Annotated in this window: 93 protein-coding genes, 2 tRNA genes, 3 pseudogenes, 1 riboswitch and 1 other annotated feature (1 of these 100 running past the window's edge); of the genes and pseudogenes, 67 read left to right on the forward strand and 31 right to left on the reverse strand. The window is 37.1% G+C overall.

Annotation, left to right across the window (positions count from 1 at the left end; all coding sequences use genetic code 11):
- The 7 genes from dnaA (at position 1) to gyrA (ending at position 9709) form a co-directional block, all read left to right on the forward strand.
- Positions 1–1344: a chromosomal replication initiator protein DnaA gene (gene dnaA, locus P3U61_RS00005; RefSeq protein WP_015729836.1), complete on the forward strand. Its 1344-nt coding sequence runs from the start codon at positions 1–3 to the stop codon at positions 1342–1344.
- Positions 1345–1515: 171 nt separating this feature from the next.
- Positions 1516–2649, forward strand: coding sequence for a DNA polymerase III subunit beta (dnaN, locus tag P3U61_RS00010; protein WP_014612662.1), 1134 nt, complete (start codon positions 1516–1518; stop codon positions 2647–2649).
- A gap of 282 nt (positions 2650–2931) precedes the next feature.
- On the forward strand, positions 2932–3621 hold the full coding sequence (locus P3U61_RS00015) for a DsbA family protein (protein ID WP_127504828.1): 690 nt from the start codon (positions 2932–2934) through the stop codon (positions 3619–3621).
- 119 nt (positions 3622–3740) lie between these two features.
- Complete coding sequence (locus tag P3U61_RS00020; protein ID WP_019166052.1) at positions 3741–3980, forward strand: RNA-binding S4 domain-containing protein; 240 nt, start codon at positions 3741–3743, stop codon at positions 3978–3980.
- Positions 3977–5092: a DNA replication/repair protein RecF gene (gene recF, locus P3U61_RS00025; RefSeq protein WP_037541975.1), complete on the forward strand. Its 1116-nt coding sequence runs from the start codon at positions 3977–3979 to the stop codon at positions 5090–5092. The genes P3U61_RS00020 and recF overlap by 4 nt, the downstream gene beginning before the upstream one ends.
- Before the next feature lie 13 nt (positions 5093–5105).
- Positions 5106–7037: a DNA topoisomerase (ATP-hydrolyzing) subunit B gene (gene gyrB / locus P3U61_RS00030; protein ID WP_370863261.1), complete on the forward strand. Its 1932-nt coding sequence runs from the start codon at positions 5106–5108 to the stop codon at positions 7035–7037.
- 35 nt (positions 7038–7072) lie between these two features.
- Entirely contained in the window at positions 7073–9709 is a 2637-nt protein-coding gene (gene gyrA / locus P3U61_RS00035) for a DNA gyrase subunit A (RefSeq protein ID WP_275304457.1), read from the forward strand.
- Positions 9710–9960: 251 nt separating this feature from the next.
- On the opposite strand, the gene P3U61_RS00040 is transcribed toward gyrA, so the two are convergent.
- The gene (locus tag P3U61_RS00040; RefSeq protein WP_014612668.1) at positions 9961–10776 is read right to left on the reverse strand and encodes an NAD(P)H-hydrate dehydratase; all 816 of its coding nucleotides are present in this window, start codon (positions 10774–10776) and stop codon (positions 9961–9963) included.
- Positions 10777–11125: 349 nt separating this feature from the next.
- Between P3U61_RS00040 and hutH the strand changes: the two genes are divergently transcribed.
- The 11 genes from hutH to P3U61_RS00095 all read left to right on the forward strand — a co-directional run bounded on the left by hutH (position 11126) and on the right by P3U61_RS00095 (position 23852).
- Positions 11126–12628, forward strand: a complete 1503-nt coding sequence (gene hutH, locus P3U61_RS00045) for a histidine ammonia-lyase (protein ID WP_020219988.1) — start codon at positions 11126–11128, stop codon at positions 12626–12628.
- 49 nt (positions 12629–12677) lie between these two features.
- Positions 12678–12871: a binding site (T-box leader), on the forward strand.
- A gap of 74 nt (positions 12872–12945) precedes the next feature.
- A complete protein-coding gene (gene serS, locus P3U61_RS00050) occupies positions 12946–14226 on the forward strand; it encodes a serine--tRNA ligase (RefSeq protein ID WP_015729830.1) in 1281 nt (426 codons plus the stop codon).
- 313 nt (positions 14227–14539) lie between these two features.
- Positions 14540–15232, forward strand: a complete 693-nt coding sequence (locus P3U61_RS00055) for an AzlC family ABC transporter permease (protein WP_014612671.1) — start codon at positions 14540–14542, stop codon at positions 15230–15232.
- On the forward strand, positions 15229–15558 hold the full coding sequence (locus tag P3U61_RS00060; RefSeq protein ID WP_101484995.1) for an AzlD domain-containing protein: 330 nt from the start codon (positions 15229–15231) through the stop codon (positions 15556–15558). The genes P3U61_RS00055 and P3U61_RS00060 overlap by 4 nt, the downstream gene beginning before the upstream one ends.
- A gap of 66 nt (positions 15559–15624) precedes the next feature.
- Positions 15625–15729, forward strand: a riboswitch (SAM riboswitch).
- A gap of 83 nt (positions 15730–15812) precedes the next feature.
- On the forward strand, positions 15813–16778 hold the full coding sequence (gene metX, locus P3U61_RS00065) for a homoserine O-acetyltransferase MetX (protein ID WP_014612673.1): 966 nt from the start codon (positions 15813–15815) through the stop codon (positions 16776–16778).
- Between the two features lie 231 nt (positions 16779–17009).
- The gene (locus P3U61_RS00070) at positions 17010–17921 is read left to right on the forward strand and encodes a DUF2232 domain-containing protein (RefSeq protein WP_063278703.1); all 912 of its coding nucleotides are present in this window, start codon (positions 17010–17012) and stop codon (positions 17919–17921) included.
- A 4-nt stretch (positions 17922–17925) separates the two neighbouring features.
- Positions 17926–19893: a DHH family phosphoesterase gene (locus tag P3U61_RS00075; RefSeq protein ID WP_096536495.1), complete on the forward strand. Its 1968-nt coding sequence runs from the start codon at positions 17926–17928 to the stop codon at positions 19891–19893.
- On the forward strand, positions 19890–20336 hold the full coding sequence (gene rplI / locus P3U61_RS00080; protein WP_014612676.1) for a 50S ribosomal protein L9: 447 nt from the start codon (positions 19890–19892) through the stop codon (positions 20334–20336). Before P3U61_RS00075 ends, rplI begins: the two co-directional genes overlap by 4 nt.
- Positions 20337–20491: 155 nt before the next feature.
- The gene (locus P3U61_RS00085) at positions 20492–20641 is read left to right on the forward strand and encodes a DUF6007 family protein (RefSeq protein ID WP_232331235.1); all 150 of its coding nucleotides are present in this window, start codon (positions 20492–20494) and stop codon (positions 20639–20641) included.
- Between the two features lie 155 nt (positions 20642–20796).
- Positions 20797–22197 carry a replicative DNA helicase gene (dnaB, locus tag P3U61_RS00090; protein WP_014612677.1) on the forward strand — a complete coding sequence of 467 codons (1401 nt, stop codon included), beginning with the start codon at positions 20797–20799 and terminating at the stop codon, positions 22195–22197.
- A 371-nt stretch (positions 22198–22568) separates the two neighbouring features.
- Positions 22569–23852, forward strand: coding sequence for an adenylosuccinate synthase (locus P3U61_RS00095; protein WP_037541991.1), 1284 nt, complete (start codon positions 22569–22571; stop codon positions 23850–23852).
- A 218-nt stretch (positions 23853–24070) separates the two neighbouring features.
- Here P3U61_RS00095 and P3U61_RS00100 read toward each other — a convergent pair whose 3' ends face one another.
- On the reverse strand, positions 24071–24964 hold the full coding sequence (locus tag P3U61_RS00100; RefSeq protein WP_014612679.1) for a YitT family protein: 894 nt from the start codon (positions 24962–24964) through the stop codon (positions 24071–24073).
- Between the two features lie 106 nt (positions 24965–25070).
- Here P3U61_RS00100 and P3U61_RS00105 point away from each other — a divergent pair.
- From P3U61_RS00105 to P3U61_RS00155, 11 genes are all read left to right on the forward strand, one after another.
- Positions 25071–25145 (forward strand) — tRNA-Glu (locus tag P3U61_RS00105).
- Positions 25146–25151: 6 nt separating this feature from the next.
- Positions 25152–25225, forward strand: a tRNA-Asp gene (locus P3U61_RS00110).
- 438 nt (positions 25226–25663) lie between these two features.
- Positions 25664–26002, forward strand: coding sequence for an SdpI family protein (locus tag P3U61_RS00115; RefSeq protein WP_110144721.1), 339 nt, complete (start codon positions 25664–25666; stop codon positions 26000–26002).
- 150 nt (positions 26003–26152) lie between these two features.
- Positions 26153–26854 (forward strand): response regulator YycF, encoded by a 702-nt coding sequence (yycF, locus tag P3U61_RS00120; protein WP_014612681.1) that lies wholly within the window; start codon positions 26153–26155, stop codon positions 26852–26854.
- A 12-nt stretch (positions 26855–26866) separates the two neighbouring features.
- Positions 26867–28699, forward strand: coding sequence for a cell wall metabolism sensor histidine kinase WalK (walK, locus tag P3U61_RS00125; protein WP_015729822.1), 1833 nt, complete (start codon positions 26867–26869; stop codon positions 28697–28699).
- Entirely contained in the window at positions 28689–30026 is a 1338-nt protein-coding gene (locus P3U61_RS00130; RefSeq protein ID WP_014612683.1) for a YycH family regulatory protein, read from the forward strand. Before walK ends, P3U61_RS00130 begins: the two co-directional genes overlap by 11 nt.
- Positions 30023–30802: a two-component system regulatory protein YycI gene (locus P3U61_RS00135; protein ID WP_014612684.1), complete on the forward strand. Its 780-nt coding sequence runs from the start codon at positions 30023–30025 to the stop codon at positions 30800–30802. Before P3U61_RS00130 ends, P3U61_RS00135 begins: the two co-directional genes overlap by 4 nt.
- Positions 30803–30824: 22 nt before the next feature.
- Complete coding sequence (locus tag P3U61_RS00140) at positions 30825–31607, forward strand: MBL fold metallo-hydrolase (protein WP_037541999.1); 783 nt, start codon at positions 30825–30827, stop codon at positions 31605–31607.
- 712 nt (positions 31608–32319) lie between these two features.
- Positions 32320–32799: a 23S rRNA (pseudouridine(1915)-N(3))-methyltransferase RlmH gene (rlmH, locus tag P3U61_RS00145; protein WP_199612487.1), complete on the forward strand. Its 480-nt coding sequence runs from the start codon at positions 32320–32322 to the stop codon at positions 32797–32799.
- Positions 32800–33046: 247 nt separating this feature from the next.
- The gene (locus tag P3U61_RS00150) at positions 33047–33958 is read left to right on the forward strand and encodes an abortive infection family protein (protein WP_199612488.1); all 912 of its coding nucleotides are present in this window, start codon (positions 33047–33049) and stop codon (positions 33956–33958) included.
- 89 nt (positions 33959–34047) lie between these two features.
- On the forward strand, positions 34048–37662 hold the full coding sequence (locus tag P3U61_RS00155; RefSeq protein ID WP_323695705.1) for a type IIG restriction enzyme/methyltransferase: 3615 nt from the start codon (positions 34048–34050) through the stop codon (positions 37660–37662).
- A gap of 593 nt (positions 37663–38255) precedes the next feature.
- On the opposite strand, the gene P3U61_RS00160 is transcribed toward P3U61_RS00155, so the two are convergent.
- Positions 38256–39572 (reverse strand): RNA-dependent RNA polymerase family protein, encoded by a 1317-nt coding sequence (locus P3U61_RS00160; protein ID WP_015729815.1) that lies wholly within the window; start codon positions 39570–39572, stop codon positions 38256–38258.
- Between the two features lie 626 nt (positions 39573–40198).
- On the opposite strand from P3U61_RS00160, the gene P3U61_RS00165 reads away from it, so the two are divergent.
- From P3U61_RS00165 to P3U61_RS00215, 11 genes are all read left to right on the forward strand, one after another.
- On the forward strand, positions 40199–41374 hold the full coding sequence (locus P3U61_RS00165; RefSeq protein ID WP_041614899.1) for a DUF418 domain-containing protein: 1176 nt from the start codon (positions 40199–40201) through the stop codon (positions 41372–41374).
- Positions 41375–41538: 164 nt separating this feature from the next.
- The gene (locus P3U61_RS00170) at positions 41539–41724 is read left to right on the forward strand and encodes a hypothetical protein (RefSeq protein WP_014612690.1); all 186 of its coding nucleotides are present in this window, start codon (positions 41539–41541) and stop codon (positions 41722–41724) included.
- A gap of 467 nt (positions 41725–42191) precedes the next feature.
- Complete coding sequence (locus P3U61_RS00175) at positions 42192–43307, forward strand: alanine dehydrogenase (RefSeq protein ID WP_014612691.1); 1116 nt, start codon at positions 42192–42194, stop codon at positions 43305–43307.
- Positions 43308–43343: 36 nt separating this feature from the next.
- Entirely contained in the window at positions 43344–44384 is a 1041-nt protein-coding gene (gene tdcB / locus P3U61_RS00180; protein WP_014612692.1) for a bifunctional threonine ammonia-lyase/L-serine ammonia-lyase TdcB, read from the forward strand.
- Positions 44385–44416: 32 nt separating this feature from the next.
- Positions 44417–45739 carry an APC family permease gene (locus tag P3U61_RS00185; RefSeq protein ID WP_065520735.1) on the forward strand — a complete coding sequence of 441 codons (1323 nt, stop codon included), beginning with the start codon at positions 44417–44419 and terminating at the stop codon, positions 45737–45739.
- Between the two features lie 222 nt (positions 45740–45961).
- Positions 45962–48010: a heavy metal translocating P-type ATPase gene (locus tag P3U61_RS00190; RefSeq protein ID WP_323695706.1), complete on the forward strand. Its 2049-nt coding sequence runs from the start codon at positions 45962–45964 to the stop codon at positions 48008–48010.
- 182 nt (positions 48011–48192) lie between these two features.
- Positions 48193–48765 (forward strand): helix-turn-helix domain-containing protein, encoded by a 573-nt coding sequence (locus tag P3U61_RS00195; RefSeq protein WP_065520737.1) that lies wholly within the window; start codon positions 48193–48195, stop codon positions 48763–48765.
- Positions 48766–48913: 148 nt separating this feature from the next.
- Positions 48914–49351 carry a DUF2975 domain-containing protein gene (locus tag P3U61_RS00200; RefSeq protein ID WP_250882089.1) on the forward strand — a complete coding sequence of 146 codons (438 nt, stop codon included), beginning with the start codon at positions 48914–48916 and terminating at the stop codon, positions 49349–49351.
- 9 nt (positions 49352–49360) lie between these two features.
- Positions 49361–49573: a helix-turn-helix domain-containing protein gene (locus P3U61_RS00205; RefSeq protein ID WP_014612697.1), complete on the forward strand. Its 213-nt coding sequence runs from the start codon at positions 49361–49363 to the stop codon at positions 49571–49573.
- Positions 49574–49813: 240 nt separating this feature from the next.
- Complete coding sequence (gene spa / locus P3U61_RS00210) at positions 49814–50857, forward strand: staphylococcal protein A (protein ID WP_129955972.1); 1044 nt, start codon at positions 49814–49816, stop codon at positions 50855–50857.
- Between the two features lie 562 nt (positions 50858–51419).
- Positions 51420–52808, forward strand: coding sequence for a staphylococcal protein A (locus P3U61_RS00215; RefSeq protein ID WP_096548365.1), 1389 nt, complete (start codon positions 51420–51422; stop codon positions 52806–52808).
- A gap of 608 nt (positions 52809–53416) precedes the next feature.
- Here P3U61_RS00215 and P3U61_RS00220 read toward each other — a convergent pair.
- Positions 53417–54121 (reverse strand): GntR family transcriptional regulator, encoded by a 705-nt coding sequence (locus P3U61_RS00220; RefSeq protein WP_242461695.1) that lies wholly within the window; start codon positions 54119–54121, stop codon positions 53417–53419.
- Between the two features lie 324 nt (positions 54122–54445).
- On the opposite strand from P3U61_RS00220, the gene P3U61_RS00225 reads away from it, so the two are divergent.
- Together P3U61_RS00225 and spsL are read left to right on the forward strand one after the other, a co-directional pair.
- Positions 54446–55888, forward strand: coding sequence for a 6-phospho-beta-glucosidase (locus tag P3U61_RS00225; RefSeq protein WP_014612701.1), 1443 nt, complete (start codon positions 54446–54448; stop codon positions 55886–55888).
- Positions 55889–56742: 854 nt separating this feature from the next.
- Positions 56743–59535: a fibronectin-binding surface protein SpsL gene (gene spsL / locus P3U61_RS00230; protein WP_311744486.1), complete on the forward strand. Its 2793-nt coding sequence runs from the start codon at positions 56743–56745 to the stop codon at positions 59533–59535.
- A 335-nt stretch (positions 59536–59870) separates the two neighbouring features.
- Here spsL and P3U61_RS00235 read toward each other — a convergent pair whose 3' ends face one another.
- Together P3U61_RS00235 and P3U61_RS00240 are read right to left on the reverse strand one after the other, a co-directional pair.
- On the reverse strand, positions 59871–61295 hold the full coding sequence (locus P3U61_RS00235) for a cryptochrome/photolyase family protein (RefSeq protein ID WP_129948858.1): 1425 nt from the start codon (positions 61293–61295) through the stop codon (positions 59871–59873).
- Positions 61296–61381: 86 nt separating this feature from the next.
- A complete protein-coding gene (locus tag P3U61_RS00240; RefSeq protein ID WP_015729806.1) occupies positions 61382–61732 on the reverse strand; it encodes a helix-turn-helix domain-containing protein in 351 nt (116 codons plus the stop codon).
- Positions 61733–61809: 77 nt separating this feature from the next.
- On the opposite strand from P3U61_RS00240, the gene P3U61_RS00245 reads away from it, so the two are divergent.
- From P3U61_RS00245 to P3U61_RS00275, 7 genes and pseudogenes are all read left to right on the forward strand, one after another.
- Complete coding sequence (locus P3U61_RS00245; RefSeq protein ID WP_323695707.1) at positions 61810–62490, forward strand: type 1 glutamine amidotransferase domain-containing protein; 681 nt, start codon at positions 61810–61812, stop codon at positions 62488–62490.
- Positions 62491–62514: 24 nt separating this feature from the next.
- The gene (locus tag P3U61_RS00250) at positions 62515–63180 is read left to right on the forward strand and encodes an SDR family oxidoreductase (RefSeq protein WP_101457115.1); all 666 of its coding nucleotides are present in this window, start codon (positions 62515–62517) and stop codon (positions 63178–63180) included.
- Positions 63181–63183: 3 nt separating this feature from the next.
- On the forward strand, positions 63184–64188 hold the full coding sequence (locus tag P3U61_RS00255) for an NADP-dependent oxidoreductase (protein ID WP_129948856.1): 1005 nt from the start codon (positions 63184–63186) through the stop codon (positions 64186–64188).
- A gap of 10 nt (positions 64189–64198) precedes the next feature.
- Positions 64199–64555 (forward strand): DoxX family protein, encoded by a 357-nt coding sequence (locus P3U61_RS00260; protein ID WP_323695708.1) that lies wholly within the window; start codon positions 64199–64201, stop codon positions 64553–64555.
- Between the two features lie 184 nt (positions 64556–64739).
- A pseudogene (locus P3U61_RS00265) lies at positions 64740–64877 on the forward strand (helix-turn-helix domain-containing protein); the annotation flags it as partial.
- A gap of 587 nt (positions 64878–65464) precedes the next feature.
- Complete coding sequence (locus tag P3U61_RS00270) at positions 65465–66631, forward strand: ArgE/DapE family deacylase (RefSeq protein WP_063278685.1); 1167 nt, start codon at positions 65465–65467, stop codon at positions 66629–66631.
- 247 nt (positions 66632–66878) lie between these two features.
- Entirely contained in the window at positions 66879–67349 is a 471-nt protein-coding gene (locus P3U61_RS00275) for a peptide-methionine (S)-S-oxide reductase (protein WP_214535856.1), read from the forward strand.
- A 162-nt stretch (positions 67350–67511) separates the two neighbouring features.
- Here the strand turns inward: P3U61_RS00275 and P3U61_RS00280 are convergent, their stop codons facing one another.
- The 6 genes from P3U61_RS00280 to arcA all read right to left on the reverse strand — a co-directional run bounded on the left by P3U61_RS00280 (position 67512) and on the right by arcA (position 74245).
- Positions 67512–68246: an NAD-dependent protein deacylase gene (locus tag P3U61_RS00280; protein WP_070407332.1), complete on the reverse strand. Its 735-nt coding sequence runs from the start codon at positions 68244–68246 to the stop codon at positions 67512–67514.
- A gap of 464 nt (positions 68247–68710) precedes the next feature.
- Entirely contained in the window at positions 68711–69439 is a 729-nt protein-coding gene (locus P3U61_RS00285) for a Crp/Fnr family transcriptional regulator (RefSeq protein WP_096636769.1), read from the reverse strand.
- A gap of 18 nt (positions 69440–69457) precedes the next feature.
- Positions 69458–70399: a carbamate kinase gene (arcC, locus tag P3U61_RS00290; protein WP_015729799.1), complete on the reverse strand. Its 942-nt coding sequence runs from the start codon at positions 70397–70399 to the stop codon at positions 69458–69460.
- 15 nt (positions 70400–70414) lie between these two features.
- Positions 70415–71845 (reverse strand): arginine-ornithine antiporter, encoded by a 1431-nt coding sequence (gene arcD / locus P3U61_RS00295; RefSeq protein ID WP_014612717.1) that lies wholly within the window; start codon positions 71843–71845, stop codon positions 70415–70417.
- A gap of 120 nt (positions 71846–71965) precedes the next feature.
- Positions 71966–72973 carry an ornithine carbamoyltransferase gene (argF, locus tag P3U61_RS00300; protein ID WP_014612718.1) on the reverse strand — a complete coding sequence of 336 codons (1008 nt, stop codon included), beginning with the start codon at positions 72971–72973 and terminating at the stop codon, positions 71966–71968.
- Positions 72974–73009: 36 nt separating this feature from the next.
- The gene (gene arcA, locus P3U61_RS00305; protein ID WP_014612719.1) at positions 73010–74245 is read right to left on the reverse strand and encodes an arginine deiminase; all 1236 of its coding nucleotides are present in this window, start codon (positions 74243–74245) and stop codon (positions 73010–73012) included.
- Between the two features lie 387 nt (positions 74246–74632).
- Here arcA and P3U61_RS00310 point away from each other — a divergent pair, with 387 nt between their 5' ends.
- Complete coding sequence (locus P3U61_RS00310; RefSeq protein ID WP_015729798.1) at positions 74633–75112, forward strand: arginine repressor; 480 nt, start codon at positions 74633–74635, stop codon at positions 75110–75112.
- Positions 75113–75229: 117 nt separating this feature from the next.
- A complete protein-coding gene (locus P3U61_RS00315; protein ID WP_063278681.1) occupies positions 75230–76102 on the forward strand; it encodes an alpha/beta hydrolase in 873 nt (290 codons plus the stop codon).
- Between the two features lie 127 nt (positions 76103–76229).
- On the opposite strand, the gene P3U61_RS00320 is transcribed toward P3U61_RS00315, so the two are convergent.
- The 5 genes from P3U61_RS00320 to P3U61_RS00340 form a co-directional block, all read right to left on the reverse strand.
- The gene (locus tag P3U61_RS00320) at positions 76230–76832 is read right to left on the reverse strand and encodes a response regulator transcription factor (RefSeq protein ID WP_015729796.1); all 603 of its coding nucleotides are present in this window, start codon (positions 76830–76832) and stop codon (positions 76230–76232) included.
- On the reverse strand, positions 76829–77929 hold the full coding sequence (locus P3U61_RS00325; protein ID WP_015729795.1) for a sensor histidine kinase: 1101 nt from the start codon (positions 77927–77929) through the stop codon (positions 76829–76831). The genes P3U61_RS00320 and P3U61_RS00325 overlap by 4 nt, the downstream gene beginning before the upstream one ends.
- Complete coding sequence (locus P3U61_RS00330) at positions 77926–78657, reverse strand: ABC transporter permease (RefSeq protein WP_214520121.1); 732 nt, start codon at positions 78655–78657, stop codon at positions 77926–77928. Before P3U61_RS00330 ends, P3U61_RS00325 begins: the two co-directional genes overlap by 4 nt.
- A complete protein-coding gene (locus P3U61_RS00335; protein ID WP_020220079.1) occupies positions 78654–79526 on the reverse strand; it encodes an ABC transporter ATP-binding protein in 873 nt (290 codons plus the stop codon). The genes P3U61_RS00330 and P3U61_RS00335 overlap by 4 nt, the downstream gene beginning before the upstream one ends.
- A gap of 226 nt (positions 79527–79752) precedes the next feature.
- Positions 79753–80076 (reverse strand): magnetosome magnetite crystal formation protein family, encoded by a 324-nt coding sequence (locus P3U61_RS00340; RefSeq protein ID WP_014612722.1) that lies wholly within the window; start codon positions 80074–80076, stop codon positions 79753–79755.
- Positions 80077–80670: 594 nt separating this feature from the next.
- Here P3U61_RS00340 and P3U61_RS00345 point away from each other — a divergent pair.
- On the forward strand, positions 80671–81504 hold the full coding sequence (locus tag P3U61_RS00345; protein WP_063284491.1) for a peptidoglycan recognition protein family protein: 834 nt from the start codon (positions 80671–80673) through the stop codon (positions 81502–81504).
- 54 nt (positions 81505–81558) lie between these two features.
- Here the strand turns inward: P3U61_RS00345 and P3U61_RS00350 are convergent, their stop codons facing one another.
- Complete coding sequence (locus tag P3U61_RS00350) at positions 81559–82059, reverse strand: YagU family protein (protein WP_014612724.1); 501 nt, start codon at positions 82057–82059, stop codon at positions 81559–81561.
- Positions 82060–82441: 382 nt separating this feature from the next.
- On the opposite strand from P3U61_RS00350, the gene P3U61_RS00355 reads away from it, so the two are divergent.
- From P3U61_RS00355 to P3U61_RS00370, 4 genes and pseudogenes are all read left to right on the forward strand, one after another.
- Entirely contained in the window at positions 82442–82999 is a 558-nt protein-coding gene (locus P3U61_RS00355) for an NADPH-dependent FMN reductase (protein WP_014612725.1), read from the forward strand.
- 660 nt (positions 83000–83659) lie between these two features.
- A complete protein-coding gene (gene spsM / locus P3U61_RS00360) occupies positions 83660–87982 on the forward strand; it encodes an LPXTG-anchored surface protein SpsM (RefSeq protein ID WP_148124055.1) in 4323 nt (1440 codons plus the stop codon).
- 201 nt (positions 87983–88183) lie between these two features.
- Positions 88184–88465, forward strand: a complete 282-nt coding sequence (locus P3U61_RS00365) for a hypothetical protein (RefSeq protein WP_015729789.1) — start codon at positions 88184–88186, stop codon at positions 88463–88465.
- 10 nt (positions 88466–88475) lie between these two features.
- Positions 88476–88623: pseudogene (locus P3U61_RS00370) on the forward strand (transposase); the annotation flags it as partial.
- A 305-nt stretch (positions 88624–88928) separates the two neighbouring features.
- Here the strand turns inward: P3U61_RS00370 and P3U61_RS00375 are convergent.
- Positions 88929–90170, reverse strand: coding sequence for an aminoacyltransferase (locus tag P3U61_RS00375; RefSeq protein WP_037542067.1), 1242 nt, complete (start codon positions 90168–90170; stop codon positions 88929–88931).
- Between the two features lie 298 nt (positions 90171–90468).
- Here P3U61_RS00375 and P3U61_RS00380 point away from each other — a divergent pair, with 298 nt between their 5' ends.
- The 6 genes from P3U61_RS00380 to P3U61_RS00405 all read left to right on the forward strand — a co-directional run bounded on the left by P3U61_RS00380 (position 90469) and on the right by P3U61_RS00405 (position 96965).
- Positions 90469–91449, forward strand: a complete 981-nt coding sequence (locus P3U61_RS00380) for a LacI family DNA-binding transcriptional regulator (RefSeq protein WP_020220073.1) — start codon at positions 90469–90471, stop codon at positions 91447–91449.
- Between the two features lie 184 nt (positions 91450–91633).
- On the forward strand, positions 91634–92710 hold the full coding sequence (locus P3U61_RS00385; protein ID WP_063278677.1) for a Gfo/Idh/MocA family protein: 1077 nt from the start codon (positions 91634–91636) through the stop codon (positions 92708–92710).
- Positions 92711–92731: 21 nt separating this feature from the next.
- On the forward strand, positions 92732–93772 hold the full coding sequence (locus P3U61_RS00390) for a Gfo/Idh/MocA family protein (RefSeq protein ID WP_014612735.1): 1041 nt from the start codon (positions 92732–92734) through the stop codon (positions 93770–93772).
- Positions 93773–93787: 15 nt separating this feature from the next.
- Entirely contained in the window at positions 93788–94756 is a 969-nt protein-coding gene (locus P3U61_RS00395; protein ID WP_015729784.1) for a sugar phosphate isomerase/epimerase family protein, read from the forward strand.
- A 46-nt stretch (positions 94757–94802) separates the two neighbouring features.
- Complete coding sequence (locus P3U61_RS00400) at positions 94803–96449, forward strand: glycoside hydrolase family 13 protein (RefSeq protein ID WP_199274421.1); 1647 nt, start codon at positions 94803–94805, stop codon at positions 96447–96449.
- 195 nt (positions 96450–96644) lie between these two features.
- Positions 96645–96965 carry a hypothetical protein gene (locus P3U61_RS00405; protein ID WP_241536312.1) on the forward strand — a complete coding sequence of 107 codons (321 nt, stop codon included), beginning with the start codon at positions 96645–96647 and terminating at the stop codon, positions 96963–96965.
- A 51-nt stretch (positions 96966–97016) separates the two neighbouring features.
- Here the strand turns inward: P3U61_RS00405 and P3U61_RS00410 are convergent, their stop codons facing one another.
- The 6 genes from P3U61_RS00410 to P3U61_RS00435 all read right to left on the reverse strand — a co-directional run bounded on the left by P3U61_RS00410 (position 97017) and on the right by P3U61_RS00435 (position 103606).
- Positions 97017–97856: a sugar ABC transporter permease gene (locus P3U61_RS00410; protein ID WP_014612739.1), complete on the reverse strand. Its 840-nt coding sequence runs from the start codon at positions 97854–97856 to the stop codon at positions 97017–97019.
- A 1-nt stretch (position 97857) separates the two neighbouring features.
- A complete protein-coding gene (locus P3U61_RS00415) occupies positions 97858–99126 on the reverse strand; it encodes a sugar ABC transporter permease (RefSeq protein WP_014612740.1) in 1269 nt (422 codons plus the stop codon).
- Positions 99127–99140: 14 nt separating this feature from the next.
- Positions 99141–100400, reverse strand: coding sequence for an extracellular solute-binding protein (locus P3U61_RS00420; protein WP_015729782.1), 1260 nt, complete (start codon positions 100398–100400; stop codon positions 99141–99143).
- A gap of 12 nt (positions 100401–100412) precedes the next feature.
- Positions 100413–101510: an ABC transporter ATP-binding protein gene (locus P3U61_RS00425; protein ID WP_037542072.1), complete on the reverse strand. Its 1098-nt coding sequence runs from the start codon at positions 101508–101510 to the stop codon at positions 100413–100415.
- A gap of 432 nt (positions 101511–101942) precedes the next feature.
- Positions 101943–103115: a cation:proton antiporter gene (locus P3U61_RS00430; protein ID WP_014612743.1), complete on the reverse strand. Its 1173-nt coding sequence runs from the start codon at positions 103113–103115 to the stop codon at positions 101943–101945.
- A gap of 5 nt (positions 103116–103120) precedes the next feature.
- Positions 103121–103606, reverse strand: coding sequence for a cation:proton antiporter regulatory subunit (locus tag P3U61_RS00435; RefSeq protein WP_014612744.1), 486 nt, complete (start codon positions 103604–103606; stop codon positions 103121–103123).
- A gap of 145 nt (positions 103607–103751) precedes the next feature.
- Here P3U61_RS00435 and P3U61_RS00440 point away from each other — a divergent pair, with 145 nt between their 5' ends.
- The 3 genes from P3U61_RS00440 (at position 103752) to P3U61_RS00450 (ending at position 106517) form a co-directional block, all read left to right on the forward strand.
- Positions 103752–104195, forward strand: a complete 444-nt coding sequence (locus P3U61_RS00440; RefSeq protein ID WP_015729781.1) for a (4Fe-4S)-binding protein — start codon at positions 103752–103754, stop codon at positions 104193–104195.
- Positions 104196–104210: 15 nt separating this feature from the next.
- Positions 104211–105101 carry a VOC family protein gene (locus tag P3U61_RS00445; protein WP_063278674.1) on the forward strand — a complete coding sequence of 297 codons (891 nt, stop codon included), beginning with the start codon at positions 104211–104213 and terminating at the stop codon, positions 105099–105101.
- A 225-nt stretch (positions 105102–105326) separates the two neighbouring features.
- Positions 105327–106517 carry an MFS transporter gene (locus P3U61_RS00450; RefSeq protein ID WP_063278673.1) on the forward strand — a complete coding sequence of 397 codons (1191 nt, stop codon included), beginning with the start codon at positions 105327–105329 and terminating at the stop codon, positions 106515–106517.
- A 237-nt stretch (positions 106518–106754) separates the two neighbouring features.
- Here P3U61_RS00450 and P3U61_RS12355 read toward each other — a convergent pair.
- A pseudogene (locus P3U61_RS12355) lies at positions 106755–107345 on the reverse strand (IS3 family transposase); the annotation flags it as partial.
- A gap of 724 nt (positions 107346–108069) precedes the next feature.
- On the opposite strand from P3U61_RS12355, the gene P3U61_RS00460 reads away from it, so the two are divergent.
- Together P3U61_RS00460 and P3U61_RS00465 are read left to right on the forward strand one after the other, a co-directional pair.
- On the forward strand, positions 108070–108705 hold the full coding sequence (locus P3U61_RS00460; protein WP_064485074.1) for a DMT family transporter: 636 nt from the start codon (positions 108070–108072) through the stop codon (positions 108703–108705).
- Between the two features lie 93 nt (positions 108706–108798).
- Positions 108799–109002 (forward strand): LPXTG cell wall anchor domain-containing protein, encoded by a 204-nt coding sequence (locus P3U61_RS00465; RefSeq protein ID WP_014612750.1) that lies wholly within the window; start codon positions 108799–108801, stop codon positions 109000–109002.
- Positions 109003–109098: 96 nt separating this feature from the next.
- Here P3U61_RS00465 and P3U61_RS00470 read toward each other — a convergent pair whose 3' ends face one another.
- From P3U61_RS00470 to spsG, 5 genes are all read right to left on the reverse strand, one after another.
- Positions 109099–109851, reverse strand: a complete 753-nt coding sequence (locus P3U61_RS00470) for an amino acid transporter (protein WP_015729776.1) — start codon at positions 109849–109851, stop codon at positions 109099–109101.
- 1 nt (position 109852) lies between these two features.
- A complete protein-coding gene (locus P3U61_RS00475) occupies positions 109853–110740 on the reverse strand; it encodes an ABC transporter ATP-binding protein (RefSeq protein ID WP_199569818.1) in 888 nt (295 codons plus the stop codon).
- The gene (locus tag P3U61_RS12205) at positions 110724–111092 is read right to left on the reverse strand and encodes an Msa family membrane protein (protein WP_373568389.1); all 369 of its coding nucleotides are present in this window, start codon (positions 111090–111092) and stop codon (positions 110724–110726) included. The genes P3U61_RS00475 and P3U61_RS12205 overlap by 17 nt, the downstream gene beginning before the upstream one ends.
- An 89-nt stretch (positions 111093–111181) precedes the next feature.
- Positions 111182–111682 (reverse strand): CPBP family intramembrane glutamic endopeptidase, encoded by a 501-nt coding sequence (locus P3U61_RS12210; protein ID WP_099986961.1) that lies wholly within the window; start codon positions 111680–111682, stop codon positions 111182–111184.
- A gap of 872 nt (positions 111683–112554) precedes the next feature.
- Positions 112555–115343, reverse strand: partial view of an LPXTG-anchored putative endo-alpha-N-acetylgalactosaminidase SpsG gene (gene spsG, locus P3U61_RS00480; RefSeq protein ID WP_199569820.1) — the 3' portion only. The gene runs 1912 nt beyond the window's last position; 2789 of the gene's 4701 nt are visible here — the last part of the coding sequence; its start codon lies beyond the right edge, outside the window — the gene reads right to left on this strand; it ends in the stop codon at positions 112555–112557.

The following is a 115343-nucleotide window of genomic DNA, read 5'->3' on the forward strand; positions in this document are numbered from 1 at the left end:
ATGTCAGAACAAGAAATTTGGGATAACGTTCTCAGCTTATGTAAAGAAAATGTCACTACTGTTTCATATGACACTTGGCTCAAAGACACAACACTCTATGCTCTATCTCGTGATGAAGCTATCGTTATTGCAGCACAGCCTTTTATTGCGAATTGGCTTACTACTAACTATACAAAGCTGATTAAGCAATATTTAGAAGCTGTCACGCAACAAACCATTAACACCATTAAGTTCATTACTGAAGAGGATCTACAAGAACTTAATGTCGCTTCGTCATCTCATCAATCAGGTCATTCGACACCTGTTGAACCCGTTGTGTCTGGTGAGCAGTTCAATACAAACAACACTTTTGAAACGTTTGTAATTGGACCTGGTAACCGCTTCCCGCACGCTGCAAGTCTTGCTGTTGCGGAATCACCTGCCAATGCCTACAATCCACTCTTTATCTATGGGGGCGTAGGTTTAGGAAAAACGCATCTTATGCACGCAATTGGACATTACGTGTTAGAAAATAATCCAGATGCGAAAGTGCTTTACACGTCAAGTGAAAAGTTTACGAACGAATTCATTCAATCGATTCGAAACAATGATACTGAGTCATTCCGTGAAAAATATCGTAACATCGATATTCTATTGATTGATGATATTCAGTTCATCCAAAAGAAAGAACAGACGCAAGAAGAGTTTTTCCACACTTTCAACGATTTACATCAAAACAAGAAGCAAATCGTCATCTCTAGTGATCGCCCGCCAAAAGAAATTTCAACTTTAGAAGAACGTCTTAAATCACGCTTCCAATGGGGACTTATCGTGGACATTACACCACCTGATTTCGAAACACGTATGGCGATCTTACAGAAAAAAACTGAAGAAGAAAATCTCGATATTCCGATTGAGTCTTTAACTTACATTGCCAATCAGATTCAGACGAATATTCGTGAACTTGAAGGTGCTTTGACACGTGTCTTAGCCTATTCAAAACTTCAAGGAAAACCCATCACAACAGAACTCACTGCCGATGCATTAAAAGATATTATTCAAGTGACTAAAACTAAAAAAATCACGATTCAAGATATCCAAAAGGTTGTCGGCGAATATTATGGCGTGCGTATTGAAGACTTTGTAGCTAAGAAAAGAACGAAATCTATCGCATATCCGCGACAAATCGCAATGTATTTATCACGTGAGCTAACAGATTTTTCATTACCTAAAATTGGAGAAGAATTTGGTGGTCGTGACCATACAACAGTCATCCATGCACATGATAAAATTAAAAAAGATATCGAAAATGACCCAACTTTACGTCAAGAAATCGAAAGTTTGGAAAAAGATATCCGAAGTTAATTTGTGGATAACGTGGAAAAGTTGTACACATGATACACAGGTTATCCACATGTGAATAACCTTTATTTTCGCGACTTTTTTAAAGTTATCCACTAATCCACAGCACCTATGACTATGATTACTAATTTATTAATAACTATAACTATATAAACGACTGAAAGGAGTTTATAGATGATGGAGTTTTCTATTCAAAGAGATTATTTTATCACTCAATTAAATGACACATTAAAAGCTATTTCACCAAGAGCAACTTTACCCATTTTAACGGGGATTAAAATAGATGCGACGAATGAAGGTATTGTTTTAACAGGATCTGATTCTGAAATCTCAATCGAAATCACAATTCCTAACCAAGTCGATGGTCAAGAAATTATTAACGTGGTTGAACCAGGTTCAGTCGTGTTACCAGGCCGCTTCTTTGTGGACATTATTAAAAAGCTACCAGGTAAAGAAGTTAAACTTTCAACAAACGAACAATTTCAAACATTAATTACTTCAGCACATTCTGAATTCAACTTAAGTGGACTTGATCCAGATCAGTACCCACTTTTACCACAAGTTTCAAGTGATGATGCACTACAATTACCAGTAAAAGTGCTGAAAAACATCATTGCACAAACGAATTTCGCAGTGTCCACCTCAGAAACACGCCCAGTATTGACAGGTGTGAACTGGCTTATACAACAAAATGAATTATTATGCACTGCGACCGATTCACACCGCTTGGCTGTAAGAAAGTTGAAGCTTGAAGAAGAGATTGAAGATAAAAATGTCATCATTCCTGGTAAAGCATTAGCAGAGTTAAACAAAATTATGACTGACAGTGAAGATCATATTGATATTTTCTTCGCATCGAACCAAGTATTATTTAGAGTAGGCAATGTCAACTTTATTTCACGTTTATTAGAGGGACATTATCCAGATACATCTCGTTTATTCCCTGAAAACTACGAAATTAAGTTAGGGCTCAATAACTCTGATTTTTATCATGCGATTGATCGTGCGTCGTTACTTGCGCGTGAAGGTGGCAATAATGTCATCAAATTAAGCACAGGTGATACGCAAATCGAATTGTCTTCTACATCACCAGAAATTGGTACGGTTAAAGAAGAAGTGACTGCCAATGATGTTGAAGGCGGCAACTTAAAGATTTCTTTCAACTCGAAATATATGATGGATGCACTGAAGGCTATCGATAACGAAGAAGTTGAAGTAGAATTTTTCGGTACGATGAAACCATTTATTTTAAAACCGAAAGATGACGACACTGTGACACAACTTATTTTACCAATCCGTACGTACTAAACCGGCGCACCTATAAAAAGCAGTTGGCTACCAGACCAACTGCTTTTTTAATGCTTAGCTAAAACATTAAGATTTTCCTAATAGTTTGCACAAAATATGTGAAACTTCTCAGAGACAAAGTTAAAAGCAATATCCACCAGCATTTCAGCGGTGTCACCATTTCAATGTGTTGCAAAAAAATGACAAAATTTTAAAGTCATTTCCTGAACTTACACGTGTAATTATTCAAAGTGATTTAACTTTAGTATAATTAATATAACGAATGAATGGAGGAATGGACCTATGTTAAAGAAAAATAAATGGTTGATTATATTCATTGTTGTCATACTCGTTGCAGGTATCTTTTTTAGCTTAGCCACTTTCAAAACATCGAAGAAAGGAAATAGCGGATCAGATGAAACACTTGCAGCAGAGACACAAAAGCAACCGACACAAGGTAAAAAAGATTCTAAAGTATTACTCGTAGAATTTGGAGACTTTAAATGCCCGTATTGCGGAGATTTTGAACGTAATATCAAACCTAAATTAGAAAAAGAATATATCGACAATAACAAAGTTGAATTTCGTTATGTCAACGTATTAATCCATGGGGAGGAATCTGAACTCGGCGCTAAAGCAGCACTCGCGGTGAATCAATATGCCCCTGACAAATATTGGCAATTTCATCATGCACTTTTTGAACAACAACCTAACAATAAAGATGATGTTGGGAGTCAACATTGGTTAACAGACGATTTAATTCAACAGCAATTACAAAAATTAGATTTGAGTGAGCAAGAACGTAAACAAATTACGGTAGCTTATCGTGACGAAAAAGGAGCGATAGCTAAGCGCGCGCAAGAAGATCATGCATTAGCGAAAAAAGAGGAAGTCCCATACGTACCCGCACTCTATGTGAACGGTAAACAGGTTGAAGACGAGACAGATTTCGACGCGATTAAAAACGAAATCGACAAAGCGCTTGAACAATAAAATAGCTGTACATCCGTTGAAACAGATTCACATGTTCCACATGAAACTTTTACGTGAAAATTCCTTTCTAGAGCATGAAATTTTCGTAATAAAAATGTATAATATATAAGTGAATAAATATGAATGGAGTGATGAATTTGGCTGAGGAAGTAATCGTTGATGGCGCACTAACTTTAGGACAATTTTTAAACTATGAAGGCATTATTGAATCTGGGGGCCAAGCGAAATGGTTCTTAAGCGAATATGAGGTCTTCTTAAATGGCGAATTGGAAACGCGTCGTGGCAAAAAACTGCAAGATGGCGATCAATTAGACATTCCTGAAGTAGGTTCATACATCATCAAATTCGGTGAGCAATGAAACTCAAAACACTCCAACTAGAAAATTATCGCAATTATGAACAGATAAGCCTCGATTGTCATCCCGAGGTCAATATCTTAATCGGAGAAAACGCACAAGGGAAAACCAATTTATTAGAATCGATTTATACTTTGGCACTCGCTAAAAGCCACCGTACGACGAATGACAGAGAATTGATTCGCTTTAATGCTGAGTATGCTAAAATAGAAGGTGAGCTTAATTTTCGTCATGGCACGATGCCGCTCACGATGTTTATTACGAAAAAAGGTAAAAAAGTTAAGGTGAATCATTTAGAACAGAGTCGTTTGACCCAGTATATTGGCCATTTGAATGTCGTCCTCTTTGCCCCGGAAGATTTAAGTATCGTCAAAGGTGCACCACAAGTGAGACGGCGTTTTATTGATATGGAGCTCGGTCAAATTTCGCGCTTGTATTTGAATGATTTATCTCAATATCAACGCATTTTAAAACAACGTAATCATTATTTGAAGCAACTGCAGCTCAAAAAGACACAAGATACGACGATGCTTGAAGTATTGAATCATCAATTTGTAGAATATGCGGTTAAAGTGACTCAGCGTAGGCAGCAATTCATTAAAGAGTTAGAATTGCTTGCCGCGCCGATTCATTCTGGGATTACGAATGAACGTGAAACTTTGACACTGCAATATTTACCAAGCATCAAAATAGAAGACGTCTCGCAGTCTGAGGACGTCTTAATTCAACAAGTGCTAGAAGATGTGCAACACCATATGGAACGTGAAATTGAGCGAGGTGTGAGTTTGTATGGACCGCACCGTGACGATTTAGCATTTCAAGTGAATGGCATGGATGCACAAACTTACGGCTCTCAAGGTCAACAACGCACAACAGCACTTTCGATAAAATTAGCAGAAATAGAATTAATGAATCAGGAAGTGGGGGAATACCCCATTTTATTACTTGATGACGTCTTAAGTGAGTTGGATGATGCACGTCAAACACATCTTTTGAGCACCATTCAACATAAAGTACAAACTTTTGTCACGACCACGTCAGTAGATGGTATTGATCATGAAATTATGAAGGATGCAAAGGTATATCGGATTACACAAGGAAATATAAAGCAATAGGCAGAAAGTGAAGGTGGAAGTTTTGGCTGATGTGAACAACTCAGAAAACTATGGCGCAAGTCAGATTCAAGTATTGGAAGGTCTTGAAGCGGTACGTAAGCGACCAGGTATGTATATTGGTTCAACTTCAGAACGCGGTCTGCATCATCTCGTTTGGGAAATTGTCGATAACAGTATTGACGAAGCACTTGCAGGATATGCTGATAACATAGAAGTAGTCATTGAGAAGGATAATTGGATTAAAGTTACGGATAATGGACGTGGGATTCCTGTTGATATTCAAGAAAAAATGGGACGTCCTGCAGTTGAAGTTATTTTAACAGTATTACACGCGGGTGGTAAGTTCGGCGGCGGTGGATACAAAGTTTCAGGTGGTTTACATGGTGTGGGCTCATCAGTAGTAAACGCCTTAAGTGACACATTAGAGGTTTATGTGCACAGAGATGGTCGTATTCATCATCAAGCGTACCATAAAGGTGTCCCTGCTTTTGATTTAAAACAAGTAGGCGATACAGATCAAACAGGAACAGTCATCCGTTTCAAAGCGGACGGTACGATTTTCCAAGAGACAACAGTTTATAACTATGAAACATTACAAAAACGTATTCGTGAATTGGCATTTTTAAATAAAGGCATCCGTATTACGCTCACAGACGAACGTGACGAAGAAAATGTGCGTGAGGATAGTTATCACTATGAAGGTGGAATTAAGTCGTATGTGGAGCTTATAAATGAAAATAAAGAGCCTTTACATGATGAGCCGGTTTATGTTCATCAAACACGTGACGATATTGAAGTGGAAATCGCACTACAATACAACAGTGGTTTTGCAACAAATCTACTGACATATGCGAATAACATTCACACGTATGAAGGTGGGACGCACGAAGACGGCTTTAAACGTGCATTGACAAGAGTGTTGAACAATTATGGTACACAAAGCAAGTTGATTAAAGAAGATAAGGATCGTTTATCAGGTGAAGATACACGCGAAGGCTTAACAGCAGTCGTGTCGATTAAACATGGTGATCCACAATTCGAAGGTCAAACGAAAACAAAATTAGGTAACTCTGAAGTTCGTCAAATTGTTGACCGTGTCTTCTCAGAGCTTTTTGAGCGCTTTTTATATGAACATCCACAGGTGGCACGCATCATTGTAGAAAAAGGGATTATGGCATCACGCGCACGTATTGCTGCTAAAAAAGCACGTGAAGTCACGCGCCGTAAATCTGCTTTGGACATTTCAAGTTTGCCAGGTAAATTAGCTGACTGTTCGAGTAAAGATCCGTCTGAAAGTGAGATTTTCTTAGTAGAGGGTGACTCTGCCGGGGGGTCTACAAAATCAGGTCGTGACTCACGTACACAAGCGATTTTACCGTTGCGTGGTAAAATTTTAAACGTTGAAAAAGCACGCTTAGATAAAATTTTAAACAACAATGAAATTCGTCAAATGGTAACGGCATTTGGTACTGGCATTGGCGGCGAATTCGATATTTCGAAAGCACGCTACCATAAGATTGTCATTATGACCGATGCGGATGTCGATGGTGCGCATATTCGTACGTTGTTACTCACGTTCTTCTATCGCTTTATGCGTCCGTTGATTGAAGCGGGTTACGTGTATATTGCACAACCACCGTTGTATAAACTGACGCAAGGTAAGCAAAAGTATTATGTGTTTAATGACCGTGAGCTCGATAAATTAAAAGAAAAACTGAATCCTACGCCAAAATGGTCTATTGCACGCTATAAAGGTTTAGGTGAGATGAATGCGGATCAGTTATGGGAGACAACAATGAATCCAGAAAACCGTGCGATGTTGCAAGTGACGTTGGATGATGCGATTGAAGCAGACCAAACTTTTGAAATGTTGATGGGCGATGTCGTTGAAAATCGTCGTCAGTTCATTGAAGATAATGCCGTATACGCGAACCTGGATTTCTAGAATGAGAATTGGAAAATGAGAAGGAGGATATCTTGATGGCTGAAACATCTGAATCAAGAATTAATGAACGTAATATCAGCAAAGAGATGCGCGAATCGTTTTTAGACTACGCGATGAGTGTTATCGTATCTCGTGCTTTGCCAGACGTAAGAGATGGTCTAAAACCTGTACATCGTCGTATTTTGTATGGCCTCAATGAACAAGGGATGACCCCTGACAAGCCGTATAAAAAATCTGCCCGTATCGTAGGGGATGTCATGGGGAAATACCATCCACATGGTGACTCGTCAATTTATGAAGCAATGGTACGTATGGCACAAGATTTCAGCTATCGTTATCCACTTGTAGATGGTCAAGGTAACTTCGGTTCGATGGATGGTGATGGTGCCGCGGCAATGCGTTATACAGAAGCACGTATGACAAAGCTTGCACTAGAATTATTACGCGACATCAATAAAGACACGATTGATTTTATCGACAACTATGACGGTAATGAGCGTGAACCGAGCGTCTTGCCATCGCGTTTCCCTAATTTGCTCGTCAATGGTGCCTCAGGTATCGCGGTTGGGATGGCGACCAATATCCCACCACACAACATGCGTGAAGTGATCGATGGCGTACTGAGTCTAAGTCATAATCCAGACATTACGATTAGTGAATTGATGGAAGACATTCAAGGCCCAGACTTCCCAACTGCCGGATTAATTCTTGGTAAAAGTGGGATTCGACGCGCATACGAAACAGGTCGCGGTTCTGTCATTATGAGAGCTAAAGCTGAAATTGAATCTCGTGGTGGCGGTCGTGATCGTATTGTCGTGACAGAAATTCCATTTCAAGTCAATAAAGCACGTATGATTGAAAAAATTGCGGAATTAGTCCGTGATAAAAAAATCGATGGCATTACGGATTTACGTGATGAAACGAGTTTACGTACAGGTGTGCGTGTCGTGATTGATGTGCGTAAAGATGCGAATGCGAGCGTCATTTTAAATAATTTATATAAACAAACACCACTTCAAACATCATTTGGGGTGAACATGATTGCTTTAGTCAATGGACGCCCTCAATTGATTAACCTGAAGCAAGCCCTTTATCATTACTTAGAGCATCAAAAAGAAGTTGTACGTCGTCGTACGGAATACAATTTGCGTAAAGCGAAAGACCGTGCCCACATTCTTGAAGGTCTAAGAATTGCCCTGGATCACATTGATGAAATCATTACAATCATTCGTGAATCAGAGACAGATAAAGTAGCAATGGAAAGTTTACAGTCACGCTTTGCTCTGTCAGAACGCCAAGCACAAGCGATTTTAGACATGCGTTTAAGACGTCTGACAGGCTTAGAACGCGACAAAATTGAACAAGAATATAATGATTTAATTGCGTATATTGCTGAATTAGAAGCGATTTTAGCGGATGAAGAAAAGCTATTAGAACTTGTCCGTGAAGAATTGACTGAGATTAAAGAGAAGTTTGGCGACGATCGTCGTACTGAAATTCAACTCGGTGGTATTGATCAATTAGAAGATGAAGATTTAATCCCAGAAGAGCAAATCGTTATCACATTGAGTCATAACAACTACATTAAACGTTTACCTGCTTCAACATACCGTGCGCAAAATCGTGGCGGTCGAGGCGTACAAGGCATGAATACACTTGATGACGATTTCGTAAGTCAGTTAGTGACGACAAGCACGCATGATCATGTGTTGTTCTTTACAAACAAAGGACGTGTCTACAAACTGAAAGGTTATGAAGTGCCGGAACTCTCCCGTCAGTCTAAAGGGATTCCAATTGTTAATGTGATTGAACTCGATCAAGATGAAGTGATTAGTACGATGATTGCGGTGAAAGACCTAGACTCTGAAGAAGACTTCCTCGTATTCGTAACGAAAAAAGGTTTAATTAAACGTTCAGCATTAAGCAACTTCAACCGGATTAATCGTAACGGTAAAATTGCTATCAAATTCCGTGATGATGATGAACTGATTGCCGTGCGTCTAACAGATGGCGAGAAACATATTCTTATCGGTACAGCCCAAGCGTCACTCATTCGTTTTAAAGAAACAGACGTACGTGCGATGAGCCGTATTGCTGCAGGGGTGAAAGGGATCCGTTTAAGAGACGGTGATGAAGTCATTGGTTTAGACGTTGCAGACGATGACAATCAAGATGAAATTCTAGTCGTGACAGAAAAAGGTTACGGTAAACGTACATCGATAGAAGACTACCGTCTATCTAACCGTGGCGGTATGGGTGTGAAAACAGCGAAACTGACAGAACGAAATGGTCGACTCGTATGTATTACAACTGTAGAAGGCGACGAGGATTTAATGGTTGTGACAAACCAGGGTGTGATCATTCGTATGGAAGTCTCTAATATTTCTGTCAACGGTCGTATGGCGCAAGGTGTGCGTCTCATTCGATTAGATGAAGAACAATATGTGTCGACAGTGGCAAAAGTGAAGAAAGAGCCAGAAGACATCGAAGCGGATGAACATACAACCGCATCAGAGGCAAGTGATGATGTAGAAGTTGTTGTCGATGATGTGACTCCTGGCGATACGATTCACACGGAAGCCCCAGAACCAGAAGTATCATCAGAACGTGAAACATTGAGAGAAGACTTTATGGATCGCGTGAATGAAGATATTGAAAATGAAGATGAATAACTTATAAATTGAAAAGGCGATGGTCTCATGTCATTTAGAGATCATCGTCTTTTTCTTTAGTTACCTTGTTACCGTTAGATTGCTGAATCATGCGGCGCGTTCCCAAGGGTAGCATTTTAACTAGCCATCGCTTTGTTTGAATTGTACATGTGTAGTAGAAGCATGAATAACCAATCGATTTCCTTATTAAAACAAATAGACTCGGATCACATTGAAGTTTCCGAGTCTTTCTTCCTACGATTTGTAAAATATTATTTTTCTTCTAATTGCTTCATCGCATAAGGAATTTCATCAATAATTTTTGATGGGGGTACGACATACATATCCTTTGACAACTTATCGCCAATATAACTGTGCGTATAAGTTGCACTTGTAATTGCATCAATCACGTTGTCAAATTGTCCTACAAAGCTTGTAATCATGCCGGCAAGTGTATCACCCATGCCGCCTGTTGCCATCGCTGGGCTACCGACTTCAAGCTTGTATGCGTCATTTTCAAAGTATATTTCTGTACCGTGTTTTTTGAGCACGACCGTACCACCTAATCGATCAACTGCTGCACGGTTTGTTTCATATGTTTGTTCCTCAATCGGAATGCCGCTCAAACGCTCCCACTCTTTTTGATGTGGTGTGTAAATGACATTGCAAGCTGGAATTTCAGGTTTAAGCTTGCTTACGATTGAAATCGCATCACCATCCACAATTAAAGTGTGGTGGGGTTGAATATTTTGCAGTAAAAATGTCATTGCATTGTTACCTTTAAAATCTAACCCTAAACCTGGTCCGATTAAAATACAATCAGAAGCTTCAATCATTTTCGTTAGTTTTTTCGTATCGTTGATGTCAATGACCATTGCTTCAGGACAACGAGAATGTAATGCGACATGATTTGTTGGATGCGTTGCGACTGTAATTAAGCCACTTCCGCTGTATACACAAGCGCGTGCTGCTAACATGATTGCGCCACCTAAATTGGCATTGCCCCCAATTAACAGAATACGTCCATAGTCACCTTTATGTGTGTCATCCTTACGTTTAGGAATGTGAACAGCTGACAATGTTTTCACGTTTGAGACCTCCTATCTGGAATTTCCATTATTACAACAAGATATATTATACCTGGTTTGCTCGTTCGTCAATAGGCATTCTAAGGTTTCAATGTGACCCTTTGTGATAGCGCTACGCAAACGTGAGCGACTATGCATGTTCCCCTATTTTGTAGCCCTTTTATTTTTTTGAAAAAGTAACTTAAATTTCGATATTTGTTTAAGTGAGTTCATTTAGTACGTTAAAAGGTTAATTTGATACCATATTACGAGTTTGGCTGAAAGTATTGTGAAAACGATATCCTAAAACTATACTTGAAAGAAATAGACATTTTGTGTGTCACGTGATGAAGGAGATGGGAGGATTACAATGACATTACGTTTAACAGGCGAGCAGCTGACGATTGAGGCTATACGACAGTTTTTAGCATATGAGGATAAAGTAAAAGTGACTGAGGAAGCACAGGTGCGCGTGGAAAGAAGTCGTGCGATTGTGGAACGGATTATTGCCAATAAAGAGACCGTGTATGGGATTACAACAGGATTTGGTTTGTTTAGCGATGTACTGATTGATCAACAGAAGTATAATCAATTACAAGTCAATTTAATACGTTCACATGCGTGTGGTATCGGTGCACCTTTTGCATCGAATGTTTCGCTCGTGATGATGATTTTACGTTTAAATACTTTACTGAAAGGGCATTCAGGCGTGACGATGGAATTAGTGGATCAATTGGTGTTTTTCATCAATCAACGTATCATTCCTGTTATCCCACAACAAGGTTCTCTCGGTGCTTCGGGTGATTTAGCGCCATTGTCACACCTTGCCTTAGCGTTAATTGGTGAAGGTAAAGTTGAATACCAAGGTGAAGTTTTAGATAGCTCAGAGGTCTTAAAACAGTTGAACCGTAAGCCTTTAACGTTACAAGCGAAAGAAGGATTGGCACTGATTAATGGTACACAGGCGATGACAGCACAAGGGGTCATTTCATGGATAGAAACTGAAAATTTGGCATACCAAGCAGAATGGATTGCCGCGTTAACACATCAAGCGTTACATGGTATTACAGATGCTTATCATGAAGCGGTTCACCAAGTGCGTAACTTTGAAGAACAGACAGCTGTAGCAAGACGGATGTCAGACTGGCTTGAAGGATCCAAACTCACGACACGTCAAGGGGAAATGCGTGTTCAAGACCCTTATACATTGCGTTGTATTCCACAAATCCATGGTGCAAGCTTCCAAGTGTTTCAATACGTTCGTGAAAAGTTAGAATTTGAAATGAACGCAGCAAATGATAATCCGCTTATTTTTAATGAAGGTGATAAGACATTGGTCATTTCTGGCGGTAACTTCCACGGTCAACCTGTCGCATTCGCTTTGGATTTCTTAAAGCTTGGGACAAGTGAATTGGCAAACGTTGCGGAACGTCGTCTTGAACGTTTAGTCAATCCGCAACTCAATGGGGGTCTCCCTGCTTTTTTAAGTCCAGAACCAGGTTTGCAAAGTGGTGCGATGATTATGCAGTATGCGGCAGCGAGTCTTGTATCAGAAAATAAAACATTGGCGCATCCGGCGAGTGTTGATTCGATTCCTTCATCCGCCAATCAAGAGGACCACGTATCAATGGGGACGATTGCGTCACGCCACGGCTATCAAATTTTAGAAAATACACGACGCGTCATTGCGATTGAAGCGATTATTGCGTCACAAGCAGTCGAAATAAGAGGGGTTGAACAATTGTCACCCAAAACACGTGAACAGTATGAAGCATTGCGTAAAATCGTGCCATCGATTCAAGAAGACCGACCATTTCATCAAGATATTGAAAATGTGGCGAAATATTTAAAGAATCTGGCGTATCAGAAATAAGCTTGCTATTCGAAATTTTCTTTGTTATATTAAATGTGAAATCGAAATAAATAATTGTTTGTGGATTAAGTAGTATAGCAATGGAATTAGAGAGTTTGTGGTCGGTGAAAACAAATGTACAGACCTATACGAAATCTACCCACGTTTTGAAAACAATTCGGGTGAAACCGTTAACTTTTGTGAGAGTGCAGGCATATTCTGTCTGTTAAATAGGGTGGCAACACGTCAAACCACGTCCCTTGTGTGAGGGATGTGGTTTTTTATTTTGAGTCATCCTCCTTAAATTTTTAAATTACTTTATGAAAGGAAGTCGACTTATGTTAGACATTAAATTATTTAGAAATGAGCCAGAGAGAGTTAAGGAGAAAATTGCGTTACGTCAAATGGATCCATCAGTTGTAGATGAAGTGTTAGCGTTAGACCAACAACGCCGTGATTACATACAACAAACTGAAGAATTAAAAGCAGAACGTAACAAAGCTTCTCAACAAATTGCTGAAAAGAAACGTAATAAAGAAAATGCGGATGATGCGATTAAAGCGCAACGTGAAGTAGGAGAAAAAATTAAAAATATCGATGCACAGTTAAAAGAAGCGGATACGAAATTAAATGACATCTTATCACGTATTCCAAACCTTATTCACGATGATGTGCCTGAAGGTGAAGATGATTCTGATAACGTAGAACTTAAAAGATGGGGAACACCACGTGAGTTCGACTTTGAAGCAAAAGCGCACTGGGACTTAGTAGAATCACTAGAAATGGCAGACTTTGATCGTGCCGCACGTGTGTCTGGTGCACGTTTCGTTTATTTAACGAATGACGGTGCTAAATTAGAGCGTGCATTAATGAACTTTATGATTACGATGCATACGACACAACATGGTTATCGCGAAATGATGGTACCACAGTTGGTGAATGCTAAAGCGATGTACGGTACAGGTCAATTACCTAAGTTTGAAGAAGATTTGTTTAAAGTAGAAAAAGAAGGCTTATACACAATTCCAACTGCTGAAGTGCCTTTGACAAACTACTATAGAGACGAAATTGTACAGCCGGGGGTCTTACCAGCTAAGTTTACAGGTCAATCAGCATGTTTCAGAAGTGAAGCGGGATCAGCTGGCCGTGATACACGTGGCTTAATCCGTCTGCACCAATTCAATAAAGTTGAAATGGTGCGTATTGAAAAACCTGAAGATTCTTGGGATGCTTTAGAAGAAATGACATCAAATGCAGAAGCGATTCTTGAAGCATTGAACTTACCATACCGTCGTGTGATTTTATGTACAGGCGATATTGGTTTCGGTGCAAGTAAAACATATGACTTAGAAGTATGGTTACCAAGCTACAGTGACTATAAAGAAATTAGTTCATGTTCAAACTGTGTAGATTTCCAAGCGCGTCGTGCCAATATCCGTTTCAAACGTGATAAAGATGCCAAACCTGAATATGCACATACGTTAAATGGTTCAGGTTTAGCAGTAGGTCGTACATTTGCGGCGATTGTAGAGAACTATCAAAATGAAGATGGTACGATTACAGTGCCTGAAGCGTTAGTCCCATTCATGGGTGGTCAAACAGTTATCAAACCGCTTTAAGATAAAATGGACGTTACAAACAACCCAATATAGAATAGCTGAAATCAAAACAGGAGGTCGTATTTTTAATATGTGACCTCCTGTTTTTTTAGCATGTGAAGAGGGTAGGGGGGTAAAAAGTAATCAAAATAACAAAATAAGACGCACCTCATCAATTATTATCTCAATATTCTAAAATTAACATAAAAAGCCATAATATCATCATTTCTAGACGGTAGGTTAGACTGAGGGATGAATGAGGTGAGACTTACTTTATAGCAAGATGGTATATGTTGTACTATAATAAGAATAATTTTCAAGGGGGTGAGTCTCAATGCCTTACACTACATTTAAACAAGGCATCCGCGATTGTCTCCCTACTGTACTAGGCTATGCTGGGGTAGGCTTTTCATTTGGAATTGTGAGTGTCGCATCAGGCTTCAACATTTTAGAAATATTACTGCTCTCATTACTTGTTTATGCAGGGGCAGCACAATTTATTATTATTGCGCTCATTGCCGTACAAACGCCGATCTGGGTCATTGTGCTCACTGCGATGATTGTCAATAGCCGTATGTTTTTATTAAGCATGACATTGGCGCCGAATTTCAAACATGATCATTTCATACATAGGGTAGGGGTAGGGTCTTTGTTGACGGATGAGACATTTGCTGTTGCAATCACGCCTTATTCGAAAGGACATACGATGACATATCAGTGGATGTATGGCTTAAATCTACTGGCCTACTTATTTTGGGCATTGGTTACTGTGCTCGGTGGATTGTTAGGTGACTTTTTCCAACATCCAGAAGTATTTGGATTGGACTACGCGATCACTGCGATGTTTATCTTTTTAGCAATTTCACAATTTGAGGGCATTACGAAATCGAAATTACGTGTGTATCTCTATTTAGTTGCAATCGTCATTGTTATGATGTTACTACTCAGTTTGTTTTTGCCTTCGTATTTAGCAATTTTACTTGCATCGACTTTAAGTGCGACGATAGGGATGGTGATTGACCGATGAGCATGTACGTATTTTGGACGATTTTTTTAGCAGGACTTGGGACTTTACTTATCAGAATCACACCTTTTGTCATGATTTCACGTATGGAACTGTCTGACAAGATGCTTAAGTGGCTGACGTTTATTCCGATTACATTATTTACTGCATTAGTGGTCGATGGGTTCATTCAGCAACAAGAAGGCGTGATGGGTTATACATTGAATTGGCACTTTATCATCGCGCTCATTCCGACGCTTATCATTGCTTTTTGGACGAGACGTTTAACGATAACAGTTATTGTCGGTATGGTAAGTGTGGCACTGTTGAGAATTATCGGATTATTCTAACAATCATTTGCATACGTGATAGGTTTGCGGTATGATTAAAGACACAACATAACTTTATTAAAAATAAGCTTATTAAGAGAAGTTGAGGGATTTGGCCCAGTGACACTTCAGCAACCACTTATCGTTATAAGTACGGTGCTACAACCAACCACGTTATGTGGATGATAAGTTCATTTAAAAACTGACTTATAAACGTTGTATAGCCGTCAAAGGTTGTACAGCTTTTTTAATTTTTAGAGGGAGGGCAGACTGAAATGGTGAATTATCGCGTGGACACATTAGCATTAGGTGCATTTACGACAGAATCAGGTGAAACGATTGAAAATTTGAAGCTTCAGTATGAATATGTAGGTTATCCTGGCCAGCCACTCGTCGTCGTATGTCATGCGTTGACAGGTAACCATCTCACTTATGGGACAGAAGACAATCCAGGGTGGTGGCGAGAGATTATTGATGGGGGATACATGCCAGTTCATGATTACCAATTTTTGACATTTAATGTCATTGGTAGTCCGTTTGGGTCGAGTTCTCGTCTAACAGATCCCAACTTCCCACAAAAACTCACCTTGCGAGATATTGTGCGTGCTCTCGAAAAAGGCATTGAAGCACTCGGTCATCAAAAAATAGACATTCTCATCGGAGGCTCTTTAGGTGGCATGCAAGTAATGGAGCTCCTCTACAATCAAAAGTTCGAAGTGAAAAAGGCAGTCATTTTAGCAGCTACTGAAAAGACATCTTCTTATAGTCGGGCGTTTAATGAAATAGCGAGACAAGCCATCCATTTAGCAGGAGAAGAAGGATTAAGTATCGCGCGGCAACTCGGCTTTTTAACGTACCGGTCCTCTAAAAGTTATGACGCCCGCTTCACACCTGATGAAGTCGTGTTATATCAAAAGCACCAAGGCGATAAATTTAAAGAACAGTTTGATTTGCAATGTTATTTAACACTTCTTGATGTGTTAGACAGTCATGACATTCACCATGGTAGAGATGATGTCGCAAACGTATTCCAATCATTAGACACGAAAGTTCTCACGCTCGGCTTTACAGATGACTTGCTGTATCCAGATGACCAAGTTGCTGCGTTAGGCTGTTATTTCAAATATCATCGCCATTTCTTTGTGCCTGATAATGTAGGACATGATGGCTTTTTATTGAATTTTAATGATTGGGCGCCGTACCTGTATCATTTCCTAAAAGTTTCACGATTTAGACGCTAACTTTAGACGAAAACGTTACATTTTTGTTATAATTGCGTCAACTAAGAATACTAGACAAGAAGCTATATTTTAGGGATAATAGCTAAAATATAGCTTTTCTAATGTGTTCAAGAAAGTGACGTTTTGTAATTCAATTGTAAGACGCGTGAAATCATGTGGCGCAAATTGTATTCATATTACAAAGCCTGTAAAATAGAATTTATAGACTATAATAGTTTGGAAGTGGCGTCTTTGTTTTCGAAAATTAATCCTAAAGCAACCCTAATCAGCATTGTGGCGTTGTTAGTGGTGACTTTAGTTATACATGTTATGCCTGGATTAGCAATCATTTTGGCATGCTTTAGTTTAATCCCAGGTATCGTTTTATGGTACCAATCTAAGCATTCGTTTGGCTTAGTCGCACTTATTGCGATTATTCTCTCAACGCTCACAGGCAACGTTTTTGTGATGACATTTTTAATCATTATTTTAGTTTTAAGTATGGTCATCAGTCAGTTATTAATCCAACGTGCATCTAAAGAGCGCATCTTATATTTAACGACATTCGTGGCAAGTGTTTTAACATTAAGTGCGATGATGATTTTACAAACTTTGAAAAAAATCCCGTATGCTGACGACTTATTGCAACCGTATCGTGCAATAATGCATCAAGCTGCAGAGTTAGAAAATTTAGATCAACAAGCTCAAGAGATTTTAAACAATTCGATTCAACAACTCGCAATACAGTTGCCGGGGATGATTGTAGTAGCGATTGCTATTTACGTGTTCATTACATTGCTCATCATTTTCCCGATTTTACGTAAGTTCAAAGTGGCAACACCTGTATTTCGCCCACTATTTTTCTGGCAAATGAAGCGTTCAGTTTTCATTATGTATGCATTGGCATTATTAACAACGATTACAACACAACCTGCCACTACACCGAACAGCATTGGCATTAATTTCCAAATCGTTTTAGGTTTCTTATTAGTGATTCAAGGTTTAAGTTTTATTCATTTCTTTGCATCTATTAAAAGAATGCCCGGCGTGTTAAAAGTGATTTTAGTGATTGTCGGTGTACTGTTTTATCCAATGACACGCCTCATTGGTTTACTCGATTTGGGGTTGAATTTAAAACGTATGATAAAAAACGATAAGAGGTGACAAGATGAATCGTCATTCAATGAAGAAAGCGTTGATCGTACCTTTTTTAGTGATTACCGTTACAGCAATCATCATTGTAGGTCTATCCTTTTTCTTTAATCAGTGGCTTGCGTTTATCGCTGCTATCCTGTTATTTGTCATGCTCATTATCAGTGTCTTTATTTTTAGACGTTTCTATCGTTATTTAGATCGTTATTTAGATGATTTGAGTGGCAAAATATCAGTAGGTAGTGATCGTGCAGTCAAAACAATGCCACTAGGTTTGATTGTGTTAAATGAAAATGACCAAATTGAGTGGGTCAACCCTTTCATGTCAGAGCGGATTGAAAGGAATGTCATTTCAGATCCAATCAATGAAGTGTACCCGAATATTTTAAAGCAACTCGAAAAGGCGAAAGAAATCGAAATAGCAGATGGTGCGTATGCCTATCGTGTCCGTTATTCAGAAAAAGAACATATTTTGTATTTTATAGATATGACGGAAGAAGCCACCATCCAACAAGCGTACGATGATCAACAGCCGATTATTGCGACATTGTTTTTAGATAACTATGACGAAATTACGCAAAATATGAACGATACACAACGTTCTGAAATCAACTCGATGGTGACACGTGTCATTAGTCGTTGGGCACAAGAACATAATGTGTATTTCAAGCGTTATAGTTCCGATCAATTTATTGCTTATTTGAATCGTCGTATTTTACGTGAATTAGAAGAGACAAAGTTTGATATTTTAAGCCAGCTTCGTGAAAAAAGTGTCGGTTATCGCGCACAACTCACTTTAAGTATCGGTGTCGGTGAAGGCTCAGAAAACTTAATTGACCTGGGTGAATTGTCACAATCTGGTCTTGATCTCGCGTTAGGTCGTGGTGGTGACCAAGTTGCGATTAAAAATATGAATGGCAACGTCCGTTTTTATGGCGGTAAGACTGACCCGATGGAAAAACGTACTCGTGTGAGAGCGCGTGTCATTTCCCATGCGTTGAAAGATATCCTATTAGAAGGCGACAAAGTCATCGTGATGGGACATAAACGCCCAGACTTAGATGCGATTGGTGCGGCGATTGGTGTGACCCGATTTGCGATGATGAACAACTTGGAAGCGTATATCGTGTTAAATGAGTCTGACATCGACCCTACATTACGTCGTGTGATGGATGAAATCGATGAAAAGCCTGAATTGAAGGAGCGCTTTGTGACGTCCGATGATGCATGGAATATGATGACATCTCGTACAACACTTGTCGTCGTTGATACGCATAAACCGGAAATGGTCATTGACGAGAACATTTTAAATAAAGCCAATCGTAAAGTGGTCATTGATCATCACCGTCGTGGCGAAAGCTTTATCTCAAGTCCGTTACTCGTCTACATGGAGCCATATGCAAGCTCTACCGCAGAACTTGTCACAGAGCTACTCGAGTATCAACCGACTGAACAACGCTTAACACGCTTAGAATCGACTGTGATGTATGCAGGTATCATCGTTGATACACGTAACTTTACATTGCGTACAGGCTCGCGTACATTTGATGCAGCAAGTTATCTCCGTGCGCATGGAGCCGATACAATCTTAACGCAACATTTCTTAAAAGATGATATTGAGACGTATATTAACCGTTCAGAGTTGATTCGTACGGTGAAATTACAAGAGAATGGTATCGCAATCGCACATGGTCCGGATGACAAAATCTATCATCCTGTGACCGTAGCCCAAGCAGCAGATGAATTGTTGAGTCTTGATGGCGTGGAAGCGGCGTATGTCGTTGCGCGTCGTGAAGAAAATCTCATTGGTATGTCTGCCCGTTCACTTGGCGAATTCAACGTCCAACTCACTATGGAAGCGTTGGGCGGTGGCGGTCATCTCACAAACGCTGCAACGCAACTAGAGGGCGTGACTGTTGAAGCGGCTATCGAAAAGTTACAACAAGCGATTAATGAACAATTGGATAGGAGTGACGAATCATGAAAGTGATTTTTACACAAGATGTTAAAGGTAAAGGGAAACAAGGTGAAGTTAAAGACGTGCCAGTCGGTTATGCGAACAACTTCTTAATCAAAAATGGTTATGCTGTTGAAGCAACACCAGGGAACTTGAAACAATTAGAACAAAAAAATAAACGTATTGAAAAAGACAAACAACAAGAGCTTGAAGATGCAAAAGCGTTAAAAGAACGTTTAGCAGCGCTTGAAGTTGAAGTGAAAGCGAAATCGGGTGAAGGCGGTAAATTGTTCGGTTCTATTAGTACGAAACAAATCGCTGAAGCATTGAAAGCGCAACATGATATTAAGATCGATAAACGTAAAATGGAATTGCCACACGGTATTCACGCGTTAGGTTATACGAATGTGCCTGTGAAACTGCATAAAGAGGTAGAAGGTACGATTCGTGTGCATACTGTAGAGCAATAATGATAGGGTTGTGAAGAAAGCTGGTGCAGAGGTCACCGGCTTTTTTCATATATCATTTGTAATACTATAGAGTAAAAGCGGTTTAAAAAGGATTTGATAAAATGGAGAATATATCTAAAGAATTAAAAAGATATGTGTGGGTTTATATGATCTCTATGATTCCAATGTCCTTCATTATCAGAGTTTTACCTAAAGACAGTCTTTTTGAAATAATCATGTCACTTATCATTGTGGTGCTATCTTCTATTGGTTTATCAACTGTGGTGATTTACATCTTATATTTGATAAAGAAAAGGAAGTCATAAAGCGTATGATGTGTATGTTAAATTCATGAATTTTAAGACATGTGCGTATATCAGCAATTTACATTTTTGAACATGCTGAATCATGTATTGTGATTCGGTTTAGGTTATTATAGAATATGTTAAGTATATGTCATGAAAGTGAGGAGGTCATTGGCATGGATGAAATGTATGAACATAATCGAATGCCACACAGTCATGAGGCGGAACAATCTGTACTGGGGGCGATTTTTCTCGACCCAGAATTGATGTCGTCCACGCAAGAAATTTTGTTGCCTGAATCATTTTATCGTGGTGCGCATCAGCATATTTTCCGTGCGATGATGGACCTGAATGAAGATGGTAAAGATATTGACATTGTGACTGTTTTGGATCGACTCACACAAGAAGGGGTCGTGAATGAAGCGGGAGGTCCCCAATATCTTGCTGAAATTACATCGAATGTACCGACAACGCGAAATATTCAATACTACACAGACGTGGTGTTCAAAAATGCAGTCAAACGTAAGCTCATTCACACTGCGGATAGTATTGCGAATGATGGCTATAACGATGAATTAGATTTAGATACCGTGCTGAATGATGCAGAACGTCGTATCTTGGAACTGTCTTCTACACGTGAGAGTGACGGTTTTAAAGATATTCGTGACGTATTAGGACAAGTTTATGATAATGCGGAACAATTGGATCAGAATAGTGGTCAAACGCCAGGCATTCCGACAGGTTACCGCGATTTAGACCAGATGACAGCAGGCTTTAATCGTAATGATTTGATTATTTTAGCGGCGCGACCTTCAGTAGGTAAGACTGCCTTCGCTCTTAATATTGCGCAAAAAGTAGCCACACATGAAGATCAATATACGGTCGGCATTTTCTCATTAGAGATGGGTGCAGACCAATTGGCGACACGTATGATTTGTAGTTCGGGCAATGTCGATTCGAACCGTTTACGTACGGGGACGATGACTGAGGAGGATTGGAATCGATTTACAGTGGCAGTCGGTAAACTGTCTCGGACGAAAATTTTTATTGATGATACACCAGGTGTGCGGATTACCGATATTCGTTCAAAATGTCGTCGTTTAAAGCAAGAACATGGACTGGATATGATTGTGATTGACTACTTACAATTGATTCAAGGAAGTGGTTCACGTGCATCGGATAACCGTCAACAAGAAGTGTCAGAGATTTCACGTATGCTTAAAGCGATTGCCCGTGAGTTAGAGTGTCCGGTGATTGCGTTAAGTCAGCTATCACGTGGTGTTGAACAACGACAAGATAAACGTCCGATGATGAGTGATATTCGTGAGTCAGGTTCGATTGAGCAAGACGCCGATATCGTTGCTTTCTTATATCGTGATGACTACTATAACCGTGGCGATGGAGATGATGATGACGATGATGGTGGATTCGAACCACAAACAAATGATGAAAATGGTGAAATTGAAATCATTATCGCGAAGCAGCGTAACGGCCCGACCGGTACAGTGAAGCTACACTTTATGAAACAATATAATAAGTTTACAGATATCGATTATGCTCATGCGGATATGGGATAATTGAACGTGTGCTTGAAACGGTTGGTGTTATGAATCATCAACCGTTTTATTTGTGATATTGCATGGAACAACCGAAAAGAAAAAATAATTTTAAACTTTAAATACGTATGTTATATAACAAATTCTATTTAATGTACGGTTTTTACTTTGAATTAACTTATCGATTTTGATGTAAGTTAGGATTTTAGATATAAGCGAAAGAGCCTAATAACACTCGTATAACACGTGGTTGTAAGGGTCCGTCTATTTTAGAGGGGCTCGAATGGCGTGACGCACAATCTAATTTTCAATGTTCGTTTTTTGATTTGCATTCATGATGTGATACTGGTAGAATACAGTTTGGTTAATTGAGAAAACTTGGAGGTGCTCTTATGTCATCAATCGTAGTAGTTGGGACACAATGGGGAGACGAAGGTAAAGGTAAAATTACAGACTTTTTAGCGGAACAAGCAGATGTCATTGCACGTTTTTCTGGTGGTAATAATGCAGGTCATACAATCAAATTTGACGGTGAAACTTACAAATTGCATTTAGTGCCATCTGGTATTTTTTATAAAGACAAACTTGCTGTCATCGGCAATGGTGTCGTGATTGATCCAGTTGCATTACTTAAAGAATTAGACGGCTTAAATGAAAGAGGCATTGCAACAGATAACTTACGCATCTCAAACCGCGCACACGTCATCCTACCTTATCACATTCAACAAGATGAACTTGAAGAAGCGCGTCGTGGCGACAACAAAATTGGTACGACGAAGAAAGGTATTGGCCCAGCATACGTAGATAAAGCACAAAGAATGGGTATTCGTGTAGCAGATTTATTAGACAAAGAAGTTTTCGAACAACGCTTAAAAGAAAATTTAGAATATAAAAATGATTACTTCCAAGGTATGTTTAAACAAGATGCACCATCATTTGAAGACATTTTTGAAACATACTATGCAGCTGGTCAACGTCTTGCACCATACGTCACAGATACTGCAAAAGTGTTAGACGATGCTTTCGTAGCAGATGAACGTGTATTATTTGAAGGTGCACAAGGTGTGATGTTAGATATCGACCACGGCACATATCCTTTCGTTACATCAAGCAATCCTGTCGCAGGTAACGTCACTGTAGGCGCTGGTGTTGGCCCAACAAACGTTTCAAAAGTTGTCGGTGTATGTAAAGCGTATACGTCACGTGTAGGTGATGGCCCGTTCCCAACAGAATTATTTGACGAAAAAGGTCATCATATCCGTGAAGTAGGTCGCGAATATGGTACAACAACAGGTCGTCCGCGTCGTGTCGGCTGGTTTGACTCAGTGGTGTTACGTCACTCTCGTCGTGTGAGCGGGATTACTGACTTATCTATTAACTCTATCGACGTATTAACAGGCTTAGATGAAGTGAAAATCTGTACAGCTTATGAGTTAGATGGTAAAGAAATCACAGAATATCCAGCGAACTTAAACGACTTAAAACGTTGCGAACCTATTTTTGAAACATTACCAGGTTGGACAGAAGATATTACAGGCGTACGTACAATGGAAGAATTGCCTGACAATGCACGTCGTTACTTAGAGCGTATTTCTGAATTGTGTAACGTACACATTTCTATCTTCTCTGTAGGTCCAGATCGTAATCAAACAAATGTTGTAGAAAAATTATGGTAATACAATAACTGAGGGGAGTCTTCCGGCAACGCTTCGGTAAGACTGACCTAAAATAAAAAAGACTGCCAAAATGATTTGGTGGTCTTTTTTATTGGCCTATAATGATTTATCTTTAATGTTGTTTTATTTTCAGTATGTGTGTTGGATAACACAAAATACTCGCATGGCTTTAAACAACAACATCGTGCATCCTAAAAAGAGGAACCAATATGACATCACTAATGAATATCTCTTTTACGATGGTTTCCACCGCGTACTTCTGAAACGTTACCGATTGAGAGGAAGGCTTTTTCGTCGATTTCCATAACGATATCTTTCAATTTTGCTTCTTCAAGACGTGTAATCACGCAGAAAATGACACGTTTATCTTCTCCAGTATACGCGCCTTCACCTTTCAAATACGTCACACCACGACCGAGACGAGAATTGATTGCTTCACCAATATCTTTATAGGCATCACTAATAACCCATACCGCTTTGGATTCATCAAAACCTAAAAGGACGGTATCAATCATTTTTGAGGCGATGAAATAAGCAACAACACTAAATAATGCACTCTCCCATGTGAACACAAAGCCAGCAATGCCAAATATGAAGAAATTAATAAACATCACAATTTCGCCCACAGAAAAAGGCAATTTTGAGTGAACGAGAATCGATAAAATCTCTGTACCGTCTAATGAGCCACCATAACGTAGCACAATGCCGACACCAATACCTAGGACTGCACCGCCAAAAATCGTAACTAAAAATTTATCGTTAATGACTGGATCGATAGGGTGTAACACAATAGTCGTAACGGATAAGATAGAGATGGCATACAAAGTAGAGATTGCAAAAGTTTTACCAATTTGTTTATAGCCTAAAAAGAAGAAAGGCAAATTAAGTATAAAGATGAATATCCCTAATTTGAATCCTAATAAATGGGACAGAATAATTGAAATACCTACAATGCCTCCATCGAGCAATTGATTCGGTACTAAGAAAAGCTCCAGTGCCACTCCCATCAACACTGCGCCTAACGTAATAAAGAAAAATCTCTTGAAAAATTGACGTGGCTTTTTAGGTTTCTCTTTGATGTAAGCAACGTTCGATTCTGCTTGAATTTCCATAAATGACCCCCTGAACAACTTTATATGAAAAATTATACAAAAAAATCCGAAAAAAATCTTGTCAACCCGATTGGGTGATGCTATAATCATTCTTGTGTTTAAGAAAGGCTCCTTGGTCAAGCGGTTAAGACACCGCCCTTTCACGGCGGTAACACGGGTTCGAGTCCCGTAGGAGTCACCATGATATGGTCCCGTAGTGGAGCGGTTTAACACGCCTGCCTGTCACGCAGGAGATCGCGGGTTCGATTCCCGTCGGGACCGCTAACGTGCTCATCCAATAGGGTGAGCACTTTTTTGTTTTTAAGACAGTTAGGCTTGCCTAACTGATGATTGTAATACGTTGTTATGACAACTATGCAGTGTTAATTATAATTTAGGCAAAATACCTCTTTTTACAGTCAACAGGCATATACTGAAAGTGTGTAGAGGAGGTGTTTTTAATGGTGAAGGCTATTATTGAATTCATTAAATTATTACTCTCAATTTTCGTATCTGGTGGTAAGCACTAGTGTGAACTGACTCTTTACGTGTTGCGTAGGTGACATGTAAAGAGTCTTTTTTATGCTTTTTAGAGAATGAATGACAATGTCATCCCCCATTTTTCTGTTCCTCAATAGCGCGCCTATACCTTTTTTAAAAGTGAGTGTAGCCGTTTGTTTATGATTATGGTACAACTAAATTAAGGAGTGAATAACGCAAATGATACTGTTTTCAAGTTGTTTGTTCTTATTCTTATTAGCGATTGCGTTCCAACATAACCCACCTCAAGAAATCAATTACTTTATTGGGTTTCGGACTAGGAAATCGATGAAAAATCAAAAGAATTGGGAAATCGCTCAAGTCGCCTTCGCCCATCAACTGAAGGTAATTTCTGGTTATACGGCTTTATGTTCAATCCTATTATGTATCTTGGATATCGTGCTCATTGTTTTAGACAACGATGTGCTATTTGTAGCTTCGATGGTGACACAAGCGATAGTGCTCATAGGTATATTGTTGGCCGTTTATCTCAAAGTCAATAAAAAGCTAGATACATAAACTGAATGGTTGGATTTTGCCCATTATGATACAAATGAAAATGGGTTAAATAGATAGAATTCACTTTATATTAGTGATACATTATAAGGTATAGGATTATGCCAGTTAGCAACCGATATTATGTACTTATTAAGAAATGGGGTCATTTTTATGGCAAGAAAAGTAGTCGTAGTCGATGATGAAAAACCAATTGCGGATATATTAGAATTTAATTTGAAAAAAGAAGGTTATGAAGTATTTGTCGCATATGATGGCAACGATGCGGTCGACTTAATCTATGAAAAAGAACCTGATATCGTGTTACTCGATATTATGTTGCCTGGTCAAGACGGTATGGAAGTGTGCCGTGAAGTGCGTAAAAAATTCGAAATGCCAATTATTATGTTGACGGCTAAAGACTCAGAGATCGATAAAGTCCTCGGTCTTGAGCTTGGTGCGGATGACTATGTGACAAAACCATTTAGTACGCGTGAATTAATTGCACGTGTGAAAGCTAACTTACGCCGCCATTATACACAACCGAGTCAAGAAAATCACATGCAGACGAATGAAATTACAATTAAAGATATTGTGATTTATCCAGATGCTTACTCTATTAAAAAACGCGGTGAAGATATTGATTTGACGCACCGTGAATTTGAGTTGTTCCATTATTTATCGAAACATATGGGACAAGTGATGACGCGTGAACATTTACTCCAAACGGTATGGGGTTATGATTATTTCGGTGATGTCCGTACTGTAGACGTTACGATTCGCCGTTTACGTGAAAAAATTGAAGATGATCCTTCTCATCCAGACTATATTGTGACGCGTCGTGGTGTTGGATATTTCTTACAACAACATGATTAGAGGATGGCAAATATGAAGTGGTTAAAACAATTTCAATCCCTTCACACGAAACTTGTTATTGTCTATGTCCTGTTGATTATTATTGGTATGCAAATTATTGGTCTGTACTTTACGAATAGCCTTGAAAAAGAAATGACTGAGACGTTTAAGACAAACATTTCTCAAAATGCGAAACAAATCGAGCTCGGTATTGAAAAAATATATGCAGATGGTAATGATTCTGGTAATACACAAAAAGATATTCAAAATTTACTCAATGAATATGCCAATCGTAATGAAATGATAGAAATTCGTTTTATTGATAAAGATCAAATCATTATTGCGACATCAAAACAATCGAACCGTACGATTATTAACCAAAAAGCGAATGATAGTTCTATTCAAAAGGCATTGTCGCTAGGGCAAGAAAATTCGGATACAGTGCTAAAAGATTACGGTGAAGGTAAGCAGCGTGTATGGATTAAAAATATGCCGGTAGTGACTGGTGATGGTATGATTGGTGATATTTATATCGAGTCGAATATTAACCAGGTGTACGATCAGTTAAGCAACATTAACCAAATTTTCATCGTAGGTACAGGGATTTCGCTCATTATTACAGTGATTCTCGGTTTCTTTATTGCGCGTACGATTACGAAGCCGATTACTGATATGCGAAATCAGACAGTCGAGATGTCTAAAGGTAACTATACGCAACGTGTGAAAATTTATGGTAATGACGAAATTGGTGAATTGGCACTCGCGTTTAACAACTTGTCGAAACGTGTTCAAGAAGCACAGGCGAATACGGAAAGTGAGAAGCGGCGTCTAGATTCGGTCATTACCCATATGAGTGACGGGGTAATTGCGACAGATAGACGAGGCCGTGTGCGTATTATTAACGATATGGCGCTGAAAATGCTAGGGAAGTCTAAAGAGGAAGTCTCCGGGCACTTTATTTTTGATGTATTAGATTTACAAGATGAGTTTTCACTTGAAGAATTAAATGAAAATAATGATAGTGTCCTCATTGATATTAATGAAGAGGAAGGTATTATTGCACGTGTCAACTTTAGTACGATAGTGCAAGATACTGGCTTTGTGACAGGTTACATTGCAGTGCTACATGATGTCACTGAGCAACAACAAATTGAACGAGAACGTCGCGAGTTTGTGGCCAATGTCTCGCATGAATTACGGACACCATTAACGTCTATGAATAGTTATATTGAGGCTTTGGAAGAGGGCGCTTGGCGTGATGAGTCGATTGCTCCTCAATTTTTATCCGTGACGCGTGAAGAGACAGAGCGGATGATTCGTCTCGTCAATGACTTGTTACACTTGTCTAAAATGGATAATGAAACGGAAACGATTACGAAAGAGATTGTTGACTTTAATATGTTCATCAACAAAATTATTAATCGACATGAAATGGCTGCGAAAGATACGACATTCGTGCGTGATATTCCGAGAGAGACGATATTTACAGAAGTGGATCCGGATAAGATGACGCAAGTGTTCGACAACGTCATTACGAATGCGATGAAATATTCGCGTGGTGAGAAACGTGTCGAGTTCCACGTGAAACATAATCCTGTCCACAGTCGTTTAACGATTCGAATTAAAGATAACGGGATTGGGATTCCGATTAATAAAGTAGACAAAATTTTTGACCGCTTTTTCCGTGTGGATAAGGCACGTACGAGAAAGATGGGAGGGACAGGACTGGGTCTTGCCATCTCTAAAGAAATTGTAGAAGCGCATAACGGCCGTATTTGGGCGAATAGTGTGGAAGGACAAGGCACATCCATTTTCATCACATTACCTTGTGAGAAAATTGAGGAAGGTGATTGGGATGCGAACTAGAGAATTGATTAAGTCAATTGTGTTAGCGCTCCTCGTCCTATCGAGTATTGTATTGACAGTCATGATTTGGAACTTTTCGCCGGATTTAACGGATGCAGATAATGTGCATACGAAAGATGCGACAGAGGCAATCGGGACGCGTTACGATAAAGCGTTTAGCCAGGTGGTGACGCCTCTGCAGCTCGTGCATATCGAAAATGATGATGTGAAAGGTATGCCAGCGAATAAAGATGTGAATGCATTAATGACTGTATTTCAAAAACACCGCATTATTGAAGTAGAAGATATTCAAAATGACGATGTCGTGTTATTGCGTAATTTGAGCAATCATTTCGTCGTGTTAGACTACCCGTCAGACATCCCGCTGTCGATGTATTTGAATGAAGTCATTGAAATCCCTGCGAAAGTGCCGACAAATTTTAAATTTAACCGACTGATTTTAGATGTCGATGATGCTCAACATGTGATCATTTATGCCATGCAGCCGAATCATCAACGGGCGATTAAGTTAGAAACGAATTTGAATACGAAATATGTACAACAGCGCATTCAGAAGATGAAAGCGGACTTGGAACCGTACTCCAATGTTGTGACGAACCGCAGTACGATTAATAAGGCGACGTATATGTATGCCGTGAAAGCACCGAAAAACTTAAAAGCATATCGGACTATTTTTAATCGTATTAACGTAGAAGATTTGAATGCAATTCTGTTTGATAATACGCCAATTGTGCGTACCACGAATAGTGGGAACACGACCTATAACAACAATACAGGCGTCGTGAACTACAATGCGAATCGTGAAACGTATGACTATACCAATTTGTCAGAAGATGAGCATAGTACGCGGAATATGAATGTCAACTTGCCACGTGCGTTTGATTTTATTAATAAACATGGTGGCTTTACAGATGATTTTCGCTTATTTAGTGCGAACAATGACCGTGGCCATATTATTTATCAAATGTTTCTAAATGGACGTCCCATCTTTTATCCGAATCAATTGAACGAAATTCGTGTTTTGTGGGGCGAACGGGGGTTATATGAATACAGTCGCGGTTTATTAAAAACGAACGTGACGATTGATAACGGTGAAAAACCTGAGTCGTTACCAGATTTGGAAGACGTGCGTTCTGTATTGGCTAGTAAAGGTGATATTGATTTTACCAAAGTCCAACAAATGGTTATCGGTTATCGCATGAATCCAATTAAAGGACCGGAAAATAGTATCGAAATACAAGAAGGCAGCCAGTTTATACCGACGTGGTATATTCAATATGATCACGAGTGGTACGAATATAAAGACGGGGAGTTGATTGAGACATGAACTGGAAACGTGCAAAATCATTGTTCATCGTCGTGTTTCTCCTCGTTAATATTTGTTTAATTTTTGTGTATAATGATAAAATTAGTAAATCAAAAATTAGCGATGCAGAACAGCAAAATTCGGTCAACTTTGAACAAGAAAATATCAAATTGCCGAAAAATATGCCTGATGTGAGCCATGTCAAAATGCAGCTCATTACGGCACGTTCGAAAGACTTTAAAGATGAAGCGGAAAAAAGTGGTAAAGCAGAAGCACGAAATAATGGGCACACATTGGACAAAGAAATGAGTGAAAGTGTCAATGTGAAATTGGACCCTATTTCACATTTGAAACCGTACATTGATCAAAATATCTATAAAGGCAATGAGTATCAATATCACGATACGAGCGATGGCAAAATTAAATACGAACAGACGTATAAAGGCTTCCCGATTATGAATAACAATCGTGCAGAACTGACTTTTGATGTGAAAGACGATACAGTTAAATCGTATGAGCAGTCTGCAATGGAAGACATCCTTCCGTCTAAAGGGTCGAATAATGAACCTAGACAAGTCATTAGTGCCCATAAAGCTATCGAAGCGCTTTATTATAATCAGTACTTAAAACATGATCAAGAAGTCGAAAACATCCGACTCGGTTATTATACAGTGGTCAAAGAGACGAATATTCAAGTTTTGCAAGCCAACTGGGAAATTAAAGTGAAAGACGCAAATGGCACACATACGTATTATGTAGAGGCAATTTCGTCCAATCCACAAATTATTGAACAATAGAAAGGGTGGTCTCTTGATACGAATGAGTGTACTCGCAAGCGGTAGTACCGGCAATGCGACATATGTAGAAAGTGATAAAGGCAGTTTGTTGGTCGATGTAGGACTCACAGGTAAAAAAATGGAGGCACTGTTCGAACAAATCGACCGAAAAATTTCAGATCTTAGTGGTATTCTTGTGACACATGAACATAGTGACCATATTAAAGGCTTAGGTGTCCTTGCGAGAAAGTATGGCTTGCCTGTATATGCGAACGAAAAAACATGGACGTGTATTGATAAAAAAGACTCTAAAATTCCGCTAGATCAAAAGTTTGTATTCAATCCACATGAAACGAAATCTATCGCAGGATTTGATATTGAATCATTTAACGTGTCTCATGACGCCATTGACCCACAGTTCTATATTTTTCATAATAACTATAAAAAGTTTACGATGATTACAGATACTGGTTACGTGTCAGAGCGTATGAAAGGGATGATTCGTGGCAGTGATGCGTTCATGTTTGAGAGCAATCACGACGTCGATATGTTGCGTATGTGCCGCTATCCATGGAAGACGAAGCAACGTATTCTGAGTGATATGGGTCATGTTTCGAACGAAGATGCAGCACACGCGATGAAAGACGTGATTACAGGTCAAACGAAGCGCATTTATTTGTCTCATTTATCACAAGACAATAATATGAAAGACTTGGCCCGTATGAGTGTCAGTCAAATCTTGCAGGCGCATGATATCGATACAGTGAATGAAGTGAAGCTGTGTGATACAGATAAAGCCATCCCAACACCGATTTATACATTGTAGGTTGGAAGTATCAGAATTTACTTTTTTTGATAGCTATCTTGGGTTCGCGTTTCCTAGGGACTTGACTCAACTCAATTTGGCTTGATTGAAAGGGAAACCTGAAAGAAGCCAAATTGGATTTTCGGGAGCTGTACAGAAATCTTATGTGCAACAAAGATTTCGTAGTACTGCCCCCGCAAGGCTGACTGGGCTTCTCAAAAGTAAAACATTGAGAAGTCAGACAGCTACTGCGTGAAACAGTAACCACTGTTAAGCTAAAAAGAAGCTTGTTAACAGTTTTCACATATCCCTGAGGAGACTCGCCCAGATTGGCATTCAAAAAGAATAACGAATGTCCAACTAAATCATTATTCTTGTAATCTATCAATGACATGTTTCATCAAAATATAAATAAATTTAAGAGGTTTGGACAGTTAGATGTCTGACCTCTTTTTTTACGGATATCAATAATAACTGTGTATAAAAATACTCGAATCAATTGAGTTATCCCCATGTATGTGCACAAATTAAGCAAGTTATAAACAATCCACATGTTAATAACCAATTTACTAACAAAGTTATCCACATATCAACAGACTTATCCCCAAATATAGTAATCAATTTTTAAATTTCTGTGTGAAAACGAGATACAAAAACGGTATAATAGAGATAAAGATGTGGGTAACTGAATAACATGTGGATAACTTTGGATTGATACACATAGGAGGGCAAAATGAAAATAACAATCTTGACAGTAGGGAAATTAAAAGAAAAATATTGGAAACTCGCCATTGCAGAGTACACCAAACGGCTCAGCGCATACACCAAAATAGAAGTGGTCGAAGTTCCAGATGAAAAAGCACCCGAAACAATGAGTGCAAAAGAAATCGAACAAGTGAAAGAAAAAGAAGGACAGCGGATCTTAAGTAAAATCAAACCACAGAGCATCGTCATCACATTAGAAATCGCTGGCAAAATGTTGAGTTCTGAAGATTTGGCCAAAACACTGGATCAGCGCATGACACAGGGCGCAAGTGACTTCACCTTTGTCATAGGCGGCTCACATGGGCTACACGAGGCCGTATTACGACGCAGTGATTTTGCGTTGTCGTTTAGTAAAATGACCTTTCCACACCAAATGATGCGCGTCATCTTGTTGGAGCAGGTGTATAGAGCATTTAAGATCATGCGGGGCGAAGCTTATCATAAATGATGAGGTTTTTACCTACGTTTAGCTTCTATATGAGATATTAATAAGACTGTAATTTATTAAGAAAGAAGGTTACAATAGTTTACAAAGGTGAATTAACATTAGAAAATTCAGAATTAGTGGCATTATGATAAAGAAATTTTTAATGAAAACAGTAAATATGATATCTTAAAATATCGATGTACATGTACATTTTAAAAAATTATTAGAAAATCATGAGGATACAAACCTAGATATGGAGGACTTATAGTTGTATGAATTGGCAAGTAAAGAAATAGTGGATTTATTTTTGGGTGATAAAAGAGTAAATAGTGAGTCTGATGATAAATTTGAATCAAACGGATATACAATGCCTTACATGACTCATAGTGATATAAACGCACTAGCACCTATATTTGGGATTACAAATATTGAAAATGTTAGTGATTACAATAGATTAAATAAAATGGCATGGTTGATAGAACAGTGTTATAAATTAAATAAAGAGAATAAGTTATTAAAGTATTTTTTAGATGTAACCCGATATATACCAAATAAGCGAGAAGAGACTTCTATATATACAAATGAAGAACTAAAAAAAGAAACCCTTAAAGAGGTTGAAGCTTATTTTAATCATATAAATAATATATTGAACTTTTCAGATAAAAAATTAATATACTTAAATAAGAAATATAAAATTATAGATTTAATAGAGGATTCACAAGTCACACATGATATTGATAAACATATTAATTTTGATTATGTAAGGAACTTCCCATTCAGATTAAAGGATAATTTAGAAGATGAAAATTACGACACAGTTATTACGCAATCTAGAACTTTATTAGAAGAAGTATATATACATATTTTAGAATACTCAAATAAAGACTATAATTCGGCAAAAGGAAATTTACAAAAATTGAATTCTATGGTTAAAACAGAATTAAAAATGAAAAATAATAGAGATTATGATAAGCGGATAAATGAATTATTATCTGGTCTAAATAAAATTAATGATGCTATAGGGAAAATGAGAAATGAGAATAGTGATAGTCATGGTGTAGGTTCTAAGAGAATAAATATCAATAGACGTGAGGCAAAATTAGTGATGAATTCAGCCATAATAATTTGTGATTATATTTTAGAAATATTTGAAGACAACAAAAATAATAACAAAATATAAAATGAAAATAAGCTAAGAGTGGATTGGCATAATCAAGGAGAATATTCTTAATAATTATAGCTCTTAGCAATTGAATAGAGGGATACAATATGGCAATTAAAGGAATTGGCTTAAAAGATAGTATGAATAAGTTTGTTCAAACTATCATGCCTTTAGATGAAGAAAAGGAAATATTTAATCAAAGGCTTGTAGATTATTTAACACATCTTCGAGACAATAAAAATGAGAGTGAAGAATATCAGAAAAATATTTTGAAAAATCTTTTAGAAAAGACTTTGCCTAATAATTTTATCAATACTTCAAATAGAATTGATCTTGCTATTTATAATGGTAAAAGTGCTAATTCTTCATTAGGAGTTCTTTTCGAATGTAAAAGTTTAACAAATAAATCTGAAATGATGAGTAAGGAGAAACTTAATACTAAGGCTTTTCAGGAAATTATCGCTTATTATCTCAATGAGCGATTAATTTACAAAAATTTAGAAATTAAAAAAGTAATTATTACTAACGGATTATCATGGTTTATTATTGAAGCTAAAGAAATAGAAAAATATTTTTTCAAAAATAAGAATCTTATTGATTTAGTTACTAAATTTTATAATAATCAACTATCAAGTAATAAAACAGATTTTTTGTATTCAGAAGTTATAGCACCTGAAATTGATAAGTCTATTGAAAAAGGTATTACAATTGCTCATTTTGACTTGAGACATGCTCTAAAACAAGGTGACAAAATTGAGATTAAAAAAAATAATCTAACTCAATTATATCGTTTTTTTACTGCAGAAAATCTTTTGAATAAAGAAATTTTTACAGATTCTAACAAATTGAATAAAGCATTTTATGATGAATTACTTTATCTTATGGGACTAGAAGAAATACAACAAGGAACGTCTAAGATTATCTCTCGATTAAAGCCTGATAAACGACAATATTTTTCTTTTGTTGAAAATATTATTAACAAACTAGAATTAAAAGATGTTTCTAAAGAAAAACAAGAAGAGATTGCTATCCAATTAACTGTTATTTGGATGAATAGAATATTATTTTTAAAATTGTTAGAATCACAGCTAGTTCTTTTCAATAAGGATGATTCTTATCGTTTTTTAAATTTTAAAAAACTAAATAGTTTTGAAGAGATTTATAATCTCTTTTTTGCAGTTTTAGCTAAGAAAATTCCTGATAGAAATAATCGAATTCAAGAAAAATATAATTATATTCCTTATTTAAATTCATCTCTTTTTGAAGAAACAGAATTGGAAATGTCAAGAGATGGGATTGGTATTGATCGTCTGCCAGAAGGAGATATTTATATTTTTGACAAGACAATATTAAAGGGTATGGATAAGAAACGAAAAAAGGGGAAAATTAATTTTTTAGAATATTTATTTGAATTTCTCGACTCCTATGACTTTTCTACCACTATTTCTCATCAGCAAAAGTCCAAAAATGCTTTGATTAATGCTTCAGTTCTTGGATTAATTTTTGAAAAAATAAATGGTTATAAAGATGGTTCATTTTACACTCCTGGTCATATTACAATGTATATGTCGAAGAAAGCAATAAGAACAACTATAGTAGAAAAAATAAACGAGCACCTTGGATGGTCTTGTAATTCAATTGAGGATATAAAATTTCAAATTAGAAATATTGAGGTAGCAAAAAAAGTTAGCAAGGCAATAGATAATTTGAAAATTTGTGACCCAGCTGTTGGTTCGGGCCATTTTTTAGTTTCTATTCTTAATGAGATTATTGCTCTAAAAAGCGAACTGAATGTTCTTTTTGATAATGATGGAAATTATATTGGAAATTTGATTCAATGTTATGTTATAAATGATGAATTGATTATTCAAGACATGCTTGGTAATAATTTTATTTATCAGGCAGGTAACAAATTATCCGAACAGATTCAAAAAGCTATTTTTGATATGAAACGTCATATATTAGAAAATAGTCTATTTGGAGTTGACATTAACCCAAGTTCTGTTAATATCTGTCGTTTAAGATTGTGGATTGAACTTCTGAAGTCATCATATTATTATGAGGATAAAGTAATTCAAAAACAAGTGTTGACAACATTACCTAATATAGATATTAATATCAAAGTGGGTGATAGTCTACTTTATAAATTTGATATAAACTATGAGTTTGATATGCGACGTAAGGATCTTAAAGAATATTTAGCTTTGGTAAAAAAATATAAGTCTACAAATAATAAGAGGATAAAAACTGATATATGGGAAAAAATTGAAAAAATTAAAAGTTCTTTTGATGATATTGTTTCAAGTCCTGAACTCAAACAATTAAAATTACTTGAAAAAGAATTGAAAAAAGCTAGCCAGATTAGCCTTTTTGAGGATGACACTATTGAAAGAATAAGATATGAACAAGTCCAAAAACAGGTGAAAGAGGCGAAAAAAAAACTTGGAGTTCGCTTAAAGAATCCAATGTATAGTGGGGGGATGGAATGGCGAATGGAATTTCCAGAAATACTTGGAGATAATGGAGAATTCATAGGATTTGATCTTTTAATTGGGAATCCACCATATATTTTCTCAAAAAATCAATCGTTTACCGAAGAAATGAAAACTTATTATATGAAAACTTATCCAATGAATCATTATCAAGCAAATACATTCGGTTTGTTTTTGGAATTAGCATTTTCATTAGTCAAAAAAGGTGGCGGAATTTCATTTATTATTCCAAATACATTTTTAATGATTAATCAATATAAAACATTAAGACATTATATATTAAATAATTTTAATGAATTGACATTTATTAATTCTAAAGAACGGATCTTTGATGAAGCTTCAGTAGATGTTTGTATAATTGATATGTATACTCATGGAACAAAGAAAATAGGTTTAGGTGAAATTGAATCAGGGGAAGTTACTATATTAACAGAAACTGATGCAGATACTCTCCTCAAAAATGATGTTATAGTAGTTTCAGATAACAAAAACATTAATATTTTACCTCAAATAGAAAAAAAATCAAAAGTATTGGAAGGAAATTATGCTAATGTTAAAGACGGATTAAAAGTATTTGAAAGAGGAAAAGGCACACCAAAACAGCCTGAAGATAAGAATGAATTTGATTTATTTAAAGAAAATAAACCGTTCTTTGATATAGAAAAAAAAGATGACTCTTATCGCATGTTTCTTTCTGGTAGAGATTTACAAAGATACAAGATAAATTGGAGTGGCCAATATTTAAAATATGGAAAACATTTAGCTGCGCCAAGAAATCCTGAAATTTTTGAAGGAGAAAGAATATTAATAGCCAGAATACCAGTGAAATCTAGCTACTCATTCAGAGCGACACTTGTTTCAAGTAATTATGTTCATGAACAAAGTATTGAGAGTATTTGTAACATAAAATCTAATCCACTATTTTTAATTGGGGTTCTTAATTCTAAAATATTATCTTACTATACTATCAAAAAATTTAATTTCTTACAGAGAAATACATTCCCTCAAATGAGATTGACTCAAATAAAAGAATTTCCAATTCCAGACGCTACTGATGAACAAGAATTAGAACTTGCTAAAAAAGTAGATGCACTTATGGAAGAGATTAGGAAAGAGAATGGTAATCAAGAGTTAATCGACACTCTTAATTCACAAGTTGATGAATTTGTTATGGATTTGTTTTGTCTAGCAGAAAAAGAAAAAAAGATTATTAGAGAATTTGAGATTTAATTTAACTGATATAATTTGTATAGATTAAAATATTTTAAAAATTTCAATATCATAAAGTTAGTCAGTCATACTTTTAAATTAAAGTAGCTCAATCTACATAGATTAGATTGAGCTGTTTTTTATAAAAAATGTAGGAAAAACAGCATTTTCATTCCGCCATTTTCCTACATTTTATAACCGCCATTTACACATGACCCTTTTCAAGTTGTTAAGCTTTTTCATTGATTACTTCATCGTTGCTACTTTTTGTAGTACTTTCTTGGTGTGTGTCACTACTATATGATTGACATGTTCAATTAACGTTCTGATTTTCTTCTTCACTTGATAATCCTCTATTAAATTTCTTTTTTTGTAAAATCTTCAATTTGCTATTTGTTTTTATCATCAAAATCAAATAAATCTTGACCAGTTTCTGGTGTGATTTCCCTAGATGTACTATCTTTTTCATTAGAAAATTTGACTTGGGCTTCAGCATCTAATTCAGCTTCGCGACCATGTGCTGGATATACAAAGCGTATCATAAGTGATAGGAGTTTTGATAAACATTGTTTTGTTAGAGAAGTTACAAAAGGAGGTATGTCCCAGCCTGAATGCTATGTTTTTGTGTGAAGTTGTATACCTGATAATTTTTCAATTTTCTTTTTTCTGTTTTTAATTTGCTGCATCATCATATTATTCGTATGAGGTGAGTAATAATCGAATTTAGTTTGTGCTTTTTTGGCATAGTCTATAAAGCTGTTACGCCCGCTTCTACTTTCTCCTAGATCTGTATACAACCTATAAATACGCTTACGATAGGGTAACTTTTCTAATTGATTATTGTTTTTTTTAAAATTTGCATAGTTTATAAGCTTTTTTGCGTTACGATAAAATCTATAAATACTTTTATTACGCATTTTAACGTTTTTTCCATCAAAATTGAAACCTAAGTAGTCCATATTTTGTTTGCTTTTATTGTTTAAATTTATTAAGTTATGTTGACTATAGAGAAAAGTATTTGTTTTCTCATCTTTTATATTAATTTTACACTCTTCAGCTATATTTTTAATTATTACTTCGATTTCTGTATAGTTATTAATATTACTACTTATAGGGATTATTAATATGAAATCATCGGAGTATCTCCTATACATACCAGAGTGCGAGAAAGCAAGCTGGTTCATTTGTAAATCGAAATTTAAAGCATATATATTAGCGAATACAGCACTAATTGCAGTCCCTTGAGGTATGCCGAAATCATTTTTATTGAATTTTGTTTTATTGTTTTTTTGGAAAGTCCGAAATTCTTTTAAATTATTAAAATAGCTTCGTTTATTTTGTGAACGTAAATTTTTTTCACTATCTATATTTTTCTCTAAAAAGTTTTTTTCATAATAACCAAACTTAGTAATTGATTTATAAATATTAAACCAATCGTTTGTTAACATATTGACATTCAGAACTCTTTTTATATTTTCTTTTAAAAGTGAGTGATTTATTTTATCAAAGTAGTTAGTAAAATCACCTACATATATATAAGCTTGATCATATAATACTATTTGATTAATTACTTCTGCAGCAAAATCTATATTTGATTTTCCTTGTTTATTATTTCTATAGGCAATGACACATTGATCTATAAAAAGTTCCTTGCAGACATGATTGTAATAATTAGTATTTAAATAATCAGCATAATATCTATATATATAACTATCTAAATGTCCAGAGTACATGATAGTTCTGTTTTTAATTTTAACTGGTCTACTATTAGGTGCATTTTTACTGTCATATCTTTCAAAAGAATCAATAAACTGTATAAGGGGCAAAAAGCTATGTTTAGCAATTTTAGATGGATCTTTCACATATTTTTCAACCGTATCAAATGATATGGGTTTATCAAAATGTAAATAATTTTTAGGGTAATATTTCATATTTAACAACTCATTTGTGGAGCAGAAAGAGTTGGCAGACCTGATTTCTGACAATAAAAACTCTCTCTGCACGCTAGGCTATACTATATACACACTTAATTACCTTTTCTGTGTATAAGATCAGGATGAATAACATATCTGTTATAATAAAAGAAAGCAGCATAAGAAAGGACTAATAGAAATTACTATCAAATTAACCCTAATATTACAATTCACATTAGACACTAGTAACAACTTAGATTGCTACACAGAAACGTACATCTTAATAAATCTAATAAGCAAATTGCTTCTTGACTCTTTCAAACATTATATTCTGCAACCTATAGTTACAGGCAATTATATCTTAGCATTTATTGGGAGTTAGTCAAATTTTGTGTATACTTTTTAATTACCTTGATTGATTATTATAACAATTAGTTTCCATCTCTTGAAAATAATATAAACCTTCAAAAAATTAGTGAATAAACCAACCCTATAAGTTAGTTAATAAAGCTGCAATGCATGCCATTTCTCTTCAATGATTACCCCAAATTGAATCAAAAGTATAATACAATAAAATACTATTATTTTGGAAAATCGATAAATTGATGATGGTTTGTGTTAAGATATACGATGAGGTGAAAAAATTGCAGAGGATTAGAGTAGCGGATGCATTAAGAGGTTTAAGTTTAGCTGGGATTTTTTTAGCAAATTTATTAATCTTTCAATACGGTCTCTCAGGGAAAGAATACATAGAATTTTATCATTTAAATGCAGTGAATACGGGTGCTTTTCATTTTATTAAAATATTCATTGAAGGTAGTTTTATGCCTATATTTGCGATATTGTTCGGTTTTTCATTGGACAAAATGTATCAATCGATGAAACGTAAAAATATAAAACGTCCGAGAATTAAGCTTTATCGAAGAGCTTTTCTCCTGTTTGTAATTGGTACAATTCATACGATATGGATATGGGAAGGTGACATTTTAAGTGGTTATGCGCTTTCTATGATGTTGCTCATTCCTTTTATTTCACTTACTAAAAGCTTCTTTAAGTGGGGAACAGTTCTTGTTGCGATCACGTTCATCATCATGGTTGTATTTTCATTTTTCGATGACACAGATATACCGCATGATACGCATAAGGAAGAAACTTTTGTTCAAGAAACGAAAGATTTGTATCAACAAGGAAGTTACAGCGAAATCATTAGTGAGTCACCAGATAACAGTGATCCATATTTTGAACAATTAAAAGCGGTATTTGGGGTTTCTCCGGGTATTCTCCTTTTATGCGTGATTATTTTTGAAAGTTTGGTTTTTGGTATTGGTATCTATTTATCGAAAAGCGGTTGGTTTGAAATGGATGCGAATGATTTTTGGTCGAACAAATTGTTTGTCTACCTAACGCCAGTAGTTTTATTGCTCAAATCAAGTTATTTATGGTTTGATAATGAAAATATTACAGGTACGTTTAATTTTGTTTTCGGCCTTTTCCTAGCATTATGTTATATAGCACTTTTTAAATATCTCTATCAAAAGTACACACAGCATATTATTTTCCGTAGTTTAGAAAGTTTAGGGAAGATGTCCCTCACGTTTTATATTACGCAAAGTATTATCGGTGTATTGATATTTTATGGTTTTGGTCTTGGTCAATTTGGAAAAGATACACTCTTTTACAATGTTATTATTTTTATAATTTTATTTTTAATTCAAATGGTCATCGCATTTTGGTATCAGAAGTATTTACGTTATGGACCACTAGAATACGTTTTAAGAGTGTTTACATATTGGACATTTAAGAAGCAGAGTTGGAGATAGAATAAGAAGGCTGAAATAAACAAAAAGTTGTTATCTTAACCTCAAATAATTATGGGCATTCTTCAAAGTAACATATCAAAAATGATGCTTTCTATTATTATTTTCACCACTATCCTGCAGGCTGCTTGGTGCTGCAGCAAGTTGTTTCTAAGGAGGTATGAAGAATGTTTGAAAAGCCTCAAATGGCCCATAATGAAATTTTTAATATTGTATTAATCGTTATAGGAATTCTTGCATTTGTGCTATTTTACTTTGTTTTTGATGCAGGGTATTTATTAAGTTTTATCATTGCATTTGTACCGATTATTGTAGGTATCATTAATTTGAAAGAAATAAGAAAGAAAAATTAAGTTCAAAGCGATCTTTTAATAGGTCGCTTTTTATTTTGCGATAGGACGATACATCCAAATCTTGTTTCTTAAATCGAGGACTGCCCATGATTTTTTGAGTGACTGTCAACGCCTGTAACGATGATGCTATCTAGAGAATAAGACTCCCCTTAGACTGCCTCGTCTATATAGCAGTATATGCCTCAGGGTTGATCGTATGGTCGATGTATCTAGTTGTATACATTCCTCTCAATAACATCAAAACACCAAAAAAGTGACAATATTCGGATTGTTTTAACAATATTTTCATTTTGAATTTATTGCATTTTCGATTGACTTTGTTTCAGTTTGAAGCTAACATAATTAGTGAATTAATTCACAAACTCTATAGCTATAGACACTTCATAATGCTTTTTTAATTTTTAAATAAGATTGATTTGATATCAACATGAAAAGCAATTTCAATCACCTAATGAGGAGTGTTTGTTATGAAAATTGGTATTGTTAAAGAATTAAAGCCGGGTGAAGGACGCGTAGGTTGTACACCTGAGAATGCTAAAATTCTTAAAGATCAAGGACATGAAGTCTATGTAGAACACAATGCAGGTATAGGCTCTGGATTTACGAATGAAGCCTATGAAAATGCAGGTGCGATACTTGTTTCACATGAAAAGTGTTGGGAAGCGGACTTAATTATTAAAGTGAAAGAGCCTCACGAAAGCGAATTCCAATATTTCAAAAAAGGCCAAGTGATTTGGGGCTTCCAACATTTGGCGTCATCTAAAAAGACGGTTGAGATGATGCAGCAAGCGGGTGTGACAGCGATTGGTGGCGAAACAATCGAACAAGACGGGAAAGCCATTTTATTAGAGCCGATGAGCGCAATTGCTGGGCGTCGTTCGATGTTAATGGGTGCGTATTACTTGGAGGCACAACATCAAGGTGAAGGGATTTTGATTTCTGGTATTGATGCGATTTCGGGGATTCCGTCTGGTAAAGTCGTCATTTTCGGTGGAGGTTCTGCGGGTGTCAATGCGGCGACGATTGCGTTAGGTTTACAAGCAGAAGTCGTCATCATCGAATTAAAAGATGAACGTATTGCTTGGCTCGAATCGCATTTTAAAAATGACAATGTGACTGTTGTGAAATCGAACGAAGCCAATTTAGCACGAGAAATCCAAACAGCAGATGTGTTTATTTCAACGATTCTCATTCCAGGGTCTAAACCACCTAAATTGGTCACTAAAGATATGGTACGTAGCATGAAAAAAGGTTCAGTACTTGTAGATATTGCGATTGATCAAGGCGGAACTGTTGAAGGTATTCGTCCAACAACGATTAGTGATCCGATTTACGTTGAAGACGGCGTCATCCATTATGCAGTGCCGAATCAACCCGGTGCTGTACCACGCACGTCTACAATGGTGTTGGCTGCGGGTAACATTGACTTTTTATCTGAAATTAGCAACAAAGGTATCGAACGCGCAATTCAAGATAATCCAGTCTTAGCCTCTGGTGTGAATATTTATCAAGGACACATTACAAATCAAGGTTTGGCACAATCCCATGATATGCCTTATGAAAAGTTAGCAGACTTAATCTAGTTCGTACAATATCAATTTGAAAAGAGGATGATCGTGATGGCAACAAATGCTGTAATGATACAAACTGAAAAATATTGTAATATCCATGACATTAAAGAAGCTAAAATGAAAATTCAAGATTATGTACGGGAAACACCGCTTATTAAATCAATGTTTTTGAGTAACAATATTACAGGTGGCAATGTTTATTTAAAACTTGAGAACATGCAATACACCGGATCTTTCAAATTTAGAGGTGCACTTAATAAAATTTTACACTTAACAGATGAACAAAAAGCAAAAGGGATTATCACTGCTTCAGCGGGTAATCATGCGCAAGGTCTCGCATTGACTGGACAACTGCTCGGTATTGATGCAACAGTCGTCATGCCTGAAGAAGCACCGATTTCTAAACAAGAAGCGACACGTGGTTATGGTGCGGAGGTCATCCTTAAAGGAGAAACGTTTAATGACTCTCGTCTGTATATGGAACAACTGGCCGCGGAAACAGGTAAAACGATTGTACACCCTTATGATGATGTTGAGGTGATGGCCGGCCAAGGAACGATTGGCTTAGAAATATTAGATCAAATCTGGGACATTGATACAGTAGTAGTACCTGTTGGTGGTGGTGGTTTGATTGCTGGCTTAGCAACAGCTTTAAAATCATTTAATCCATCTATTCATATTATCGGTGTGCAATCTGAAAATGTTCACGGTATGGCAGAATCTATTAAAGAAGGCCAAATTACGTCACAATTTACAGCACATACCATTGCAGATGGCACGGAAGTCACCATTCCTGGTAATAAAACATATGCTGTTGTTGAAAAATTAGTCGATGAATTTGTATTAGTTTCAGAAGATGAAATTGCAAATGCCATGCGTCATTTAATGCAACGGACTAAAATCATTACTGAAGGTGCAGGCGCATTACCAACTGCTGCACTATTAAGTGGTAAAATCGACCCACGTTGGATTAAAGGCAAAAATATTGTCGCTTTAGTATCAGGGGGGAATGTTGACCTCACACGTGTTTCACATATTATTGATGATTTATTGAAACCCGCTGATACGAGTGAAGGTGTGGTCGGTTAGCCCATCTGAGAAATGAAATGGAGGCAACGGCAATGAGTACAAATACATCTCTAAAGAAAAACATCGGCTTTTTTGCATCGCTTTCACTTGTTATGGGATCGGTTATTGGCGCAGGTGTCTTCTTCAAAGCTTCAAGTGTAACGGAAGTGACCGGTTCAACGAGTATGGCACTTTTTGTTTGGCTGCTTGGCGGTATCATGACCATTTGTGCCGGTTTGACCGGTGCTGAACTTGCTGCAGCCATTCCTGAAACTGGCGGACTCACTAAGTATATCGAATACACTTATGGAGACTTTTGGGGATTTTTATCAGGCTGGGCACAAGCGTTTATTTACTTTCCAGCTAACATTGCAGCTTTAGCCATTATTTTTGGAACGCAAATCATTAATTTATTTCATTTATCGACAACATTGTTACTTCCCATTGCAATCCTGAGTGCCGTTTCGATATTACTGATTAACTTTTTAGGTTCTAAAGCAGGCGGAACTTTACAATCCATTACGCTTGTGATTAAGTTAATCCCTATTGCACTCATTGTCATTATCGGCTTCTTTCATTCGAGTGACGTATCATTTTCTCTCTTTCCCGTTGTGAATGGTACAAATTCGAGTTGGTTTGAAGCGATTGGTGCAGGTCTTCTTGCGACAATGTTTGCGTATGACGGTTGGATTCATGTCGGTAATATTGCCGGGGAAATGAAAAACCCTAAAAAAGACTTACCAGGCGCCATTACGCTCGGTATCGGTTTGGTCATGGTTGTTTACTTACTGATTAATGCGACGTTTTTAATGACACTGCCGATTCACCAAATTGAAGGTAACTTGAACGCCGCAAGCGAAGCATCTTCAATTTTATTTGGTGCAGGCGGTGGGAAATTAGTCACTATTGGTATTTTAATATCTGTATATGGTACCATGAACGGCTATACAATGACTGGTATGCGTATCCCTTATGCCATGGCAGAACGTAATCAACTGCCACTCAAGCGCTTATTTTTAGACTTATTGCCTTCACGGACACCATGGCTCGGTGGCATGATTCAAATTGTCATCGCAGTGATCATGATGCTATTAGGTGCTTTTGACACGATTACGAATATGTTGATATTTGTCATATGGACATTTTATTGTATGGCTTTCTTAGCGGTATTTCTTCTTAGAAAAAGGGAGCCAGAATTACACCGTCCATATAAAGTCCCGTTGTATCCCGTCATACCTATGATTGCATTACTAGCAGGCACGTTTGTCTTGCTGAATACATTATTGACACAGCCCCTCCTTGCAATCACGGGTATCGGGGTCACAATGTTAGGTATTCCGATTTATTATTATCAAAAGAAAACATTAAAAATCTAATGAAACACCTACTCATAAGATTTTGACACTGATTATTATTGATCCGAGACTTTCGTTGTTCATGACGAAAATGTCTCGGATTTTTCTTTAATATTGTGACGATCAACATTTTGTTGCTGAACAGTCACGTCATATAATCTCTACGTTTCATACCCCGTATAGGTATATGTTATGATAAAGTTATATTGAATTATAGCGTGATAGACAGAGGAGGCGTTATCTTTGAAAAATAATCAAGAGCACCATCATCACCAACATATGCATGAAAGTCACCACCCTCATAGTCATCATATGCATCACGATGACCATGCACATCACCATCACGGGAATTTTAAAATGAAGTTTTTTGTGTCATTGATTTTTGCGATACCGATTATCATTTTTTCTCCAATGATGGGCGTACAATTGCCATTTCAATTCACATTTCCAGGTTCTGACTGGATGGTGTTAATCCTTGCGACCATTTTATTTATTTACGGTGGGCAACCGTTTTTGGTTGGCGCAAAAGGTGAAATCGCTTCGAAAAAACCGGGCATGATGACGCTCGTTACTTTAGGTATTTCAGTTGCTTACATTTACAGTCTATATGCTTTTTATTTGAATCATTTCAGTGATGCAACAGGTCATACGATGGATTTTTTCTGGGAACTCGCGACATTAATTTTAATTATGTTGTTGGGTCATTGGGTTGAAATGAACGCGGTTGGAAGTGCTGGCGATGCATTGAAGAAAATGGCAGCACTGTTACCGGATAAGGTGATTAAAGTTACGAATAATCAACGTGAGGAAGTTAAAATATCGGATATTGCGTTAAATGATATCGTTGAAGTGAAAGCGGGAGAAAGTATTCCGACAGATGGTATGATTGTTCGAGGTGAGACTGCGATAGACGAATCGTTAGTGACCGGGGAGTCTAAAAAAGTTCAGAAAAAGCCAAATGATCAAGTCATCGGTGGTTCTATCAATGGGTCTGGCACGATACAAGTGAAGGTGACTGCTGTAGGAGAAGCAAGTTACCTTTCGCAAGTGATGGATATTATAAAACAAGCTCAAAATGACAAGTCTCGAGCAGAGTTATTATCTGATAAAGTGGCGGGTTATCTGTTCTATTTTGCCATAAGTGTCGGCATGATTGCATTTATTATATGGATGTTGATAGACAATCATATTGATTTCGCATTAGAACGACTCGTTACGGTGCTAGTCATTGCTTGTCCACATGCGCTAGGGTTGGCCATACCTTTAGTCACTGCGCGTTCGACATCAATAGGAGCGCATCATGGTTTGATGATTAAAAATAGATCAGCAATAGAAACGGCACAACATATTGATTATGTCATGATGGATAAGACAGGTACACTCACTGAAGGTCACTTCTCAGTCAATCATTATGAGAGCTTTAAAGCGGGTGTGAGTGATGAGATAGTATTAAGTTTGTTTGCTTCATTAGAAAGTCAATCGAATCATCCATTAGCGACGAGTATTGTGGATTTCGCTAAAAATAAAAATATCTCGTATGTCCAATCTCAAGACGTTCGAAATATCCCGGGTGTCGGATTAGAAGGGAAAATTAACGGTCAAGCTTATAAAATCACCAATGTTTCCTACCTTGAACAAAATGGGTTTGATTATGATAAAGCGTTGTTTAACAAATTAGCAAACCAAGGCAATTCCATCAGCTATTTAATCGATGAGCAACAAGCCGTTGGGATTATCGCACAAGGAGATCAAATTAAAGAAAGTTCAAAACAAATGGTGACAGAGTTATTAGTCAGAGGGGTAACACCGGTCATACTTACGGGGGATAACCTAGCAGTGGCAGAAGCGGTAGCTGAAGCGTTAGGCATCCAACATGTCCACGCACAACTGATGCCAGCAGACAAAGAGAGGATGATAAAAGATTATCAAAAACAAGGTAAGAAAGTCATGATGGTAGGGGATGGTATCAATGATGCGCCGAGTCTGATTAGAGCTGATATCGGTGTCGCCATTGGAGCAGGAACAGATGTGGCAATAGATTCTGGTGATGTTATCCTTGTTAAGAGTGATCCGAGTGACATCATTCATTTCTTCACACTTTCAAAACGGACAATGAGAAAAATGGTTCAAAACTTATGGTGGGGTGCAGGGTATAATATCGTTGCAGTGCCATTAGCAGCTGGAATTTTAGCATCTATTGGCTTGATATTATCGCCAGCTGTCGGTGCGATTTTAATGTCGCTCAGTACTGTTATCGTTGCTATTAATGCTTTTACATTGAAGTTGGAATAGGGTGAACGTGTATGCCATCTACTTTGGGTTGAGTAGGTGGCATTTTTTAGGAAAAGTCACAAAACTTAAGAGTATAACCCGGGAAATATAACGATAAAAAAGTTTATAGTTACATTATAAAAAGATTTGATAGAATAGCATTTAATTACAGGTTATCGTCAGTGATGAAGGAGCTGTTGGATATGGATGTCGGCAATCAAATTAGGATTTATAGAAAAGAAAGGCAATTATCTCAGATGGCGTTAGCAGAGAAAATTGATGTATCGACCCAAACGATTTCTAACTGGGAGAATGAGAGAACCTATCCTGACTTGTATCATTTGATTGTTCTCAGTTCTTTATTCAACGTTTCTCTAGACCAACTTGTAAAAGGAGATGTAGTAGAAATGAAGAACATCATCGATCACTATAATATGGACAGATATGGTAAATTGATGCTTGCTTTTATGCTTATTGCGGTGATTTCAGTCGGACCAGTTTTGAAATTCAGCGACGGATGGTACGGTTTATTTATTCCATTTATATTTTGGGCGTTTTCAATGTATGATGCCATTAAGATTGAACGTTTGAAGAAAAAGTATGATGTCAAAACGTATAAAGAGATAGTGGATTACATGGAGTATGGCGCAAAGACTTATAACGATACAAGAGAAAAAAAGAAATTGTTGATAGAGGAAACATTAATTGTTGTAGTATTCGTCGCAGTGTCGGTTGTTTTGATGTTAGGCAGTCTGTTTTTGTTTAATTTGTTTTAATAGAAGGTGTGAATGATATGGAAGAGATTTTATCGTAAGATGCTATAATTTATTGATATTCGATAAATTAAATGGTGTATTTTTATCGAATATCAATAAGGGGTGGATAGAGATGAATGTCAAAATGATGTTGCGATTCACATAATTTATGTTAAGTTTCTTGTTGTTACTCTCTTTAACAAATGCCATAAAATCATTAATTGATTATAATAACTTATTTGACACATCAATATTTGAAGCGGATAATGCCTATAAAGTTTATGCAATGCTCTTTCTATTACAATTAATATTTTTATGCACTATCATCATCCTTACTATTAAACTTCTAGGCAATATATATGGACATTTTAATTATTCAGAAGGTAATCATACATTGATTGTTGTGATTGCGATGTTACTGTTTATGTATGGTGTGATGCCTAATTTCTATCACTTACTTAATGCTGAGGTAAAATACAAGGAAGTCTTAAATAGTTTGGATATGGGGAGTTTGCTTATTATAGTCATAGGTTTTGTAATTTTAGCTTTAGCCACAATATATGAAAAGTCTCAAAAGATAAAAGAAGAAAATGATCTCACGATATAGGGAGATGCTATGATTAAAATAAAATTAGATGAAGTATTGAAAGAGAGAAATGTTTCGCTTACTGAATTATCAAATGCCGTTAATGTAACGATTGCAAATTTATCCATTTTAAAAACAGGAAAGGCTAAGGCTGTACGATTTAGTACTTTAGAAGCGATATGTAATTATCTTGATTGCCAACCTGGGGACATCATAGTTAATCAAAAAGATGATGTTGGATAATACGACCAAAATTTCATGAAATTCGTAAATTAGAAAATGTTTTTGCATCATAAATACAGGAGGACTAGGGTAATGTTCCTAGTCCTTTTCTTATGGGTCAATCATTGCGGTGTGCATGTAAATAAATATTTAAATCTATATCGTGTTTTGTCCTTTACTTTCTATACTTTATATTATATTATATTATATTATTAGCTTAAATGTTACATAACATATTTTATTTGAAGGGTGTTGGACTTAATGGAAAACAAAAACTTTTTTAGTATTCGTAAACTATCTATTGGTGTAGGTTCTTGCTTAATCGCGAGTTCTTTACTTGTAAACACGCCAAGTTTTGCTGAAGAAACAGATAATGCGAACATTAATGACGCACAACAAAACGCCTTTTATGAAATTTTACATTTGCCAAACTTAACTGAAGAGCAACAAAATGGATTCATCCAAAGTCTTAAAGATGATCCAAGTGTGAGCAACGACATTTTAGTAGAAGCTAAGAAATTAAATGACACTCAAGCTAAACCTGATTACAGTGAAGCACAACAAAATGCATTTTATGAAATTTTACATTTGTCAAACTTAACTGAAGAGCAACAAAATGGGTTCATCCAAAGCCTTAAAGATGATCCAAGTGTAAGTAAAGAAATTTTAGCAGAAGCTAAGAAGTTAAATGACACTCAAGCTAAACCTGATTACAGTGAAGCACAACAAAATGCATTTTATGAAATTTTACATTTGTCAAACTTAACTGAAGAGCAACAAAATGGGTTCATCCAAAGCCTTAAAGATGATCCAAGTGTAAGTAAAGAAATTTTAGCAGAAGCTAAGAAGTTAAATGATAGTCAAGCACCTAAAGTTGATAAAGCTAAAAAAACTGACAAAGCTGAAGCGAAAGCAGATGATAAAGCTAAAGGTGAAGAAGCCAAAAAATCTGAAGACAAAAAAGATAGCAAAGCAGATAAGGCAAAATCGAAAAACGCTACACATGTTGTTAAACCTGGTGAAACTTTAGATAATATTGCTAAAGATCATCATACAACTGTTGATAAAATTGCTAAAGATAACAAAATAAAAGATAAAAATGTGATTAAACTAGGTCAAAAACTTGTTGTTGATAAACAAAAAGCAACTCAAGGAAAACAAGAAGCTGTAGCGAAAAATGAAGTGAAGGCTTTACCTAATACTGGTGAAAATGATGATATCACATTATTCAGCACAACAGTTGCGGGTGGCGTAAGTATCGCTTTAGGTTCATTATTATTAGGAAGAAACAGAAAAACTAGCTAAGACTAAAATTTTCTATACTATAAAAAATTAGCTGTGATAGTAGTGTTCAAGTGCTACGTCACAGTTTTTTATTTTGCCATTAAGTAGAAAGCGCATCTAAATATAAGAATATTTTAGAAGTTAGTGCTATAAATTAAAAAGTTTTTACATTGATTTTTACCTCTTCATATTGAAAAGTGGTATTAGATATTGCCCAATGCTTGATAATGATAAGAAGTGTACTTTTAAACAAAAAAATTAATATATCCTAATAAAACTTCTGAAAATTTAAGCAAATGGAATTTTTAAAATATTGATTTATACACAAAAGATTATGATGCATGATTCATAAGGAAAGTGTAGGAAATATGTTTCTGAAAATATCATTTTACTTTCATTAACGCATTATAAATTTAAATCCATCAATTAAAATTTTGCAACATGTTATATTTAAAACTTTAATAAATTAAACCGCTCTATTTTTAGGTTAATCAAAAATTGCACTTTACTTTTAATTTTCAATAATGTAGCATTATAGTTAATGATGCAATACATAATACAAATAAATAAGGGGTTGTAATCAATGGAAAACAAAAACTTTTTCAGCATTCGTAAATTATCAATTGGGGTGGGTTCATGTTTAATCGCGAGCTCTTTACTTGTGAATACACCAAGTTTCGCAGAAGAAGGAGATAATAACGCAGAAGCGCAACAAAACGCTTTCTCTGAGGTAGTAAAATTACCTAACCTTAGCGAAGAACAACGTAATGGTTTCATTCAAAGCCTTAAAGATGATCCAAGTACAAGTCAAGATGTGCTTAATGAAGCTAAAAAATTAAATGATAGTCAAGAGGGATCTCAACCTGCTCCTGATTACAGTGATGAACAACAAAATGCATTTTATGAAATTTTACACCTTCCAAACTTAACTGAAGAACAACGCAATGGCTATATTCAAAGTCTTAAAGATGACCCAAGTGTAAGCGCTAATATTCTTGTTGAAGCTAAAAATATGAATGTTAACCAAACACCTACACAACCTGCGCCAAGTTTCGATGAAGCGCAACAAAATGCATTCTATGAGATTGTAAACTTACCAAATCTTACTGAAGAGCAACGTAACGGTTTCATCCAAAGCCTTAAAGACGATCCAAGTGTAAGTAAAGATATCCTTGTTGAAGCTAAAAAGTTAAATGACAGCCAAGCAAAACCTGATTACAGTGAAGCGCAACAAAATGCATTTTATGAAATTTTACACCTTCCAAACTTAACTGAAGAACAACGTAACGGTTTCATCCAAAGCCTTAAAGACGATCCGAGTGTAAGTAGTGATATTCTTGCTGAAGCTAAGAAATTAAATGACAGCCAAGCGCCTAAAGAAGACAACAACGTAAAAGACAATAATTCAGGTGAAAACAAAGCTGAAGACAAAGGCAACAAAGAAAACAAAGCTGAAGATAAAGGCAGCAAAGAAGACAAAGCTGAAGATAAAGGCAGCAAAGAAGACAAAGCTGAAGATAAAGGCAGCAAAGAAGACAAAGCTGAAGATAAAGGCAGCAAAGAAGACAAAGCTGAAGATAAAGGCAGCAAAGAAGATAAAGCTAAAGACAAAGACAACAAAGAAGGCAAAGCTGCAGACAAAGGTATGGACAAAGCGAAAGATGCAATGCATGTCGTTCAACCTGGTGAAACAGTAGAAAAAATTGCTAAAGCTAATAACACAACTGTAGAACAAATCGCTAAAGATAATCATTTAGAAGATAAAAACATGATTTTACCAGGTCAAAAACTTGTTGTTGACAACCAAAAAGCAATGAAAGACAGCAAAGAAGCTAAAGCAAACCACGAAATGAAAGCTTTACCTGAAACAGGTGAAGAAAACGATATGGCATTATTCGGTACATCACTTACAGGTGGTCTTAGCTTAGCATTAGGTTTATACATCTTAGGACGTGGCAGAAAAACAAACTAAGATGAGACCACAAACTGTAAAAGAACAGTGTTAACATCTTTATAAATCATATTAAAAAACTGTGTATGTAGCATTGAGTTGCTACGTCACAGTTTTTTATTTTAAAAATATGTACTAACTAAGTCAGTGAAAATATTTAAAGTTTCAATTGTCTAGCTCCTCAGAAGTTTTAAAAATCATTTCAAATTACAAATGAATTATGAAAAACCCTCCTTGTCATCTACATTATTTTATTAAAACATTTTTAATCATTATTTAATATATAGTTAATAATAAATTAAATGTATGAATAAAATTACAATATATTATATAATCGAGGAGGGATAAAATGAAAAGAATGATAGGATTCAAGCAGTTCATGTCTTTAGTCATAGTTGTTTTTTTAATTATCGTGGGCACTTTAGTATGCAATCAGCGAACCGTCAAAGCGGTGCAAGAGCACGTTGACCCAGAGTTAAAACTCGCAACGCACAATGTTTATATGATGTCGACATTGTTGTATCCAAACTGGGGTCAAGGTGTCCGGGCTAACTTAATACCTGAAGCAAAGTACTTAAAAGCCGATAATATTCACGAGATGTGCATATTACCGGCTTTTTACGGCATTTCTATCTTTTGCTCGGTATATAGAAATGGGCATTTTTGTAATGGAAAACAATATCTGATGCGTCGAATGGTATACCAGTAGTAGTGTAAAAAGTTTGGTGGTAACGTAAGCACGGGTCATTGGGTTCGAGTTTTAAGAGTTGTGCTTCATTAGTGTTGAGTTGATCAGCATTAAAATAAATATCGGAAAACCCAACTTTAACTTGCATGTTTTGTTCTAAATAATCAAAGATAGATCCTTCTGTAATTTCAGTATTCAAATATTTGACGATTTCTTTATTGTAATAAGAATATTCAATACATAACACATTGCCATCGACATAGCGTAGTCTTTCTAAATAATAAACACTATCACCTTTTGATAAATTCAGTTCTTGCATGACTGTCTCAGGAATATCAGTGATTTCTTCTAATTTTAAAACCTTACTTGTTAGTTGGTGCTCATTTAAACTTTTTGAAAAACCATTTGTTTTGAAGACATTAATGTGATTGTCATTTCTCGCATTCCTTACATAAATGCCACTGCCTTGTGCTTGATAAATAATGCCGTCATGTTCAAGTAATTCTAATGCTTTAATAATCGTACTTTTACTGACTTCATATTTTTCTTTTAAAGTCGTGACACTCGGCAATTTATCTCCTGCTCTAAATTGATGGTTTGTGATGAATGTATGAATATCATGAGCGATTTTTTCGTATTTCAGCAACAATAAGCCCTCATTTCAATTTCTAGATAATTTATTATAACATGTGTCGTTTTTTATTTTGTATCGTTATGGACAAATTGAACCGGTACAATTATAATGGACGTTGAAGACTTTGAAGTTTTTTAAAGAAAATGAAAATGTCAAACTAGGGTAGCAGTTTTTAAAATTCAAAAAAGCAAATTGAATATAATGGCTATGAAAGTGTAATTCCTATTGATGTGACGAATTCAACAGATTTTGAAGGCGTTCTTATTACAGAAGAGAAACAGATAAATAAAGAAAATCAATTTTGAACTATTAAAAAAATAAAGGAGGCAATGGATGATGTCTAAATTACCAGCAAGTTTTATGTGGGGCGGCGCTCTAGCTGCCAATCAATTTGAAGGCGGCTATGATCAAGGGGGGAAAGGGTTAAGTGTTATCGATGTGATGACAGGAGGCGCACATAGAAAAACGAGAGAAATAACAATGTCAGTGGAAGCGGATAAATATTACCCAAATCACGTAGGTATTGATTTTTATCATCGTTACAAAGAAGATATTGCCCTGTTTAAAGAAATGGGATTACAATGCCTTCGGACGTCAATCGCTTGGACACGTATTTTTCCGAACGGTGACGAGTTAGAACCTAATGAAGAGGGGCTCCAATTTTATGATAATATCTTTGATGAATTACTCAAGAATAATATCGAACCGATTATTACATTGTCACACTTTGAAATGCCATTACATTTAGCACGTGAATATGGTGGTTTTCGTAACCGTAAAGTAGTGGATTATTTTGCTCGTTTCGCACAAGTTGTATTTGAAAGATACAAAGATAAAGTCACGTACTGGATGACATTTAACGAAATTAATAATCAAATGGATACGGGTAATCCGATTTTTTTATGGACAAACTCGGGTGTAAGTTTAAATGACAATGATAATCCTGAAGAAGTATTGTATCAAGTTGCACATAATGAATTGATTGCAAGCGCAAAGGCTGTCAAAATCGGTAAAATGATTAATCAGAACTTCAAAATTGGTAGTATGATTTCTTATGTACCCATTTATCCATATTCTTGTCATCCGAAAGATATGATGAAGGCACAAATTAAGAATCGATTAAGGTATTTCTTTCCTGATGTACAAGTAAGAGGTTATTACCCGAGCTATGCTAAAAAAATGTTCGAACAAAAAGGGTATCATATTGGATGGCAGGATGGAGATGAGGAGATTTTACGAGAAGGTGTTGTCGATTACATTGGCTTTAGTTATTACATGTCTACAGTCGTAAAACATGATACACAGACTGGTGTTAGTAATAATATCATCAATAGTGGTCTTCCTAATTCAGTTGAAAATCCACACATTAAAATAAGTGAGTGGGGATGGGCTATCGATCCAGAAGGGCTACGTTATACGCTTAATGTTCTATATGAACGTTATCAAGTCCCTTTATTCATTGTAGAAAATGGTTTTGGTGCGATAGATAAGGTGGAAAACAACCAAATTCATGATGATTACCGTATTAATTATTTGAGAGAACATATAGAAGCAATGATTGATGCGGTTGATAAAGATGGCGTGGATTTAATTGGTTATACACCCTGGGGTATTATCGATATCGTTTCATTTACGACAGGAGAGATGAAAAAGCGTTACGGTCTGATTTATGTGGACAGGGACAATGAAGGACGAGGGACATTAGAAAGGTTGAAGAAAGATTCGTTCTATTGGTACCAAAAAGTGATAGAAACAAATGGTAAAGATTTAGGTGAATAACTTAAAAAGTATGTGAAAAGGCATGCTTTGGTTGGTTGTGACTGGTTTGAAAGGTACATTTTTTGATAATTAGATTCACTTTAATCGAGAGGCATTGCTTCATTTAAATTTAGTATTGCGAAGACAAAAATACATTTTTCGTCTTTTGTAAAGGAAATTAACGAAAGAGAGTCGTTAAAATGTTAAACGGTTGGAAAAGATACTTATGTTATGTGAGGAGTACGATACGTATGCAACATAAGGCGACGATGTATCGTTTCAATCTTTTGAACAAGGAGAAGTTAAAGGTTTTGAAATGGCTTCTAGGTGTGTATCATTATGAAGACAAGGTATCATCTCAATTTGTTAAGTGAGCATGCAAATTTTCGAATGGGCAATATTAATGTTGGATCAATTAAAAGAACGAGTATAAGATGAAAAAGTTGTTGTGGTTGATATGATTTTGTTATTTGTTTTGGACATCGCTTCTATGATTTAATTTTCAAGGGTAGGAGTAGTTTTGGAGACATAAGTACTTTCAAAAGATCTGAAATCCAAATTATAGATGTATGTGAGAGGCTAGGAGAAACCCTTGCTATAAAAATGTATATTAAAATTTCATAATTTATTTTAAAAACATATATAAACCGATGCTTTTATGATTGCTTCCAAAAGTTTCGGTTTTATTTTGTTAAGGCTTATTATTTTTATTACAATATATTTTATTTTTATAAATGAGGTTAAAATAAACCATTTATTTTTCTGAACATTCCGATAAATAGAATTTTCTAATAAGTTTTGAAAAACAAAATAGTAGACAACTAAAGGTTCTCGTATTATATTGTTATGAGTTATTAGAAAGGGAGTTATTAATTGTGTACAAAAATGAAAAAGAAAAGCATTCAATAAGAAAGTTATCTATAGGAGCCGCATCTGTCATTGTTGGGGGACTCATGTATGGTGTTTTGGGAAATGATGAAGCTCAAGCGAATGAAGATGTCACTGAAACAACTGGGAGAAATTCAGTGACAACGCAAGCTTCTGAGCAACATTTGCAAGTGGAAGCAGTACCTCAAGAAGGCAATAATGTAAATGTATCCGCTGTAAAAGTACCTACGAATACGACAACGCAAGCACAAGAAGATGTTGCAAGTGTATCCGATGTTAAAGCACATGCTGATGATGCATTACAAGCACAAGAAAGTAGTCATACTGATGGTGTTTCTTCAGAATTCAAGCAGGAGAAAGCTTATGCGAATCCTCAAACAGCTGAGACAGTTAAACCTAATAGTGAAGCAGCACATCAGTCTGAAGACGAGGATAAGCAAAAACCCGTATCATTTAGCCGCAAAGAAGATGAGACTATGCTTCAGCAACAACAAGTTGAAGCCAAAAATGTTGTGAGTGCGGAGGAAGTGTCTAAAGAAGAAAATACTCAAGTGATGCAATCCCCTCAAGACGTTGAACAACATGTAGGTGGTAAAGATATCTCTAATGAGGTTGTAGTGGATAGGAGTGACATCAAAGGATTTAACAGCGAAACTACTATTCGACCTCATCAGGGACAAGGTGGCAGGTTGAATTATCAATTAAAGTTTCCTAGTAATGTAAAATCAGGCGATCAGTTTACTATAAAATTATCTGACAATATCAATACACATGGTGTTTCTGTAGAAAGAACCGCACCGAGAATCATGGCTAAAAATACTGAAGGTGCGACGGATGTAATTGCTGAAGGTCTAGTGTTGGAAGATGGTAAAACCATCGTATATACATTTAAAGACTATGTAAATGGCAAGCAAAATTTGACTGCTGAGTTATCAGTGAGTTATTTCGTTAGTCCGGAAAAAGTCTTGACTACTGGGACACAAACATTCACGACGATGATCGGTAATCATTCAACGCAATCCAATATTTACGTTTATTATGATAATAGTCATTATGTAGATGGACGTATTTCGCAAGTGAACAAAAAAGAAGCTAAATTTCAACAAATAGCATACATTAACCCTAATGGCTATTTAAATGGCAGGGGGACAATTGCAGTTAATGGTGAAGTGGTCAGTGGTACGACGAAAGACTTAATGCAACCTACAGTGCGTGTATATCAATATAAAGGACAAGGTGTTCCTCCTGAAAGTATTACTATAGACCCTAATATGTGGGAAGAAATCAGCATAAACGATACTATGGTAAGAAAATATGATGGTGGTTATAGCTTGAATCTGGATACTAGCAAGAATCAAAAATATGCCATCTATTATGAAGGGGCATATGATGCGCAAGCTGAAACGCTGTTGTATAGAACATATATACAGTCATTAAACAGTTACTATCCGTTCAGTTACCAAAAAATGAACGGTGTGAAGTTTTACGAAAATAGTGCGAGTGGAAGCGGTGAGTTGAAACCGAAACCACCTGAACAACCAAAACCAGAACCTGAAATTCAAGCTGATGTAGTAGATATTATTGAAGATAGCCATGTGATTGATATAGGATGGAATACAGCAGTTGGAGAAGAAAGTGGAGCAAATCAAGGTCCTCAAGAAGAAATTACGGAAAACCACGACATCGAAGTCATTGAAGAAAACAACTTGGTGGAAATGACAGAAGATACAGCAGTTGGAGAAGAAAGTGGAGCAAATCAAGGTGCTCAAGAAGAAATCACAGAAAATCACGACATCGAAGTCATTGAAGAAAACAACTTAGTGGAAATGACAGAAGATACAGCAGTTGGAGAAGAAAGTGGAGCAAATCAAGGTGCTCAAGAAGAAATCACAGAAAATCACGACATCGAAGTCATTGAAGAAAACAACTTAGTGGAAATGACAGAAGATACAGCGTTGGAGGAAGAAAGTGGAGCAAATCAAGGTGCTCAAGAAGAAATCACGGAAAATCACGACATCGAAGTCATTGAGGAAAACAACTTGGTGGAAATGACAGAAGATACAGCAGTTGGAGAAGAGAGTGGAGCAAACCAAGGCCCTCAAGAAGAAATCACGGAAAATCACGATATCGAAGTCATTGAAGAAAACAACTTAGTGGAAATGACAGAAGATACAGCGTTGGAAGAAGAAAGTGGAGCAAATCAAGGTGCTCAAGAAGAAATCACGGAAAATCACGACATCGAAGTCATTGAGGAAAACAACTTGGTGGAAATGACAGAAGATACAGCAGTTGGAGAAGAGAGTGGAGCAAACCCAGGTCCTCAAGAAGAAATTACGGAAAACCACGACATCGAAGTCATTGAAGAAAACAACTTGGTGGAAATGACAGAAGATACAGCAGTTGGAGAAGAGAGTGGAGCAAACCAAGGCCCTCAAGAAGAAGTAACAGAGAATCAACCTCAGCAAGAAGAAATCATGGAAAACCAAGAAGTCGAAAAGAAAGGCGATAGTAACTTGGTAGAAAGTACAAAAACTCCAAAGGCCGAAGAATCAGTTAGCGTTCAGCCAACTTTAGAAGACAAAAACACAAAGAACCACGTTAACACAGTAGTAGTGAATACGAAGGTATCTGAAGTTAAAGAAAAGGATCCCCACCATACAAAAGCACTACCAGATACGGGGACAACCTCTCGAAGTCATTCCATGATGATTCCTCTCCTTCTTGTTGCTGGGTCAGTAGTGTTGTTACGTCGAAAGAAAAAGCATAGTAAGGTGAATTAAAGAATAATTTTAAAATCGTAATATGGTGAAAACAGAAATGTAGGAAAGTGGTCAATATATTTGCCATTTCCCTACATTTTTTATTTGAAATATGCTTAAGTCAAACCCATAATCTGTAAATTGATTTGAAATGTTTTTTACTCTGTTATTTAACAGTACATACAGGGCAATTAACTGTCAGATTGGTAGCTCATCATTACGTGATTTCCATTTTTGAACTCCATATATAAGAAAATCAAGCTACAAAAAGTGACCGAGGCAGGAATCAGTGCTCAGTAGATACGATACTCAATCCTTTAAAACAAAACAAGATACTTGCGATGATCATTGCGATGTCAAAAATCAATGTTAATGTCATTTTCATGATGATTCCCGTTCTTATAGTTTGTATATTGCTTGAATTGTTGCATCACATAATCTCTACTCTCTTTATGGTTTACGATGGCTTTTGGATAATCTTCTCCAATTTTTATTTGATGATTTTGTTGTATTGCTGTTACATATTGAGAGGGATTGTGAATATACTTAGGCTTTACGTCTTTCAATATTTGTAACTGTTCTTTAATAAAATCACCCATTGCATCAAAACGTTCACTTTGACGTATAGGATTGAACATTCTGAAATAAGGGACGGCATCTGTTCCGGTAGATGCAGACCATTGCCAACCATGTACATTCGAAGCATTATCGTAGTCTATCAAATAGTGTCTAAAATGTGCTTCTCCCCAAGTCCAGTTCATAAATAGATGTTTTGTTAAAAATTGAGACACTATCATACGTAAGCGATTATGCATATACCCTGTACGAAGGAGTTTTTTCATTGCTGCATCGATAATAGGATAACCGGTTTCTCCATTTTTCCAAGCTTCAAAATGAGACTGACGCTCAGACCATTCCATATTCCGATACTTGACAGAAAAAGATTGTGTCGCGGCATCTGGATATTGTGTCATTAATACATAATAAAATTCACGAAACATGAGTTCTCTGATGAAAGACTCATAACTATTTTCATCACTGTCATATCCTTCAAGTAAATGATTGATGACTTCTCGAATATCGAGTAAACCATAAGCTAAATACCTGCTTAAACCACTGATATTATCTCGGGTGATATCATCTGCTAATTGAGAATAAAGGGTAATCTCATGATTCAAAAAATGATTCCAGGATTGACGTGCATAGGCTTCTTCATCTGTGTGTTTGTCAAATTTTAAATCACTTTGGTTCATTCCTTTGGCAGCATATTGTGCTAATTGCTTCAGTTGCGTGCTTTTTTGAGGTGTATGAGCTAGATGTTGGCGATTGGCTTTATAAAAGTATGTAAATATTTGATAAGGTTGGTGTTGCTGGTTAAAAGTCTTTGATGGCTGAAAGTAGTGATTGACACGTTGACCAATGACCGAAATGTGATGCTTTTCAAACCGTTTTTTCATATGAGGATAGTCATAACTTGCTCTGTGATAACTCATAATGTCTTTGGCCATCAATACGTGAGAGAGTGATAACGCATTCGCTAATGTATCCAAATTTTTATAATCAACAATATAAGGGTGTATATTGTGTTTAATGAGGGTACTTACAAACCCTTTTACGACATGATGATAATCCTCGCGTTTTACTGTGGCCGCATCACTCAAATCTTCTATAGGTAATATCAAATATAGTTGCTTTATTTCGTCTTGATGTGTAATGACATAATCAAGAAGAGGGTTATGATTGATTCTAAAAACCCTGTTTAGTATGACGCCTAAGTGCATATGATGACCTCCTTGTGCTTTTTAACTAGAAGCACTAATGTTAATGTGAATTTTTATGTCTTTTAAGGTTTTTAGAGATATAGATGCTATTTTGAATGAGTCTCTTTTTTCAATTCTTGCTCGATTAAGTCAATGTGCGTGCTGATAAGGTTGCGTTGGTGATTTAAAAACTCTAAATGTGCCACTAAAATGGTTTTGACATCTATTTTATTTTGATACAGCATGGAGGTATATTTTTCAATTTCTTTTAAAGGCATATTGAGATGACTCAAGCATTTGATGAATTTAATCATTTCAATATCATCGTTTGTATAGAGGCGCTTATTGTTGGCGTCTCTTTTAATATTTTTTAATATATTTTTCTTTTCATAATAGCGCAGTTTACTTTTCGGTATATCGCAATGAGTTGAAACGTATTCTATATAATATTGATCCATGTAAGCATATCCTTTCAATTAAACTAAGGTTTAACTGTTATTCTACTTTATATAAACACGAATAAGGAGGCATTTCAATGAAAAAGGCATTAATTGTAGTTACAAATATTTCGAAATATCCTGATACAGAGAGAGCTACAGGTGCGTGGTTTTCGGAGGTAACACATTTTGCGAAAGATTTTTATGACGCTGGTTATGAAGTAGATTTGGTTAGTCCTAAAGGCGGCTATGTATCATTAGATCCGGCAAGTCTCAAATCTGAAATGATGACAGCTGAAGATTGGGCATATTATACCGATTTAAATTATATGAATCAGTTTGGTCATTCGCTTTCTCCTGAAGAAGTGAACCCTGATGAATATAGTGCTATTTACTTTGCAGGTGGTCATGGGGTGGTCTGGGATTTAAGAGACAATCCACAATTGAATGAAATTGCTTTGAGTATTTACAACAACAATGGTGTTCTTGCTTCGGTATGCCATGGTGCTGTCGGTCTAATAGATATTAAAGAAAATGGAGAAAATATTGTTAAAGGAAAGGCGGTAACAGGGTTTACAAACAGTGAAGAACAAGCGAATGGCACAACGCCATACATGCCATATTTATTAGAAGATGCGTTGGTGCATGTTGGTGCACAATTCAAAAAAGAAGCTGATTGGCAGTCATATGCAGTGATAGACGGTCGCATTGTAACAGGACAAAATCCGCAATCTGGGCATGCAGTTGCAGAAAATGTGTTGAAATTATTAACAAAATAATCAATGTTAAAGGAGAGAACATTTATGAAATCATTAATTATTGGAGCGAATGGTGGCGTAGGACAACATTTAGTACGTAAGTTAAAAGTGCGTCAAATGGACTTTACAGCGGGTGTGAGAAATATGTCGCAAGTGGAAACATTGAAATCTAAAGGTATCGACGCAGTATACATTGATGTAGAGAAACAATCTATCGATGAATTAGCAACCCAATTTAAACAGTTTGATCAAATTCTCTTCTCTGTTGGATCTGGAGGAAGTACAGGCGCGGATATGACAATGATTGTTGATTTAGATGGTGCTATTAAGGCCATTAAAGCGAGTGAACAGGTTGGCAATCAGCACTTCATCATGGTTTCTACTTACGACTCACGTAGAGAAGCATTTGATGCATCAGGAGATTTAAAACCTTATACAATTGCAAAACATTATGCAGATGTCTATTTAAGACAAACGAATTTAAAATATACTATTGTTCACCCTGGCGCACTAACAAATGAGCCAGAGACGCAAAAGTTTCAAATTAGTGAGCAATTTAAAGGGGTGCAACATCCTACGATTACGAGAGAAGACGTGGCAGAAGTGCTTGTATCTGTATTAAGTGATAAATCATTGCAAGGTCGCGAATTCCAGATCATTAACGGTGAACTCCCATTAACTGAAGCGATTCAAAAATATTTGGAGGAATAGTCTATGAATAATGAACAAATTGTACTTGCAACCCGCCCCAAAGGAGTCCCACAAGATGATGTGTTTCGTTTTGAAACCATTGATGTGAAAGCCCCTGAAGCGGGGGAAGTTCAAATCGAATCTATTTATATTTCAGTAGATCCTTATATGAGAGGTCGAATGAATGACACGAAAAGCTACATTCAACCTTATGCACTAGATGAGCCATTAAAAGGACATATCGTAGGGAAAGTACAACAATCAAACCATGAACAATTTTCAGTGGGAGATTATGTTACAGGTATTTTACCGTGGAGAAGAATTAATACAGTCTCTGGAGAGTCAGTGACACGACTAGATGTAAGAGATGTGCCACTCTATTTATATTTAAGCGTACTGGGCATGCCAGGAATGACTGCCTACACAGGACTACTTCAAATCGGGAAACCTCAAGCGAATGAGACGGTGGTTGTTTCGGCAGCATCAGGTGCAGTAGGTTCTGTTGTGGGGCAAATCGCTAAAATCAAGGGAGCCAGAGTAGTAGGTATCGCTGGCGGTGAAAAGAAAACAGCATATTTAACAAACGAGCTCGGTTTCGATGCGGCAATCGACTATAAAAGTAGTGATTTCGCAACTCAGCTTGAAGCAGCTGTCCCAGACGGTGTGGATGTATACTTTGAAAATGTAGGTGGCGCAGTGTCAGACGAAGTATTTAAACATTTGAATCAATTTGCGAGAGTTCCCGTATGTGGCGCTATTTCCTCGTATAATGCGGATGTAGAAGAACTAGGACCACGTATTCAAGGAACGTTAGTCAAAAACCAAGCATTGATGCAAGGATTTGTTGTTGCACAATTCTCAGATTACTTTAAAGAAGCACAAGAACAGCTCAGCCAATGGATTACAGAAGGGAAAATCAAAGCTGAATTTACGATAGATGAAGGATTTGATCAAATCCCTACTGCATTCAGAAAATTATTTACAGGCGAGAACTTTGGAAAACAAATTGTCAAAGTAGCAGAAGAATAGAGGCGATTATATGAAAAGACTAGTCGTAAGTGTACTGTTTAGTATGATATTTTATCTAAGTGGTGTCTCACATTTTAAAAAGGAAGCGATGTTTTTAAAAATCGTACCTTCTTATTTACCATTTAAGCGAGCTATTGTTAAATATTCAGGAATATTAGAATTAATGATTGCTGTGTATGTATTACTAGGAAAAAATAGAAGGGCAGTGAGAAAAATTGTCCAAGGCTTTTTGTGGTTAGTCTTCCCAGCGAATATCTATGCAGCAAGAAAGAGAATGTCATATAAAGATGAATCTAGCAGTGTCATTCAACATGTCATTCGATTACCACTACAATTTGTAGCAATTAAATTAGCAAAGTGGCTTTAGAAGTGCAATGGCCAATTTCTATACGCGTATAGGTTGAAAACACCAATAATTAATTTCAAGTCAATGGGATAACCCGGGAAATGAATGTCGAATACATTTCCTGGGTTGTTTATGGTGCGCCTGGAATGGATAACATCTTGATGGTGAAAGTCCGTTACAGGCTTGGTAGTAGGACTGTTAGCGAAAGACAAGGGCGACCATTGCGAACTTATCTATTTTAAAGACTGGAAAAGCAAAGGCCGTGCGTTTCAGTACTTTAGAGTCCATCTGTAAATATTTAGATTGCCAGCCCGGCGACATTATCGTTTATGAAGAATCGTAATTTACTCCAAATTCTTAGATAAGTTAACACAAGGGCTCGTGTATAAGGTAAGTATTCAAAAAAGGAGCTAAATACTTAAAAACGTTGATATGACAGCATTTCTCAAAACAACTGATAAAAACCCCGCATATTCTTAACGCAAAATTTCGTGTTTTTTGCGTTAAGAGTGATGTGGGGTCTTTTTATCGGAAAGCAAATTAACTGATGAAGTTGTAATGTAAATGATGATATTGCTGACTATGAACTAAGAATAATTGTTTGAGAGCGTGAAATTTTGCCAGTAGACTTTATCGCGGATGAACAAAAAGAAAAATTCATGTTTAAAAATGCTAAAACGTTGTTAGGAAGGTAAAATTATTAATATAGCCAACTCTTTTTTGGCTCATCTTGTATAGAAGTGTTTTTTTAATTTCAAAGGTGAATTAAGAAAGTGACATGAATACATTTAGTTAGATAAGCGCCCCAAATTGTAATTCATCCCCCTTTTTGAGACAATAAGTTTGTATCATAAGCGTTAAGATTGGGAGGACAGTGAACAATATTTTAGACGAATCTACTTAACGCATTTTTGAAAGGATGTGACGGATATGTCAGTTTTAAGTGCAGATGAAAAAATTCAAATTTTACGTGACATCATCGAAATCCAGTCAGTTAACGATTATGAGGTTGAAGTGGCTCAGTATTTAAAAAATTTGTTTGATAAATATCAAATTAATGCTCAAATTTTAAAACTAGAAAATAGTGAGACACGTGCGAACTTAGTAGCAGAAATTGGCTCAGGGCACCCCGTTCTTGGTGTTTCAGGTCATATGGATGTAGTGAATGTAGGAGATATAACAACGTGGCAATATGAACCATTTCAGCTAACGGAGGATGAAGATGGCCGATTACATGGTCGTGGCACAGCGGATATGAAAGCAGGTCTCGCAGCACTCGTAATAAGTATGATTGAAATTAAAGAAGCGGGATTATTGAAGAAAGGGACGATTCGTCTATTAGCAACGGCTGGTGAAGAAATTGCCAGTGAAGGGGCAGCGCAATTAAGAGAACAAGGTTATACTGATGATTTGAATGCTTTATTGATTGCAGAACCTTCACAAAATGGTATGTTTTACGCACATAAAGGGTCTATGCATTTCGAATTAACATCCAGAGGTAAATCTGCGCACAGCTCTATGCCAGAGTTAGGGATCAATGCTATTACACCTGTTGTAAACTTTATTTATCATTTGAATGAGGCGTTTCAACACGTCCATGAACGTAATCATATCATAGGCCCGCCAACAATGGCCTCTACGGTTATCCAAGGTGGGGATCAGGTGAACTCTATTCCAGACAAAGCAACAGCCTTATTCAATGTACGGACAGTGACAGAATACAATAGTCAAAGTTTTATGGCGTTATTTCAATCGATTCAAGAACGTGTAAGCGATGATCATCATCGTCTCACACTCCAAGCATATGGGGACCGCTCACCTGTTGTCACTACAGGAGAAAATCGTCTGGTTAACCTTGCGCAAGATATCAGCGAAAAATACTTTGGCGAAAAAGTTAAAAAGATTGCTTCAACGGGGGTTACGGACGCATCGCTTTTATTAAAAGATAAAGATATTCATTTTCCATTTATAACCTTTGGACCTGGTGAAACATCACAAGCCCATCAAGTTGATGAATATGTCCAAAAAGACGTTTATTTAACTTTTATTCAGTTATATCAGGAAATGTTTACAACTTATTTGAATGATGAAAAATAAAGGTTGAAAAAGCGTATACTCAATCGCGCTTCATGTATGTGGGAGCATTAAATAATGGCTTCATTCAGGCGTATTGTGGAGAGGATGACGATTTACAATGCGCCTGATTTTGATTTGAGTATTTAATTGATGAGGCGCCTAGACCGTGCATCTTATGTAGTGTGTGATGATTTAATTGAGCGTTAATCTTTCTCATTCAGATTTGATGCTCATTTTTTAATGAATCTTTAGAGAGGAAGTGAAACTGATGGAAACCATTTATCTTGCAGGCGGATGTTTATGGGGCGTACAAGCATTTTTCAAAACCATACCGGGTGTCGTTATGACAGAAGCGGGTCGTGCTAATGGGTACAGTGCGACATTAGATGGGCCGTATGATGGCTACGTTGAATGTGTCAAAACAATATTTGATCCGTCAAAAATTGATGTGACTCGCCTAATAGACGACTTATTTGAAATCATAGATCCGTATAGCCTCAATCAACAAGGTGAAGACGTTGGGCCGAAATACCGTACAGGTATCTATAGCGAGCAGTCTCACCATTTAATTGAAGCCCGACAATATATTCAAAACCGAGCTGATGCCGAATACATTATGGTAGAAGTGGCACCTCTGACAAACTATATTCCAAGTGCGGACGTCCATCAAGATCACCTTGATAAATATCCTAATGATTATTGTCATATTCCAGATGTATTGATGAGAAAATATCGATAGCGTGTTAAAAAGCCATTGATACTGTATATTTTAGAAATCACAATGGTTATGGCACATAGATTTAATGAAAGATCGCCATCACCGAACATAACACCTATAAAAGTGTTGTGTTTTCAAATCATAATCAATGCGCCATATTCCCCCGCAATAGGTATCATAAGGTCATCCGTTTCTTATGAGCTCCTCAACAATAGAGACCATATCATTATGAATAACCAGATTAGCTTGTTGATCATAAGGGGTAGTGTCTTTGTTAATAATGACAAGATGTCCACCTTGAAAATGTGAAATGAGTCCAGCTGCAGGTTGAACGACGAGCGATGAGCCCAACACAATCAATGTATCAGCATGTGTGATTTTCTGAAGTGCGTTGGACATTGTCGTTTGATCCAGCGTTTCGCCATAAAGGACGATATCCGGTCTAATCACATGTCCACATTGTTGGCATTGTATCAGTTGATGTGTCATGACTTCATTTTTCGTGTACTGTTGCTGACAATTCGGACAGTAAAAGCGATTGAGTGTGCCATGTAATTCATCGACATGTTGGCTTCCTGCATCACTATGAAGGCCATCAATATTTTGCGTGATGACACCTAATGAGTGTTGACGTTGCTCTAATTCGGCAATCCATTTGTGAACAGGATTCGGCAATTTATCCTCCAAGAGTAAACGTTTGTGACAAAAGCGCATAAAACCAATTGGGTCATCTTCTAAATAATCGGTGCTCAACAAATATTCCGGTGAGTAGCCTTCTTTTGAAATTTCATCAAACAAACCACCCATTGAACGGAAATCCGGGACACCACTTGCGACTGATACACCTGCACCCGTGAAAAATACGATGCGTTCTGAGTGGTCGATGATATGTTTTAATTGATCGATATGATGTGCCATAGTTGAATCACTCCATTTATCAATGTCACTTTCATTTTATCAAAAGTCATATCACAACAAAATAGGCGCAGGGGGTGCGAACGATCGTTGTACCGACAATTCAAGGTGAGTAGTGAGACAGTCATATATATTTCAACACAGAAAGAGACCGGGAAATCATGCTATCCCAGCCTCGTCTTCATTTTAGATTAAACAAATGATTGAAAGTAAATATGGATGATGTAGTAAAAAATTTGCTTTTCTCCATTCAGAAACTTATTCTTATCCTACCTATTTGATGAAATATTGACCAAATGGCTAAGACTCCTAGGGGATCAAACGCAGCCGAATTGAGTTGAGGCAAGTCCCTTGGAAATCGAAACCATGAAGGCCATCATAAAAATATAGTATGCATATTATGAGGACAAGGATACATAATATTGTTAAGTCAGCTCAATTTTTAGTGCGAGTCTCAATCTTAGTTTTCAATCATCTTCATGTTGATCAACCAGTACTTTACTAAACAACCAATTTTTCTTGTTTTTGATGAGCAAGTTTTCTGCTTTCAACGCATTGATAATATGTCCGGTTGTTTCGCGTGAAACACTTGCAAGGTCACTCACCATTTGAATCGTTAAAAAAGGCTTGATTTCGTAAAACTCGTCATGATCGTCGCCAATGGTATGACATAAATAAATGAGCACTTTAATCACACGAGATTTGGCATGTTTAGCAGTGAGTGCCATATTGTATTCAGTCAGTTGTTGTTCACTTTCACATAAATATTTAAACAGCTGAATGAACACTTTGTGATGGTTTTTGCATAAATATTCTATCAAATCGATAGGGATGGTCATTACAATACAGTCGGTGAGCGCAGAACAAATCTCATGTGTGACTTTATCTTGAAATAGATTGTGAAGCGGATATAATTGTTGATCTTTGTTAATCACACGATAGAGGTCACCATGAATATTGTAATGTTCTCGTGCGATATAACCATCGATTAAAAAATAAATATGTGTCAGTTCATCTGATGAATAATATATCACTTGGCCTTTGTTATACTGTCTTACGATAAATTCATTTTTGTAAGGTTGTAAGACAATCGAAGGAATATTAATAAAGGCAGCGAATCGTTCTAAAAATGTGTGAATGTCATTTTGAATTAGGGAGGTATCGATTATTGTGTAATTGTATGACTTTTCCCCCATATAAGCACCACCTTATGACTACTGATAAATTTGTGTGCCGGCTTTTCCTTTAAAGGCTTCGTAGGCTTTGTCTAAGTTTGTAATCACAGCACGACGCCCTTCTCCATTTTCCACAAAATTTATAGCCGCTTCAATTTTAGGGCGCATTGAACCTTCTGCAAAATTACCGTCACATGCATATTGTTTCAAACTGGCGACATCAATTTGAGTCAGTTGTTTTTGATCAGGTTGATTGAAGTTGAGGTAGACGTTTTCAACATTCGTTAAAATCATCAGTACATCCGCATCAATAAGCTGTGCTAAACGTTCACTTGCGAAGTCTTTATCGATGACGGCTTCCACACCTTCATACGTATCATCTTTTTTGACTACGGGAATTCCACCGCCGCCACAAGCGATAATGATGTTGTTGTTTTCAACTAACGTACTGATCAGTTGATGTTCTAAGATGGATACAGGGAGCGGGGAAGGGACCACTTTACGATAACCTCTTCCAGCATCTTCTTTATAGATGGACTGAGGGTTTTCGTTTTTAACTTTTTCTATTTCTGCTTCAGTATAAAATGGGCCAATCGGTTTTGTTGGATGCGCCATTCTCGGATCATTGATATCCACTTCCACACGTGTAATCACGGTTGCTGCTCTACGGTCGCGATTCACCTCTGCTAATACACGATTCACCTCGGTTTCTATCCAAAAGCCAATCATCCCTTGTGTCATCGCGCCACATGTATCGAGTGGCATCGCAGGGGTTTCAGGACTATCCGCTTTTTGTTGTTGAATAAGAAGATTACCAATTTGCGGTCCATTACCATGAGAGATAACGATATCGTAGTCGGTCTTAAATAATGGCTTCAGTGTTTGCATCGTCGCACGTATCGCCTTCTTTTGAGCTTCTGAAGATCCATCTGTCGTTTGAATTGCATTGCCACCTAAAGCTATCACAACTTTTTTATGCATAAAAATCACTCCTCATTAAAATACATCGATGGCACCAGTGAGTAGTCTGACGATGCCGATAATCGCTAATAATAAAATAAGCATGAAAAAGATATAATCGATTTGTTTTAAAGGTTTTTGATTGTTTCTTTGTACGATCGTATAAACGACCAGTCCAGGTACATAAAGCAACATGGTTAATAGTAAATAGTCTAATCCAGCTGCATAGACGAGCCAAATTGTATAAATCGATGCGATGATACCAATCAGCCATTGCTTTGTTGTCGCACGCTGTTTCGTTTGAACGGTATACTTCACTTGGTAAAACGCGCTCAATGTATATGGAATTAAAATGGCGCTGGATGCAAGTGAAAACGCAAATTGATACGCACTTTGTGTGAACAGCATACTGATTAAAAAGATTTGAACTAATATATTCGTAATTAATAATGAATGACTCGGTGCTTTATTTTGATTTTCTTTTGCAAACCATTTCGGGAATAGCCCATCTTTTGCGACGATGAACGGTAATTCACCGGCTAACAGTGTCCAACCTAACCATGCACCTAAAACCGAAATAATCAGCCCGATATTCACGAGTACAGCTCCCCAATGTCCGACGATATGTTCTAACACAGCGGCCATAGAAGGATTGGAAAGTGCTGAAATGTGATTTTGTTGGATGACACCTTGTGCTAAGACGGTCATTAAGAAATAGATGACTAATACAGAAACTAATCCGATGACGGTTGCTGAACCGACATCCTTTTTATTTTTAGCGCGTCCAGAAAAGACAACGGCACCTTCAATACCAGTAAAGACCCAAACCGTTACGAGCATAGTACTTTTAACTTGAGAGAGTGTATCTCCCCAACTAAATCCTTGTGATGGGTGACTTGTCATTCCTAACAGTCCTGTTTTAAACGTATCAAAATTAAAGGCAACAATCATACATACAATGACAAGTAAAATAGGGATTAACTTAGCAATCGTTACGATACTGTTGATGAGTGCAGCAGTTTCGACGCCTTTTAAAATGAGGTAATGCACACCCCACAATAATAAGGACGCGATAATAATAGAAGGAAGGGTGTTGCCGCCTTCAAAGGTTGGGAAAAAGTTGCCGACTGCAGACATGAGTAAAGTCGCATAGGCCACATTACCTAAAAACGCCGCAAACCAGTAGCCCCAAGCACTCGAAAAGCCGATAAAGTCACCAAAACCTGCTTGGGCATAGCTGTAAATCCCACCGTCTAAATCTTGTCGCTCATTCGTTAAGTTTTGAAAGACAAAGGCAAGTGAAATCATACCGACTGCAGTAATGAGCCAACCTAAAATAATCGCTAATCCGCCAGCGTGACTGCCCATATCTGAAATGATGTTGAATGCACCGCCACCAATCATTGAGCCAATGACTAAACCAATTAAGGAGGTTTTATTTAATTTATTTTCTTCTGTTCCGCCCATATGTCATGTCTCCTTTAGATAGAATCAAAAGTCCAGTTTTAATATTATTTTAAATGATTTTAATATTATTTCATTGTAATAAGTATGTCTGGACTTTTGAATTATATCAAATCTATTGAACTATCCTAATGTTGCGGCCATTACAGCTTTGATTGTATGCATGCGGTTTTCTGCTTGATCAAAGACTTTGGAATGAGGACTTCTAAAGATTTCATCAGTCACTTCCATTTCAGTCAGCCCGTGTTCTTCTTTAATTTTTTGACCATAGACCGTTTCCGTATCGTGGAATGCAGGTAAACAATGTAAGAAAATCGTATCGTCTTTACCTGTTTTATCGAATAATGCGCGATTCACTTGATAATCTTTTAATAATTGAATACGTGATTCAAATTCACTTTCTTCACCCATAGACACCCAAACGTCTGTATAAATGACATCTGCGCCTTTAACACCTTCATCAATATTGTCAGTAATTTTAATTGAACCGCCATCTTGTTTAGCGCGACGTTCAGCGATATCAATATAGTCTTGCGCAGGGAATAAAGATTTTGGTGTACAAATCGTCACGTCGACGCCTAACATCGGACCTGCCACAAGAAGTGAATTAGCGACATTGTTGCGGCCATCGCCAATATATGTGAGTTGAATCCCCTCTAAATGTCCAAAGTTTTCTTTAATGGTCATATAGTCGGCTAACATTTGAGTCGGATGCCAAGCGTCAGTGAGTCCGTTCCATACAGGGACACCAGAATATTTTGCTAATGCTTCTACAGTCGCTTGTGAAAAGCCACGGAACTCAATGCCATCAAACATACGGCCTAACACTTTAGCAGTATCTTCTACAGATTCTTTTTTACCTAATTGAATGTCGTTTTTACCTAAAAATTCAGGGTGTGCCCCTAAATCAATAGAAGCAACGGTAAAAGCGGCGCGTGTCCGTGTCGATGTTTTTTCGAATAATAAAGCAATATTTTTACCTTCTAAATAGCGGTGAGGGATTCCTTGTTGTTTGTAGGATTTTAATGTCATCGCAAAGTCTATTAAGTCTGAGAATTCTTTTTTCGTAAAGTCGTCTTCTTTTAATAAATGTCTGCCTTTTAAATTTAATGGTTTTTGAATGTCTGTCATTTTGAAAATCCTTTCTATAATAAGATGATAAAATATTTAAATGTCTTCTCTGTATAAAGGTTGACTCATACATCTTGGGCCACCACGACCGCGCACTAATTCACTACCAGTAATTTCGATTACTTTGACACCATGTTCTCTTAATAGTTGGTTGGAAACGTAATTGCGGTCATACGTCACAACAACACCAGGACGAATCGTCAATGTATTTGAACCATCATTCCATTGCTCGCGTGCACCGTCAATCGCATCGCCGTTACCTGTCGGGATGAATTGGATATTGTCGACATGTAACGCATCTTCAAGTGTTTGCTTTAATTGACTTGAATGTGAAATTCGAATATCTTGCTTTGTCTCATCTTTTTCAATCGTAAAGATGTTCATTTGATTTTCTTCTTTAAAAATAGCGGCATGCATCGTGAATTTGTCGTAATCAATCATCGTAAATACCGTATCTAAATGCATGAAACTACGACTGTTTGGAATTTCAATCGCCAACACTTTCGTAAATGTTGATTGGTCATCGAATAAAATTTGACGGGCTAACCGTTCAATCGCTTGTGCTGACGTCCGTTCTGAAATACCAATGGCCAACACTTCTTTTGAAAGAATTAACTCATCGCCGCCTTCAATGTTGAATGGACAATTTCGGTCTAACCAAACCGGAACATCTGCGTCTTTAAAGCGAGGGTGATGTGCGAGAATGTACGTCATGAAAATCGATTCTCTGCGACGTGCGCGCCAATACATGCGATTAATCGTCATGCCTCGGCCGATAGAAGCTTGAGGATCTCTTGTGAAATACAGATTCGGCATAGGGTCTAAATAAAATGGATATCTGTCGTCCATATATTCCACTAAGTGATTCATTTCGAGCTGAATTTCCTCTTTACGCACGCCGGCCATAATTTTATCGACGAGTTCTTGGTCACTTAAATTTTTAAACAGTGCTTTAATCTCTTTTTCGTGACCGAGCACCGTTTTTTGAGATTCTGCTAAAATATCATCAATAAATTGTTCGCGTACAGCCTTGTCAGCAATTGCCTCAGCGGCTAATTGTTCGAGATAGACGACTTCGACACCTTCATCTCTTAATACTTGTGCAAATTTGTCGTGTTCTTCTTGGGCCACTTTTAAATAAGGAATATCATCAAACAGTAATCCGCTTAGATGATCGGGCACAAGATTTTCTAATTCTTTGCCAGGTCGCTTCAGTAAAACCGTTTTTAATGTCCCGATTTCACTATTGACTTGAATAGGATTCTTTTCCATTGTTGCGCCTCCTTTGTTTTAATACACCCAAAGTATAAAGCGCTTTCTTTATATGTGTTGTGAATTTTTTCTCAATAATAATGTCTAATACTTCATATAAATCATGTATTCAATGCATAAAATTGATAGATTATACATGCTGAGTACTTGAATGGTCCATAAGAATGAATAATCATTGAATATGTCGTGAGGCGCGCAATGAAAGATGGTGCTTCATTCAATATGATGTATGGATATCCATTTGATGGGGAGGTGCGTCTGATGAATATGAAAAGGGCGTTTTGAGAGGTGCCAAAAAGTTCACATCTGAGAATATCATATTTTGTTATGATAATGATGTGTATGGTTGTCTGACTGACTTATCATCAGATTAAGGAGTTTAAAAGTATGAAGAAGAGTAAGAGATTAGACTTAGTATCGATGGTTGTAAAGGAATACGATATTCATACGAAAGCAGAAATTGTAGATTATATTGAACAGCATTTTGGCATCCGATACAGTCTTGCTACGATTAGCCGAGATTTAAATGAGTTGAAGATTTATAAAATGCCATCAGAAAACCAACAACGATGTTACAGACAATATAACGACAATGCACCAAAAGAAGCGAAAGCAAGACTCATTGATTTGTATCAAGAGGAGATAATTTCCCTCAGTATTAAAGATACGTACTTAATTATTAAAACGACACCCGGTTTTGCACAAACGGTGAATTTTTATATCGATCAAATGAATTTAAAAGAAGTGATCGGGACGATAGGCGGTAATGATACGATCTTAGTGATTACGCATTCGAATGAACTTTCCAAATTTGTACATTACAAACTGTTCGATCAAACGTATGAAACGCCACATGTGAAACACTAGTCCTAATATATAGGAAAATTGCACAAAATTGACTTTTCATGGATTTTGCAATAGAATCAGGTAAATTTAGTCAACATCGATGAGAGTGCATCGAGGGCGTATAAAGAGGTGACATCCATGAAAAAGTTTTGGAAATGGAGTATTGGTATAGTGATACTATTGATTGTCGTGTGGGTGACGTATATAGCCATCTACCGCAATACATCTATCGCCAATAATCCAAAACATGCCAAGTACATTGATAGCGCAACACCGACGTTATTTTTGCATGGTTACGGCGGGACGGTGAACTCTGAAAAGTTTTTAGTGAAGGAAGCGGAAAATCAAGGTGTCACGCAAGACGTCATTACCGCGCACGTCAACGAAGCGGGTGAAGTGAAATTAAAAGGACATTTGGATAGTGACGCGATTAATCCTATTGTACAAGTCGTATTGAAAGAGAATAAAGAAGTAGACCCAGATGTGAATGCAGAATGGTTTAAAAATGTGTTAGTTGCTTTACAAACAAAATATCACATTAAAAACTTTAATTTTGTCGGACATTCAATGGCAAATATGACTTTTGCGCAGTATATGGCGACGTATGGTAAAGATACCGCATTGCCACAGTTGCAACGTCAAGTGAATATCGCTGGGACGTTTAACGGCGTGCTGCATATGAATGAAGAAGTGAATGAAATTACGCTTGATGCGGAGGGCAAACCTAGTCGTATGAACCCACCTTATCAAGATTTACGTGTATTAAAAGATGTGTATAAAGGGAAGAATATTGATGTCCTCAACATATACGGAGACTTAAAAGACGGTACGCACTCTGACGGCAGTGTATCGAATACGTCTTCTCGTTCATTGAAGTATCTACTTGGGGGCAGTGCGAAAACGTATCGTGAATCTGAATATGTCGGTCCAAGTGCGCAACATAGTGAATTGCATGATAATGAAAAAGTTGCGCGTGAACTGATTCAATTTTTGTGGGGTAAATCACTGTGAAATGCATTTGAAAATGATGACAACTGAATGAACATGAAACGACCACCGCACGTATAGGAAGATGTGCGTGGTCGTTTTTTAGGATAGGTGAAGGCATAGTAGGTATGTGCCAAAGTATAGTCTCGTGCTATATCCATCCTTTGTCATGCGCTTTTTTCCATGCATCGAAGCGGTTGTCTGCCTGGAGTTTGTCGATGATGGTCGATGTATAATTGCGTATAGTGCCATCTGATAAATATAAGGTTTGCGCAATTTCTTTACTCGTCAGCCCTTTGCCAATTTCTTTCAATACCAATTGTTCTTTATCAGTGAGAGGATTGCGCTCTGTCACAAGCGAGGTCATTAACGCGTCACTGTATTCTTTTTGACCTGCTATAACATGATGTATCGTCTGAACGAGCTCATCGACGGAACGTTCCTTTAATACATATGCATCGACATCGTGTGCCACCGCTGTTTCGAAGTAGCCTGGACGTTTAAATGTAGTGACAATAATAACCTTCACGTCGATGGCTTGTGCACGAATGTGTTGTAATACTTCAAGGCCGGTTAATCCAGGCATTTCGACATCTAATATAATCACATCAACAGGTGTTGTTTGGACGGTTTCTAGTGCAGCTTGTCCATTGCCCACATCAGCCACAACATGAATAGTGTCATGAAGTTGCATCAGTTGGACCATCGCTTGACGTAACATCGTTTGATCTTCAGCTAACACGACGCGAATCATAGTGCCACACTCCTCGGTATTAGAATTTGTATGTGTAGTCCTTCATTATTTTCTATATGTAATTGCCCTTTTAATACTTCGACACGGGCTTGTATGCTTTGGAGATGAATAGGGGACTTGTCTCGAATGCCGCAACCATTATCTTGGATGTCGAGCTGCAATCCGTCAGTCGTTTCGGATAAAGCCACATGGACTGTTGTCGCGTCGGCATGTTTAATAATGTTGTTCATCGCTTCGCGGAGTACCATCGCGAGTAATCCTTGTTTTGCTGGATTCAATGCATATGCGAATTGTACGCCTTCAAAATGAAATTCCAAATTTGCATCTTTTAACAACGTCTCTACAGATGCCACTTCTTCCGCAAAAGACGGGATTTTTAAATCATTAATAATGGCACGTATTTGATTGAGTGTTTCCTTTGAAATGTCGTTTAGGCTTTGTATCTCAGTTTTTGCACGGTCTGGCTTCGTATCAATCAACTTCAGTGCTAGCTCGGATTTTAAGCTTAATGCCGCAAAAACGTGTCCGAGTGTATCATGTAAATCTTGCCCGATGCGGTTACGTTCTTGTTCAGCAATTAAAAAGTTCAACTGCTTATTTTTAGCCTCGATTTCGTGTTGATAATGTGCTTGCTCAATTTTTTTAAAGTTTGCAAACATCATTAAATTAATCACAGTGAAAAAGATTAATAAGGCGATGGTATAATAATAATCTGGATAATAAATAAGCGACACAATGATACAAAGCACCATCGTAGTAATGAACGTCACATATTCTTTGGACCATACATTTGCTTTAAAAACGTAAGGAATCGCAAAAGCACTATAAAACAAAAACAGTGCATTCATCGGGTTAAGCGCGTATACGAAATAAATAACACCTGCATATTGAAGGACGAGTAACGTATACATCAGACCGTAAGACAGTAATGGATGGCACACTACAAGGGTCGTATAGACAATGACAAAGAGGCAAGTCACAACGACTAAAACATCGTGACGCCCCAAAATGTATGGATTCCATAAGTTAAGTATCGGAAAGAGTAAATAAAGTAAACTGGATAAATTCAAATAATGTAAATCTAACTTTTTAATCATATCGTTTCACTTCTTTGTCGAATATAGAGTGCAAGTGTTAAGAAAATTATACAATATACCAATAATACGATTAAAGATGTCAGTGGAAAAGATTGATGCAAACTAACCGTGTAAGACAACTGTTTAAGGTGATAGGTCGGTGTGACTAGTGCGACATGTTGCATTAAGGTCGGAAATTGTGACACTGGAAACCACAGACCACCGAGAACGGCTAGAGCTAAATACAAAATGTTGCCGACCCCACTCGCCTTTTGGACATCATTCATCTGTGCAAGTAATGCCCCCATACTCAACATGAGACTCGCCCCGAACCAAATTAAAACTCCTGAACTCACCCATTGCGTCCACGCCATTTGTACGCCTTTAAACTGTGCAGCTATTGTAAAAATAATAACAATCGACAGTGCAAATTGACACATTATTTTACCAATTTTTATACCGATGTAGTGTGCGGGTGTAAGTGGTGTGCGCATGAGTCGCTTGTACCATCCGCGTGTGCGTTCGTCAATAATGTCAAAAGGGAAAGAAAACAAGCAAAAACTCATTAAACTAAATGTCGTCATATTGTACATATATTCTTGATTAAACTTTGCCATGATAGGTTGAGGTAGGTCAAGAATGGATGTAAATAATAAATAGAATGTGACTGGCAATAGAACGGCAAGTACAAAGCGTGTTTTGTGTCGCGTGAGTAGTCGGAGTTCTGTCAAAAAATAATGTTTGATCATTGTGATACACCGCCTTGGTCCTGTTTGAATATAATCTCGAGTAGTGAATGGTGATGAATTTCAATATGTTGCAAAGGAATATGGAGTGCGAGTAACTCGATTAATGTTTGCTGCACATCCGCTGTTTCAATTTGAAGTTGACCATCATTTGTTGGCATGGGTTTGATGTGAGACAACTGTAATATCAGTGCTTCAGATGGTGGTATCGGTAATGTGATGATGGAATGGCCTTGTTTACGTTTAATATTTTGAGGTGTATCATCCATCACTAAACATCCTTGATTGAGTACAATGACGCGATCTGCCATTTGCTCCACTTCTTCTATGTAATGAGACGTATATAAAATCGTACGTCCATTTGCTTTCAACTGACGAATAATGGACCAGAAATGTTGGCGCATTTCGACATCCATTGCACTTGTCGGTTCGTCTAAAATAAGACATTGCGGTTGACCGACCAGTGTTAACGCAAAGTCAAGAATGCGTTGCTGCCCACCTGAAAGTTGAGTCGCAAATTGGTGGAGCTGTTTTTTTGTAAACCGTGTAAGGGCCACCCATTCTTCAAAAGGTAAGGGCGACGGATAACAATGTGCAAACAAGTGATACAGTTCAATGACTTTCATACGTTCTGGAAAGTGACTTTGTTGAAACAGCACGCCTAACCGTTCAGAGGTTAAAAGATGGTCAGGATCTTCAATCGTGCCTTGTACAGGATGACGGTCACCGATAATCATATCAATAAGCGTGGTTTTTCCAGAGCCATTTGGACCAATAAGTGCGGTACATTGGCCGGTACGAATTGGAAAAGAGACGTCATTCACAACAGGTTTTTGGTGATAGGTTTGGGTTAAATGCGCTATTCGAATCATATAAATCACATCCTTGGATAGGTTATGTTTATTGTATGTTTGTAGTTGCGCGCGTAGTAGTGAAGTTTGTCACGAGATTCATATGACATTTGTCACTAATTTGGAGTGGAAGCGAGATGAAGAGGTTAAAGTGGAAATCAAAAGCCCGAACAAATCAATGTCCGAGCCTAAAAGCAAGTAAAAGTCTCAATTATTGTCGCCAATAGAATGTGTATAGAGACATCAATTAAAGTTGGTCAACAACTAATACTTTAATGCCAGCATACAAGTTATACACTAAGTAATAGAGAGAACCGACAATTGTAATAATGATGACAATCACGAGTAAAGTTGTCAGCACCGCACCGCTTGTATTAAAGAGCACCATGAAACAAGCGAAAGCGATGATGGAAAATACAGTCGGCAAAATGTGATAAATCAATGCTTTCTTTCCATGTGTAGACACAGGCTGTGGTGCAACCAACCATACGATCAATGGAAATAACACCGGTGCAAAAAATACGCTAAAATATGAAAGAAAAGCTAATAATTTTTCTGTTGTCGTTGACATTGTGTCACTCTCCTTTTTGTCATTATAATCATAACTTTCTTTGGATTGAGATGATTATTTTAGAGTTTTACAAAATATACCTTTTATGTTTTCCACACTACCGCGTCTGTTAAACGTTTCCTCAAAAGTGAGTCGTTTTGATGTGAACTGCACCTCAAAGTTGTTGATATCAAAATGGAGCCTTAGTTTAAAGTATCAATTAATCATAATAATGGAAAATACTTAGCACTGTAGCGGAATGGATTAAAAATATCATATTTTGTTTGATAGTAAGGGTGACCTTATTAAGATGCGTGTTGAACTTTTGTCATTGAAAATCATAATCCGAAGTACACCAAAGATAAAGAGGCGTATATAAATTCAAACGTGCAGATGAACAATCATATACTCAGTGTACTTACAAAAACGAATGGAGAAAATAACATAAAAACTACGATGAGAAAGGAAAATGAGCGATATCTCAACATAAAATAATTTATCGACAATCGATAGAGTATTGACTTTAACAAGGAACGGCGTTATATCTTTTATATAAAAGTGTTATAGGATTATCTATATTTTAAATAATTAAAAAGATAGAAAGGTGTGGTTAAAATGCTTAAAGGTTTTACAACGATGGCATTGTTTACTGTAATGACACTGAGTACATTATGCTTTGCCACAACAAATGTTGCACGAACTTTTTTTACAACGGCTTTTGCATCAACAACTAGCTTGCAGACTACTATACTAAACCCTCAACCTATGCCGAACCACCAAAACTTGACCCTTCAAAGTGAACAGCAACAATCGCGCTCATCGTCAGAAGTGTTTCCTCCAATTCCTTATCCCGATGTCAACCAATACATTATGAAAAATCATATCCCTCATTCTCCAGTTGTAAAAGATGCACGTATGAACACACTCCCTAAAATTCCGTATAAATATGGTACATATATCGGTGTCGTTATCCATGAAGTCGGTGAAGATGACCGCACGTTACCGCAATGGGTGGACCGTATGTATCGAACGTATGATCGCGCATTTGTCCACGCATTTGTAGATGAAAAAGAAATTCGTCTCACTGCACCATCTAACTATCTAGCTTGGGGAGCGGGGAAACAAGCCAATCCCTATTTTTATCATATTGAGCTTGTACGCGTATACAGCTTTGATGACTTTGCAAGATCAGTAAATAACCAAGCATGGCTCGCAGCATACATGTTGAAACAACAAAATATTGAACCAACACTCGCGGATGATCAAGAAGGGGTAGGTTCAGTCATTAGTCATTATGCGATTATGAAATATTGGGGCGGCACAACGCATACAGACCCTATCGCGTATTATAATAGATGGAATTACAACATGGAAAAATTCTTTGAGTTAGTGAAATATCATTATGAGCAAATGGAAGATCACGAAGTTGTGACTGATAAAGAAGAATGAGAATAAGAAGAGTGGGCTAGGAAAACGTCAAGATGTCCTAGCCCGTGTTTTATTTTATTGAAGTTCAGATTGATGCTTATAAAAGTAAAGTTGACGGGCACCTTCAATCGTCATCATCCAAACGATATGTCCGAATAACTCAGATAAATGCTCTTGGAAAGGCTGATTCCATGGTGCAGGAACAGTGTGCATCAGTGGCATTAAAATCAAATGGAAGAACACCCAAATGACTATCCCGAAAACAGCCCCGTAACCCATAGCGACGGCTGCATACTTTTTCACTAACATGCAGTAAATTACAGCGATAACAATTGAAAAACTGAAATGAACGATAAAGCTCACCCACGGCAAGTCCATATGCGAAAATGTATAAGTTTGATGTGTGAAATCATGACTGAATCCCATTTGTTGTAACAATTCTTGCGGTGGATTTGTCGCATTTCTTTCTGGTGTACGCGGTGGAAACATGACTTCCCAGCCGAGTTTAACGATTCCAGATAATATACCTCCAATTATACCTGTAAAGAGCAACATACCCCATTGTCGTTGTCTCATTATCAGGACCTCCTCATTGTATCAGATATTCAAAGTATAGCGATATGTGAAAATTTTATCAATATATTATTTTAGGATAATTTTGAACGTTTGATGGCGAAAAATGGCGTGAAACACAAAGTTCAATCGAGTTTGTGACCAAAAGTTATAACGAGAGCGTATGGATGTAACTTTAATGCCATGTGATTTGCAGTAGGGAGGCCCTTTAACGTTCATCAATATAGTTGGAAGATACAACATAAACAAATATGTTGAAAAAGATTAATCAAGTTATAATGAATTCATACAGTCAGTAAAATGTAAAAAATTGTGTTATGATAGTACCAAATTTAATATCAGTCGTAAGCAGATTTGAAAAATGATTATCTAAAGGAGAGTTAAGATGAAAAATATTGTATTTATTTGTGGTAGCTTGAGAAAAGGTTCTTACAACCGCATTTATATGGAGAAAATGATGCAACAAGTTCCTGAAAATTGGAATATTAAAGAGGTATCATTTAAAGATGTTCCCGTTTACAACTTTGATCTTGAAGGCGACCAAGAGCCAGCAGCTGTAACAGCATTTCGTGATGCATTAGGCGAAGCAGACGGCATTATCATCGTTACACCAGAGTACAATACAGGTACACCAGGGCCATTGAAAAATGCGATTGACTGGGCGTCTCGTATTAAAAATAGAGGGGATCGTTCCCCATTAATAGACCGTCCGTTTGCGATTGCGGGTTGTTCACCAGGTGCTACAGGATCAGCGCTATCACAAGCACAGTTAAGACAGACATTAACAGCGATGAATGCGCACATTATGCCAGGGCCTAAATTGATTGTTGGTCGCGTTCACGAGTTAATTACAGAAGCAGGAACAATTGAAGATGAACGTACGATTGCTTACATGAAACGTTTTGTGAATGCGTTCGATGCGTATGTTGACCGTTTAAATTAATTAATAAAAAGTTCATGGTAGTGTTGACTATCATGAGCTTTTTTAATTTTGATGTTAAGCAAGTTTTTAAGAGAATTGCGCATTGACATCGAAATCTATAAAGATAACTTGATTACATTATTCAGTTAATACGTCGCAAAAAAAGAAAATAAATATGCTGACAATTAACGTTTTGATTACAAAATGATTTAATTTTTACATATTGTCAATAAATGCACAACGATTCAGTTAGCGAGCCTTATTAAAAATAAACTTTAAACAGGCACCAGATCAATTTAAAATGAACATCGTCAACTATTTTAACTATTGGATTTTTAAAGGAACATATGAAATGATTTGTGTCATTTGAAGTAAGTATCATGTCATATCAAGGCTTATCCTCATTTATTAGAGTAAAACCAGTGGGATAAAAAGTATACCACTTTGTTCAACAGTCCAATCTATAAAATATAGCGATTTTTAATCATAAATTACATCAACGCTTGTCCTTATTGAGTTGGTCAGACCAATTCTTTTAAAAGGATTGGCGTTTTTTATTACGAGCGCATGTAAAGATTTTTCAAATATTTATGACATTATTAATTTCGGTGATAGAATGACCGGAGTTGTAATAAAAGCTTTTTAAATACTTAAGATTGATAATGAGGAGTTGATAATTTCATGAATAAATCAAGAACTAAACATTTTAATTTTTTATCAAAACGTCAGAATCGGTATGCTATTCGCCACTTTTCAGCTGGTACTGTGTCAGTGCTTGTAGGAGCAGCTTTCTTGCTAGGTGTCCATACGAGTGATGCATCTGCTGCAGAACAAGATCAAACATCTGAAGCAAAGCAAAACCTCTTTGATGCTTCCGCTATTTTTGGCGCTTTAACAGAGACGAACGAAAAGGTAGCACAAGTGACGCCAACAGAAAAAAATCTTTCATCAGTTGAAGAAATGAGAGATAAAGGCGCAACTGGAAATGGACCATCAATAACATCACTACAAACTGTAGAACAAAATAATGCAGTACAACCTACAGCAACACCTATTAATGACACAGAAAATTCAACCGAAGCCCCTATGAAAGAACAATCGAATGATGCACAAACGACTGACGAAAGTAACAATGTCACTCCGAAAAATAATACTGACCCCGAAGCAAACAATGAAATATCAGCGCGTAATGCAAAAACAACAGCATATTTAACAAGTGAAACCTATACAACAGCAACGTCTACAACAGATATGCCTACACAGAAACAAGAATATCCATCTTTAGAAAATCTAACAAATCAATCGCAAACGAACAGGGCACAACCACCAACAATGGAAGCACCCAAACTGGCAGAAGGATTAGACAATCTATTAAAAAAATCAACTTTCGAAAGTATGTACGTGACAACAAGAAATCAATTTGACAAAGAGACGGCTTCTAAAACAAAAGCATGGCCGAGTGATGTTGTTCCAGAAAATCAAGTAGAGATACTTGCTGATGCAATTCAAAATGGCTATATCAAATCTGTAAATGATGTGACCAATAAAGCACATACGTTATCTGGACGTGCATGGATGTTAGACCGCGGAACACCAACGACAATAGCTAATGGTTTAACACCTGTTCCAGAGGGCACTAAAGTTTATTTGCGGTGGATAGATCAAGATGGTGCCACTTCGCCAATTTATACAGCAAAAACGACAAGTAGATTAAGCGCTGCGGATGGTAATCAAGTGGGTCCAGGTGCTTATGCTTTCGATTTACGCACAGGTTGGATAGATGCTAAAGGAAAACACCACGTATATAGAGCAGTAAAGGGTCAATATTATAAAATATGGATCAATGATTTTAGAACTAAAGACGGTAATATCGCTACAATGTTACGTGTTGCAGGAGGATATGTTCCCGGAACGTACGTGGATTCTGTGACATACAACAATATGGGCCAATTTCCATTAATTGGTACAAATATGCAACGTACAGGTATCTTTATGACAACGATACCTTCAGAACAATATTTAATATCAAAACATTACGTGAAAGATACAAAAGGTGCTGCAGCAAATCCAGCCGTCACGATAATTGAAAATAACTTTGTGAGCGGCAAAGTTTGGATAGAAACAGGTGCTGGAGATTATGTGAACTCAGCGACAGGTCCAAACCACAATGCGAAAGATGTCGTTGCCTCTGGATACAAAGTGGTCATGTCATCATTAACAGATCAAGGTGCTAAAGCCTACGATGCGCAAGTCAATCGCTTGCCGAAGAAAGATCGAGCAGAAGCAGCACGTCAATTATTAATAAAACATCCAGAATATATCGCAGCAACTGTAGAAGGGATAACGAATGAGTGGGGGAGATATACATTGCGTTTCCCTAAAGGCACATTCAACAAAGACCATCTTTACGGTTACGTATTGGATTTTGATGGTGAAATTGTAAAAACTTATTCAAGTTTTACTTCACCAGAGTTCCGGAAACCGAATTATAATTTGACCGTTACACCGCAAACAGCTCCCTATTATAGACCCATTCGACGTGCATGGGTCAATGTTAATTTTGCGGTTATTGAAGCACCACAATCTCAAATCGAAATAAAAGAATTTGATGCAACCTCTAACCCTGCGCATCGTGGGCAAACAGCAACTATTGATATCATAGGTATGCCTAAAACTTCATTACTTACACGTGTACAATGGAAAGATTCATCGGGCAGTATTGTTGAGGATAGTGGTCCTGTTTTTACGGAAGAAGAGGCTGAACATATAGCGGAATTTGTAATACCGTCTAGCGCAAAATCAGGCGAAGTGTATACTGTACAACTCGTGGTAGGTAATCATATCGTAGCTTCGGACTCTCTTATTGTACATGTCAATGAAGAAGCGGCGACATATCATCCGATATACCCATCGACAACAGTAGAATCAGGTCAAAGAGTAACGATTCCAGCACCTAAGAATATGGATGGCAAACCTTTACTAGATGGCACAACTTTTGAAAAAGGTCATCACGTACCAACTTGGGCTTTAGTGAATGGTGATGGCTCGATTACAGTAAAACCTGGAGAAAAAGTAGCAGAGGGTGAGTATGATATTCCAGTGATTGTGACATATCCAGATGGTTCTAAAAACACAATCTTTGCACCTGTGACCGTTGAAGAAAAACAACCAATGGCATCGCAATATGAGCCAATAACAACTGGAGTATCGAAACCATTTGGAAACCCAGTAATGCCAACTGATGTAACAGATTCAATTCAAGTACCGAACTATCCATTGGAAGGGCAACAACCGACAGTAACAGTGGATGATGAAAGTCAATTACCAGATGGAACAACAGAAGGTCACAAGGATATAGATGTAACAGTGACATACCCAGACGGAACAAGGGATCATATCAAAGTTCCAGTCGTAACGGAACAACAATTAGATAGTGATAAATATGATCCGGTCGCAACAGGTATCTTGAAACCGTTTGGTACTCCAACAACAGAGGAAGACGTTATAAAATTAGTGGAGATACCGAAATATCCAACAGACTTAACACAACCAAAAGTAACAGTGACGGTTCCAAATACTTTACCGGATGGGCAAACGCCAGGTAAAGTAGACGTTGATGTGACAGTAACGTATCCAGATGGTTCTACAGATCACATTTCAGTTCCAGTTTGGACAAACAAGCATCTGGATAAAGACAAATATAACCTAATAACAACTGGGGTATCGAAACCATTTGGAATCCCAGTAATGCCAACTGATGTAACAGATTCAATTCAAGTACCGAACTATCCATTGGAAGGGCAACAACCGACAGTAACAGTGGATGATGAAACACAATTACCAGATGGAACAACAGAAGGTCACAAGGATATAGATGTAACAGTGACATACCCAGACGGAACAAAGGATCATATCAAAGTTCCAGTCGTAACGGAAAAACAACCAGATAATGAAAAATATGAGCCAACAACTAACGGAATCACGAAAAAGTACGGTATCCCTACGACAGAGGATGAAGTGATAGATATAGTTCGAATTCCATATTTTCCAGTAGATGGCGTGCAACCTATTGTAACGGTAAATGATCCTAGACTATTGCCAAATGGTCAAAAAGAAGGTCAAATCAATGTTCCAGTCACAGTGACGTATCCGGATGGCACAAAAGATCTCATGACAGTTCCGGTTTTTACAGGTAAGCAAGCAGAAAATGAAAAATACGATCCAATCACATTAGGAGTAACTAAAGATTATGGTGATCCTACAACTGCAAACGATGTGACAAAGTCAATCCAAATACCAACATATCCAGCAGGTGGCGAACAACCAATCGCAACAGCGGATGATGAAAGTCAATTACCGGATGGCACAGTAGAAGGTAAAGTGGATATTCCAGTCACAGTGACGTATCCGGATGGTACTCAGGATCATATCACTGTCCCAGTATTTACCAATCAACAACGAGATAATCAAAAAGCCAGTAAAGCTGTGACGAAAATACATGGTATATCGGTAACAGGCACTGATATGACAGATACTAAGAAAAATCATAACTATCCAGCAGGTGGTGAACAACCTAAAGTTACTGTGAAAGATGACGATCAATTATCAGAGGGTAAAGTCGATTCAACAGTGGGTGCGGATAATGTGACAACTACAGATGATTTATCAAGCGTAACTGCGGCATCTCATGGTCATCAAACAAGTGTACAAACAACAAAAGAGAACCAATCAGTGCATGATGAAGAGGTGACAATCCCAACAGTTGCACATGTGTCTACAATAATGACAGGTGTGGTAAAGGGTGAGCAAGAAGCGACGGATATCGTGGCTAGACCACATGTTGAAACAACTCGACTCCCATCAATTTCAGCGCGAGCAACAGTTAAACAACTACCAGAAACGGGTGAAAACAACGAACAATCAGGTGTTTTATTAGGTGGATTTATTGCGTTCATGGGTAGCTTACTTTTATTCGGCAGACGTCGCAAACCAAAGAAAGATTAATCAATGAAGGCTTGTCCTTGTAAATACGAGGGCAGGTCTTTTTTAATTCACTTATATCACTTTGACCTTTTAAATGATAATATATAAGTTAGTAGTTTTATGAAATATAGTTTACTTATTACATTTATTTTATTTATAATAGTTTTGATAGAGATTATTTCATCCGCCAAATAGAGAAAAAGAGGGATTGGAGTGTATGAAATGAGTTATGTTGTAGGTATTAGTTTTACGATTTTGATTTTATTAACGGGTTTTTGGTTTATTATTTTTAATCGTCATCAACCTATTATTTTCTTTTTTCCAGACAAGGCACGTACCAATATATTAACAGGAAGATCTTTTCTAGTTTTAAGTCTGGTTTACTTTATCATTGTCATTATTTTACCCGTACGTATTTCAACCATGTTGTTACTTTACATAGGTTTGACGGTGCTTGATTTAATTGTCATGTATCTATTATTGAAACTAGAAGTGATTGAATAATGAGCAATATGTGAGACGGCGATGTGAAAGAAAAGGCGTAGAGATAATAGAAGGCGAAGCATGTAAAAATCATATACACATGCTAGTGAGTATTCCAGCAAAACTAAGTGTTTCTCAATTTGTAGGATATTTAAAAAGATAAAAGTAGTTTAATGATTTTGATAGATATGAATTTATGTCATGAAATCAGCCTAATGTTAGTAAGTGAGTAACAAAAGCTCATCACATAGATAGTTCAATCAGGATAGGCGAGTTCGGTAGTGAGATGACAGGTACACATAAGCCTACACAGGCCTTAATTTAAGTGGGGTCCAAATTCATGTACTAAGGCTTGACATGATGTGGAAAAGGGTAACTGAATTTTTTAAGCGACTTTCATATACACAAAATAAACCACCTAGCACGGTTATCCAGGAGTGAGGTGGTTTAATACTTCTCGTTAATAACGTGTATGAATGTGGTGTTAGCGCTTCAGTAATCGAGCACATCGATACATCATCGGCATGATTGGTTTAACAAAATCACCGACATATTCCTCTACATGTGCCCCGAAACCTTCTTTAAAACGTTGTACACCGTAATCTTCTGCATGCTTCGTAAAATCACCTGTAATACCGTAAAAATTATAACGGTCAATGCCTTGTTGTTTGGCGAACTGAATCATGTCCCATTGTAATCGATAGGCGCCCATATACGCATTGTACTTAGGATTCGATCCACTCGATAAATAGTACACTTCATGACGGTTGTAAATATAAATCGCCGCAGCTAAATCTAATATTTCGCCATCTTCAACGATTAATTGACGCGTTTTTTCAATTTTGCGTTCTTGTGCTTGTAGTTGTTGTTCAGTTTGTTTTAATTTAGTTTTGTTTTTCTTAGAGTTAGGATGACTTTCTAACGCCGCTTGAGTTTCTGCAATTGTTGCTTTTAATGTGTCTAATTTCTCAGTTTGCTTCTTCAAAAGGCCATCTAAATCAATAAACGCCAACTTGATCATACTATTTTTCGCATACATTTTCTGCATTTCTTCAAAATAAGGCAAGTCTCTAAAAGTAAAGCCATGTTTTTCTTCGGCCATTTGAAAAAGTTTAAAAAAGCGCTCTGTTTCTTCGATAGGTAAAGTTTTGACTTGGACATCCATTTCATATGTCTTTTTAATGTTACGTCGTGTTTGGTAATCCATTTCTTCTAAAAGTTGCTGTTCGGATTTATCTTTTAGGTCAAGTACAGAAAGCCAACGTATTTGACTGTGACTCGAGTATCCTATTGGAAAACCTTGATGTTTGTAGCCAAGACGATCTAATGTTTTGAAAAGTTGAGCATGCTCGAAGTGTTGCGTAATATTCCCTTTTGCGTCACGAATGTGGTTGTGCACATAAGGATCGATTAACACATACAGGCAACGCTGTTTTTTTAAGTATTGTGTGAGGTGTTCAAAAAAGAATTGGACGAGTTCGAGATTGTTGTAATCTAACACTGGACCACGGTGTGTATAAAAATATTTAAAAAATTTAAGTGCACGTGCTTCGGTTAATAAACAAGCCGCAATCACTTCATCTTGGTCGTTTTTAACGCCGACTAAATGGACATCATTTTTATATTTATTTCTATAATGGTAGTGACCTGCGTCTTGCGTATAATGTGAAAAATGGTTTGTTACAAAGGCATCAAAATCATCAACACTCAATTGCGTAAAGTACATGTCAACCCTACTTTCTTTATTTTGTTTCATATAGTATTAAATATACTAAAATAGTCAGACATTTTCAAAGCATTTTATAATGCGCAATGTCATATATTGTGCGTTATTTTAGTATTTACAAATAGTAAAAATGATGAAGTATTAGATGAGGGAATACCAGTTAAAGTGTGAGAAGGGTTTAAGTCATCGCATATTTTTAAAATGGGATAATAGTTATACAGGGATTAGAAGAAACAAGCGATGGTGTATTTTTTGTGTTATATTTAATTTATTACGAAGACATAAAAGGGGAAGGACTATGGTAAGTGTAAAGGATGTCGCAAAGTTAGCAAATGTATCGACAGCAACGGTTTCACGGGTGCTCAGTAATACGGGGAAGGTCAAGCCGAAAAATCAACAACGCGTGTTAGAAGCCGCCAAAGCACTTGGCTACCATCCGAATAATATCGGGAGACAACTGCGTAAAATGGAGACGATGACGATTCTTGTCGTTGTACCGGATATTACCAATTCATTTTTCTCAGCGATACTCAGAAACATTGAAAATATTGCACGAGAACACGGCTATGAAGTGATTCTCGGAGATACGCAAAATCAACAAGGTGATACATATTTTTCTTATTTGTATGAAAAGAAAGTCGATGGCATGATCGTGCTCACGTCCTATCTTGATCTTGAAAATTTAGAAAAAGTCAGTGCGCAATACCCCCTTGTGCTCGCTTGTGAACAAATTAAAGAAATTAATGTGCCTTCTGTTTCAATTAATCATATTGAAGCATCTGCATTGATGACACGCCATTTAATAGAAGCTGGACATACGAAAGTGGGACATATTACAGGCCCATTGGATGGTATTTTAGGTCAGTACCGCTTGCAAGGCTTTCGTGAAGCAATGGACAGCCATGGTTTAACGGTACGTGATGATTGGGTGATAGAAGGGGACTTTTCTTTAGAGTCGGGTTATCGCATTGGCAAGCAATTACTTGAACAAGCTGAAATGCCGACTGCATTATTTGTCGCCAATGATGAAATGGCGATTGGCATTATGAAAGAGTTGAAAAAGCATGGGAAACGCGTCCCTGAAGATATGGCGATCGTAGGATTTGATAATATTATTTTGTCAGAAATTGTCGACCCAGGTTTGACGACTTACGCGCAACCTGCAACTGAAATTGGGATACGTGCGATGGAAAAATTGTTAGTGCTATTAAAAGGTGAAGATTTGGAAGAACGCGATACTTTACTGGAAGGTGAGTTGTTAATACGTCAATCGACTTAAAACAGTTCAAATGTATCTGATTAATGCGCGTTGATGATAGTAAAATAAGTTGATGCATCCTGTGTGAATCCGTTTACAATAGGATGCATTTTTGTTATATTTTAAAATGTAATCGATTACAAAATATAGAAACACGATCGAACTGAAAGAGACGGAAATATCATCAAAGATTGGAGTGTGTTGTATGGGGATTAAAGTAGGCATCATTGGTTGTGGGGGCATCGCGAATGGTAAACATTTACCGAGTTTAGCACAAATCGATGACGTAGAAATAGTGGCATTTTGTGATATTGACATCGAAAAAGCAAAGATAGCAGCCACAACGTTCGGAACGGTTAATGCAAAAGTGTATCAAGATTATCAAGAATTATTAAAAGATCAAACGATTGATGTCGTACATATTTGTACACCGAACTATCTTCATTGTGACATGACGGTTCATGCACTTGAAGCAAATAAGCATGTCATGTGTGAAAAACCAATGGCCAAAACCACTGTCGAGGCGCAACAAATGTTAGATGCGGCAAAACGGACAGGTAAAAAACTGACGATTGGTTACCAAAATCGATTTCGTGTTGACAGTCAATTTTTGCATCAAGTAACTGCGCGTGGGGATTTAGGAGATATTTATTTTGGTAAAGCGCATGCCATTCGACGTCGTGCCGTGCCGAACTGGGGCGTCTTTTTAGATGAAGAAGCACAAGGTGGAGGCCCGTTAATTGACATTGGGACACATGCGTTAGATCTCACACTTTGGATGATGAACAATTATGAACCGGCTGCTGTCATGGGGTCTACATTCCATCAATTGAGTCAGCAAGAAAATGCCGCCAATGCTTGGGGACCGTGGAATCCGAAAGACTTTACTGTAGAAGATTCAGCATTCGGATTTATTAAAATGAAAAATGGTGCCACAATTATTTTAGAGTCCGCGTGGGCACTTAACTCTTTAGACGTAGATGAAGCGAAATGTTCGTTATCAGGAACAAAGGGCGGCGCGGATATGAAAGATGGCTTACGTATTCACGGCGAAGAGTTGGGTACATTGTATACGAAACACATCGAACTGGACAATAAAGGTGTCGATTTTTATGAAGGCGAGACAGTGGATGAAGCGTTGGAAGAAGCAAAGGCATGGATAAGCTGTGTTCAAAATGATACACCGCCTCGTGTAAAACCTGAAGAAGCGCTTGTCGTTACACAAATATTAGAAGCGATTTATGAGTCGGCCCGTACTGGAAAAGCCGTTTATTTTGATTAAGACAACGAAGGAGACATCACGATGAAACCATTAAAAATAGGTGTAATAGGAACTGGCGGCATTGCTAGAGATCGCCATATTCCACTCATTCAGCAACATGAACGTGCAGAACTTATAGGTGTATATGACGTGAATGAAGCACTCGCACGAGAAGTTGCGACACAATTTGAGATTGCGTACGTTGCGCCGACTTTAGAAGCATTGTTAGCACAAGTAGAAGCAGTGATCATTTGTACACCGAACAAGTTTCATGCAGATTTGACGATTGCTGCGCTCGATGCAGGTGTACATGTGCTATGTGAAAAACCAATGGCGATGACGACTGCAGAATGTGACGCGATGATGGCAGCTGCACAACGCAATGCGCGTATATTAACGATTGCATATCATTACCGTTTTACGGATGTGGCACAAGCAGCAAAACAAGCCGTCGCGCAGGGTGCGGTCGGTGTGCCGGTAGTCTCCCGTGTGCAAGCGTTACGTCGTCGAAAAGTGCCTGGATGGGGCGTGTTTACGAATAAAGCATTGCAAGGTGGCGGTTGTTTAATCGACTATGGTTGTCATGTGCTCGACCTCGTATTGTGGCTGTTAGAAGATGCGCAACCGACAGAAATTTTAGGCCGTACATACAATGCTTTAAGTCGTCAGCCGCAGCAATTGAATGAGTGGGGGACATTTGATTACAAGACTTTTGATGTGGAAGACCATGCGACCAGTTATGTAACATTTGAAAACGGTGCGAGTATGCAATTTGAATGTTCTTGGGCAGCGAATATTCATCACGACAAGTTAGACGTGAGCATTTCAGGTGATGCGGGTGGCTTACAATTATTCCCATTTGAAATGTATGCACCACAATCAGACGGTTATCATATTTTGGAACAAGATGTCAGCTTAAATGAAGGTGTTGCCGCATCCCGTCAGATGGATCATTTTATTCGCAGTTGCTTTGGGGAGGTAGAACCATTAGTCAAACCTGAAGAGGCAAGACGTGTGACACAATTGATTGATGCGATTTATCAAAGTGATAGAGAACGACAAAGTATCACAATACAAGGATAGGAAGGTGTGTTCCATATGAAGTTAGGTGTATTTTCAGTATTATTTTATGATCGTGATTTTGAACAGATGTTAGATGATGTTGCTGCAGCAGGCCTCGATATGATTGAAGTCGGTACAGGGGGCAATCCAGGAAATAAATTTTGTGACCTTGATGCACTGCTAGCAGACGAAAATGAGCGACAAATCTTTATGGATAAAATTCATCAACGTGGGCTAGAGGTTAGTGCTTTCAGTTGCCATAACAACCCTATTGCTCCGGATGAAGCAGAAGCAAAAGAAGCCGATGAAACGTTGCGCAAAACGATTCAATTAGCGGCGTTACTCGGTGTCCCTGTCGTGAATACTTTCTCAGGTATTGCAGGTTCTGATGACAGTGCAAAATATCCGAACTGGCCGGTAACCCCTTGGCCAACAGCTTATTCTGAAATTTATGATTATCAATGGAATCAAAAGCTCATTCCATATTGGCAAGATTTAGCAGTATTTGCGAAATCACACGATGTCAAAATTGCAATAGAACTGCATGCCGGTTTTCTCGTACATACACCATATACACTGTTGAGGCTACGAGAAGCCACAAATGAATATATCGGCGCAAACTTAGACCCGAGTCATTTATGGTGGCAAGGCATTGATCCTATCGCAGCGATCCGCATTTTAGGCCAAGCGAATGCGATTCATCATTTTCATGCGAAAGATACATACATTAATCAAGACAACGTGAATATGTACGGTTTAACAGATATGCAACCGTATCAACAAGTTGCGACACGTGCTTGGACATTCCGTACAGTCGGCTATGGTCATAGTCCTTACGAATGGGGCGAAATGATTAGCCAATTAAGAATTCATGGCTACGATTATGTGCTCAGTATCGAACATGAGGATCCGATTATGTCAGTAGAAGAAGGGTTTCATAAAGCTGTAGAAAATTTAAAATCAGTTAATATCTACGATCAAGCGCCCGATATGTGGTGGGCTTAAGCATAACAGCATGGGAAGTGAAGGAGGTCTCAAAATGAGCGATACAATAGCCAGACAATGGTGGAAGGAAGCGGTGGCATACCAAGTATATCCCCGCAGTTTTAATGATTCGAATGGGGATGGAATAGGTGACTTAAGAGGCCTCATTGAAAAGTTAGATTATTTACAGGAACTCGGTATTGATGTCATTTGGTTAAGTCCGATGTTTCCATCACCGAATGCAGATAATGGTTATGATATTAGTGATTATCAAGCGATTAGTGAAACATACGGGACGATGGCAGATTTTGATGAATTGCTTGAAAAAGTGCATGCACGTGGGATGAGATTGATTTTAGATCTTGTAGTCAATCATACGTCTGATGAGCATCCATGGTTTATCGAGTCTAAGCAAAGTTGCCACAACCCAAAACGTGATTGGTACATTTGGCGAGATCCCGCAACGGATGGGTCTGAACCGAATAACTGGGAAAGCATTTTTAACGGCTCGACTTGGAAATATGACGAAACAACGAATCAATACTATTTCCATTTATTTAGTGAGAAGCAACCGGATTTGAACTGGGAAAATCCAGCAGTTCGCGATGAAGTGTTTAACATGATGAATTGGTGGTTTGATAAAGGGATTGATGGTTTTCGTGTCGACGCCATTACGCATATTAAGAAATCATTTGAAGCAGGCAACCTTCCTGTACAAGAAGGTCAACAGTATGCCCCTGCGTTTGACGTGGCGATGAATCAACCAGGTATTTTAACGTGGTTACGTGAAATGAAGGCCAAATCCCTGTCGTACTATGACATTATGACAGTCGGTGAAGCAAACGGTGTAAACCCGGATGATGCTGAAAACTGGGTCGGTAGTGACAAAGGTGTTTTTAACATGATTTTCCAATTTGAACATCTCGGGTTATGGGATAATGTAGCATCACGTCTAGATATTAAAGCATACAAGCACGTGCTGAATCGCTGGCAAAAGCAGTTAGAAAATATTGGGTGGAATGCATTGTTTATTGAAAATCACGACCAACCGCGCCGTGTGTCGACATGGGGAGATGACCAACAATATTGGTATGCTTCCGCGACCAGTCATGCGCTCGTCTACTTTTTACAACAAGGCACGCCGTTTATTTATCAAGGCCAAGAAATTGGAATGACGAACTATCCGTTTACTGATATTGAACAATTTGATGATGTGTCCGTTAAAAATGAATATCGTATTGTGCAAGAAGCGGGTGGCGATGTTGATTCATTACTTGAGAAATTGAGAATGGACAGTCGTGATAACTCAAGAACACCGATGCAATGGGATGCGAATGAACATGCAGGATTTACGACTGGGACACCATGGTTTCCAGTAAATCCGAACTATGTGGATATTAACGTGGCACAACAAGAACAGGATCCGAAGTCGATTTTAAACTTTTATAAAGAGCTCATTCGGTTGAAGAAATCAGATGACATTTATACGTATGGGCAATTTGATTTGGTCGATGCCGATAATGGACAGTTGTTTGCTTATACACGCAGTTTGGATGGTCGCACTGTAGTAATCATTGGCAATTTATCGGAAGAAGTTGCAAGTTTGAATACAGATTTGAAGTTAAATGAAGGAGAAGTGTTACTCCATAATCATGAAGGTGCAGTGGACTTTAACGCAATGCGCCCTTATGAAGCATGTGTCGTTGAACTTTAACATAACAATGTGATTGAGGCCGGGAAGTGAAATTCCTGGCCTTTTTATACACTTTCGTTGAGCAAGTTTAAATAAGATCTACGAGTGTTAAATGTATATGATGAATTTTCTATATGTCGTCGTAAATTTAATGAGGTGAAAATGATGTTAAAAGATAAAGAAAGCTCTAGATAATTATACCAAGCCATCAGATAAATAGCAGATCGACTTGGGGATAAACAGTTAGAGACGATTTCTGTAAGCCTATTGTTACTCGATTTTGATTTTGAACATGAAACTTTCGAGCAACTCTTTTTAGCATTATTGAAGTATTTGGATAAAGTAGGTTCAGAGCATATCAAGCATCAAGAGATTTTAGATTTGATAGATCACACGATTCCTGAAGATAGAGAAATGGGTCTTTTTGTGAAAAATAAACTGATTATTGGTTTTGCTAATACGTATTTCCCAAAATTACAAGGATTAGCCGATGAGATTAAGTCAGAAAGGGAGGCTTCAATGGTAAAAGGCCTTTAATCACGAAAAAACAAGCAGAGTATGCGTGCTCTGCTTGTTTTTTGTAAACGTTTAGCCTTTTGTTGCCCCAGCCGTTAAACCGGAAACTAAATACTTTTGTAAGAATAGGAACACGATTGAGATAGGTAAGGCAATCATAATGGCTCCAGCTGCAAAGACTGTGAAATTATTGGCATACTGGTGATTAATAAAGTTAAACAATCCGACCGCCAACGTATATTTTTCAGGGCTACGTAAGAGGATCTTCGGCAAGATGAAGTCCATGAAAGGCCCCATGAAATTAAATAAGGCAACGACTGCTAAAATTGGTTTTGCAAGGGGTAACATAATTTGGAAGAATATACGCATATGACTCGCACCGTCAATTTTAGCCGATTCATCAAGTTCTTTCGGTATCGTGTCGAAATAACCTTTAACTAGGAAGGCGTTCATCGGGATTGAACCACCGATATACACCAATGTTAAGCCGAGTAAAGAATCGAGTAGACCGATAGTATTGAGCAAGATATAAATCGCCACCATTGCCATGAGTACAGGGAACATTTGTAAGATGAGAAACGTGATTAAGCCGTATTTTCGTCCTACAAAGCGGTATCTAGAAAATGCATAAGATGTCAGTGTGACAAAAATCACGCTAAATAATGCATTTGCCGATGCGACGAGTAAAGTGTTTTTATACCATGTTAAATATTGGCTATTTTCATCTGTCAGTAAATAGATGTAATTGGCAAAGGTCGCATTGTCTGGAATCATCTTAGCGCCATAAAGCGTTGTGCCAGGATTGAGCGAGATGCCGAATGTCCAAAGCAATGGGTATAAAATGACGACAAACATGAACGCGATAAAGCCATAGATACCGATTGCTTTCCAAACTTTTTTCTTTTGGTTCATATTAAATCCCTCCCTCGTCTTTGAATGTGCTTGTACGTCTGAATTGTAAAAATGCGATAATCGCGACGATAAAGCCGATAATGAGTGATACAACGGCACCCATATTAAAGTTGTTGAATTCGAATGTTAAGCTGTAAACCCAAGAAATTAGGATATCTGTACTCCCTGCATTTTGTCCTGGTACAGGCGGCCCCCCTTCGTTAAAGAGGTAAATTAAGTTGAAGTTATTAAAGTTTCCGGCATATTGCATAATGAGTAATGGCGCTGTCGCAAATAAGACGTGCGGTAACGTAATGTGACGGAACTTTTGCCAACTGGACGCCCCATCGATGTCTGCGGCTTCATACCAGTCTGGCGAAATACTTTGTAATACACCTGTGAACAGGGCGAAAACAAATGGGAAGCCGAGCCATGTTTGAATAGCAATCAATGCGACTTTTGACCAAAACGGATCATTCAACCAAGCGGGTGCGACACCTAATAATGGTTGTAAAATAGTATTGTTAATCGCTCCAAATTCATCGTTAAATAATGCTGCGAAGATTAAGATTGTGACGAATGCCGGAACAGCCCACGGTAAAATTAATACTGTACGAATGAAGCGTTTGAACTTCACGAGTGGGTGGTTCACAATAATGGCTAAAAACAGTCCTAATGCAATTTGTAATGTCGTTGCGACGAGGGTCCATACAATCGTCCAAGTGATGACGCTAAAAAATGTATGACGCCAAATGTCGATAGTGAATAAAGTTTTAAAGTTGTCAAAACCGACCCATTCTAATGTATGACGTGGGGGTGCATTGTATAAGTTATAGTTTGTAAATGCAACCGCACCCATAAATAATAATGGGAAGACAACGATAAATACGAGTAAAAACATCCCGGGTGAAATTAATAAATATGGAAATGTTTTGTCCCACGCTGCGATACGACGCGCTTTCGGGTCTTTAATTTCTTCACCACGATTAAAGCGTTCAGCTGTACGATACGCGTCGATGATATTCACAATGTAAAGTGTGAGTGCAAATGCAATCAGTAATACGGAAATAATCCCTTGTGCTAATAACACACGTGAATCATCTAATTTAGGAACAGTTCCGAGTGTGAAGAGTCCCCAAAAGCCAATGTTAAAAAACTGATAGAACACAGAAATAAAGCTGATGAAAAAGATGGTGCAACAGATCCCTTTGACAAATTGACGATTATAGCATTGTCCGAGGCCTGGAATGATGGATAGCATTGCCGCTAATTTAGCATTTCGTTGATTCATAGGGGAACTCCTTTCTATTCGTTATCGTTCGGTTGCAAAATTTTGATGTTTTGTTGAATGTCTCGATTCGCATCTTCTAATGCTTGTTTTGGATCTTGACCTTCTGAAATGAACGTACTTGCATTTGCCATTGGCGTCCACACTTGTCTCATTTCAGGAATATTTGGCATCGGTTCAGCATTTTTCGCCTGTTCTTCAAAAGCTTTTAAGTTTGGATTTGACGATTTGACATCGAGACGCCCTGTAATTTCATTGCGTTCATCTGTATATTTTTGAAGTGTATCTCGACTTGTTAAGTACAACATCAAATCTTTCGCCCAATATTTAGACTGACTATATTCAGATAAATACCAACCACGTACGCCGAGATAAGGTCTCATCTTCATCCCATTATCAGAAGGCAACGTTGTTACACCGAGGTCGTCACCTAGTGTTTGTTGAAATTCTGTCAGATTCCATGGTCCTGTCACGAACTGACCGACTTGTCCATCTTTAAATAAACCGATCATAATGTTATGATTCGCTGCTTTCGGTAAGTAGCCTTTCTCGTACCATTTTTGTAGTCGTTTACCATTTTTAATGACTTGTGGATCATTAATGCCAGTTTGGTGAACATCATACTGGTCGCCATGTTTCTTAAATACGTAATTATTGCTGTTAAACATAAATGGATAGTTAAAATACGGATCACGGCCATCAAATAAAAAGCCATATTGATGGTCAGCAGGCTTATTAATACGGTCTGCATTCGCTTCGACTTCTTGAATCGTCTTAGGCGCCGTTTTGACATACTTTTTGTTATAGAGTAACGCTGTTGACTCAACGATAGACGGTAAAGCGAGTTGCTTATTATCATAATTGAGTGCACGTAAAGCTTGTTTATTAAAGCCTTTCAATTGTTCATCTGTAAAGTCCAGTTCGGCAGCGAGCCCTTGTAAATAGGCACTCCCTGTATTGTCATGCGCGAGGAAAAAGAGGTCAGGTCCTTTACCAGCTGGCGCATCCAAGGATAAATTTTCTAACTGGTCATTTTGCGCGACATTAACGAGACGAACTGAAATGCCTGTCTTTTTCGTATAGGCCACAGTGATTTTTTTGTAAAAGGCCATTTGTGCATCACCATCGACCCACATTGTGAGTTGTTCCGGTTTTTCTTTCCTATTATCACGATTTAATGCGGATTCTATGTCTTTTTGCGAACGGTTAGGACCACAAGCCGTTAAGACGACAAGCACGGTGATGAGTAAGAGTGCTGCTTTTAACATCTTGTTCATGCGAATCCCCCCTTATACGATGCGATTTCCAGTAGCTGGATTAAAGAAGTGACATTTGTTCATATCAAAAGCGAGTGTGAGTGTTTCGCCTGCTGACACTTTTGTTCGTGCGTCGAGTTTCGCGACGATTTCATGTTGTTCAAATTGTGTGTGCACCATAATTTCAGAACCTAACAATTCTGAGACAATGACTTTAGATTCGAAAGCTGTTTCTGGTGACGCCTGAATAAAAATAGGTTCTTCATGAATGTCTTCAGGACGGATCCCTAATGTGACAGTTTGGTTTTCAAAGCCTTTTTCTTTTAACTTTTCGAATTTTTTGTGTGCTAATTTGAATAATTTTGTACCGATTTGAATGCCTTGAGCAGTGACTGTCACATCAATCATGTTCATGGCAGGTGAGCCGATAAATTGTGCGACAAAAATATTGTCAGGTGTATCATAAATTTCACGCGGCGTACCGATTTGCATAATGTGGCCATCTTTTAATACGACGATACGTGTGGCCATTGTTAAAGCTTCAGTCTGATCATGTGTGACATAAATCGTTGTTGTGTTCAGACGATGATGTAGTTTTAAAATTTCTGTGCGCATTTGAACACGTAATTTGGCATCTAGATTCGATAACGGCTCGTCCATTAAAAACACTTTGGCATCACGCACAATCGCACGACCTAATGCGACACGTTGACGTTGCCCGCCAGAAAGTGCTTTCGGTTTACGGTTCAAATAATCAGTAAGCCCTAAAATCTCTGCGGCTTCTTTGACACGTTTGTCGATTTCAGCTTTGTCGAATTTACGCAGTTTGAGCCCGAATGCCATATTTTCATAAACCGTCATGTGCGGATAAAGTGCATAGTTTTGAAACACCATCGCAATGTCACGGTTTTTAGGTTCGACATCATTCATACGTTGCCCATCAATGTAAAAATCTCCCCCTGTAATGGACTCAAGCCCTGCAATCATACGTAATGTTGTTGATTTACCACAACCAGATGGTCCAACAAAGACGATGAACTCCTTATCGGAAATATCTAGATTGAAATCTTTCACGACTGCGTTGTTGTTATCGTAAACCTTTTTGACATGTGACATTTTTAACTCAGGCATAGCTATACCCCCTGTGAAGATTAAATTTTGTAATCGTTTACAAATAGTTTATAATCCAGTTCTGCTCCTGTCAATTCAAATTTGAAAACGATTACATTTTGAGGTGAGATGTAGGGAAGATGAAAGAAAAGTCCGCGTGAAGTTTTAATGAAAGAAAGGGGATGAAAGCATGCGTGCCCGTGATGATTAAAAAGCTAGGGCAGAGCGCACTCCTAGTATGATCAGTGGTAATAAGACTATGGAAACTTAATGCAATAAGAAGGGGATTGAGTCTATAAAAATAATTGTTTAGAACCCTTTTGAGCACAAAATTGCCCTCATTGATTCTCAGTCCATAATGGCAACCATGAAAACTTGAACTGTGATCAATGAGGGCAATTTGATTAAAATATTTCATGTCAGGCAATCAAACTTTTAAAGCATATGGCAAATTTATACACTACCTGGAAGAGATGCTTTTTTCTCCTTTTTAAACAGACGTTTTGCAATTTTGGGGGCAAATTGGAAGAGTGTGACACCGATAATAGCAGAGATAAGGATGAACACCCCACTTAATGTTTTAATTTGTGTAGATGCAAAACCGGCGATAATCATTGAAAACTCTCCGCGCTGTGTGAAAGAAAGCCCAGCGCGCATGGCAGGCACATTGTTAAGGCCGAATTGCTTACCCCCCACGTATCCGACAATGATTTTAGAAATGACTGACCAGACGATAAGTACAAGTAATACATTGACCATTGAAATACCTGAAGTCAGTTGAATAGACAATCCAAAATTAATAAAGAAGATAGGCATTAAAAGATCGCGTAAATTTCGGACACTTTGTTGCAATAGGTTAATTTTACGCGTTTCTGCTACCATAATACCTGCTAAAAAGGCGCCAAATACTTCCGAGAGACCAAGCTGTATTGCAATCCCTGCATACGTTAAACTTAAGCCCACCATAAATAAGATAAAGAAGTCCTCGCTCACGTATTTTTCAACAAAGGCGCCCAGTTTTTTAAAGACGACTTGTCCTAATAATATTGCACCAACAAGTAATAAGACAATTTTTACAAATACAAACGATAAACTTGTGGCAGATAACGCTTCCCCTATAAACAAGCTAGCGATAATCGTTACAAGTAAAGGCGAAACGATATCCTCAAAAACGAGTAGTCCGAGTATAAAGTTGGAATCTTTGGTCGTCATACGATTGTTTTTTTCGAGTAGTTTGACGGTAATCGAAGAACTTGTTGCGTAGACCACGCCACCTAAGAGTAAAGCAATTTCGATAGGTTGTCCCATGATTAACACTAATATGACTGTAACACCAAATGAAAGTAAAAGATCTAGTAATCCAGCTTTATAAATATTTAATGCAAGATCTTTGAGTTGTTTGATAGGAAACTCCATCCCTAACATAAAGAACATCAAAACGATACCAGTTTCAGCAGCAAATTCTAATATTTCTGAATGACTTACAAAAAAAGCAAGTACAATCCCAATTAGCAAAAAGATGATAATGTCGGGTGCAGAGATGCGATTGGCAAGGAAAGCACTGATGAACAGCAAAAAGATGAGCAGTCCGCTGAGCAAGAGTTCAGACAGGTCAAATAAATGCATTATGGCTATCCTTCCGGTCGGCAAACTGCTTCAAATTCTGATACGGCTTCATTGTATCCGATAACAAGGAGGATATCGCCTTCGTGAATCAATTCGGTCGATTCTGGTTTAGCAATAATGTCAGAACCTCGACTAATCCCTACAATGTTGACTCCGTTTGGGACGCGGTGCTCAGCTTCTTCGATATTGATGCCTTTTAATGGTGAAAGTTGACTTACTTTAATCCAATCTACAAGCATTTGTTTACGTAATAATGAAAAGCGCTCGAAAGCTTGCTTTTCCATTGTATCGTGATTGACATCCATTAATTTTAATGCGATTTCACGTGCTTCAGTTTCATTTAATCCAATGTTCGCGAGTACATCTTCGTCTTCATCAGTGATGTAAATTTCTCGTTTACCATTGTAATGTAAAATGACATGAACGATATCATTATTAGCAGTTGTCAAACTGTATTTTGTTCCTACACCTGGAATGATTTGTCCTTCCATGTTAAGCCTCCTCTATAAAAGGTTGTTTACTTTACTCTTTTGTTGTTTTATGAGTATAATATTTATACTGATATGATTAAATTATAGTCTTTAATCTGTGAATGGTCAAACTTACGAATACAGTCTTGAGATTGGAGTGGGGAACATGGTAAAGCAATATACGGGCGAAAATATCAATGTTTATTTCGAACCTAAACGATGTGTACATGCAACAGAATGTATACGTGGTTTAGGGGAAGTGTTCGATGTGGAGAAGCGTCCTTGGGTTCAACCAGATAATGCGGCTGTGGAAGACATCATCAAAGTGGTTGAACGATGTCCGAGTGGTGCATTAACATACGAGCTTCCATCAAATCAACAAGAAACACACCCAGAAACAAGAGTGGCTTATGGTGATGACGGTGAAATTTTCATGTATGGAGATTTTACACTGGTTCATAATGGCGAAGTGATGCATTTAAATCGCGCCATCTTAACGAGTGACGCATCGAATACGGACAATCCACCATTTTATAGTAAGAGTTTCAGCGGACAAGGCGACAAGGAACAATTTTACAAACCGATTCAAGATGAACAATTTGAAAAATAAAAGGAGGCAGAGAGTATGGAATCTATTAAACATATCCATCACATCTCAGCAATTGTAGGACATCCAAAAGAAAACAAAGATTTTTATGAAAAAGTGCTTAACTTACGTTTGGTTAAAAAAACAGTAAACTTTGACGATCCGGGTACGTACCATTTGTATTTTGCAAATGATAATGTTGATCCAGGTACGGTTATGACATTTTTCCCATGGGCGAATGCTTATAAAGGTCGAGTTGGTAGCGGTCAAGTGGGGCGTATTGCATTCAGAATCCCTAAAAACTCCAAAGACTACTGGGTTCAACATTTAAACGATAATAATGTTGAAACGACAGAAACAGAACTTTTCCGTCGTCCAACAATCGAGTTTGAAGACATTCATGGTTTGGATCTCGCATTAGTTGAAAGCGACGAAGAAAGTGACACAAACAAAATTCTAGGTTTCCACGGTTCTGTATTATTATCATTACGTCCTGTAGAAACTTTAAAAGAACTTGTGGATGATTTAGGCTTAACAGAACTAGAACATGATGCAGACCACTTCCACTTTGAAACAGCAGGAGATTTGAAGCATCACATCATTATCCCTAAAAAGCCACTTCCAGAAGGTCGTTGGGGTGTTGGTACAGTTCACCATATCGCATGGTCTGTAGATAATGATGAACAACATCTTGCATGGCAAAAATATTTAATGTCACAAGGTTATCACGTGACAGAAGTGAAAGATCGTAACTACTTCAAAGCGATCTACACTAAAGAACGTGGTCACATTATTTTTGAACTTGCGACAATTCCTCCAGGTTTTGATCGTGACGAACCAAAAGATCAATTAGGTCAAAAGATTATGTTGCCACCTCAATATGAAAGTCAAAGAGAGCAATTATTAGCGAACCTTCCTGAATTAGACTAGGTGAAGGCCAGCAGTATATTGAAATGAATATGAAAGCCAATGAAAATCAGCGCATATCAGGATTTTCGTTGGCTTTTTACTATGCGCTTAAAATCATTCACTTTCCAATCGTATAAAAAATAGAATAATAAATTTTACTAAATCAAATTTTAATTTTTACATTTTTGACAAAATTCGAGGGCTGTGGGATAAATAGTATAAGGTTTTAGCGAGGAGAGAAACACCATGAGTATTAAAACTGCGAGCTTGCTCTTATTCAATAGCGTCTCATCTGTAGGTTCGCGCATCTTTAGTTTTGCATGCGCATTTTACATATTACAACACACAGACAGTACAGCCCTTTTTACCCTTTATTTAACAGCGATTGTCATTTCTACACTTGTGACGGAACCATTGTTAGGTCTCTTTGCGGGTCGCTATCATAATAAAATGATGGTCATAATGATACAATTGCTTAATGTGATTTTTCTGTTTGTATTCACCATCGTATTTGATATGTTCTTTAACTACATCATCATTTTAGGCATTATACTCAATATGACCGATGCCACTATCCGAATGTTCATCGATGCCAACGTCAATCATATTATTAAAGGAGACGCTGAACGGTATACATCATTGACATTAACAACTAATACGGCGATTCATTTCCTTGCTCCAATCATAGGGGGCATGATGATTGCTTTCTTTAATATCGAAACTTTAGCATTACTCAACCTTATTACAGAAGCTCTGGCGGTCCTCTTTGTCTTAAACTTGCCATTAGATAAAGAAGTGAAATTTGAAAATAAGCAGATGAAGAAAAGTTTGCGAGAAGGTTATCGTTATTTAAAGCAGCAAAAAGCGTTGAAACATTTCTTCATTATCATGGTAGCCTTGCATTTTTTGGTCGCTGTCTTTTCAATTGGTATGCCGATTGCAGCAGTACAATCCATGCAGTTATCTGCACCGCAATATGGCGTCGTTGTTGCTGGCTTTACAGTTGGAATGGTGGCTGTCTCTGTATGGCTAGGCATGAATTCTGAGAAAGACAATTTGAAGTCGACTTATGAACGTGCCATGTTATTACAATGTGTCACAGTGTTGATTTTAGGCATCATGGTGGTCTTTCAAATGAATACAGCGGTCGCCATGCTGTTATTGTTCATATTGAACGGCTTGATGGGCTTATCGCAACCATTAGCGATCATACCGACATCGAACTACTTGCAAGAGGCTATTGAGGAAAAGTATCGAGGGTATGTGATGACATTCAAACAGACACTGCTAGACATATCATACCCCGTTGCACTGTTGTTTTTCGGCGTCGTGTTGAACCATCATCAAGCTGTCGTTTATTTCATTGTTACGGTCTTAATCATGGTACTTTATATCTATTTTAGTTTCATTATGAGAAAAGGTTTTCGAATAGTTTGAGGAAGACATTGATACATTCGGTTATCATCTTGGAGATGGACAGAATAGATTCTTGCAATCTAGAGAATACGCCATGAATTGGATGTAGTTAATATAAACCATATTTTATTAAACTAGTATTCAATCCATAAAAATGGCAGGTTTTAATTTGGATCTATGTCAAGAAACCGGACACAGAAAAGAGAGAATTCTACCGCGCTTCGCTTGCTGGCCTAGCCCAACATGTACTTTTGAAAATTAAAAAGTACATGTTGGGCTAGGTGATTTTGTTGCGTATTTCTTCTCAAATTCAATGGGGCTCATATCATTTAACGTTGAATGCACGCTTTTAGAATTGTAAAAAGTAAGGAGATACGCCACAATGCTATACATCGCTCCATTCCTGATTTTATAGTTCTGATGATATATCAATTCCTTTTTGATGATACTATGAAAAGATGCTATACATGCCTTGTCGTAACAGTTTTCTATACGACTCATACTGCTCTGAATCTCTTCTTCACGTAGTAAATTTTGATATTCTATTGAGGCATATTGACTTCCTCGGTCTGAGTGGTGGATTAATCCCTCTCTAGGTTCTTGAATTGTATACGCTTTGTTTAAAGCTGATATCACAAGTGCTTTAGTCATACGAGGTGCCATCGCCTAGCCAATGATTCTACGGGAAAACAAATCCATGACAGTTGCTAAATAGAGCCATCCTTCTTTCGTGTATACATACGTGATATCCGCCACCCAAACGCTGCCAGGTTGTGATACTTTAAACTGTTGATTCAATAAATTAGGGTATACAGGAAGGTGATGCTTCGAATGGGTCACATTCGCATAACCGACGACGTCCATGACCATGCCAAGTAACAAAATATATTTTTGATTGTACGACATGGACCACTTAGAAATGATATATGTACAAGAAATGACAATGACCGTGTTTACAATCATCAGTATAGAAAACATTTTAACGCCATCAATGTTTAAATATGCAAGATGGATAGGATTGAAGATCTCTTTCAACCGTATCACAATGTATGAAGACGCGGAAAGTTCCCCCATCATCAATATACTGAAACCGAACGTCATAATAATGAAATGGCGATCTTTCAGTACGGTGTCATAACTTTTTATGATTCTGATTGGATGCAATAACAGATGAAAAAGGTGACAAAATTTTCAACTACAAAGTAACGAGCACGTTTGAAAACCAAAATGTTTCCACAGATTTAGCGCTATTTGAGAGTGATATGTAGCAGCTACAGCAGTTTGAGTTAAAAACGGGTATGACTGACATTTCCTTTTTAGAACCAGGTCTCTATTTGTCTGTGATTCATCTTGAGGACGACGAAATCATACTTTACGTGCACTATGATTCGGGGATGCTGTGCTCAAATACAGGTACAGATTCGGGTGTAGCGGTTAAATTGAATGTCACTCAACATGCTTTTCAGTCATTTATTGATGAATTGACTGGGATTGTTAAGTGAAGTTAGAAATTGAACATTATCAAAGCGAAGTTACCTCTTGAAATTGATTAAAGAAATATAGGAGTGGGACGATGAACGCTGTTATGTATATTTTTTGTATGCTGATTTGGGGTCTTAATTTTATAGCGGTTAAAATACAAGGGGAAAGTATCAGCTTAGAAGTGGCACTCCTTTATCTCTCTATAATTGCGTTAGTATTGTTTAGTGTGTTGTTATGGGGGTTACGTCAACGTGTTGCATTAAACAATGTGAATTGGTTAACAGTGGTAGGTTTCGGCCTTTGCAATTTTACTGTGAGTTATTTGTTGCTCTATTACGGGACGTTTTATAGTACAGCAGCCATTGTGACGCTCATTTTTTTAATGGAATCTATTTTGACACCAGTTCTCATTAGCATTGTATTTAAAAAGTCTATAGCCCCTAAAATTTATATCGGAGGTTTGTTAGGGATTCTCAGCGTCATGGTGATTTTGTCTCCCGATTTGAACCATTTGTCCAGCGAGTTCATTATGGGCATTGTGATGGCAACCTTTGGAACAACTATCACTTTTGTAGGGGATGTCTTGTCGTTGTTCAATAGTAACAGAGGGATGCATCCGGTTCTTGCAAATGCGTTTGGTATGGTGGGAGCTGTTCTATTCTTACTGTTTTATAAGTTAATCCAAGGCCGACATTATACTGTTCATACAGACGTGAATTTTGGATAGGTCTCCTTTATTTATCAGTTTTAGCTTCTTTTCTTGCGTGGCTGTTTTATTTTGAAATTAATTCAAAATATCGGCGCCTCGGAGAGTAGTTACATGGTGCCGATGTTTCCGGCTATTGGGAGAATCGCAAGTGTATTATTAGGTGAATCTCAATTGAGTGTCAGTTTAGTTTTAGGCATTGTTTTAGCTTGTTTCGGTGCTTATTTGGCATTTAAGAAAAATATGGCACTAGACTCATATAAATGTATTGCATATACACCTAAAAATTTAGAGGAGACATCTTCAAATTTTAGTTGATGATTAAATATTAGTTTAGATGTGTCAATATAAAGTAGCTTTTTCAGCCACTTTATATTGATAGATAGTATTTTTTTACAATTATTTGTTTTCAATTCAATATTCCAGATTATTAAAAATTCGCAAACTCAAAATGTAAAACAAAAGTGAGTAAAAGGAAGTTATAAGAATTGAAAAAAATAGTTTAATAAAAAAATCGTTTAAATCAACAACGTTGTTATAGCTGTTTGGAAAAATATACTGCATCCCCTTGATTAATGGAGCGATAGAGATAATCATAAACAGGAGGATGACACCTAAAATGGTAAATCCAGATGAAAATCTCATAGATAACAATATAGCAAAAAAAATAGCGATAAAAGAAATTTCAAAAAGTCCAATTATATTTAGTAAATCATTATAAATTATAGTTTTATCTGCGGGTAGAAAACTCCCTGACGCGTAATTAAAATTTTTGATAAAACTGAAATATAGAATTTCAGATGAAATAAATAATAAGATTAAATATAAACCATAGAATGAAAGCAAAGTATGCAATTTTGCGTTCAATAAACGAGATCTCTTGATATCTTTATAAATAATGAGTTTACCAGTATTGTGTTCCTCATAAAAAAGCTTACTAACAAAGTAAGACATCATTATTAGTGGTATTGCAAATTGTGATTGTGCAATTACTATACCATAATAAAAATCTAATCCAGATAGACCATTGTCAATACCACCAATTTGCATGAAATTAGTTGGAAGGAATAAAGTGATTAGGTAAAGAAAAGGATATAAAGAAAGTGCAAGGAAAATTTTAGATGAAGTAAGTGATAGCATATTGTTAAATATACTTTTTTGTAACATATTATTCCTCATTTCTTTCAAAGTAATCGAATGCACTATATAATCCTTGTTTTGGTGTATCAATATGAACAAGATTATAGTGTGAAAGTACAAATTTTAATAATGCATTGTAATGACGAGCGTCATTTGGAATGTATATAACATTTTTTTCTATTTTACTAATTATAGGGAACTCTCTTTTGAATAAAAGTATGTGCTCATTTTCAATTTCTTTATCAACTATAATCTTGAGGAATTGAAATTCATCCAATTGAATTTCATGCAACTGGCCTTCTTTCAAAAAAACAAATCGATCACAAACAGCTTCTAGTTCATTGAGTTGGTGACTAGATATTAAAAGAGAGGTGTTTTTAATTTTCACCCATTTCTTAAGTGATAATATTAAGCTTTGGACACCGTTAGGATCCAATCCAACAAAAGGTTCATCCATTATTGCTAATTTTGGTTCAATAATAAGACACATTGCTAAAGATAATCTCTGTTTCATTCCAAACGAGAAATGTTTAATTTTTTTATTACTTACACTTAACAGTCCAACCATATCAAGTACTTGATTGATATTTTTTATATACTCTGTTTTATTATTAACATTCAAGAAGTAGCGTAAGTTTTTTTCTGCAGATAAGTGGTCATAATAAACGGTGTCAATCATAATCCCAACATTATCGAGAATATTAAATTCATTAAAGATATTAATATTGTTGATATATACTGTGCCAGAAGTGGGTTTTTTTGATTTTGCAATTATTTTCATAAGTGTTGTTTTACCAGCACCATTCTTACCTAATAAACCAACTATCTCCCCTTCTGCAACGGTTAAATTAATATCATTTAATATTATTTTATCACTATTTTTGTATGTTTTATAAATATTATTTAGTTTTAGCATGGTGATTAACTCTCCTCTTAAAAAATATCATAATTAGAAAAGTTAAAGTAAAATAGAAAAGAATTATAAAAACAATTTGAGTAAATGATAATAGATTGGTATTCATTTCAACATAAAAACCGTTGCTTTGATGTGTATATGTAGAGGCAAGCTTTAAAAATTTTGGATTGTTCTGTATAGATTTAGCGGAAATTATGTAATAAATCAAGTTAAAGAAGCTCATAAAAAAAATACTTGCTATGTTATAAACTTTGTTACTAAGGCATAAAAGTGTAAAGTTAAGTAATATAGGAATAAGAATAATTCCAAAAATCATTGTAATAATTCCTAAGTTTACGTTGATGACAGACATTACAATAGATAACAAAATATTCGATATGAGAGAAAGTAAAAGAACTTTTCGTTTTGAAAACAATAAAAACAACCCCGATAAAAAGATATTTAAGAAAATTTATAGACTAATACATTGTGTAACCAATGAACTATAACAGCATCTTGTAGTCTATATTTATTTGTTAGGTAGTACAAAATGATGCTGAAAGGAAATTTTGTTAGTAAATTAATAAATAAATTGCCGTTTAGATGAATTATCAAAGCAAATAATAAAGATCCTATTAAAATAGATTCTTTATTATTGAATGACCTCATTAATAAAATGAATATTAAATGACGGAATAAAAATTCTTCTCCCAAAGCAACAACAGCATATTCTACTGTGGCATCTAATTTAACTAGATATAAAGATATTAAAGATGTGATTGTAAAAAGTACGCCTAACCTTTTAAATTCGAAAACGTCCTGAAATAAAGAAACTAAACTGGTATTAAGTATTAATTTCATAAAAATTGTTGGTATTATTACAAAAGATATTATGAAATTTATAGAAAACATATATAAATAAAAGTGTAAAAAGCTATTGTCATTTAAAAGAGACATTAGCATAATCCCAAAATAAAAAAACTAGTGACTATGATGATTGCACACGATAGCAATATACATTCAAACTTTTTAGTTGTGTACCTCAAAATTTATTACAGTAAGAACTAAGGTAATAATAAAAACCATCACACCTTAATTTTTACTGAAATTAAATAGTTGAAAGTCTCTATAAATCCCAATTTTTGCCTCCTTATAGCTATAAAATAATAAAAAGCATCAATAATGTCAACAACAATATTAAAAACCAAACATAATTTAATTGTTAATGTAGTTGTGGGAGGTGTGGTCTCTGAATGAGAGGTTAAAAACTTTACAAAATTAATTTTATGTATATATTGTCTGATTACCTAAGTGAGTAAATATAGAATCAAAATTTTAGAAAAACTATTTAGTTTATGAGTTGAACACATATTCTTACATTCGATCTTTATAAGTACTCTACAAATATCTAACAAAGAATTATGATTGATATGCTCCCTCCAAAGTGGATATTAAAAAATGAAAGCTTTGGAGGGAGTTTTTATGTCTTTTATTAAAAAACTTAATGCTAATCAATATCTTCATATTTTTGAAGCTTATGAAAAAGGATATTCATTTCAATATATTATCAACGCTTTAAACATTGATATTAATCCACAAACCCTTTCTTATAAGTATAGGGATTATAAAGCGCATGGCATTGACGTACTTTTACCGAATACTAAAAGAAATTGTTACTCTAAAAAATTAAAACTCAATATCATTAACGAATACTTACATTCTGATTTGTCTTCATATGATTTAGCGATCAAATATGGTATTCGCAGCGCAACTCAAGTCAAAAATTGGATAACAATGTGTACTGAGGGTAATGTCCCAGCCTCTTCCTATTTGTTCTATTTTTCTTTACGTTGGCGTCTGAATCCGAATGCTGTTAAGACTGCGCCAACTATCATCGCCATTAAAGGTCCACGTGTATTTGGAGTCGTATCCCCAGTTTTAGGTAATTCGGCAAACTGTTCATCTGGTAATGGCGGTGCTGTGACATTGTCAACTTGTACGGGTGCGTGTTGCGTTGAAGCACTGTCCATACCATGTTGCATAGGTCCTGCTGTTTGATGCACAGGTGCCGCCACTTGATTTGTAGCTGCTAGTGTTGTTGACATTGAACCCACCGCATGAGACTGCATCATATCGGTAGCCATGCCAGTTAAAGGAACATTGTTCATCGCTTGTGGCATCTCATCAGCCTTATTTGGCATAGCTTGTGTTGTATTCGTTGGTGTTGTAGTGACAGGGTTTGACGTGCCTTCATCTACTATCGTTGCTTCAGGCAGTGTAACAGTTGGTGCATCTGTTCCGTTTGTCGTCATTTCGCCTTTGACTGCTGTATCATCTGTCGTTGCACTGACATTGACATCAGTTGTCTCACTATGATCGGCTGATGTACCGTTTGAATTGACGTTACGCTCATCTGTTTCATTCATTGGTGAGCTATCACCGCTTTCTTGTGTGGCATCAGGCTTCGGTGCGTGAATTTCACGGATAGAAAGGTTGTCTAGAATGAAATCTTTCGTCCCTTCGAAGTTGATTTGATTGCCATTTTTCACGCCTCGTGGATCATTTGGTGTTTTCGTTGAGTAAATACCGATCCAAGTTTGACCATTTTCATCACCCGTCACTTTAAATGTCACCCGTTTCGCTTTGCCACCATCGACTGTATTTTTCAATGGTGTCTTTTCAAAGTTACGATTTTTAGAAATGTCCCCACTACCTGTCGCAAATGCATACGTATCATCAGAACCTGCTTCATAATCAAATGACACTTCATACGTTTTTCCTGGTTCGAAGTAGAAGTTTTGCGGAATCGTTTGGATGACCATTTTATCTTTACCTGTTTGACCGTTTACTTTAAGTGACCATTTGCCATCAATGACATCATCGACACGTTTATTATTCCATCCGCGTTGTGTATACGGTGCGTGCTTTTCAGATAAGTGAACGCGATTATCTTCAACGCCTTCAACTTCTGACACGACGAACGGGAATAACCCTTGTGGTACATTTTCGAAGTCTTGGTTGAATGTGCCGTTTTGAAGGAGATTCGCGTTATTTTCTAACACACGAATATCATCGAAATAAGTGGCACCTTCACCTGGGTCGCGTTGAATCGTCAAGTCTGCTTTACCATCTTCTGGCGCAACGAAGTACACGTACATGTTTTGGAAGTAACTACCGCCATTTTTAAACGTCGCAGCATTGTTACTATGTGCATCTGCTTTCACATAGTTTTTCGCGATCGATTGACCTGTTTCGTTACTTGCGAGCGTTTTACCGTTATGTGTCACTGCAATATGCGCCGCTGCATTACTGCGGTTATCGATGCCAACATAGACAGCGTAACGTTGTCCTGGCACTAAACCTGTCAATTGTTGCGTTAATTGCGTTGTTTTTGTTGGACTATCGATTTTCAACATTTCATTTGATGTTGTCGACTTTTCGATGCTCACTTTATCTTGATTGCCTTCGATTGTCCAAGGTGTCAGTTGTTGTGAGTTGAAGCCGGCATCTTTCACGTGCATGTCTTCGCTCCAGTTCACATCTGTGTTGTCTGGTTGTGCGACTTTATAAACGACATACGGTGTGTCTGCTTTAATATTATCGAGTGTCACTTGATGGTCTTTCACTGCCACTGTACGTGGTGACTTACGACCCGTTTCAGATAATTCGTATAGCACGACTTGGTCTGTATCCCATGATTCAGGCAGTGTCCAAGTCGTTGAACCGCCTTTTTTATTCCAGTGATATAATTTTTCGTTATCGCCAGTTAATGGTTGGCCGTTCGCATCCCAATTCCATGGTAAAAGGTATGAATCGCCATCGAGTACTGTGCGACCATTCAATTCGATTGTACGTGAGCGGTAGTTGTCAATGTCGTTTTCATAGTCGTTAGATTTACGTTTAACAGTGACTTGATCACCGGCTTCATTTTGTAAATCGACTTGCATTTCTGGTGTCCAGTCAATCGTTTGACCATTGGCAGTCATTTTAACAGGCTCACCATCGACAATACGCATCACTTTATAATGTTGTAAAAACTTTGTTGGTACATCAACATTGAAAATATTTTTAATGTAAGCAGAGTAATCGTTACGACCTTGCCAACCTTCAAAATCTTTCATGTCATAACCGCCGAGCAATGGGAAGTCAGCTGCACCTGAGTATTTTGGATAGTTACCGACCCATGAATCTTTTTGATGGTTGCGTAAGAAGCGTGCTACCTCTGAGTTAATCCCTTTATTTTGGTACGATCCATACGTTAAGTCGGCTGCCCAATGTTGGAACGTGGAGTCATATTCCATACCGTGACCCCATTCGACACCGACGCGCCATCCTAAGTCGTTGATTTCTTTGGCTAATTGATGTGATGGCCAAGCTGTATTGTCGCCGGATTGTCCATTCCCCCATACATCGACATAAATAAAGTCGAGGTCATCACCGACAATTTGTTTGAGTGCTTCGAAGCGTTCTTTACGCCCGTGTATTAAATCGTAATCTGCATCGATGTTAAAGCCTTGATCGAGCCAGTTCCAGCCATACATATAGTTTCCATTCGCATCTTTACGTAAGAGGGCAGGGTTGAATGCTTGAGACTCTGGATATGTTTCAGATGCATTCACATGAA

It is taken from the genome of Staphylococcus pseudintermedius, assembly GCF_034042775.1.
GTDB classification, from domain to species: Bacteria; Bacillota; Bacilli; order Staphylococcales; family Staphylococcaceae; genus Staphylococcus; species Staphylococcus pseudintermedius.

Coding starts and splice junctions, on each gene's coding strand:
- dnaA (WP_015729836.1), top strand. CDS start 1: ATGTCAGAACAAGAAATTTGGGATAACGTTCTCAGCTTATGTAAAGAA.
- dnaN (WP_014612662.1), top strand. CDS start 1,516: ATGATGGAGTTTTCTATTCAAAGAGATTATTTTATCACTCAATTAAAT.
- P3U61_RS00015 (WP_127504828.1), top strand. CDS start 2,932: ATGTTAAAGAAAAATAAATGGTTGATTATATTCATTGTTGTCATACTC.
- P3U61_RS00020 (WP_019166052.1), top strand. CDS start 3,741: ATGAATGGAGTGATGAATTTGGCTGAGGAAGTAATCGTTGATGGCGCA.
- recF (WP_037541975.1), top strand. CDS start 3,977: ATGAAACTCAAAACACTCCAACTAGAAAATTATCGCAATTATGAACAG.
- gyrA (WP_275304457.1), top strand. CDS start 7,073: ATGGCTGAAACATCTGAATCAAGAATTAATGAACGTAATATCAGCAAA.
- hutH (WP_020219988.1), top strand. CDS start 11,126: ATGACATTACGTTTAACAGGCGAGCAGCTGACGATTGAGGCTATACGA.
- serS (WP_015729830.1), top strand. CDS start 12,946: ATGTTAGACATTAAATTATTTAGAAATGAGCCAGAGAGAGTTAAGGAG.
- P3U61_RS00055 (WP_014612671.1), top strand. CDS start 14,540: ATGCCTTACACTACATTTAAACAAGGCATCCGCGATTGTCTCCCTACT.
- P3U61_RS00060 (WP_101484995.1), top strand. CDS start 15,229: ATGAGCATGTACGTATTTTGGACGATTTTTTTAGCAGGACTTGGGACT.
- metX (WP_014612673.1), top strand. CDS start 15,813: ATGGTGAATTATCGCGTGGACACATTAGCATTAGGTGCATTTACGACA.
- P3U61_RS00075 (WP_096536495.1), top strand. CDS start 17,926: ATGAATCGTCATTCAATGAAGAAAGCGTTGATCGTACCTTTTTTAGTG.
- rplI (WP_014612676.1), top strand. CDS start 19,890: ATGAAAGTGATTTTTACACAAGATGTTAAAGGTAAAGGGAAACAAGGT.
- P3U61_RS00085 (WP_232331235.1), top strand. CDS start 20,492: ATGATTCCAATGTCCTTCATTATCAGAGTTTTACCTAAAGACAGTCTT.
- dnaB (WP_014612677.1), top strand. CDS start 20,797: ATGGATGAAATGTATGAACATAATCGAATGCCACACAGTCATGAGGCG.
- P3U61_RS00095 (WP_037541991.1), top strand. CDS start 22,569: ATGTCATCAATCGTAGTAGTTGGGACACAATGGGGAGACGAAGGTAAA.
- P3U61_RS00100 (WP_014612679.1), bottom strand. CDS start 24,964: ATGGAAATTCAAGCAGAATCGAACGTTGCTTACATCAAAGAGAAACCT.
- P3U61_RS00115 (WP_110144721.1), top strand. CDS start 25,664: ATGATACTGTTTTCAAGTTGTTTGTTCTTATTCTTATTAGCGATTGCG.
- yycF (WP_014612681.1), top strand. CDS start 26,153: ATGGCAAGAAAAGTAGTCGTAGTCGATGATGAAAAACCAATTGCGGAT.
- walK (WP_015729822.1), top strand. CDS start 26,867: ATGAAGTGGTTAAAACAATTTCAATCCCTTCACACGAAACTTGTTATT.
- P3U61_RS00130 (WP_014612683.1), top strand. CDS start 28,689: ATGCGAACTAGAGAATTGATTAAGTCAATTGTGTTAGCGCTCCTCGTC.
- P3U61_RS00135 (WP_014612684.1), top strand. CDS start 30,023: ATGAACTGGAAACGTGCAAAATCATTGTTCATCGTCGTGTTTCTCCTC.
- P3U61_RS00140 (WP_037541999.1), top strand. CDS start 30,825: ATGAGTGTACTCGCAAGCGGTAGTACCGGCAATGCGACATATGTAGAA.
- rlmH (WP_199612487.1), top strand. CDS start 32,320: ATGAAAATAACAATCTTGACAGTAGGGAAATTAAAAGAAAAATATTGG.
- P3U61_RS00155 (WP_323695705.1), top strand. CDS start 34,048: ATGGCAATTAAAGGAATTGGCTTAAAAGATAGTATGAATAAGTTTGTT.
- P3U61_RS00160 (WP_015729815.1), bottom strand. CDS start 39,572: ATGAAATATTACCCTAAAAATTATTTACATTTTGATAAACCCATATCA.
- P3U61_RS00170 (WP_014612690.1), top strand. CDS start 41,539: ATGTTTGAAAAGCCTCAAATGGCCCATAATGAAATTTTTAATATTGTA.
- P3U61_RS00175 (WP_014612691.1), top strand. CDS start 42,192: ATGAAAATTGGTATTGTTAAAGAATTAAAGCCGGGTGAAGGACGCGTA.
- tdcB (WP_014612692.1), top strand. CDS start 43,344: ATGGCAACAAATGCTGTAATGATACAAACTGAAAAATATTGTAATATC.
- P3U61_RS00185 (WP_065520735.1), top strand. CDS start 44,417: ATGAGTACAAATACATCTCTAAAGAAAAACATCGGCTTTTTTGCATCG.
- P3U61_RS00195 (WP_065520737.1), top strand. CDS start 48,193: ATGGATGTCGGCAATCAAATTAGGATTTATAGAAAAGAAAGGCAATTA.
- P3U61_RS00200 (WP_250882089.1), top strand. CDS start 48,914: ATGTTAAGTTTCTTGTTGTTACTCTCTTTAACAAATGCCATAAAATCA.
- P3U61_RS00205 (WP_014612697.1), top strand. CDS start 49,361: ATGATTAAAATAAAATTAGATGAAGTATTGAAAGAGAGAAATGTTTCG.
- spa (WP_129955972.1), top strand. CDS start 49,814: ATGGAAAACAAAAACTTTTTTAGTATTCGTAAACTATCTATTGGTGTA.
- P3U61_RS00215 (WP_096548365.1), top strand. CDS start 51,420: ATGGAAAACAAAAACTTTTTCAGCATTCGTAAATTATCAATTGGGGTG.
- P3U61_RS00225 (WP_014612701.1), top strand. CDS start 54,446: ATGTCTAAATTACCAGCAAGTTTTATGTGGGGCGGCGCTCTAGCTGCC.
- P3U61_RS00235 (WP_129948858.1), bottom strand. CDS start 61,295: ATGCACTTAGGCGTCATACTAAACAGGGTTTTTAGAATCAATCATAAC.
- P3U61_RS00240 (WP_015729806.1), bottom strand. CDS start 61,732: ATGGATCAATATTATATAGAATACGTTTCAACTCATTGCGATATACCG.
- P3U61_RS00245 (WP_323695707.1), top strand. CDS start 61,810: ATGAAAAAGGCATTAATTGTAGTTACAAATATTTCGAAATATCCTGAT.
- P3U61_RS00250 (WP_101457115.1), top strand. CDS start 62,515: ATGAAATCATTAATTATTGGAGCGAATGGTGGCGTAGGACAACATTTA.
- P3U61_RS00255 (WP_129948856.1), top strand. CDS start 63,184: ATGAATAATGAACAAATTGTACTTGCAACCCGCCCCAAAGGAGTCCCA.
- P3U61_RS00260 (WP_323695708.1), top strand. CDS start 64,199: ATGAAAAGACTAGTCGTAAGTGTACTGTTTAGTATGATATTTTATCTA.
- P3U61_RS00270 (WP_063278685.1), top strand. CDS start 65,465: ATGTCAGTTTTAAGTGCAGATGAAAAAATTCAAATTTTACGTGACATC.
- P3U61_RS00275 (WP_214535856.1), top strand. CDS start 66,879: ATGGAAACCATTTATCTTGCAGGCGGATGTTTATGGGGCGTACAAGCA.
- P3U61_RS00280 (WP_070407332.1), bottom strand. CDS start 68,246: ATGGCACATCATATCGATCAATTAAAACATATCATCGACCACTCAGAA.
- P3U61_RS00285 (WP_096636769.1), bottom strand. CDS start 69,439: ATGGGGGAAAAGTCATACAATTACACAATAATCGATACCTCCCTAATT.
- arcC (WP_015729799.1), bottom strand. CDS start 70,399: ATGCATAAAAAAGTTGTGATAGCTTTAGGTGGCAATGCAATTCAAACG.
- arcD (WP_014612717.1), bottom strand. CDS start 71,845: ATGGGCGGAACAGAAGAAAATAAATTAAATAAAACCTCCTTAATTGGT.
- argF (WP_014612718.1), bottom strand. CDS start 72,973: ATGACAGACATTCAAAAACCATTAAATTTAAAAGGCAGACATTTATTA.
- arcA (WP_014612719.1), bottom strand. CDS start 74,245: ATGGAAAAGAATCCTATTCAAGTCAATAGTGAAATCGGGACATTAAAA.
- P3U61_RS00310 (WP_015729798.1), top strand. CDS start 74,633: ATGAAGAAGAGTAAGAGATTAGACTTAGTATCGATGGTTGTAAAGGAA.
- P3U61_RS00315 (WP_063278681.1), top strand. CDS start 75,230: ATGAAAAAGTTTTGGAAATGGAGTATTGGTATAGTGATACTATTGATT.
- P3U61_RS00320 (WP_015729796.1), bottom strand. CDS start 76,832: ATGATTCGCGTCGTGTTAGCTGAAGATCAAACGATGTTACGTCAAGCG.
- P3U61_RS00325 (WP_015729795.1), bottom strand. CDS start 77,929: ATGATTAAAAAGTTAGATTTACATTATTTGAATTTATCCAGTTTACTT.
- P3U61_RS00330 (WP_214520121.1), bottom strand. CDS start 78,657: ATGATCAAACATTATTTTTTGACAGAACTCCGACTACTCACGCGACAC.
- P3U61_RS00335 (WP_020220079.1), bottom strand. CDS start 79,526: ATGATTCGAATAGCGCATTTAACCCAAACCTATCACCAAAAACCTGTT.
- P3U61_RS00340 (WP_014612722.1), bottom strand. CDS start 80,076: ATGTCAACGACAACAGAAAAATTATTAGCTTTTCTTTCATATTTTAGC.
- P3U61_RS00345 (WP_063284491.1), top strand. CDS start 80,671: ATGCTTAAAGGTTTTACAACGATGGCATTGTTTACTGTAATGACACTG.
- P3U61_RS00350 (WP_014612724.1), bottom strand. CDS start 82,059: ATGAGACAACGACAATGGGGTATGTTGCTCTTTACAGGTATAATTGGA.
- P3U61_RS00355 (WP_014612725.1), top strand. CDS start 82,442: ATGAAAAATATTGTATTTATTTGTGGTAGCTTGAGAAAAGGTTCTTAC.
- spsM (WP_148124055.1), top strand. CDS start 83,660: ATGAATAAATCAAGAACTAAACATTTTAATTTTTTATCAAAACGTCAG.
- P3U61_RS00365 (WP_015729789.1), top strand. CDS start 88,184: ATGAGTTATGTTGTAGGTATTAGTTTTACGATTTTGATTTTATTAACG.
- P3U61_RS00375 (WP_037542067.1), bottom strand. CDS start 90,170: ATGTACTTTACGCAATTGAGTGTTGATGATTTTGATGCCTTTGTAACA.
- P3U61_RS00380 (WP_020220073.1), top strand. CDS start 90,469: ATGGTAAGTGTAAAGGATGTCGCAAAGTTAGCAAATGTATCGACAGCA.
- P3U61_RS00385 (WP_063278677.1), top strand. CDS start 91,634: ATGGGGATTAAAGTAGGCATCATTGGTTGTGGGGGCATCGCGAATGGT.
- P3U61_RS00390 (WP_014612735.1), top strand. CDS start 92,732: ATGAAACCATTAAAAATAGGTGTAATAGGAACTGGCGGCATTGCTAGA.
- P3U61_RS00395 (WP_015729784.1), top strand. CDS start 93,788: ATGAAGTTAGGTGTATTTTCAGTATTATTTTATGATCGTGATTTTGAA.
- P3U61_RS00410 (WP_014612739.1), bottom strand. CDS start 97,856: ATGAACCAAAAGAAAAAAGTTTGGAAAGCAATCGGTATCTATGGCTTT.
- P3U61_RS00415 (WP_014612740.1), bottom strand. CDS start 99,126: ATGAATCAACGAAATGCTAAATTAGCGGCAATGCTATCCATCATTCCA.
- P3U61_RS00420 (WP_015729782.1), bottom strand. CDS start 100,400: ATGAACAAGATGTTAAAAGCAGCACTCTTACTCATCACCGTGCTTGTC.
- P3U61_RS00425 (WP_037542072.1), bottom strand. CDS start 101,510: ATGCCTGAGTTAAAAATGTCACATGTCAAAAAGGTTTACGATAACAAC.
- P3U61_RS00430 (WP_014612743.1), bottom strand. CDS start 103,115: ATGCATTTATTTGACCTGTCTGAACTCTTGCTCAGCGGACTGCTCATC.
- P3U61_RS00435 (WP_014612744.1), bottom strand. CDS start 103,606: ATGGAAGGACAAATCATTCCAGGTGTAGGAACAAAATACAGTTTGACA.
- P3U61_RS00440 (WP_015729781.1), top strand. CDS start 103,752: ATGGTAAAGCAATATACGGGCGAAAATATCAATGTTTATTTCGAACCT.
- P3U61_RS00445 (WP_063278674.1), top strand. CDS start 104,211: ATGGAATCTATTAAACATATCCATCACATCTCAGCAATTGTAGGACAT.
- P3U61_RS00450 (WP_063278673.1), top strand. CDS start 105,327: ATGAGTATTAAAACTGCGAGCTTGCTCTTATTCAATAGCGTCTCATCT.
- P3U61_RS00460 (WP_064485074.1), top strand. CDS start 108,070: ATGAACGCTGTTATGTATATTTTTTGTATGCTGATTTGGGGTCTTAAT.
- P3U61_RS00465 (WP_014612750.1), top strand. CDS start 108,799: ATGGTGCCGATGTTTCCGGCTATTGGGAGAATCGCAAGTGTATTATTA.
- P3U61_RS00470 (WP_015729776.1), bottom strand. CDS start 109,851: ATGTTACAAAAAAGTATATTTAACAATATGCTATCACTTACTTCATCT.
- P3U61_RS00475 (WP_199569818.1), bottom strand. CDS start 110,740: ATGCTAAAACTAAATAATATTTATAAAACATACAAAAATAGTGATAAA.
- P3U61_RS12205 (WP_373568389.1), bottom strand. CDS start 111,092: ATGTCTGTCATCAACGTAAACTTAGGAATTATTACAATGATTTTTGGA.
- P3U61_RS12210 (WP_099986961.1), bottom strand. CDS start 111,682: ATGCTAATGTCTCTTTTAAATGACAATAGCTTTTTACACTTTTATTTA.